This window comes from Enterobacter sp. Li2LvB3, from assembly GCF_056156645.1.
Window position 1 is genome coordinate 1 of sequence record NZ_JBSICG010000021.1, and the last position, 99,081, is coordinate 99,081.

Here is a 99,081-nt window from a genome sequence, read left to right on the forward strand (position 1 = left end):
GTAGCGCCACCGGGCATGATAACGGCGAGTTAATTACTGTTATTGCTACGAATCTCTTTCCAGATCTGATCGCAACGTTTTGCCACTTCCTGATCGTTTCCGGTTTTACGCGCCTGGATACAGGCCTGGTAATCCATCACGCGGACGTTTTCCTGAGTTGCGAACTGCTCATGCGCCTTCTCTTTCTTCAGCACATTAAGCACGCTCTGGCAGGCTTCAATTTTCTCTGGCGAGCCTTCAGCTGTATTAATACAGGCGCTGTAAGCCTCTTTCAGACGCGAGTCCTCTTTTGGTGCCTGAGTCTGCGCACAAGCCACCAGCCCCGATGCCAGCATCGCGACGATTATGATTTTTTTCATCATTTTCAGTCTCCATTCCGGCGGGACTTAACCCGCCGGTCTGTTCATCAGAAGATTGTGAACGGGGCAATCACCATGAATTTCACGTCACGTTCATCCTGGAAGATGTTGCCGTAACCGCCCGCGTAACTTGGGATATCGGAGTGGTTGTCGTATTGAGTGAAGTGCAGTTTGAACATCGTGCCTTTCGCGCGACCATCCTGAAGGGTGTAAATCGCATCCAGGCTGTAAGAGGACTCTTTCAGACGATAGTTCGGGTCGTAGTACGCGTCTGGTGTGGCCATATCGCCAGGTTTTGCATCCCATGCGTAAGCGTAGGAAGCCCCCACCGCCCAGCCCGGCAGATTCCAGTTTTTCAGGTCATACATGGCACCGAAGAAGACGGCTTTTTCGCCATCGGCGTTGAAGTCTGAACGGTTATCCCACCAGATATCCAGACGACCATTAGAGGACGCATAGGTTGGGGTCATACGTTGCAGGAAGTAACCCTGCTGGCCTTCAGCCTTCACCCATGTCCCTTCAAGACGTAAATCGACCTGGCCCACTTTGTAGCCGAAGGTTAAAGCCTGCAACCACGCCGTGCCGTCGTATATATCGTTTACCGTACCGCTGCTGGCTTTGTCGCGTGTACCGTAGAACTGATAGCTGGTGCTCAACGGGCTGCCAGCAATATCAAACTTGTAGCTTGCTTTGGCAAAATACTGGTCGATATAGCCTTCAGCCTGACCAAATGCGGCTTCAAGAACCAGGTCGTTTTTGAAATCGTACTTCGCGCCCAGCGAGTGAAGATAATCAACTTTGGTTTTTTTATCGTTCTGGTAAAACTTATCCATCTCAATATGCCACGGCGCTTTATACTCGTTGGTCCACATATACGAGAAGCTCAGTGCGCCCGCATCGCCGTAGTCAAAATTCGCGCCAGCTTCTGCCCCCTGATAAGTACCAGGCATAAAGCTCCAGTGTGGCGCTAACAGCGTTTGTCCGGTTGGCTGGATATAACCCGCACGTGCCCATACCGGGCCATATTTGAATTTCGCAGCGGCCTTATACAGGCTGACTCCGCTCTTATCTCCTGACCAGTCTTCTTTATACGCTTTGTTGCTGGAAGAGAATGCAATTTCGTTCGGGTGACCGCTGTCGCCATTTTCCGCCATTTCTATTGCAGTGAATGCCGCAATATCCAGGCCGAACATATCGGCGGCGTAACCCGACTGGAAATCCAGGTTGGCGTTCCAGGTGGAGTGAGAAAGGTTGGTTTTGTATTTGTCTTCGGTGACGTCTTTACGGTCACGTTCACGCTGCCAGTAATAGATACCGCCCGTGAGCGTAGAATCATCAATGAAACCTGCCGCTTTAGCTTCTGGAGCGACAACCAGGCCCGACATTGCTGTCACACCGGCAATAGCCAGCGCCAGCGCACTACGTTTGCCACTGAACGTACGCATAGATTATTCCTCTTTGACGAATTAAAACGCCTAAAACGGCGAAAAATATAAAAGACCAAATGGTCAGGGGTAGTTAGAAATACCCTCGAATTAACTACCGTCTTTAGGTTATTTTTCGCGACGCGAATTATCAATGCTTTTTAGCGGGCAAAAGTCAGGATTATGACGAAGTGCACATAATTGGTAGCGATTTGTAACACTTCGCGAGAAGCGAGGTTTTACGGGGGAAAGCGATTAAATTCAGAGGGTAATAACAGAGGTTTGCGTTTATTTTCACCTGTTCTGTCTTTCCGTAAATTCACAAACTTTTTTTGTGAAAAATAAGTAGCAGCTCATTGACCTGTATATTTCTCAATATCGCTTTTGCCATGCCGTTAATGGCATGATCATTAAATAAAAAAACGCCGCAATAAGCGGCGTTTGTTTCTCATTGACCATGCAAGCGTTATTATTCGCCGACTTTAGCCCAGGTATCACGCAGACCCACAGTACGGTTAAATACCAGTTTTTCTGCGGTGCTGTAACGGCTGTCCAGGCAGAAGTAACCTTCACGTTCAAACTGGTACGCTTTACTGATTTCAGCATCTTTCAGTGAAGGTTCAGCAAAGCCCTGCTTGATAACCAGAGATTCCTGGTTGATGGTTGCCAGGAAGTCATCCGCAGCACCTGGGTTAGGTACGCTGAACAGACGGTCGTACAGGCGGATTTCAACCGGCAGCGCGTGTGCTGCGCTCACCCAGTGGATAACGCCTTTCACTTTACGGCCATCAGCCGGATCTTTGCTCAGGGTCTCTGCATCATAGGTACAGAAGATAGTGGTGATATTGCCTTCTGCGTCTTTCTCTACGCGCTCAGCTTTGATCACGTAGGCGTTACGCAGGCGCACCTCTTTACCCAGTACCAGACGCTTGTACTGCTTGTTGGCTTCTTCGCGGAAGTCAGCACGGTCAATCCAGATATCCGCACTGAACGGCACGTCGCGGCTGCCCATTTCCGGTTTGCTCGGATGGTTAGGCATAGACACCAGCTCGCTTTCACCCTGCGGGTAGTTTTCGATAACCAGTTTAACCGGATCGATAACCGCCATCGCACGTGGTGCGTTTTCGTTCAGATCTTCACGGATGCAGGACTCCAGAGAGGCGATCTCAATGGTGTTATCCTGCTTGGTGACGCCGATACGTTTGCAGAACTCGCGGATTGACGCAGAGGTGTAACCACGACGACGCAGGCCAGAGATGGTCGGCATCCGTGGGTCATCCCAGCCTTCAACGTGCTTGTCGGTGACCAGCAGGTTCAGCTTGCGCTTGGACATCACGGTGTATTCCAGATTCAGACGAGAGAACTCGTACTGACGCGGATGCACAGGAATGGTGATGTTATCCAGCACCCAGTCGTACAGACGACGGTTGTCCTGGAATTCCAGCGTACACAGTGAGTGAGTGATCCCTTCCAGCGCATCGCTGATGCAGTGGGTGAAGTCGTACATCGGGTAGATGCACCACTTGTTGCCCGTCTGGTGGTGTTCAGCGAACTTAATGCGGTATAGCACCGGGTCGCGCATCACGATGAACGGTGACGCCATATCGATTTTGGCGCGCAGACAGGCTTTGCCTTCTTCGAAACCACCAGCACGCATTTTTTCAAACAGCGCCAGGTTCTCTTCTACGCTGCGGTCGCGGTATGGGCTGTTTTTACCCGGAGCGGTCAGCGAGCCGCGGTATTCACGGATTTCGTCGGCAGAAAGCTCGTCGACATACGCCAGACCTTTGTTGATAAGCTCTACTGCGTAAGCAAACAGCTGATCGAAATAGTCAGAGGAGTAGCAGATATCACCAGACCAGTTGAAGCCCAGCCATTGCACGTCGTTCTTGATGGACTCAACGTATTCGATGTCTTCTTTTACTGGGTTGGTGTCATCGAAACGCAGGTTGCACTGCCCTTTATAGTCTTGCGCAATGCCAAAGTTCAGGCAGATAGATTTCGCATGACCAATATGCAGGTAGCCGTTCGGCTCCGGCGGAAAACGGGTATGAATTGTGGTGTGCTTACCACTGGCCAGATCTTCATCAATGATCTGACGGATAAAGTTACTCGGGCGGGCTTCAGCCTCACTCATCGTAGGTTCCTCAAAGCGTAAACAACGTATAACGGCATATGATCTTATAAGCAGGGCGCAGTGACAACCCTTTAAAACGTCCAGGACGTAAATAATGGGGGCAAATGCTGCAAAAAAAAGCGGCGGAGGATAACCCCCGCCGCTTAAGGCACAGACTCTGCTCAGGAGCGATTACTTGCCTTTAATCTCATACAGTGGTGTCTGACCTGCAACCACCTGACCTTTCGCCTGAAGCACCAGGCCGCTGAAGTCGTCGATGTTGCTGCAAACCACCGGGCTTATCATCGAGCGCGCGTTGGCGTTCAGGAAGTCCAGATCCATTTCCAGAATCGGCTGGCCTGCGACCACTTCTGCACCCTCTTCCACCAGGCGGGTAAAGCCTTTACCGTTCAGCGCAACGGTATCGATGCCCATGTGGACGACGATTTCCGCGCCTTTTTCAGTTTCAAGGCAGAACGCGTGGTTGGTGTTGAAGATTTTCACAATCGTACCGGCTGCCGGAGATACCACGGTTTTTTCCGTTGGTTTCACCGCCACACCGTCGCCGACAGCTTTGCTGGCGAAGGCTTCGTCAGGAACCTGCTCAATGGCAACCACTTCACCGGTCACTGGGGAAACCAGTGCAGCAATGGTGGTTGCATTTGGTACAGCCTGAGGTTTTGCCGCTGCTGGCGCCGCTGCAGCTGGAGCAGAAGTTGCTGCTGCCGCTACCGGCCCGGTGGTTTTCATGGCGTTAGCAATTTTTTCTGCTACGAAGCCAACGATAATCTGCACGCTGGTTTTGTTCAGGCGGATAACACCGGACGCGCCCAGGCGTTTTGCCAGCGCTTCGTTCACCAGGGAAGAGTCTTTTACGTTCAGACGCAGACGGGTGATACAGGCATCAATGCCGGTCAGGTTGTCAGAACCGCCGACAGCGGCAATGTACTGACGCGCCAGACCTGATACGTCCTGATCCTGAGCACCGCTCACATTCACATCCTGACCATCCGCTTCGCTGCCGGCCACGGCCAGTTCACGACCCGGAGTCATCAGGTTGAATTTGGTGATAGTGAAACGGAACACCACGTAGTAGATAGCGAAGAACACCAGACCTTGTGGGATCAGCATCCACCAGTGGGTTGCCAGCGGGTTACGGGAAGAAAGCACCATATCCACCAGACCCGCACTGAAGCCAAAGCCCGCAATCCAGTGCATGCTTGCCGCGATAAACACAGAGATACCGGTCAGCACAGCGTGGATCACATACAGTACTGGTGCCACGAACATGAAGGAGAATTCGAGCGGCTCGGTGATACCAGTGAAGAAGGCTGCGAACGCACCCGCCATCATGATACCCAGCACTTTCGCTTTGTTCTCTGGACGCGCGCAGTGGTAGATAGCCAGCGCTGCACCCGGCAGGCCGAACATCATGATTGGGAAGAAGCCCGCCTGGTAACGACCGGTGATACCCACAACCGCTTTACCTGCTTCGATGGACTGTGCGCCACCCAGGAAGTTAGGGATATCGTTAATACCCGCAACGTCAAACCAGAATACGGAGTTCAGCGCGTGGTGCAGACCAACCGGGATCAACAGACGGTTGAAGAACGCATACACGCCCGCACCGACAGAACCCAGTTTCTGAATGTGCTCACCGAAGTTCACCAGACCATCAAAGATAACCGGCCAGATGTACATCATGATGAATGCCACAACAATCATCAGGAAGGAGGTCAGGATCGGCACCAGACGGCGACCGCTGAAGAAGGACAGCGCTTTTGGCAGCTCAACGCCACTGAAGCGGTTGTACAGTTCAGCAGAGATGATACCGACGAGGATACCCACGAACTGGTTTTCAATTTTCCCGAATGCGGCAGGAACCTGATCCAGAGGGATTTTCTGAATCATGGACACTGCTGCTGGGGAGCAGAGGGTGGTTAACACCAGGAAACCGACAAAGCCGGTCAGCGCAGCTGCACCGTCTTTATCTTTGGACATACCATAAGCCACACCAATCGCGAATAGGACTGACATGTGTTCGATAATGGCGGCGCCCGATTTGATAAACAGTGCCGCCAGAGCGTTATCACCGCCCCAACTTATCGGGTCAATCCAGTAACCGATACCCATTAATATCGCTGCTGCAGGCAGCGTGGCGACCGGCACCATCAGTGCGCGACCAACCTTTTGTAAATAACCTAGAATACTCACTTTCTTCCCCCTATGAGACCCCGTTTAAGGCACGTTCTCAGCTGTGTTTTTATTGTGTCATTAACCTATACATATGGTTGATGATTCACTGGCATTCTGAGTGTGTGAAAAATTAATTCGTATCGCAAATTAAATACGTACTTTTTGTGATTTTTGTCACCAAATATCGTTATTAACCCTCCCTTTCACTGGCTAACAGCGAAAACTTATTTTATCATTCAAAAAATCAAGACGGATTGATCCGGCCTGAAAGGTTCCAGGTTACGCTTAGTTCAGGCTCCAGTAATCATCCGCCCACTTTTTTACTTTAACTCTAGAGGTGAACAATGAGACTGATTCCCCTGGCAACAGCTGAACAAGTCGGTAAATGGGCCGCTCGTCATATCGTTAACCGCATTAATGCGTTCAAACCAACCGCCGATCGTCCTTTCGTTCTTGGTCTTCCGACTGGCGGCACGCCGCTGACTGCGTACAAAGCATTAGTTGAAATGCACAAAGCGGGCCAGGTTAGCTTCAAACATGTTGTCACCTTCAACATGGATGAATATGTTGGCCTGCCAAAGGAACATCCTGAGAGCTATCACAGCTTCATGCACCGCAACTTCTTTGATCACGTTGATATCCCTGCTGAAAATATTAACCTGCTGAATGGAAACGCGCCTGATATTGATGCGGAATGCCGTCAGTACGAAGAAAAAATCCGCGCATACGGTAAAATCCACCTGTTCATGGGTGGCGTAGGTAACGATGGGCATATCGCGTTCAACGAACCCGCATCTTCCCTGGCTTCCCGTACGCGTATTAAAACGCTGACCCATGACACTCGCGTGGCAAACTCACGCTTCTTTGACGGCGATGTTAACCAGGTTCCAAAGTACGCCCTGACCGTTGGCGTGGGCACCCTGCTGGATGCCGAAGAAGTGATGATTCTGGTGCTGGGCGGCGTGAAAGCGCAGGCGCTCCAGGCGGCCGTTGAAGGCAACGTTAACCACATGTGGACAATCAGTTGCCTCCAACTGCATCCGAAATCAGTTATTGTGTGTGACGAACCATCCACCATGGAACTGAAAGTGAAGACGCTGAAATACTTCAACGAGTTAGAAGCTGAGAACATCAAAGGTCTGTAATTGAATAACCGCCTCTTTGCGAAGAGGCGGTCGCATTTTTAAACCGGGGGTCGTTATGTACGCTTTAACCCACGGTCGGATTTATACCGGCCATGAAATTCTGGATGACCACGCGATTGTTATCGCGAATGGCCTGATTGAACGTATCTGTCCGTTGGCTGAACTGCCGCCGGAGATTGAACAACGCTCACTCAATGGAGCAATTATCTCCCCCGGTTTTATCGATGTTCAGCTTAACGGCTGCGGCGGTGTGCAGTTTAACGACACAGCAGAAGCGGTGACCGTTGAAACGCTGGAAATCATGCAAAAAGCCAATGAGAAATCGGGCTGCACCAGCTATCTGCCAACGCTTATCACCAGCAGCGATGAACTGATGAAAAAAGGTATCCGCGTGATGCGCGAGTACCTGGCAAAATATCCTAATCAGGCACTGGGTCTGCACCTTGAAGGGCCGTGGCTGAATATGGTCAAGAAAGGCACGCATAACCCGGATTATGTGCGCAAACCGGATGCCGAGCTGGTCGATTACATGTGCGCCAACGCCGATGTGATCACCAAAGTGACGCTGGCACCTGAAATGACCGGGCCAGAGGTTATCAGCAAACTGGCTGCGGCCGGGATTGTGGTGTCTGCCGGCCACTCTAATGCCACAGTGAAAGAAGCTAAAATCGGCTTCCGTGCAGGCATTACCTTTGCGACCCATCTTTATAACGCCATGCCATACATTACCGGCCGTGAACCGGGTCTGGTCGGCGCGATTCTGGACGAGCCAGACGTTTACTGCGGTATTATTGCCGATGGGTTACACGTCGATTACACCAACATCCGTAATGCCAAGCGTCTGAAAGGCGATAAGCTGTGTCTGGTAACGGATGCAACTGCACCGGCAGGGGCAAATATTGACCAGTTCATTTTTGCTGGTAAAACAATATACTACCGCAATGGACTGTGTGTGGACGAAAACGGCACGCTGAGTGGCTCTGCGCTGACAATGATCGAAGGGGTGCGTAACCTGGTTGAACATTGCGGTATCGCGCTTGATGAAGTGCTACGCATGGCAACACTTTATCCGGCTCGCGCAATGGGCGTGGATAAACAACTCGGTGGGATTGCGCCAGGTATGATTGCAAACCTGACAGCGTTCACACACGAATATAAAATTATTAAGACCATCGTTAATGGTAACGAGGTCGTCACTGAGTAAGTAAAAGTATGACACCAGGCGGACAAGCTCAAATCGGTAATGTCGATCTCGTTAAACAACTTAACAGCGCGGCAGTTTATCGCCTGATTGACCAGCACGGGCCAATCTCACGTATTCAGATAGCCGAACAAAGCCAGCTTGCTCCTGCCAGTGTGACAAAAATTACACGTCAGCTTATTGAGCGCGGCCTGATAAAAGAAGTCGATCAGCAGGCCTCCACCGGGGGCCGCCGCGCTATCTCCATTGTTACCGAAACCCGCAATTTCCAGGCTATTGGCGTCCGCCTTGGCCGTCATGACACCACGCTTACGCTCTACGATCTGAGCAGTAAAGCCATTGCCGAAGAACATTATCCGCTGCCGGAACGCACCCAGGAAACGCTGGAGCATGCGCTGCTTAATACCATCGCGCAATTTATTGAAACCTGTCAGCGCAAGATCCGCGAGCTGATTGCTATTTCGGTAATCCTGCCGGGTCTGGTCGATCCCGAAAGTGGTGTGATTCGCTATATGCCACATATTCAGGTAGAGAACTGGGGGCTGGTCAAGGCGCTGGAAAAACGCTTTAAAGTGACCTGCTTCGTCGGCCATGACATTCGTTCTCTGGCGCTGGCAGAGCACTATTTTGGTGCGAGTCAGGACTGCGAAGACTCTATTCTGGTGCGTGTTCACCGTGGTACGGGCGCAGGTATCATCTCTAATGGTCGCATTTTTATTGGCCGCAACGGTAACGTTGGCGAGATTGGCCACATTCAGGTTGAGCCGCTTGGCGAGCGCTGCCACTGCGGTAATTTCGGCTGCCTTGAAACTATCGCCGCCAATGCCGCGATAGAACATCGGGTCCGTCACTTACTTGAACAGGGCTACCAAAGCCGTGTGACCCTCGACGACTGCAAAATTGGCGCAATTTGCAAAGCCGCCAACAAAGGCGACGCGCTGGCCTGCGAAGTTATCGAACAGGTTGGTCGCCACCTGGGTAAAACCATTGCCATTGCCATCAACCTGTTTAACCCGCAAAAAGTGGTGATCGCGGGCGAAATCGTCGAAGCAGAAAAAGTGTTATTACCGGCTATTGAAGGCTGTATTAACACCCAGGCGCTGAAAGCGTTCCGCCAGAACCTGCCGGTGGTGCGCTCAACGCTGGATCACCGCTCAGCGATTGGTGCTTTCGCGCTGGTAAAACGCGCCATGCTTAACGGGATCCTGCTGCAACATTTGCTGGAATCCTGATCGGATCTTATAGTAACGCCTTCTTTTTTTGATGTCGGATTGTCCATGACCATTAAGAATGTAATTTGTGATATCGACGGCGTGCTGATGCACGACAACGTTGCCGTGCCGGGTGCTGCGGAGTTTTTACACCGCATCATCGACAAAGGAATGCCACTGGTTCTTCTCACGAACTACCCTTCCCAGACAGGTCAGGATTTGGCAAACCGTTTTGCTACAGCGGGTGTCGACGTACCGGACACTGTGTTTTATACCTCGGCAATGGCAACGGCTGATTTTCTGAAACGTCAGGAAGGGAAAAAAGCCTACGTGGTGGGCGAAGGCGCGCTGATCCACGAGTTGTATAAAGCGGGCTTTACCATCACTGATGTGAACCCGGACTTCGTGATTGTGGGTGAAACGCGCTCCTTTAACTGGGAGATGATGCATAAAGCAGCGTACTTTGTCGCCAACGGTGCGCGCTTTATCGCAACCAACCCGGATACCCACGGCCGTGGTTTTTATCCGGCCTGCGGGGCGCTGTGTGCCGGTATCGAAAAAATCTCTGGCCGGAAACCGTTTGTTGTCGGTAAACCGAGCCCGTGGATCATCCGCGCTGCACTGAACAAAATGCAGGCGCATTCCGAGCAGACCGTGATTGTGGGTGATAACCTGCGTACCGACATTCTGGCCGGTTTCCAGGCAGGTCTTGAGACGATCCTCGTACTATCCGGTGTATCCACACTCGACGATATCGACTCCATGCCGTTCCGGCCGAGCTGGATTTACCCCTCTGTCGATGAAATTGATGTCATCTGACTCAAAACCACGCCTCAGGGCGTGGTTTTTCATTTTTGGCCCTGATAAACACAGCACCATCTAACAAAAATCATCATTCATTGCATAATCATCAATAAAAGCGTTCAGGACATACTCTTTTTTCAACATTCGTCAATCGCCATTGCACTATTTCCGTTTTACCCCGTAAAACCCTTGCGCGCCATCCCCCTTTGCGGCATTTTCATAAGCAAGCAACATTACAAAGCAACAGGGTTAACGGAGAAGGTTATGTGTTCAATTTTTGGCGTGCTGGATATTAAAACTGACGCGGGCGAACTGCGTAAAAAGGCTCTTGAACTGTCCCGCCTGATGCGCCATCGCGGCCCGGACTGGTCAGGCGTTTACGCCAGCGACAAAGCGATTCTGGCGCACGAACGTCTGTCTATTGTTGACGTCAACGCGGGCGCACAGCCGCTGTATAACGAGAAAAAAACGCACGCGCTGGCTGTGAACGGTGAAATCTATAACCATCAGGCGCTGCGCGCCGAATACGGCGACCGCTACGCTTTCCAGACCGGTTCTGACTGCGAAGTTATCCTCGCGCTGTATCAGGAGAAAGGGCCAGAGTTTCTGGACGACCTGCAAGGTATGTTCGCCTTCGTGCTGTATGACAGCGAAAAAGACGCTTACCTGATTGGCCGCGATCACATAGGGATTATCCCGCTGTATATGGGCCACGATGAACACGGTAACTTCTACGTGGCTTCTGAAATGAAAGCCCTGGTGCCGGTTTGCCGCACCATTAAAGAGTTCCCGGCGGGTAGCTACCTGTGGAGTAAAGACGGCGAGATCCGCCAGTACTACCAGCGCGACTGGTTCGACTATGATGCAGTGAAAGACAACGTGACCGACAAAGCCGAGCTGCGTCAGGCGCTGGAAGACTCCGTTAAAAGTCACCTGATGTCAGACGTGCCTTACGGCGTGCTGCTTTCCGGTGGTCTGGATTCCTCTGTGATTTCCGCCATCACCAAGAAATTTGCCGCACGTCGTGTGGAAGATCAGGAGCGTTCAGAAGCCTGGTGGCCACAGCTGCACTCCTTTGCCGTTGGCCTGGAAGGCGCACCTGACCTGAAAGCCGCGCAGGAAGTGGCAAACCACCTCGGGACTGTGCACCACGAAATTCATTTCACCGTGCAGGAAGGCCTGGATGCGATCCGCGATGTTATCTATCACATCGAAACCTATGATGTGACCACCATCCGCGCCTCTACGCCGATGTACCTGATGTCCCGTAAGATCAAAGCGATGGGCATTAAGATGGTGCTGTCTGGCGAAGGTTCTGATGAAGTATTCGGTGGCTACCTGTACTTCCATAAAGCGCCGAATGCCAAAGAGTTGCATGAAGAGACGGTCCGCAAACTTCAGGCGCTGCATATGTTTGACTGTGCGCGTGCCAACAAAGCGATGTCGGCCTGGGGTGTGGAAGCTCGCGTGCCGTTCCTCGATAAGAAATTCCTCGACGTGGCCATGCGTATTAATCCGCAGGATAAAATGTGCGGCAACGGCAAAATGGAAAAACATATCCTTCGTGAATGTTTTGAGTCCTACCTGCCGGCAAGCGTTGCGTGGCGTCAGAAAGAGCAGTTCTCTGATGGCGTAGGCTACAGCTGGATCGACACCCTGAAAGAGGTGGCGGCAAAACAGGTTTCCGATCAACAACTGGAAACCGCCAGCTTCCGCTTCCCGTACAACACGCCGGGCTCCAAAGAAGCCTATCTGTACCGTGAAATCTTTGAAGAACTGTTCCCGGTACCAAGTGCTGCGGAATGTGTGCCTGGTGGCCCGTCAGTTGCCTGTTCTTCCGCTAAAGCGATTGAATGGGACGAATCGTTTAAATCCATGAACGACCCGTCAGGGCGTGCTGTAGGTGTTCACCAGTCGGCATATAAATGATCATCTGAATGACTAACAGGCCCTCCGGGGCCTGTTTTTTTTGCACTGTATTTTGCTGGACAAAAATGATTAATAACCAATAATTGCCGAATATTCGGCCACGCTGTTCGCAACCTAACCAAACAGTCACATTCCGGCTATTTTCGATGAAAAAGGTGTTGACGCTGCAAGGGTCTATACGCATAATGCGCCCCGCAACGCCGATAAGGTAACGCGAAAAAAAGATGGCTACGTAGCTCAGTTGGTTAGAGCACATCACTCATAATGATGGGGTCACAGGTTCGAATCCCGTCGTAGCCACCATCTTTTTTGCGGGAGTGGCGAAATTGGTAGACGCACCAGATTTAGGTTCTGGCGCCGCAAGGTGTGCGAGTTCAAGTCTCGCCTCCCGCACCATTCCCAAGTAAGCGTTGCACGGATGGGGTATCGCCAAGCGGTAAGGCACCGGTTTTTGATACCGGCATTCCCTGGTTCGAATCCAGGTACCCCAGCCATATTTCTTCGATTTTGCGGTTCTCCGCGGTATTGGGGTATCGCCAAGCGGTAAGGCACCGGTTTTTGATACCGGCATTCCCTGGTTCGAATCCAGGTACCCCAGCCATCGAAGAATGCAGTTTGGCTACGTAGCTCAGTTGGTTAGAGCACATCACTCATAATGATGGGGTCACAGGTTCGAATCCCGTCGTAGCCACCAAATTAGTACATTATCGATTATATCGGTAAGCTAGAAAAAATTGTTGGGGTATCGCCAAGCGGTAAGGCTCTGGTTTCTGATACCAGCATTCCGAGGTTCGAATCCTCGTACCCCAGCCAATTTTAAAAGTCGTTAAGCAGATTGTTTAACGCAATTGGGGTGTCGCCAAGCGGTAAGGCTCTGGTTTCTGATACCAGCATTCCGGGGTTCGAATCCCTGCACCCCAGCCACTTAGTAACAAAAAAGCCCGCTCTGCGGGCTTTTTTGTTTTTGTTGTATCGTCCGGCCTGATGCCCTCTCCCTGCAGGAGAGGGAAAAGTCTTAGAGGCCTAACGCATACTTCAGCGCCTGACGCTTCAGACCACCGGCACGCTCTGCCGCCATCAGCCCAATATTACGCAAAATTCGCACCGGCCCTAAGTCGTTACTAAACCCGGCGTAAAACAGATCCATCCCCGATTGCATAACGAAGTTATCCGCCATACGACGCGTCTGATAACGTTTAAGTACCTGCTGGCTCGCCCAGGGTTCAGCGTGCGCACGTGCGCTGGTTAATACATCCAGCAACGCTTCAACGTCACGATACCCCAGATTCACACCCTGCCCTGCCAGTGGGTGAATGGTATGCGCCGCGTCCCCGACCAGCGCCAGCCCTTCCTGAGCGTATTGCAATGCGTGTCGGCGGGTCAGCGGAAATGCTCCTGCAGCAACCGGCGTCACATGCCCCAGACGGCCCGGGAAGTGGCGCATAACTTCATGTTGCAGTTGCGCCATCGAAAGCCCCTGCAACTGGCGAATACGCGCCGGTTTGTCGTACCACACCAGGGATGCCCAGTTGTCAAAAAGCGGCAAAAAGGCATGTGGGCCGGTCGGCGTGAAATGTTGCCAGGTGCTCTCACCCGGGTCATTTTCACACTGCACGGTGATTAACATACAGGATTGCTGATACTGCCAGGCATGAACGCCGATCCCCGCCATTTGTCTGACCTGCGAGTTCGCGCCATCAGCCCCCACCACCAACTTCACGGCGAGTTCATCATCATTATCCAGCGTCAGGCGATATCCGCCTTCATGACGATGCAGCGCCTTGAGCGACGAAGGGACACGCAACGTCACCTTCTGGTGTGCCTCCAGTGCCTGCCATAGCGCCTGTTGCAGGACGTTGTTTTCCACCATATAACCCAGCCGCGGTAATTTCAGCTCGGCGGCATCAAACACCACATGGGCATTTTCCCACTCCCATGTCTCGAGTCGACTGTAGGGATGCGCCCGCATCGCAAGCACGGCATCCCATACGCCTAACCCACGGAGAAGATCGACAGAAGCGGCACTGATCGCAGAAATACGGACATCGGGTTTTGCTGTCGCATCAAATGCCACAGGCGCGGCCTGTTCAATGACCGTTACCTCAAATCCCTGCTGCGCCAGTCCCAGCGCCAGTGCGCCGCCGACCATACCGCCGCCGACAACGGCAATTTCGGTTTGTTGGAGTGTCATGGTCAATTTTCCTTATTGCAGAATCCCTTAAGTTTACCGGATTTTTAGGGGCAGGAGGTTGACAACCTTCATACTGGTCACAACCGCACCAAAGCATTACAATACGCGGCTTGCAATCCTGAGCTGAGCAAGTCGATGACTAAAAAACTCCATATAAAAACCTGGGGCTGTCAGATGAACGAATACGATTCATCCAAGATGGCCGATCTGCTGGATACAACCCACGGATACCAGCTGACTGAAAATCCGAAAGAAGCCGATGTGTTGCTGCTGAACACCTGTTCAATTCGTGAAAAAGCGCAGGAGAAAGTCTTTCATGTGTTAGGTCGCTGGAAACTTCTCAAACGAAAAAATCCGGACCTGATCATCGGTGTTGGCGGCTGCGTTGCGTCGCAGGAAGGGAAACTGATCCGCCAGAGAGCCCCCTATGTGGATATCGTCTTTGGCCCTCAGACCCTGCACCGCCTGCCTGAGATGATCAATAAGGTTCGCGGCAATCGTAGCCCGGTTGTTGACGTAAGCTTCCCGGAAATCGAAAAATTCGACCGTCTGCCGGAGCCACGCGCTGATGGCCCGACCGCGTTCGTCTCTATCATGGAAGGCTGCAACAAATACTGTACTTACTGCGTGGTGCCTTACACCCGCGGTGAAGAAGTCAGTCGCCCGGCAGATGACGTGCTGTTTGAAGTTGCGCAGCTTGCCGCACAGGGCGTACGCGAAGTGAACCTGCTGGGCCAGAACGTTAACGCCTGGCGTGGCGAGAACTATGACGGCAGCACCGGTAGCTTTGCTGAGCTACTGCGTCTGGTGGCTGCCATTGACGGTATCGACCGCATTCGCTTCACCACCAGCCACCCGATGGAATTTACCGATGACATCATCGATGTTTATCGCGACACGCCGGAACTGGTGAGCTTCCTGCACCTGCCTATTCAGTGTGGTTCTGACCGCGTGCTGAATCTGATGGGACGCCCACATACGGTCCTGGAATACAAATCCACCATCCGCAAGCTGCTTGACGCACGCCCGGATATCCAGATTAGCTCAGATTTTATCGTCGGCTTCCCTGGCGAAACCACCGATGACTTTGAGCGCACCATGAAGCTGATCGGTGACGTGAATTTCGATGTCAGCTACAGCTTTATCTTCTCTGCACGTCCTGGCACCCCGGCAGCCGATATGGTTGACGATGTACCGGAAGAAGAGAAAAAACAGCGTCTGTATATTCTCCAGGAGCGCATCAACCAGCAGGCCAACGCCTGGAGCCGTCGGATGCTCGGCACTGTCCAGCGCATTCTGGTTGAAGGCACGTCCCGCAAAAGCATTATGGAACTCTCTGGTCGTACCGAAAACAACCGCGTGGTGAACTTCGAAGGCACCCCGGATATGATCGGGAAATTCGTGGACGTCGAGATTGTCGAAGTGCTGACCAACTCGCTGCGCGCGAAGCTTGTGCGTACAGAGGATGAAATGGGCCTGCGCATTGCTGAATCTCCGGAATCCGTTATCTCCCGTACCCGTAAAGAAAACGATTCTGGCGTGGGTATCTATCAGCCTTAATTCGTTCAGGCCTGCCTTTCTGGCAGGCCTTGTATTTCCTCTCTTCGCACCCAATATCGATTGCAATGCTTGCGCCTTTATTCTGTGGCGTGAATACTTTCGGTAATGACAGTTTTATGATGCCAGACCTACAAAACACTCAAAGAGGAACGGTTTGAATATAGACACGCGTGAAATTAGCCTTGAGCCTGCAGACAACGCTCGCCTGCTGAGCCTGTGCGGGCCGTTTGATGACAACATCAAACAACTGGAGCGACGTCTGGGTATCGAAATCAATCGTCGCGATAACCATTTCAAACTCACCGGACGCACTATTTGCGTCAATGCGGCTGCGGACATTCTGCGCAGTCTGTATGTCGATACCGCCCCGATGCGCGGCCAGACTCAGGATATCGAGCCAGAACAGATCCACCTCGCCATTAAAGAGGCACGTGTGCTTGAGCAGAGCGCTGAAAGCGTGCCTGACTATGGCAAGGCGATTAACATCAAGACCAAGCGTGGCGTGATTAAACCGCGTACGCCAAACCAGGCGCAGTACATCGCGAATATCCTCGACCATGACATCACCTTCGGCGTGGGTCCGGCCGGTACAGGGAAAACCTATCTGGCGGTCGCCGCGGCAGTGGATGCGCTGGAGCGTCAGGATATCCGTCGTATTCTGCTGACCCGTCCGGCAGTTGAAGCGGGCGAGAAACTGGGCTTTCTGCCAGGTGACCTGAGCCAGAAAGTCGACCCGTACCTGCGCCCGCTGTACGACGCACTGTTCGAAATGCTGGGCTTTGAGAAAGTTGAAAAACTGATCGAGCGTAACGTTATCGAAGTGGCTCCCCTCGCTTACATGCGTGGCCGTACCCTCAATGATGCCTTCATCATTCTGGATGAGAGCCAGAACACTACCATCGAACAGATGAAGATGTTCCTGACGCGTATCGGCTTTAATTCAAAAGCCGTTATCACCGGCGACGTGACCCAGATTGACCTGCCGCGCAGCACCAAATCCGGCCTGCGTCACGCCATCGAAGTGCTGGCCGAAGTGGACGAAATCAGTTTCAACTTCTTCCACAGCGAAGACGTGGTACGTCACCCGGTGGTGGCGCGCATCGTCAACGCCTATGAAGCGTGGGAAGAAGCAGAGCAGAAGCGAAAGGCCGAACTGGCCGCAGAACGTAAGCGCGAAGCGCAGGAGCAAGAACAAAAATGAGTCAGGTGATCCTCGATTTACAGCTGGCCTGTGAAGATAATTCTGGAATGCCGGAAGAGGCGCAATTTCAGAAATGGCTGGATGCGGTCATCCCCCAGTTTCAGGAAGAATCAGAAGTCACGATTCGTTTGGTGGATGAAGCGGAAAGCCATGAGCTTAATCTGACCTACCGCGGTAAAGATAAGCCTACCAACGTGCTCTCTTTCCCGTTTGAAGCCCCGCCGGGTATCGAGATGCCGCTACTGGGTGATTTGATCATCTGCCGTCAGGTGGTAGAGCAGGAAGCCAAAGAGCAGCAAAAACCGCTTGAGGCCCACTGGGCACATATGGTCGTACACGGCAGCCTGCATTTGCTGGGCTACGATCATATTGAAGATGACGAAGCGGAAGAGATGGAGTCCCTCGAGACAGAGATAATGCTTGCTCTGGGCTATGAGGATCCGTACATTGCCGAGAAAGAATAGTCAGTCAACAGACCGGCTAACATGCCGCCGCGTAAGGATATCGCGCGGCGGTAAACGTTGAACTTACAAGAGAACCCTTAACAAACGCCATGAGCGACGACAATTCACACAGTAGCGACACGACAACCAGTAAAAAGGGATTTTTCTCCCTCATTCTGAACCAGCTTTTCCACGGCGAACCGAAAAACCGTGATGAGTTGCTGGAGCTGATTCGTGATTCCGGGCAAAACGACCTTATCGACGAAGATACGCGCGAAATGCTCGAAGGGGTCATGGACATCGCCGACCAGCGCGTCCGCGACATCATGATCCCCCGCTCGCAGATGATCACCCTGAAACGCAACCAAACGCTCGACGAGTGCCTCGATGTCATTATCGAGTCTGCCCACTCGCGTTTCCCGGTTATCAGCGAAGATAAAGATCACATCGAAGGGATTTTGATGGCGAAAGATCTGCTGCCGTTTATGCGCAGCGATGCCGAAGCCTTCAGTATGGAAAAAGTGTTACGTCAGGCCGTGGTTGTGCCGGAAAGCAAGCGTGTGGATCGGATGCTGAAAGAATTCCGCTCTCTACGCTACCACATGGCGATTGTTATTGATGAATTCGGCGGCGTGTCAGGTCTGGTCACGATCGAAGATATTCTTGAGCTGATCGTGGGCGAAATCGAAGACGAGTACGACGAAGAAGAAGATATCGACTTCCGTCAGCTCAGCCGCCACACCTGGACCGTGCGCGCGCTGGCTTCGATTGAAGACTTCAACGATGCCTTCGGTACGCACTTCAGCGATGAAGAGGTCGATACCATTGGCGGTCTGGTGATGCAGGCCTTTGGGCACCTTCCGGCACGCGGAGAAACCGTTGACATCGACGGTTACCAATTCAAAGTCGCGATGGCCGACAGCCGACGTATTATTCAGGTTCATGTCAGAACGCCGGATGATTCACCGGTACCAAAACTGGAAGATTAATCTAAATGGCATTTGCCCCATTACTTGAACGCCAGCGTGTCCGTTTGCTGCTGGCGTTGTTACTCGGAGCCAGCGGTACGCTGGCTTTTTCTCCTTACGATATCTGGCCTGCCGCCATTATTTCCCTGATGGGGCTACAGGGGTTAACCCTGAACCGCCGTCCTGTGCAGGCCGCAGCCATTGGCTACTTCTGGGGTCTGGGGCTGTTTGGCTCTGGCATTAACTGGGTCTATGTCAGCATCGCGCAGTTTGGCGGGATGCCGGGCCCGGTTAACGTCTTCCTGGTTGTGCTGCTTGCCGCCTATCTCTCACTCTACACCGGTCTGTTCGCAGGTATCCTTTCTCGCCTGTGGCCAAAAACGACCTGGCTTCGCGTCGCTATCGCAGCACCGGTTGTCTGGCAGATCACAGAGTTCCTGCGCGGGTGGGTATTAACCGGCTTCCCGTGGTTGCAGTTCGGATACAGCCAGATTGATGGTCCGTTAAAAGGGCTGGCCCCGGTAATGGGCGTAGAGGCGATTAACTTCCTGTTGATGGTGGTCAGTGGCCTGCTGGTGCTTGCGCTTATCACGCGCAGCTGGAAACCGCTGGTTACGGCACTGGTCCTGTTCGCCCTGCCCTTCCCGCTGCGTTACATCCAGTGGTTTACCCTGGAGCCCGCACGGGCAACGCAGGTATCGATGGTGCAAGGCGATATCCCGCAGGCAATGAAGTGGGACGAAAAGCAGCTTATCAACACGCTGAAAATCTATGCCGGCGCGACCGAGCAGGTGATGGGAAAATCACAGCTGATTATCTGGCCGGAATCCGCCATTCCTGACCTGGAAATCAACCAGCAGCCGTTCCTGAACATGATGAATGACCTGCTTCGCGCACGCGGCAGCACGCTGATTACCGGGATTGTCGATGCGCGTCTGAATCCGCAGAACCGTTATGACACGTACAACACAATAATCACGCTCGGCAAAGACAGCGAATACAGCTATAACTCCACCGATCGGTATAACAAGAATCACCTGGTCCCCTTCGGCGAATTTGTTCCACTGGAATCGATTCTGCGTCCACTGGCACCGTTCTTTGATTTGCCGATGTCCTCTTTTAGCCGTGGTCCATACGTTCAACCTCAGCTGCACGCGCACGGTTTTGCGTTGACGGCAGCCATTTGCTACGAAATTATCCTCGGTGAGCAGGTGCGCGATAACTTCCGCCCGGACACCGACTATCTGCTGACCATCTCTAACGATGCGTGGTTTGGGAAATCGATTGGCCCGTGGCAACACTTCCAGATGGCGCGTATGCGCTCCCTGGAGCTGGCGCGTCCGCTGCTGCGTAGCACCAATAACGGCATTACCGCAGTGATTGGCCCGCAAGGTGAAATTCAGGCCATGATCCCGCAGTTCACCCGTGAAGTGCTGACCACGAAAGTTACGCCGACCACCGGACTGACGCCATACGCCCGTACCGGCAACTGGCCGCTGTGGATCCTGACCGCGCTGTTTGGTTTTGGTGCCGTGTTGATGAGCCTTCGTCAGCGTCGCAGATAATCCCCCCCTCCTCTGCCGGGTGGCGCTGACGCTTACCCGGCCTGTTTTCCCATGTTCAACAATTCCTCCAGACTCCCACTTTGGCACGTCTATTGCTTTGTATATTAACGCAAACGCAATTTGGCTTAACGTACAACCTGGTCGCACCAGCGTAGATCGCCGGTAGCACCGAAACGGTGCAACGGGAGATTTTTGCCTCTGAATGGTGCGGCGCGCTTCGCAAAAATAAACAATAACGCAGCAAAATCTTTACATTAAGCCAAACTAAATGTTAACAAGCTTGCATAACACTGCACTCGCATAGCGCGAGATATAACAACATCACAATGGGTATCAATGCGTCACTGGCGCTGATAAAAAAGGAGTTGGGTATGCAATTACGTAAACTGGCCACAGCAATGCTGGTTATGGGGATGTCCGCAAGCGTTGTACACGCTGAAGACGCTCCGGCTGCCGGGAGCACTCTCGACAAGATTGCCAAAAACGGCGTGATCGTGGTCGGCCACCGTGAATCTTCTGTCCCGTTCTCTTACTACGACAACACGCAAAAAGTCGTGGGCTATTCACAGGATTACTCCAACGCCATCGTTGAAGCCGTGAAGAAAAAGCTGAACAAGCCTGATCTACAGGTGAAGTTGATTCCTATCACCTCGCAGAACCGTATTCCTCTGCTGCAAAATGGCACCTTCGATTTTGAGTGCGGCTCAACCACTAACAACCTTGAGCGCCAGAAACAGGCTGCGTTCTCTGACACCATCTTCGTGGTAGGTACCCGCCTGCTGACCAAGAAAGGCGGCGAGATTAAAGATTTTGCTGACCTGAAAGGCAAAGCGGTTGTGGTGACATCCGGTACCACTTCTGAAGTTCTGCTGCACAAGCTGAATGACGAGAAGAAAATGGATATGCGTATCATCAGTGCGAAAGACCACGGCGACTCTTTCCGTACGCTGGAAAGCGGCCGTGCTGTGGCATTCATGATGGATGACGCACTGCTGGCAGGTGAGCGTGCTAAAGCGAAGAAACCAGACAACTGGGAAATCGTAGGCACCGCGCAATCCAAAGAAGCTTACGGCTGTATGCTGCGTAAAGACGACGCTGAGTTCAAAAAACTGATCGATGACACCATCGCTCAGACGCAGACTTCCGGCGAAGCGGAAAAATGGTTCGACAAGTGGTTCAAGAATCCAATTCCACCAAAAAATCTTAACATGAACTTTGAACTGTCTGACGACATGAAAGCGCTGTTCAAATCACCAAACGACAAGGCTCTTAACTAATTAGAACAACAGGGGCAGGACCTCCTGCCCTCTCGATTGTCGGGAAGCACGGACAGACTATACGTTGAGTGGTCGTTCCCCACTCAGCGCGAAAATTAGCTTCTCACCAATCTTCGAGGGTAGCGCTGCTACCCTTTTTTTTCTGGAGTTTATTATGTCAATCGACTGGAACTGGGGCATTTTTCTGCAACAAGCCCCGTTCGGCAACACCACCTATCTTGGCTGGTTATGGAGCGGCTTTCAGGTCACTGTGGCTTTATCCATAACGGCATGGATAATCGCGTTTCTTGTCGGCTCGTTGTTCGGTATTTTGCGTACCGTCCCTAACCGCTTTCTTTCAACTCTCGGCACCCTGTATGTGGAACTGTTCCGTAACGTTCCTCTGATAGTGCAATTCTTTACCTGGTATCTGGTTGTTCCTGAACTGCTACCTGAAAATATTGGCATGTGGTTTAAGTCAGAACTGGATCCGAACATTCAGTTCTTTGTCTCCTCCATGCTGTGTCTGGGGCTGTTTACCGCTGCCCGCGTGTGCGAGCAGGTACGTGCTGCCATTCAGTCCCTGCCGCGCGGACAAAAGAATGCCGGTCTGGCGATGGGCCTGACGCTGCCACAAACATATCGTTATGTGCTGCTGCCTAACGCTTACCGCGTGATCGTTCCTCCGATGACCTCAGAGATGATGAACCTGGTGAAAAACTCGGCCATCGCCTCCACTATCGGTCTGGTGGATATGGCGGCGCAGGCGGGCAAACTGCTGGATTACTCCGCCCATGCGTGGGAATCCTTCACCGCGATAACGCTCGCCTATGTTCTGATTAACACTGTCATCATGCTGGTGATGAACCTGGTTGAACGCAAAATTCGCCTGCCGGGCAATCTGGGGGGCAAATAATGTACGAATTTGACTGGAGTTCCATTGTTCCATCCATGCCGTATCTGCTTGATGGCCTGGTGATTACGTTAAAGATCACAGTGATTGCCATCATCATCGGTATCGTCTGGGGCACCCTGCTTGCGGTGATGCGCCTGTCGAGCTTTAAACCGTTCGCCTGGTTTGCCACCGCCTACGTTAACGTCTTCCGCTCAATTCCACTGGTGATGGTGCTGTTGTGGTTTTATCTGATTGTTCCAGGCTTCTTGCAGAACGTACTGGGGCTGTCACCGAAAACCGACATCCGCCTGATCTCAGCGATGGTGGCATTCTCTATGTTTGAGGCCGCTTATTACTCAGAGATTATCCGTGCGGGTATTCAGAGTATTTCGCGTGGGCAATCCAGTGCCGCACTGGCGCTGGGGATGACTCACTGGCAGTCGATGCAGCTCATCATTCTGCCGCAGGCGTTTCGCGCCATGGTTCCACTCCTGCTGACTCAGGGCATCGTGCTGTTCCAGGATACCTCTCTGGTATACGTACTAAGCCTGGCAGACTTCTTCCGTACCGCTTCCACCATCGGTGAGCGTGATGGTACGCAGGTCGAGATGGTCCTCTTCGCAGGTGGGGTCTATTTTGTGATTAGTTTAAGCGCGTCGCTGTTGGTCAGCTGGCTGAAGAAAAGGACTGTATAATGATTTCCCTGAAAAATGTTTCTAAATGGTATGGGCACTTTCAGGTGCTGACCGACTGCTCCACCGAAGTGAAAAAAGGCGATGTGGTGGTGGTGTGCGGGCCGTCCGGTTCCGGCAAATCCACGCTGATTAAAACCGTCAATGGCCTGGAGCCGGTGCAGCAAGGCGAGATCCTCGTTAACGGCACCAAAGTGAATGACAAGAAAACCAACCTTGCCCAGCTGCGCTCCCACGTCGGGATGGTATTCCAGCATTTTGAGTTGTTCCCGCATCTCTCCATTATCGAAAACCTGACCCTGGCGCAGGTAAAAGTGCTTAAGCGCGATAAAAAACTCGCACGCGAAAAAGGGCTGAAGTTGCTGGAACGTGTGGGGCTTTCCGCTCACGCCGATAAATTCCCGGCGCAGCTCTCCGGCGGCCAGCAGCAGCGTGTAGCGATCGCCCGTGCGCTGTGTATGGATCCGGTAGCCATGCTCTTTGACGAACCCACCTCTGCACTCGATCCTGAAATGATCAACGAAGTGCTGGATGTCATGGTTGAACTGGCGCACGAAGGGATGACCATGATGGTGGTAACGCACGAAATGGGCTTCGCCCGTAAAGTGGCCAACCGCGTGATCTTTATGGATGAAGGCAAGATCGTTGAAGACTCGCCAAAAGAAGAGTTCTTCGCGAACCCGAAATCTGAGCGCGCAAAAGACTTTCTCGCCAAAATTCTGCATTAATCTTCTCAGTGCGCAATCTGCGGATTGCGCACTGCTTCACGCTTTACATCTCTTCTTCTCGTCGGCCTCACATTGCAGCGTTACCCTTGTCACAAAATAACGCTAAAAATGGAGAACTCTATGGCACTGCCAATCATTCTCGATTGCGATCCAGGTCATGATGACGCGATCGCCCTCGTCCTTGCTCTTGCCTCCCCTGAACTGGACTTAAAAGCTGTCACCTCGTCGGCCGGAAACCAGACCCCGGATAAAACCCTGCGTAACGTGCTGCGGATGCTTACGCTGTTAAAACGCACGGATATTCCAGTGGCAGGCGGTGCAGTTAAGCCGCTGATGCGCGAGTTGATCATTGCCGACAATGTGCACGGTGAATCAGGGCTTGACGGCCCGGCACTGCCAGAACCAGGATTTGCACCGCAAAACTGCACGGCCGTTGAGCTGATGGCAAAGGTACTGCGTGAAAGTGCTGAACCCGTCACGCTGGTGGCAACTGGCCCGCAAACCAACGTCGCGCTGCTCTTAAACGGCCACCCGGAACTGCATAAGAAAATCTCCCGCATTGTGATTATGGGAGGTGCGATGGGGCTTGGTAACTGGACGCCTGCGGCGGAGTTCAACATCTTTGTCGACCCGGAAGCAGCAGAGATTGTCTTCCAGTCGGGTTTACCGATTGTGATGGCGGGGCTGGATGTTACCCACCGGGCGCAGATTATGGCTGACGACATTGAGCGCTTCCGTGCAGTGGGTAATCCGGTCGCGATAACCGTGGCCGAGCTGCTTGATTTCTTTATGGAGTATCACAAAGCCGAGAAATGGGGATTCCAGGGAGCGCCACTGCACGACCCTTGCACCATTGCCTGGCTGCTGAAGCCTGAGATGTTCACTACTGTGGAACGCTGGGTGGGCGTGGAAACTGCGGGGAAATATACTCAGGGGATGACGGTGGTAGATTACTATTCGCTGACCGGAAATAAACCGAATACGACACTGATGGTGGATATCGATCGGGAAGCGTTTGTGAATTTGCTGGCGGAGAGGCTGGCTTATTTTTCTGCGGCCTGATGCCCTCACCCTAGCCCTCTCCCACAGGGAGAGGGAACAAACCAGCGCTTTTACCTATGGCTCAAACGGGCGGCGCTGGAACTGATCGTGCCCGCATTTTGGGCAACGCGGCAGCACATCAGGTGTATAAACCGCAATATGGTGATGGCACTTCTCACACACCAGATTTCCCAGCCCCACCACTTCACCACTGTGATATACACCATGGTGGTTGAGATCCTGAAACACCTCACGCCACTCCAGCTGTGTTTTGTCAGTGATATCGACCAGTTCCTGCCACAGGCTCTCTTTAATCACGCGCATAAAAACGCTGTCTGTGATTTCGTCCTGGCTCTCTTCATAGCTGCGCGCAAACTCTTCCAGATCGCGCCGCACAGCACGTGTTACCTCATCCACTTCCGTTCGCGTTAACTCACCCGTTTGCATCACTCTTACTCGCGCCTGTTCAACCAGCGCATCAATATCTCTTTCACCATTACGCAGGCGTTCCGTGAGTGTGGCAACCAGTTCGCGGTAAAATTGAGCAACCTTGTTCATCATTTTGCCTCCCGGGTAAGTAACTATCTCTAATAGTAGACCTTATTTCATCGCCGCTTTGCCAGGTACAGCACAGACCCGGTAAATTCCTGCAAAGCGCATTTGCGTGAAAGGCTGTTTTGACGCGGGCGTTTGGGCTATGCTATGCGGATCTGAGATACCACATCCATTGGCTACATTTGTAGCTGTATTGAAAACAGGACCACTGGCTGCCATGCAAGAGCAATACCGCCCGGAAGAGATAGAATCTAAAGTCCAGCAACACTGGGACGAGAAGCGCACTTTTGAAGTCACCGAAGACGAGAGCAAAGAGAAGTATTACTGCCTGTCGATGCTTCCCTATCCTTCTGGCCGACTACACATGGGCCACGTGCGTAACTACACCATCGGTGATGTGATTGCGCGTTACCAGCGCATGTTGGGTAAAAACGTTCTGCAACCTATCGGCTGGGATGCATTCGGCCTGCCTGCTGAAGGTGCTGCGGTCAAAAACAACACCGCGCCAGCGCCGTGGACCTACGACAACATCGCTTACATGAAAAACCAGCTCAAAATGCTGGGCTTTGGTTACGACTGGAGCCGCGAGCTGGCAACCTGCACCCCGGAGTACTACCGCTGGGAGCAAAAATTCTTCACCGAGCTGTACAAAAAAGGCCTGGTGTACAAGAAGACCTCTGCCGTTAACTGGTGTCCGAACGACCAGACCGTTCTGGCGAACGAACAGGTTATCGATGGCTGCTGCTGGCGTTGTGACACCAAAGTTGAGCGTAAAGAGATCCCGCAGTGGTTTATCAAAATCACCGCCTACGCTGACGAACTGCTGAATGACCTGGATAATCTGGATCACTGGCCAGATACCGTTAAAACCATGCAGCGCAACTGGATCGGTCGCTCTGAAGGTGTGGAAATCACCTTCAACGTTGAAAACTACGATCAGACGCTGACCGTCTACACCACTCGCCCGGATACCTTCATGGGCGCGACCTACCTGGCGGTTGCCGCAGGTCACCCTCTGGCGCAGAAAGCCGCCGAAAACAACCCGGTACTGGCTACCTTCATCGACGAATGCCGCACAACTAAAGTGGCCGAAGCCGACATGGCAACGATGGAGAAAAAAGGCGTCGATACTGGCTTTAAAGCGATTCACCCACTGACTGGCGAAGCTATCCCAGTCTGGGCGGCAAACTTCGTTCTGATGGAATACGGCACAGGTGCAGTGATGGCCGTTCCGGGCCACGATCAGCGCGACTACGAGTTTGCATCCAAATACGGTCTGTCCATCAAGCCTGTCATTCTGGCGGCTGACGGTTCAGAACCTGATCTGTCCGCACAAGCACTGACCGAAAAAGGCACCCTGTTTAACTCTGGTGAATTCAGCGGCCTGAGTTTTGAAGACGGCTTCAACGCTATTGCCGACAAACTGACGGCGAAGGGTGTTGGCGAGCGTAAAGTGAACTTCCGTCTGCGCGACTGGGGCGTTTCCCGTCAGCGTTACTGGGGTGCGCCAATCCCAATGGTCACTCTGGAAGATGGTACTGTGCTGCCAACGCCAGAAGATCAACTGCCGGTTATTCTGCCGGAAGATGTGGTCATGGACGGCATCACCAGCCCGATCAAAGCCGATCCTGAGTGGGCGAAGACCACCGTGAACGGCCAGCCTGCGCTGCGTGAAACCGACACCTTTGACACCTTCATGGAGTCTTCCTGGTATTATGCGCGCTACACCTGCCCGCAGTATCAGGACGGGATGCTGGATTCGAAAGCTGCTAACTACTGGCTGCCGGTTGATATCTACATCGGTGGTATTGAACACGCTATCATGCACCTGCTCTACTTCCGCTTCTTCCATAAGTTGATGCGTGATGCAGGCCTGGTGAACTCTGATGAACCAGCAAAACAGCTGCTGTGTCAGGGCATGGTATTGGCTGACGCCTTCTACTATGTTGGCGTGAACGGCGAGCGTAACTGGGTTTCTCCGGTTGATGCCATCGTTGAGCGCGACGAGAAAGGCCGCATCGTGAAGGCGAAAGACGCCGAAGGTCATGAACTGGTTTATACCGGCATGAGCAAGATGTCCAAGTCCAAAAACAACGGCATCGACCCGCAGGTGATGGTTGAGCGTTACGGCGCAGACACCGTTCGTCTGTTCATGATGTTCGCATCCCCTGCAGATATGACCCTGGAATGGCAGGAATCTGGCGTAGAAGGTGCTAACCGCTTCCTGAAACGTGTCTGGAAACTGGTTTACGAGCACACCTCTCAGGGCGATGCACCTGCGCTGAACGCGGCGGCACTGAGCGACGATCAGCAGGCGCTGCGCCGTGATGTTCATAAAACTATTGCCAAAGTGACCGATGATATTGGTCGTCGTCAGACCTTCAACACCGCAATTGCGGCTATTATGGAACTGATGAACAAGCTGGCGAAAGCGCCACAGGAAGGCGAGCAGGATCGCGCGTTGATGCGTGAAGCGCTGCTGGCCGTCGTGCGGATGCTGAACCCGTTCACACCACACGCAAGCTTCACGCTGTGGCATGAACTGAAAGGCGAAGGCGATATCGACAACGCGCCGTGGCCGGTTGCCGACGAATCAGCCATGGTGGAAAACACTACGCTTGTGGTGGTGCAGGTAAACGGCAAAGTACGCGGTAAAATTACCGTGGCTGTTGATGCGACCGAAGAACAGGTTCGCGAGCGCGCGGGTCAGGAACATCTGGTTGCGAAGTATCTTGAGGGCGTTACCGTACGTAAGGTTATCTACGTACCAGGTAAACTGCTGAATCTGGTCGTTGGCTAAGCGCGGGAGGAAACGTGCGACAACTGGCAACAATACTCTTATCTCTGGCGGTGCTTGTCACCGCTGGTTGTGGCTGGCACCTGCGCAATACCACGGCAGTGCCTGCCCAGATGAAAACCATGATCTTCGATTCATCGGATCCAAACGGTCCGCTTAGCCGGGCAATTCGTAGCCAGCTGCGCCTGAACGGTGTTGAGCTTATCGAGAAAGGAACGCTGCGCCAGGATGTACCGTCTCTTCGTGTTCTGGGTATGACCCTGAGCAAAGACACGGCGTCTATCTTCCAGGACGGCCGTACCGCTGAGTACCAGATGGTGATGTCGGTAAACGCTGCTGTACTGATCCCGGGTAAAGACATTTATCCAATCAGCACGAAGGTCTACCGTTCGTTCTTTGATAACCCACAAACTGCGCTGGCAAAAGACGCCGAGCAGCAAATTATCATTAACGAAATGTACGACAAAGCAGCAGAACAGCTGATCCGTAAACTGCCTAGCATTGAGGCAACTTCTAAAGAAGGTGCTGATATCATCGATAAACCGGATGCCAATGCGCTGCCGGTTTCTACCTCGATGGGTAACTGATGATCAGGTTGTATCCTGAACAACTCCGCGCGCAGCTCAATGAAGGGCTGCGCGCGGCGTATCTGCTGCTCGGAAACGATCCGTTATTGCTTCAGGAAAGTCTTGATGCCGTCAAACAGACTGCGGCGGTGCAGGGCTTTGATGAACACCACACCTTCCAGCTTGATAACAACACAGACTGGAATGCCCTCTTCTCGCTTTGCCAGGCGATGAGCCTGTTCGCATCGCGCCAGACGATTCAGATCCTGCTGCCAGACAATGGTCCTAACGCGGCCATCAATGAACAACTGGCGACGCTGGTGAGTTTGTTACACAACGATCTGCTGCTGATTGTACGCGGCAATAAGCTGACCAAAGCTCAGGAAAACGCGGCATGGTTTACCCAACTCGCGTCGCACTCTGTGCTGATCACCTGTCAGACACCCGAACAGGCACATCTGCCGAAATGGGTTGCCGCGCGGGCAAAACAGCACAATCTCCAGCTGGATGATGCAGCCAATCAGCTGCTTTGCTACTGCTACGAGGGTAACCTGCTGGCACTGGCGCAGGCGCTGGACAGGCTTTCCTTGCTGTGGCCAGATGGCAAACTGACGCTGCCGCGCGTTGAGCAGGCAGTGAATGATGCCGCGCACTTTACCCCTTTCCACTGGGTTGATGCTCTGCTGTCGGCAAAGAGTAAACGCGCCCTGCATATTTTGCAGCAGCTGCGTCTTGAAGGCAGTGAGCCGGTTATCCTGCTGCGGACGGTTCAGCGCGAGCTGCTACTGCTGACCAACCTGAAACGTCAGTCTGCACATACGCCGCTGCGCTCCCTGTTCGACAAGCATCGCGTGTGGCAAAACCGCCGCGCCATGACCACTGAGGCGGTAAACCGCCTGAGTCATGAACAGCTTCGCCAGGCTGTGCAATTGCTGATGCGCGCCGAATTGACGCTAAAACAGGATTATGGCCAGTCAGTCTGGGCTGAGCTGGAAAGCCTTTCTCTGCTGCTTTGCCACAAGGCGCTGGCAGACGTTTTTATCGATGGATAATATGCATTCTCTTCAGGCACTGTATGGCGGCACCTTCGACCCGGTTCATTACGGGCATCTGAAACCGGTGGAAATACTGGCGAATCAGATAGGCTTGCAACGCGTGATAATCATGCCAAATAACGTTCCGCCACATCGCCCTCAGCCTGAAGCCACAAGCGAACAACGCAAAGAAATGCTGGCGCTGGCAATAGCGGATAAGCCGCTCTTTACGCTTGATGAACGGGAATTGCGCCGCGACACCCCCTCCTGGACATCCGAAACCTTGCAGGAATGGCGCGTCGAAAAAGGGCCGCATCAGCCCCTGGCGTTTATTATTGGACAGGATTCTCTGCTCAATTTCCCCAGCTGGCATAAGTACGAAACCATTCTGGAAAACAGTCATTTGCTGGTTTGCCGCCGTCCGGGTTATCCGCTGACTATGCGGGAAGAACAGCATCAGCAATGGCTGGAAGAACACCTGACAGACAATGTGGAAGATCTCCATAATCAGCCTGCCGGGAAGATTTATCTGGCAGAAACACCCTGGTTTGATATTTCGGCTACTATCATTCGCGAACGCCTGCAACAAGGGCTCGCCTGTGATGACCTGCTGCCAACGGCTGTTCTGGCATATATTCACCAGCATGGGCTGTATCAGAAAAGCACCGAAGAATAAGCATGATGCACGAAAAATCCTGTTATTCGCTATCCTGCCTTGACAGGCCTGACCATGCTGATATTCTCCGCTGCCAGACTTTCCCGCCGATCATTGCTTTACAGAAATTGTTTTACAAAAATGGCGATGCAATCTCAGGCGGAGGGTGGGATGATACCCGCCTTCAAAAGCCCGGCCGGTGACATTTGTCCCGACACAGGCGTCAGTTCAGGTATACTGTCTGGCCACGAATTTATAGTTGCACAATCTCACTCTCCCAGGGGGAAAACTTGCAGGGTAAAGCACTCCAGGATTTTGTTATCGACAAAATTGATGACCTGAAAGGTCAGGACATCATCACTATCGACGTTAAGGGTAAATCCAGCATCACCGACTGCATGATTATCTGCACCGGTACGTCTACTCGTCATGTGGTTTCGATTGCTGATCACGTTGTTCAGGAATCGCGTGCAGCAGGGCTGTTGCCGCTTGGCGTTGAAGGTGAAGCAACCGCTGACTGGGTAGTTGTCGACCTCGGTGATGTTATTGTCCATGTTATGCAGGATGAGAGCCGTCGCCTGTATGAGCTGGAAAAACTCTGGGGTTAATGCGTGAAGTTGCAGCTAGTAGCCGTCGGCACAAAAATGCCAGACTGGGTACAAACGGGTTTTACTGAATATCTGCGTCGTTTCCCGAAAGACATGCCGTTCGAACTGGTGGAGATCCCAGCAGGAAAGCGCGGCAAGAACGCTGATATCAAACGTATTCTCGAGAAAGAGGGCGAACTGATGCTGGCTGCCGCAGGCAAAAACCGCATCGTCACCCTCGATATTCCAGGTAAACCCTGGGATACGCCGCAACTGGCGCACGAGCTGGAGCGCTGGAAGCAGGATGGTCGTGACGTCAGTCTGTTGATTGGCGGGCCAGAAGGGTTATCCCCTGCCTGCAAAGCGGCAGCAGAACAAAGTTGGTCTCTCTCCGCGCTGACGCTTCCCCACCCGCTCGTACGGGTACTGGTGGCAGAAAGCCTGTACCGCGCGTGGAGCATTACTACCAACCACCCATATCACCGCGAGTAGTGACTGACCAGGGTAGATTAAGCAGCGGATGAAACTACAGAATTCTTTTCGCGACTATACGGCTGAGTCCGCGCTGTTTGTGCGCCGGGCGCTGGTCGCCTTTACGGGGATTTTGCTGCTTACCGGCGTGCTGATCGCCAACCTTTATAATCTGCAAATTGTCCGCTTTACCGATTACCAGACGCGTTCCAACGAAAACCGTATCAAACTGGTTCCTATCGCCCCGAGCCGCGGCATTATTTACGATCGTAACGGCACGCCACTTGCACTCAACCGCACCATCTACCAAATCGAGATGATGCCTGAGAAAGTGGACAATGTGCAGAATACGCTGGACGCGCTAAAAAGCGTTGTCGACCTTAACGATGACGATATCGCAACCTTCAAAAAAGAGCGCGCGCGTTCACACCGTTTCACCTCCATACCGGTAAAAACGAACCTGACAGAAGTCCAGGTTGCCCGTTTTGCGGTCAACCAGTACCGCTTCCCCGGTGTTGAAGTTAAAGGCTATAAACGCCGCTTCTACCCGTACGGCTCGGCCCTGACGCACGTTATTGGCTACGTATCCAAAATTAACGATAAAGACGTCGACAGGCTCGATAAAGACGGCAAGCTGGCAAACTACGCCGCAACGCACGATATCGGTAAGCTGGGGATTGAGCGCTATTACGAAGACGTCCTGCACGGCCAAACCGGTTATGAAGAAGTTGAAGTCAATAACCGTGGTCGCGTTATCCGCCAGTTGAAAGAAGTGCCCCCTCAGGCAGGACACGACGTTTACCTGACGCTCGATCTGAAACTGCAACAATATATCGAAACCCTGCTGGCAGGCAGCCGTGCTGCAGTTGTCGTGACCGACCCTCGCAGTGGCGGCGTCCTGGCGATGGTTTCTATGCCAAGCTACGACCCGAACCTGTTTGTCGACGGGATCTCCAGCAAGGACTACTCTGGCCTGCTGAACGATCCGAACACCCCGCTGGTAAACCGTGCAACCCAGGGTGTTTACCCTCCGGCATCAACGGTTAAACCGTATGTTGCCGTTTCGGCCCTGAGCGCGGGTGTCATTAACCGTAATACCAGCCTGTTTGACCCCGGCTGGTGGCAGTTACCAGGTTCCGATAAACGCTACCGTGACTGGAAAAAATGGGGCCACGGTCATCTGAACGTCACTAAAGCGCTGGAAGAATCGGCGGATACTTTCTTCTATCAGGTCGCCTATGACATGGGTATTGACCGGCTGTCACTGTGGATGAGTAAGTTCGGCTACGGGCATTACACCGGTGTTGACCTGTCGGAAGAGCGTTCTGGCAACATGCCAACCCGTGAGTGGAAGCTGAAGCGCTTTAAAAAACCGTGGTATCAGGGTGATACCATTCCTGTGGGTATCGGCCAGGGCTACTGGACGGCAACGCCGTTGCAGATGAACAAAGCGATGATGATCCTCATCAACGATGGCGTGGTAAAAGTGCCACACCTGCTCATGAGCACGGTGGAAGACGGTAAGAAAGTGCCGTGGAACCAGCCACATGAAGCGCCGGTTGGGGATATTCACTCTGGTTTCTGGGAGATCGCAAAAGACGGTATGTACGGCGTAGCCAACCGTCCGAACGGTACGGCCCATAAATACTTCGCCGGTGCGCCGTATAAAGTGGCAGCTAAATCAGGTACCGCGCAGGTATTTGGCCTGAAGGCGAACGAAACCTATAACGCGCACCGTATTGCTGAACGTCTGCGTGACCACAAGCTCATGACGGCGTTTGCCCCTTATGATAACCCGCAGGTTGCGGTGGCAATGATCCTGGAAAACGGCGGCGCAGGCCCGGCTGTTGGTACGATCATGCGCCAAATCCTCGACCATATTATGCTGGGTGACAACAACACTGAACTGCCGACTGAAAACCCGGCATCCGCAGCGACGGAGGACCAATAATCATGACGGATAATCCAAATAAAAAATCGCTGTGGGATAAAATCCACATCGACCCTGCCATGCTGCTGATCCTTCTGGCTCTGCTGTTCTACAGTGCTCTGGTTATCTGGAGCGCCAGCGGCCAGGATATCGGCATGATGGAGCGTAAAGTCGGCCAGATAGCGATGGGTCTGGTGATTATGGTCGTGATGGCGCAAATCCCGCCGCGCGTCTACGAAGGCTGGGCACCCTATCTGTATATTTTCTGTATTATCCTGCTGGTGGCGGTAGATGCCTTCGGTGCGATATCCAAAGGCGCGCAACGCTGGCTGGACCTGGGCATAGTCCGTTTCCAGCCGTCAGAGATAGCGAAAATCGCCGTCCCTCTGATGGTGGCACGCTTTATCAACCGCGACGTCTGCCCGCCTTCATTGAAGAACACCGCCATCGCACTGGCGTTAATCTTCCTGCCAACCTTGCTGGTTGCCGCACAGCCTGACCTCGGGACATCGATTCTTATCGTGCTTTCCGGTCTGTTTGTGCTGTTCCTGTCGGGTCTGAGCTGGCGCCTGATTGGTATCGCAGTGGTCCTGGTCGCGGCCTTCATCCCGATCCTCTGGTTCTTCCTGATGCATGATTACCAGCGCCAGCGCGTGATGATGCTTCTCGACCCGGAAACCGATCCCCTGGGCGCGGGCTATCATATTATTCAGTCGAAGATTGCAATTGGTTCCGGCGGTCTGCGCGGTAAAGGCTGGCTCCACGGCACGCAATCACAGCTTGAGTTCTTACCAGAACGCCACACCGACTTTATCTTTGCGGTTCTGGCGGAAGAGCTGGGGCTGGTTGGCATCTTAATCCTGCTGGCGCTCTACGTGCTGCTTATTATGCGCGGGCTCTGGATTGCGGCGCGCGCGCAAACCACGTTTGGCCGCGTGATGGCCGGCGGGTTGATGTTGATTTTATTCGTTTATGTCTTCGTAAATATTGGTATGGTGAGTGGTATTCTGCCGGTTGTAGGCGTACCGCTACCGCTGGTTAGTTACGGGGGCTCGGCACTGATCGTGTTGATGGCCGGGTTTGGTATCGTGATGTCGATCCATACCCACAGAAAAATGTTGTCCAAAAGCGTATAAAAATAAGGGGATCGCAATGCGTAAGCAGTGGCTGGGTATCTGCATCGCAGCAAGTTTGCTTGCAGCCTGTTCAAGTGATGATGGTCAGCAGCAGGCGACCGTCGCGCCGCCGCAGCCTGCGGTCTGTAACGGCCCGATTGTTGAAATCAGCGGCGCCGATCCAAGTTATGAGCCGCTGAACGCAACAGCAAATCAGGACTATCAGCGCGATGGCAAGAGCTACAAGATTGTGCAAGACCCGTCACGCTTTAGCCAGGCCGGTTTTGCTGCCATCTACGATGCTGAACCGGGTAGCAACCTGACGGCCTCTGGCGAAACGTTCGATCCCGCGCAGATCACCGCGGCACACCCGACGCTTCCAATCCCAAGCTATGCCCGTATCACGAACCTGGCAAATGGTCGCATGATTGTCGTGCGCATCAACGATCGTGGTCCTTACGGTAACGACCGTGTGATTTCACTGTCTCGCGCTGCCGCTGACCGTCTGAACACGTCTAACAACACCAAGGTGCGTATCGACCCTATCATCGTGGCGCAGGATGGTACGCTGTCTGGCCCGGGTACTGCCTGTACAACCGTTGCCAAACAGACCTATGCCCTTCCTTCACGCCCGGATTTAAGCGGTGGTATGGGTGGCGCGTCTTCTCCGGCAGAGCCTGCTGCACCGCAGGGTGAAGTCCGTGCAATCAGCAATGATACCTTGCAGAGCGATGACAGCACTGGCGCGCCAGTGAAGAGCAGTGGTTTTCTCGGTGCGCCAACAACCTTAGCGTCAGGTGTACTTGAAGGTAGCGAGCCAACACCCGCACCGGTCGTTGCTGCGCCGGTAACGCAACCCGCTGCGGTGACAGCGCCAGTGGCCACGCAAAGCGCGGAAGCTGCTGCGCCAGCTGCTGCAAGCGGTGGTTTTGTCGTTCAGGTGGGTGCGGTAAGTGACCAGGCGCGAGCGAAACAGTATCAACAGCGTTTGAGTCAGCAATTCAGCGTTCCTGGACGTGTTGAGCAAAATGGTGCAGTCTGGCGTATCCAGATGGGGCCGTTTGCCAGTAAATCACAGGCGTCCGCCCTGCAACAACGCCTGCAAAGCGAAGCGCAATTGCAATCGTTTATCGCTGTTGCGAAATAACTCATCGGCGGTATCCGAATTGTCGATTTGTGTAACTAACATTCACAAACTCGCACTGAAAGTCGGATGCCTGCCTGTATAGCATTTGCTATAGTAAGGCACTTTTTTTAATTCCATCACGGATGTCGTAGTTCTGACCATGAAGACCACTTTTTCTGCTCGTTTTGTGCAGCGCATGGCGCTGACCACGGCCCTTTGCGCAGCTGCACTTTCTGCGGCTCACGCCGATGACCTGAATATCAAGACCATGATCCCTGGCGTTCCGCAAATCGACGCGGAATCCTACATCCTGATCGATTACAACTCTGGCAAAGTTCTGGCAGAACAGAATGCCGACGCCCGTCGCGATCCCGCCAGTCTGACCAAAATGATGACCAGCTACGTTATCGGTCAGGCCATGAAAGCCGGTAAGTTCAAAGAAAGCGATCTGGTGACTATCGGTAACGATGCCTGGGCGACCGGCAACCCGGTGTTTAAAGGTTCATCCCTGATGTTCCTTAAACCTGGAATGCAGGTTCCTGTATCTCAGCTGATTCGTGGTATCAACCTGCAATCCGGTAACGATGCCTGTGTGGCAATGGCCGACTTTGCTGCCGGTAGCCAGGACGCGTTTGTTGGCCTGATGAACAGCTACGTGACCGCTCTGGGTCTGCAAAACAGCCACTTCCAGACCGTTCACGGCCTGGATGCTGATGGCCAGTACAGCTCCGCACGTGATATGGCGCTGATTGGTCAGGCGCTGATTCGCGACGTGCCTAACGAATACTCCATCTATAAAGAAAAAGAGTTTACCTTCAATGGTATCCGCCAGACCAACCGTAACGGTCTGCTGTGGGACAACAGCCTGAACGTAGACGGCATCAAGACCGGTCACACCGATAAAGCGGGTTATAACCTGGTTGCCTCTGCCACTGAAGGCCAGATGCGCCTGATTTCTGCCGTTATGGGTGGTCGCACCTTTAAAGGTCGTGAAACCGAAAGCAAAAAACTGCTGACCTGGGGCTTCCGTTTCTTCGAAACCGTGAACCCACTGAAAGCAGGTAAAGAGTTTGCTTCTGAGCCAGTCTGGTTTGGTGACAACGATCGTGCATCACTGGGCGTGGACAAAGATCTGTATCTGACCATTCCGCGCGGCCGAATGAAAGATCTGAAAGCCAGCTACGTGCTGAACAGCACTGAGCTCCATGCTCCGCTCCAGAAAAACCAGGTTGTGGGCACCATTAACTTCCAGCTGGATGGCAAAACCATCGATCAGCGCCCACTGGTGGTGTTGCAAGAAATTCCTGAAGGCAATTTCTTCGGCAAAATCATTGATTATATTAAATTGATGTTCCATCACTGGTTTGGATAAAAATTGAACACTTGAAAGTGTGATTTTGATCCCCATATACTAACTATCCTGATAACTCCCACCTGATGTGGGAGTTATTATTTTTTGACGTTACGCCGGAGCTGACATGAAAACCAAACTTAACGAACTGCTTGAATTCCCTACCTCATTTACTTACAAAGTAATGGGGCAGGCGTTGCCTGAGCTGGTTGATCAGGTGGTTGAAGTGGTACAGCGCCATGCGCCGGGCGACTACTCTCCGTCAGTAAAACCAAGCAGCAAGGGCAACTACCACTCGGTTTCTATTACCATCACTGCCACGCATATTGAGCAGGTTGAGACGCTGTACGAAGAGCTCGGCAATATCGAAATTGTTCGTATGGTGCTGTAGTCCCTTTGCGGTTACCCGGTTTGCCGGGTAACCCCTCTCCCCGCTGTGGTATAATCCCCTCATCTTTTCTCCCTGTCTTCGGAGACACAGTTTTGTACCAGGATAAAATTCTTGTCCGCCAACTCGGGCTGCAACCTTACGAGCCTGTCTCCCAGGCCATGCATGACTTCACCGATTCCCGCGATGAAACGACACCTGACGAAATCTGGCTGGTTGAACATCTTCCGGTGTTTACTCAGGGGCAAGCTGGCAAAGCAGAACATCTGCTGACGACCGGTGATATTCCAGTCATTCAGAGCGATCGCGGTGGGCAAGTCACCTATCACGGTCCGGGTCAGCAGGTGATGTATGTTCTTCTGAACCTGAAACGCAGAAAACTTGGCGTTCGTGAACTGGTCACTCTGCTGGAACAAACCGTGGTGAACACACTGGCGGAATACGGTATTGATGCCCATCCCCGGGCCGATGCGCCAGGCGTGTACGTTGGAGAAATGAAGATCTGTTCGCTGGGTCTGCGTATTCGTAAGGGCTGTTCGTTTCACGGGCTGGCGTTAAATATTAATATGGATCTCGCGCCGTTCTTACGTATCAACCCGTGTGGATATGCCGGAATGGAAATGACGCAAATGCGCCAGTGGGTCGAAACAGCCACACCTGATATTATTCGACCGGTGCTGTTGAACAACTTGTTAGCGCTACTTAACAATCCGCCCCACGAATATATCCCTGCTTAATATATCATACATGATGGCTTGATTATTTGACGAGCCATCACTTATTTACCGCTTTTACGCTTTACAATAATCCGCAGATTCTATATTTTCGAAGCGCCTGAACGCACCCGCATATTAGCGCTATAAATTATTTAGCCCACTACCTGAGATGATTGAGAGGCTCAGGTAGCTTGCGTGACAATCACACAACTGTTTGTTTTTGATAAACAAGTGACACCTACAAAACACTTTACGAATCTCTACAGGCATAATAAATAATTTCAACTATCATTCATATTGTGAATGAATACGGAGTGAAAGCGTGGAGTATAATAATTTACCAGCCAAACGCCTGAATGAACCCGGTAGTGAAGATAAACCGCAAATTTTTCGGACATTACGTAATATTGATCTCAATTTGCTGACTATTTTTGAGGCAGTTTATGTCCACAAGGGTATCGTTAACGCTGCGAAAATTCTTAATCTCACGCCCTCTGCAATTAGCCAGTCCATTCAGAAATTGCGCGCTATATTTCCCGATCCCTTATTTATACGTAAAGGCCAGGGCGTGACGCCTACGGCCTATGCGACTCACCTGCACGAGTACATCAGCCAGGGGCTGGAATCGATTCTGGGCGCGCTGGACCTGACGGGAAGCTATGACAAGCAAAGAACGATTACCATTGGTACATCGCCTTCTGTTGGCGTTCTGGTTCTGCCCATCATCTATCAGGCGGTGAAACAACACGCTCCACAACTGCTGCTACGTAATGTTCCCGTCAGTGAGCCTGAAATTCAGCTCGCGCAGTTTCAGACCGACCTGATAATCGACAGCAATAATTTTAACGCCAGAGCATTAGGGCAGAACGTTCTCTATGCTGATAGCCTGACGCTGGTATGTCGACAGCATCACCCGGCACTCAGTCAACCACTGACGCTGGAAAACTTACGTGGCTACGAGCATTCATCGTTCATGACCGAAGGGCAAAGCATGAACGTTCTTCGTCAGCGCTTAGACGAGCTTTTCCCGGAACGTCAGGTGAGCTTCAGCAGTTACAATATGTTTACGATGGCATCCCTGATTAGCAGCAGCGACATGCTTTGCGTTATGCCCGCCCGGCTGTACTCCTTACTGTGTAAATGCTGGCCACTGGAGAGTATCCCCTTACCGCAGCTGAACACTGAATCTGTTGAAATTTCCCTGCATTACAACAAACTCAGCCTGCGCGATCCGGTACTCGAAAACGTCATCAACGTCATCCGCCAGGCCTTCTGACAGGCTCATTCAGAACAAGCCCCTGCCGGGTGCGGGGCAAAAGGCACAAAACAACAACTATTTTACAATTTGGCGACCTGGCAGGCTGCTTTATCGACCGTTTCAATGATATACTGCCTGTCGTTCGTTCAAAAATAGTTGATAAATACAACATTCCCTTGAATTGAAACGCTTTCCTTCGATATTCGCAACTGGAACACGCACGCTATGAGTAAACCCATTGTGATGGAACGCGGTGTTAAATACCGCGATGCCGATAAAATGGCCCTTATCCCGGTTAAAAACGTGGCTACAGAGCGCGAAGCGCTGTTAAGAAAACCGGAATGGATGAAAATCAAACTTCCGGCTGACTCTTCGCGTATCCAGGGGATCAAAGCGGCGATGCGTAAAAATGGCCTTCACTCTGTGTGTGAAGAAGCCTCTTGCCCCAACCTTGCTGAATGTTTCAATCACGGCACAGCGACCTTTATGATTCTGGGTGCAATTTGTACCCGCCGCTGTCCGTTCTGCGACGTAGCGCATGGCCGCCCTGTTGCGCCTGACGCTAACGAACCGCAAAAACTGGCTCAGACGATTGCCGACATGGCACTGCGCTATGTGGTGATTACCTCTGTTGACCGTGACGATCTGCGTGATGGCGGTGCTCAGCACTTTGCTGACTGTATCACTGCTATCCGTGAGAAAAGTCCAAACATTAAAATCGAAACGCTGGTACCGGACTTCCGTGGACGCATGGATCGTGCGCTGGATATCCTGACCGCAACACCGCCGGATGTGTTCAACCACAACCTGGAAAACGTACCGCGTATCTACCGTCAGGTTCGCCCTGGTGCAGATTACAACTGGTCCCTGAAACTGCTGGAGCGTTTTAAAGAAGCGCACCCGCATATCCCGACCAAATCAGGCCTGATGGTTGGCCTCGGTGAAACCAATGCCGAGATCATTGAAGTGATGCGCGATCTGCGTCGTCATGGCGTAACCATGCTGACGCTGGGCCAGTATTTGCAGCCTAGCCGCCATCACCTGCCGGTACAGCGCTATGTTAGCCCGGATGAGTTCGATGAAATGAAAGCCGAAGCAATGGCAATGGGCTTTACCCATGCAGCCTGTGGCCCGTTTGTTCGCTCGTCATACCATGCTGATATGCAGGCGAAAGGCGAAGAAGTTAAATAAAATAGAAATATTTATTTACAGTTACGTCATAAAAAAACCGGCCATTGAGCCGGTTTTTTTTCGCAAGCCCTCAGGCATTGCTATTACTCTTTGTGAGAAAGCTTCTCAGCAGGGACGTCATCCTCGGCGCTTTTCTTCGCAGCCGCATCATCGTCATTCATCGCTTTTTTGAAGCCTTTAATTGCTGCCCCCAGGTCACCGCCCAGTGTGCGTAACTTCTTGGTACCAAACAGCAGGACGACCAGTGCGGCAACCACCAGCAGTTTGGTAATACTAATCTCACCCATAGATACCTTCTTTACATAAAACAGGCTGCATTCAGCGCCAAAAACCTGATCTTATTAACGGTCATTTGACGCGCGCACACAATAGCAATCTGTAACAAGGTGAATCAAGCATTGTTGAAAAAAACATCAGAATAATTGCGGTGGCGCAAACCGACGATTTTGCAGAACGGGTAACTGCTGGCGCGCAAGAGAAATTCTGGCTGAAAATATCTCGGCCATCAGCAACGTCGGTGCTTCCGCAGCTGCAGCGACCGTCACCCCCAGCGGATCAACAACCCGGCTCTGGCCAATATTCTTATTCCCGCACTCCCCGGCAGCCACAATATAACAGGTGGTATCGAGCGCACGGGCGGCAAGCAGCGTCGCCCAGTGGTGCTCTTTAAGCGGGCCTTTTACCCACGCCGCAGGCAATACCAGCACATCAGCCCCTTTAAGGGCGAGGCTCATCGCCATCTCAGGAAAGCGAACATCGTAGCAGGTCATCAATCCGATGTTCATGCCGTCGATGTTAATCAATGGCGGAATGATATCTCCAGGGTCAACCAGGCGTGACTCCTGAATGCTGAACGCATCGTAGAGATGTAATTTAGCGTAGCTCGCGATAATCGCACCTTCACGGATCGCCACAAGGGTGTTCACTGCCCTTCCCGGCGAAGACGGAACATGGATTGTCAGAACTGTGGTCAGTTGATTACCCGCACTTTCCTGAAGCAACAGCCGCAAAAAGCCGCCATCCAGCGGCTGAGCTGATTTCACTGACATATCTGGGTCGTTATCATCACGTGCCAGCAGCGCTTCAGGGAGCACCAGCAACAACGCCCCCTTTTGCTGAGCCTGAGCCATCAGGGCCACGCATTTTTGCGCATTCTCTTCCCAGCGTGGCGTTACCGCAAACTGCCCAACCGCAACATACATATTTGTCCCCTACTCATAATCAGCGTTAAACTTGATGCTCTTACACATCAAATAGCAGGTATTTAGCGTGTTACAACTACTTTTAGCCGTTTTTATTGGTGGTGGTACAGGGAGCGTTGCGCGATGGTTCTTAAGTATGCGGTTTAATCCCATGCATCAGGCGATCCCCATGGGTACGCTTGCTGCTAACCTGATTGGTGCATTTATCATTGGTATGGGGCTCGCCTGGTTCAACCGAATGACGCATATCGACCCGGTGTGGAAGGTTTTGATCACCACCGGTTTCTGTGGCGGTCTGACAACATTCTCTACTTTCTCTGCCGAGGTGGTGTTCCTGTTCCAGGAAGGCCGATTCACCTGGGCATTGACGAACATTGCAATCAACATGCTGGGTTCGTTTGCGATGACGGCTATCGCATTTTGGTTATTTTCCTCAGCCAGCCCGCAATAACGTCGGGAGCGTTAATGTTGGCTTAACTTTTCTCTGTCACTCTGGTTGCAATACTGAACGAGGGTGACGGAATGAAAGACAGTTTGATGAGCGCAGGAATGGTGTTGCTGAGCGTGCTGATCATCGCCAGCTTCCTGAAAATCTATTTTCTTGGCTGATTCAAAACGAAAAAAAACCCGCTCAGAGAGCGGGTTTTGAAATTCTTGCTGACGCGTCTGAATTACAGAGCGATTACGTTAGCAGCAGAAGGGCCTTTGGCACCGTTAGTGATTTCAAACTCAACGCGCTGACCTTCAGCCAGGGTTTTGAAACCATTAGTCTGGATTGCAGAGAAGTGTACGAACACGTCTTTGCTGCCATCTTCTGGAGTAATGAAACCGAATCCTTTGGACTCATTAAACCACTTAACGTTACCTTTAATCTTAGACATCAAAATTACCTTTACATTAAAAAACGACACAAATGCTGTGTCGGGTATCAGTACAACAATTGTGGGACGTTTTGTCCAGCGGTTCTTTGATAAAAAGTGACAAAAGTCGCGTTAATTTTCACTGAAGGATTTTTATCCTTTATGATTCAAAGACAGTACGTTTATTCACCAGCACGTAAAGTTTTTTCAGTTAAAACTGAAAACGCATCCACGCGAAGTAAACGTTACCGTTGTTATAAGTTCCTGGAATATACGTCATCTGGAACGTTGCAGGACCGTAACCAATGGACGCCAGCGGCAAGATCACCGGAATAGGGATGTAATTCCAGTTATCGCGCGCAGTGACCCCTGCGGTGTAGCCCAGACCCACGTGGAAGTTATCGTCTGCTAACGGTCGCCAGGTTTTCTCCCAACCGTAGCCGCCAATCGGTTCCCACTTGTTAAAGGAATCTTTAAAGGCCATCAGGTAGATGCCGTGCCAGTTCCCTTTTTCGTCCCAGCGCGACTGGCCAAAACCTGCCCCCCACGGACGTTCGTTGTATTTGTCTGTTTTTTCTTTGTCATACGCAAAACGTGCGTGCCACGTTATGGTCGGAATATAAAGATCATAGTGCTCTGGCTCCTTCCAGGTTTGTGCGACGTTATCCGTAAAAGTTGAGAACCAACCCTTATCCGTCGCGCTTTCTTCTGCCATGGCACCAGAAGAAAATGTTAACAACCCAAAAATAAACAATAAAATCAAGGAAAAATTATTTCGTACGATCACAATGCAATTACCATTCTTAGTATTCGGGGCAAAGTTTACCATAGAATAGTTGAATGGTGACTTAACGATATCAGCGTTATTCCTAATTAATGCCACTTATACTGGGAATATTCCGAAGTTACATTATCCTGTATGCCTGAATAAGCGCATACAGGATGCATATTTAACGTCGATGTAACAACTTATAGAGTGCAGGAATAACCAGCATTGACAGCAACGGCGCAGTTACCATCCCACCTATCATAGGCGCAGCGATGCGTTGCATCACCTCCGAACCGCTGCCGCCCCCCCACATAATGGGTAGCAACCCCGCCATGATGGTGGCAACGGTCATCACTTTCGGGCGGACACGAAGCACCGCACCTTCATGGATAGCCCGCATAACCATCGCACTCCCGCCGTCAGGCTCCCGCAGACGATACTTATCCAGCGCATGATTTAAATAGAGGACCATTATTACCCCGAATTCCGCCGCGACACCGGAAAGTGCTATAAATCCTACCGCCCCCGCCACCGACAGATTATATTCAAGCAGCCACAGCAACCACACTCCCCCAATAAGTGCAAAAGGTAATGTCCCCATTATTATCAGGACATCTGACACGCGTTTAAAGGTTAGCCAGAGCAGTATAAATATAATCATGAGGGTAACTGGCAGGACTATTTTTAGCTTTGCCGTTGCCCGTTCAAGATATTCGAATTGCCCGGACCAGGAGAGCGACACCCCCTGCGGTAAAACGACCTGCTCCGCCACCCGCTTTTGCATTTCATCTACCGCTGACTTCAGATCACGCCCGCGCAAATCGACATAAATCCAGTTAGACAGCCGCGCATTTTCGCTTTTTAACATTGGCGGTCCTTCCGTCACCACAATATCCGCCAACTCGCCAAGCGCAATCTGGCTGCCGTTCGCGGCAATCACGGGTAAGACGCGCAGTTTATCCACATTATCGCGAAGGTCGCGTGGATAACGCAGGTTGATGGGATAACGTTCACGTCCCTGAATGACTTCTCCAATGTTATCGCCCCCCACTAACGTAGAGACCATACTTTGCAGCTCATCGACGGACACGCCATATCGCGCAGCCTTTTGCCTGTCGATACGAATATCCACATAGCGCCCGCCAGCCAGACGTTCCGCCAGGGCCGAGGTGACGCCAGGCACCTGCTTCACCACCTGTTCAATCTGCTGGGCGACCCGCTCGATATCCACGATATTATTGCCGTTCACCTTTATGCCTACCGGGCTTTTTATCCCGGTGGCCAGCATATCCAGCCGGTTACGGATAGGCGGCACCCACACGTTAGCAATTCCGGGTACGGACACCGTTTTGTCCAGCTCCTCTACCAGTTTTTGCGTTGTCATTCCGTGGCGCCACTGAGCGCGGGGTTTAAAGTGGATGGTCGTTTCCAGCATGGTGAGCGGTGCCGGATCGGTTGCCGATTCCGCCCTTCCGGCCTTACCAAATACGCTTTCCACTTCCGGCACGCTTTTAATCAACCGGTCTGTTTGCTGCAATAACCGCGATGCTTCCCGGGCGGAAATCCCCGGTAACGTGGATGGCATGTACAGCAAATCCCCTTCATCCAGAGGCGGCATAAACTCACTTCCCAGCCGGCTTAGCGGCCAGAGGGTCGCCACTAAAAGCGCAAACGCCAGCATCAGTGTGGTTTTCGGAAACGAGAGCACCTTATCCAGCAAAGGTTCATACAGGCGAATCAGTACCCGGTTGATGGGGTTGGCTTTTTCGTCAGGGATCTTGCCGCGAATAAAATAGCCCATCAGCACCGGCACCAGGGTAATGCCAAGCCCTGCCGCCACCGCCATTGACCAGGTTTTGGTAAACGCCAACGGGGAAAACATTCGCCCCTCCTGCGCCTCAAGCGAAAACACCGGAATGAACGACAAGGTGATGATAAGCAGACTACAAAACAGCGCCGGACCAACTTCCACGGCGGCACGCTCCGCAAGGTGCCAGTAATCCCCGGACGACGGTGTTTTATCCGGGTTATCATGTCGCCATTGCTCCAGCACTTTATGCATGTTTTCAATCATGACAATCGCGGCATCGACCATCGCCCCGATAGCAATGGCGATCCCGCCAAGCGACATGATGTTCGCGTTGATCCCCTGATAGTGCATCACCACGAATGCCCCCAGGATCCCCAGCGGCAAAGAGACAATAGCCACCAGCGCCGAGCGGAAATGGAATAAAAACAGCGCACAAACCACCACCACGACCGCAAACTCTTCAAGCAGCTTATGCGTCAGCGTCTTAACCGACTCTTCAATCAGGGTTGAGCGGTCATAGACCGGTACAATTTCCACACCCTCTGGCAACGTTTTCTGCAATTCACTGAGCTTTGCTTTCACCGCGTGAATGGTGTCCAGCGCATTCTGCCCATAGCGCATCACGACCACGCCCCCGGCAACCTCACCCTCACCATTCAGTTCCGCCACACCCCGGCGGATCTCCGGGCCAAATCCAATGGTCGCAACGTCTTTTAACAGGACAGGCACACCGTCCCGGCTGGTGATCACCACGTTGCGAAAATCATCCAGCGACCGCAAATAGCCGGTGGTTCGCACCATATATTCGGCCTCTCCCATTTCCAGCAATGCGCCGCCACCCTCTTTGTTCGCAGCCTGCACCGCGCTGGAGAGCTGGCTGTGCGTAATGTTCAGCGCGCGCATCCTGGCAGGATCAGCGACAATCTGGTACTGGCGCACCATCCCGCCAATGCTGGCGACTTCCGACACGTTCGGTACGGTTTTAAGTTCAAACTTCAGCGTCCAGTCCTGGATAGCTCGCAGGTCTGCCAGACTGTGTTTTCCACTGCGATCGACAAGAGCGTACTCGTAAATCCAGCCAACCCCGGTGGCGTCTGGCCCCAGCGAGACTTTAACCCCCGCCGGAAATTGCGACTGCACCTGGCTTAAATACTCCAGTACACGGGAGCGAGCCCAGTACAAATCCGTGCCATCTTCAAACAGCACGTAGACATAGGCATCACCAAACATGGAAAAGCCGCGCACCGTTTTAGCCCCAGGCACAGAGAGCATCGAGGTGGTCAGCGGCCAGGTGACCTGATCCTCTATCACCTGCGGCGCTTTGCCGGGATAGCTCGCTTTGACGATAACCTGCACATCAGAGAGATCGGGAAGCGCATCCAGCGGCGCGCGTTGCACTGCCCACCAGCCCCACCCGGCCATGATCAGCGCAGCCAGGATCACCAGCAGACGGTTACGTAAGGAGGCACGAATCACCGCAGCAATCATTGGGTCACCTCCGGCATCACGCTGCGCAGATTCGCTTCTGAATCAATCAGGAACTGACCAGAGGTGACAACTTCATCCCCCGCTTTCAGGCCCGATGTGATCTCCGTCCAGCCCTGGGCAGTCAACCCTGTTTTGACATTGACCGGGCGGAAATAACCGTCCCCGGTAGCCAGCAGCAGACGTGTAGATTCCCCGCTGTTGATGACCGCTTCTTCAGGTACGGCAAGGGCTGGCGGACGTTGTGCTGCCTGGGCGCGCGATACGCTGAGATACATTCCGGGTTTTAATTTCTGCCCGGCGTTGTTCAGCACGATGCGTGCTTTCAGGGTGCGCGTGGTGGTTTCCATCTGCGGGAGTAGCTCACTGACCGTGCCGTGGAATTGCTCGCCCGGCCAGCTCTGTGTCGTGGCAACCACTTCAGTGCCTACGCTCAGGGATTGCGCCTGCGTTTGCGGGTAGTCAATAACCAGCCACACCGGGTCAAGACTGGCGATTTCGAACAGCGGGGCCGTTGCCGTAATCTGCGCACCCTCGCGCACATCCAGCTTAACGACATATCCTGCTTTCGCCGCCCGAAGTGTCAGCGTGGTTTGCGGTTTTCCGCTTCGTTCCAGCGCCCGGATCACCTCCTCCGGCATAAATTGCAGCGCCAGTCGCTCACGTGCGGCGCGTGTCAACCCGGCGTCACCAAGCTGACGGACGGCCAGATACTCCTGTTGTGCGGTAGTCCATTGTGGGATCCAGAGCTGCGCCAGCGCTTCATTGGCTTTCACCTGCTGCTGTGGGGCGTTGACATACAACTGTTTCACCACGCCGTTGGCGGGCGCCGAAACCACGGTCACCCCCCGCTCATCCGTTGATACCGTGGCAAAAGCGGAGAATGGGACATTCAGCTGATGTAGCTGCGCTTTCGTTGTCTTCATGCCCAGGTTTTGTTGCTGCTGCGCACTGATCCCAACACCGGACGCAGCCTTTTCTTCATCGGCATAGCGCGGCACCAACTGCATATCCATAAAGGGTGATTTCCCGGGCTTATCAAAACGCTGTCCGGGCATCATGGGATCGTACCAGTAAAGCACTTTACGCTCAGTGGGCTGCGACTGCGCCACAGGTTGATGAGACTGCTTTTGCCCCACAAAATACCCGCCCCCGGCCGCCACTAACACCGCAATCGCAACTGCGGATAAGGTCGTTGTTTTCATTTTGCCAGCTCCTGTGGGATCAGCCATTGGATCGCCGCCCAGTTCCGCGCCATCTCGCGCTCCGCCTGATTCGCCGCGAGCTCCGTATCCAGTACGCTTCGGCGCGCCTCCAGTAATGCAGGCAGTTCTGACTGCCCCGAACGATATTGCGCCGTCATCACCTCCAGCCGTTGGCGCTGTAACGGGAGGATCTCCTCGCTCTGGCGCTGCCATAAGGTTTGCGCCGCCTGATACTGCGCCACCAGCGACTGCACCTGCGCGATATGCTCACGTTTAATCAGCGTGAGTTGGTCTACCGCCTGCATCGACCGGGAGACATCAGCGGCATAATCTTTGTCCTGCCTTTTGGACTGGAAGATCGGTAAATCAACGCTGAACATGACCCCTGCCATATCGTCATACCCTTCAGCACGATGGGCGTAGAACACCTCAACATCCACGTCAGGTATGGCGGCGATGGCCGATTGTGCAGAACGGGCTTTCGCGGTGTCGGCCTCCCGTCGGGCGGCTTCCACTTCCGGGTGTTGGACTATCCCCTCTTCCAGCGTTTTTTCATCGGCGGGGAGCCGCTGGTAACGTGGCAAAGGCCCGCTCACATCGGTGATTGATTGCCCCGTCAGCTGAAACAGGCGGCTTTGTGCCAGTTGCACATCGCGCTGAGCAAGCGTCTCTTTATCGCGCATTGCGCTCAGGGTCATTTGCAGCGCCAGTACGCTGTCTGGCGTAGAACTGCCCGCCCCTACGCTTGCCTTTTGCACACCGCGCTGACGCCCGGTTTCGCTGACCAGCGCTTTCGCTTTTTTCAGCGCCTGCTGCGTTAACGCCAGTTCGAGCCAGGCCTGAGCGGTATCACGCTGAAGTGCCGCGCGGATAGCCTCCCCTTTTGCCAGCACGCCTCGCGCCTGCGCCTGGAAGGTTTGCGCTTTACGTTCGCGTTTTTCTGAACTGACATAGCTCTGCATGATGCCAATTTTTTGCATGGTCATGCCTTCACGCGTCAGACGCCTGTCGTTGTTCCCCTGTACTGGCACGTTTTCAATACCAAACTTCAGTTTGGGGTCGGGTAGTTGGGTCGCGGAATCCGCCATCGCATCCAGCGCCTGTGCTTCATTACGGCTGGCAGATAGCTCCGCGGAATAGCGTTGCGCTTCGGTCAGGGTTTGGTCGAGCGTCCACGGCTCTGCCTGTACGGCTGAGCTGAGTAACCCGAACATCACCCCACCGAGCCATAGGCCCAGTGTGTGTTGTTTCATGAAGTCCTCGCTTAGCGCTGTGGTGTCAGCGAGACGATCTGAAACCCGTCACCTGAACGTTCAAGGATGAACGTCACCCGATCGCCGGGTTTCGCACCATTGAGCACGGCACCGGATGACAAGGTAAATGGCATCGTCATGGCAGGCCATTTCAGTTCAGGAATGGCGTCATGTTCGAGAGTGACAGACTGGGCGGAAAACGCCTGGACAACGCCATGGCCTTGCCAGCGTTGTGCAGTCGGAGTGGTTACCTCATTCGCCTGGACGGCAAAAGAAGAAAAAGAGACGGACGCGCCAAGCAGCGCGGAAAGAAATAAAGCACGCATGATAAAGCTCCTGTTAAACGTAAATTAAAATAAAATCAACGAATTAACAGGTTTTTATTCTCTGAACCGGCAAAAACGAATGGTTGCCGGTGGCCCCACAGCGGGAGGGGTGATTGACCACGCAGACGGGCTTACATCCGTACATTCCGGCGTGTTCAGGGTAAGGGGCATAGTGGCAGGTAGCGCCACCAGTTGAGGATGAGCAGGATCTTTTGGTGCCTGATCGGGCACACAGTGTTTTTCACACAGCGGCGAAACATCAGCGGTATGAACAGGGCCAGGTTTAGCCATCATATCCATATGCTGAATTGCCGCGACGTTACCCCGAAGGTCGATAGAACAATCGTGAGAGGCAACAGCAACCTGACTCTGGATCAACAGCCAGCCAAAGGCTATCAAAAACATCAGCAGATGTTTTTTGAAAAAGCGCAGGCGATAAGTCCAGCTGGCGTGCATATCGGCGTCATCAGGTTGAAAAAAGTGCTGAGAGTATATGCAGGGAAAAGAAAGAATAGAAAGTGCTTTTAAAGAGATTTACGTTCTTTATCAATCCCCTGATAAATAGCCTCAAATACATTAACACTTCAATATCATTTCTATGACATATAATAATGATTCAATGAGTCAATAACCCCATGATGCAAATGATAGGGTAATGGCAAAATATCGTTACTCTCTCCTTTAGTAGTATATTTATTGATTTTAATCAGCAATGACAGGCCATTAATTCGGCACATTTCATCCTTCTTTTTTTATTGACTATTTGTGCTCTCGGGCAGCAGGGATACAGGGGAAACCATGCTTACGTTTATTGAGCTCCTTATCGGAGTCGTCGTCATTGTCGGTGTAGCCCGCTACATCATTAAAGGCTACTCAGCCACTGGGGTCTTATTTGTCGGCGGTCTGACGCTGCTCATTATTAGCGCCTTACTGGGCCATAAAGTCTTACCCGCCAGCGAAACCAGTACGGGCTATACCGCGACCGACATTGTCGAATACATAAAAATTCTGCTCATGAGCCGTGGCGGCGACCTGGGTATGATGATCATGATGCTGTGCGGTTTTGCAGCATTTATGACCCACATCGGCGCGAACGACATGGTCGTTAAGCTGGCATCCCGGCCGTTGAAATTCATCAACTCCCCATATCTGCTGATGATCGCCGCTTATTTCCTGGCCTGCCTGATGTCACTGGCCGTCTCGTCTGCCACAGGTCTTGGCGTGCTATTAATGGCGACACTGTTCCCCATCATGGTCAACGTGGGGATTAGCCGTGGCGCGGCTGCTGCTATTTGCGCCTCTCCTGCGGCCATTATTCTTTCGCCAACTTCCGGTGATGTGGTGCTGGCAGCAAAAGCCGCTGAAATGTCGCTGATCGATTTTGCGTTTAAAACCACGCTGCCTATCTCGATTGCCGCCATTATTGCCATGGCGATTGCCCACTTTTTCTGGCAGCGCTATCTCGACAAAAAAGAGAACATCAGCCACGAAATGCTGGATGTGGGTGAAATCACCACTACCGCACCAACCTTTTACGCCATCCTGCCCTTTACACCGATTATTGGCGTGCTGATTTTTGACGGCAAATGGGGTCCGCAGCTGCATATCATTACGATTCTGGTTATCTGCATCCTGCTGGCGGCGATGCTGGAATTTGTGCGTGGCTTCAATACTCAGAAAGTGTTTTCCGGGCTGGAAGTAGCCTATCGCGGTATGGCGGATGCCTTTGCAGGTGTCGTAATGCTGCTGGTTGCTGCAGGCGTGTTTGCTCAGGGGTTGAGCACCATCGGCTTCATCCAGAGCCTGATCTCCATTGCCACCTCCTTCGGCTCTGCCAGCATTATCCTGATGCTGGTGCTGGTAATTCTGACCATGCTGGCTGCAATGACCACCGGCTCTGGTAATGCGCCGTTCTACGCCTTTGTTGAGATGATCCCTAAACTGGCGCACTCCTCCGGTATCAACCCGGCTTATCTTTCCATTCCGATGTTGCAGGCATCCAACCTGGGCCGCACCATTTCTCCGGTTTCCGGTGTGGTGGTTGCCGTTGCCGGGATGGCAAAAATATCACCGTTTGAAGTGGTGAAACGTACCTCTGTTCCCGTTCTTGTTGGCCTGATCGTGGTCATCATTGCAACCGAAGTGCTGGTGCCTGGCACAGCGGTGGGATAAGTTCCTCACCCGCAAAAAAGCGCCTGCGGGCGCTTTTTGTGCTTTAATAACTTCCAGAAATAATCCGTTTTCAATCATTCAGGAATTCAAATGTTCAGGAAGGATATTGTTTTTCCGTCTGGCGCTATGGCGCTTGCACTCTGCGTTTTCTCCGCACAGGCAGAACCTCTTAAGGCAACGCAGTACGGGGATTTCGATCGCTACGTTCTGGCGCTCTCCTGGCAAACCGGGTTTTGTCAGAGCATGGTCGAGCGCAACCGTAACGAACCGGACGAGTGTCGCCTGCAAAAAGAGAGCAAGACCAAAACCGATTTCCTGACCGTGCACGGTCTGTGGCCAGGCCTGCCAAAATCCATTGCCTCGCGCGGGGTGGATGAACGCCGCTGGATGCGTTTTGGCTGCGCCACTCGCCCGATCCCCAACATGCCGGAAGTGAAAGCCAGCCGTAAATGTTCAGCCGCCGAAACCGGGTTATCCCTGTCGGGCGCAGCAAAACTCAACAGCGTGATGCCGGGAGCCGGTGGTAACTCTTGTCTTGAGCGCTACGAATATGCCAAACATGGCGTCTGCTTTGGCTTCGACCCCGATGCCTATTTCGGCACCATGGTGCGGATGAATCAGGAAGTGAAAAGCAGCCCGCTGGGGCAATTTCTGGCGAATAATTACGGTAAAACCGTTAGCCGTAGCGATTTTGATGATGCCGTCGGCAAAGGATGGGGGAAAGAGAGTATCAAAGCCATCAAGCTGACCTGTAGCGGTAATCCGGCCTATCTCACTGAATTGCAGCTCTCGCTGAACGCCGACACCATTAACAATCCACTTTCTGCGACCTCTTTTGCCGCGCAGCCACATCCCGGTAACTGCGGTAAGCAATTCGTTATCGATAAAGTCGGTTACTGACCTGCCCCGGGGCGCGCCATGTCAAACCGGTGCTCGTCGCTAATGGCATAATAGGCCGTCGGCCCACCCGCTCGCAGTATTGGACGGGCTTTGGCGGTCTGGTAAATACCCTCTTCCAGTAGCGATTCCTGAATATGGATCCCGACAACTTCCCCCAACACCAGCCAGGTTTCTATTGGCGACCCATCGGCACCCGTCAGCTGAATGCACTGTGAAAGGCGGCACTCGAAATTCACCGGGCTTTCTGCCACGCGAGGTGCTTTAACCAGCTTGCTCTCTGCAGTCGTTAACCCGGCAAAGACAAACTCATTTTCACCTTGCGGCAGCATTGCAGAGGTTTCATTCATTGCATGCGCCAGGTCCAGCGTTGCAAGGTTCCAGACAAACTCGCCCGTTTCGACAATATTACGCACGCTGTCTTTCCAGCCATTACTGGAAAATCCAATGATCGGCGGGCGATAGTTAAAGCAGTTGAAGAAACTATAAGGTGCAAGATTTGGCCGCCCCTCTTTGTCGCAAGAGGCGATCCAGCCAATCGGGCGTGGGCCAACGATAGCATTCAGCGGGTCATGCGGCAGGCCGTGACCCTGAGAAGGTTCATAGAAGTACATAGTTATCTCTGGTGGATAGGGCGTACACGAATTACGCTTCGCTCATTGCCCTGTTTCAGGACAATCAGCGTAACGCAATCCGCCAGAAATTAAGACTGAATAAATTTCAGCAAATCGTCGTTAATCTGGTGCTTATGGGTGGTGCAGATACCGTGCGAGCCGCCCGCATACACCTTGAGTTGCGCATCAGGCAGGATCTCCGCCGCCACCCGTCCACAGGTATCGATCGGCACGATTTGATCGTCATCACCGTGAATGACCAGCGTCGGGATGGTCATCTTTTTCAGATCGCCACGCAGGTCGGTTTCCGAAAAGGCTTTGATACAGTCGTACAGCGCCTTAATAGAGCCCTGAAGCCCCTGCTCCACAAAGCTTTCACGTACCGCTTTAGACTCTTTCGCGCCCGGGCGGTTATAACCGTAAAACGCGGCGGTCAGCTCGTAGAAGAATGCCGCACGATCGTTAACCACGCCTTCCCGAATACCATCAAAGACCTCTTTCGGCCCCCCATTGGGGTTGAAATCGGTTTTGATCATAATCGGTGTAACAGCGCCAATCAGCACGGCTTTCGCCACGCGCTGTGTGCCATGACGGCCAATATAGCGCGCCACTTCCCCACCGCCTGTTGAATGACCCACATGCACCGCATCTTTCAGATTAAGATGCGCCGTCAGTTCAGCCAAATCGTCAGCGTATTGATCCATATTATGCCCGTCCCAAGGCTGTGCCGAGCGGCCATGACCACGTCGGTCATGCGCAATCACACGAAATCCTTTTGACCCCAGAAACAACATTTGATCTTCAAAGGCATCAGCCGTCAGCGGCCAGCCGTGACTGAACACGATGGGTTGCCCACTTCCCCAGTCTTTAAAATGCAAATAACTGCCGTCTTTCAAGGTAAGTTTGTCGTAATCGCTCATGAGATCTCCTCAACGGAACACTGAATGCGGATAGTCGCCGAATAAGGGCGCTTAAAAAGGATAATGCAAATTTGCGAGTGATCACGTTTTTCGCCAAAAATTCATATGACCGATGAATGTGACCTTCATCACTTCAAACTTGCCTGCTCAGTGAGTATCATCGGGAGAGTTAAACCCTCGCTGCCAGACGGCGAGGGTTTTCTTTTGGATTGGTTTCTGCGTTACACGCAGCATTAACGACATGGAGTAATAAATGTCCAGACCCACTATTATCATTAATGAACTCGACGCAGAACGTATCGACAGGCTTCTTGAAAAGCCAGAATTTGCTGCACTGCCCATTGCAGATGCACTGAATGCTGAGCTGGATCGGGCGCAAATGTGCACGCCAGAGTCGATGCCGCATAATGTGGTGACGATGAACAGCCAGGTGAAATTCCGCGACCTGACCACCGGTGAAGAGCGCACCCGCACCCTGGTTTACCCGGCACAAATGACCGACAGCAGCACGCAGCTTTCCGTTCTGGCTCCTGTGGGCGCGGCGTTAATTGGTTTGCGTACCGGCGACACCATCCACTGGGAATTGCCCGGCGGTACCGCTACGCATCTTGAAGTGCTCGAACTGCTTTACCAGCCAGAAGCGGCCGGCGATTACCTTCGTTAATCCCTTCTGAACACGCGACAACCGCTTTGCCCGGAGGGTGCCCGCGCATCCTCTTTCCGAAATTCACCCATTCGTCTTATATCGCGCAAAACCCCCTTAATCCACGCTTAATCTGTTTTGGTGCCGCGGGGACGGTCATGCTTGAAGAACTGGCTATCGTACTGGTTTTTCTGTTTTTATTGGCGATTATCGTCATGGCCGTGCTTTATCTTGAACGTCACTGGTAACCCTCCTTCTGCTTAACCTCTCAAATAGTAAAAAATGTATGACATGAAAAAGTGCCAGACAGCTATCAGAAACCACAATTATTTTGTGCTTGAATAGTTTTAGCGTTTATAAACAAGGAGAAACGGGTATGTATCAGAGAATCATTATGCCAGTTGATGTTTTTGAAATGGAGCTAAGCGATAAGGCTGTACGCCACGCCGAGTTCCTTGCTCAGCAGAACGGAGTTATTCATCTTTTGCATGTTTTACCGGGTTCCGCCAGTCTTAGCCTGCATCGCTTTGCTGCCGACGTACGGCGTTTCGAAGAGCATCTGCAACACGAAGCGGAAACGCGCTTACAAACCATGGTGGGGCATTTCAGCATCGATCCGGCCCGCATCAAAACGCATGTCAGATTTGGCAATGTGCGTGATGCCGTGAATGAACTGGCGAACGAACTGAAAGCAGATATGGTCGTCATCGGCTCACGTAACCCATCAATTACCACTCACCTGCTGGGCTCGAATGCTTCCAGCGTGATCCGCCACACCCACATCCCGGTGCTGGTTGTAAGATAAAAAAAAGGCCACCTTTTTCGGTGGCCTTTTAGTTTTGCAGGTGTCGTCTTACTTTCTTTTATTATGCTGTCTTCGTACGGATCAGATAATCAAATGCGCTCAGGGAGGCTTTAGCGCCTTCGCCGGTGGCGATGATAATCTGTTTGTACGGTACGGTGGTGCAGTCGCCCGCCGCAAATACGCCCTTCACGCTGGTTTCGCATTTCGCGTCGATGATGATTTCACCCATGCGGTTACGCTCGATTGCCCCTTCCAGCCAGGTGGTGTTTGGCAACAGGCCAATCTGCACAAAGATGCCCGACAGCGCAACGTTGTGCACATCGCCACTCACGCGGTCACGGTATTCCAGCCCCGTCACTTTGCTGCCATCGCCCTTCACTTCTGTGGTCTGCGCATTCAGCACGATGTCGACATTTTTCAGGCCACGCACTTTATCCTGGAGCACCTGGTCCGCTTTCATCTCTGGCGCAAACTCCAGCAGCGTCACATGCTCAACAATCCCCGCCAGGTCGATTGCCGCTTCCACGCCGGAGTTACCGCCGCCAATCACCGCAACACGTTTCCCCTTAAACAGTGGGCCATCGCAGTGCGGACAGTACGTCACCCCTTTGGTGCGATACTGATCTTCACCCGGCACATTCATGTTGCGCCATTTTGCGCCGGTGGCAATGATAATACTGCGTGCTTTCAGCACCGCACCGGAGGCAGTTTCAATCTGGTGTAAACCGCCTTCAACCGCCGCCGGAACCAGCTTGCTGGCACTCTGGCTGTCGATCACATCCACTTCGTAATCGCTGACGTGCGCCTTCAGGGCGCCTGCCAGTTTCTGGCCTTCGGTCTTCGGCACGGAGATGTAGTTTTCGATATCCACGGTATCAAGCACCTGGCCGCCAAAACGTTCGCCCATCAGACCGGTGCGAATACCTTTACGTGCAGAATATACCGCCGCTGCCGCACCCGCCGGGCCGGATCCAACAATCAGCACATCGTAAGCATCACGTTTGTTCAGCTCTTCTGCCGCACGTTTTTCTGCGCCGGTATCCACTTTGGCAACGATTTCCGTCAGGGTCATACGGCCCTGGCCGAACTCCTGACCATTCATATATACCGCCGGAACACCCATCACATTGCGATCGGTGATTTCATTCTGGAAGGTACCGCCGTCAATCGCCGTGTGCTTAATACGCGGGTTCAGTACCGACATCAGGTTCAGCGCCTGCACCACGTCCGGGCAGTTGTGGCAGGAGAGCGAGTAATAGGTTTCAAACTCGAAATCACCGTCGATATCGCGGATCTGCTCCAGCAGCGCCTGCGCTTCTTTCGACGGATGGCCACCGGTCCACAGCAGTGCCAGCACCAGTGAGGTAAATTCGTGACCCAGTGGGGAGCCGGCAAAGCGCGGCCCCTGGTCAGAGCCTGGGTTAGTTATCAGGAATGACGGTTTACGCACTGCCAGGCTGTTATCTTCTTTGAAGGTCACTTTCGCTGACAGTTCGGCGATCTCCGCCAGCAGTTCCTTGATCTCTGCCGATTTAGCGCTGTCGTCCAGCGTGGCAATCAGCTCAACAGGTTTAGTCAGTTTCTCAAGGTAGGCCTTGAGCTGGGTTTTCATATTAGTGTCGAGCATTGTTCTTCCCTCTCTTAAAACGTCATCATGCAAGCTGCCTTATACAGGCGGCCTGAATGCAACTTGCATCATGGTGCTGAATGAAATGGGCGCGGGCGCGCCCATGACTGAAATAATTTCCAAAGTATTTCGCGTCAGAGCAAGGCGGCTAGCCTGAGAATCCCCGGGAGCTTACAGAAGTAAGTGACCGGGGTGAGCAGGCGACGCCAACGCAGCTATGGCGTGAAAGACGACGGAAATTTAGATTTTACCGACCAGGTCTAAGGATGGAGCCAGCGTTGCTTCGCCTTCTTTCCATTTTGCCGGGCAGACTTCGCCTGGGTGAGAAGCAACATACTGAGCCGCTTTCACTTTACGCAGCAGGTCAGATGCATCACGGCCGATACCTTCAGCGGTAACTTCGATAGCCTGGATAATACCCTGCGGGTCAACAACGAAGGTGGCGCGGTCGGCCAGGCCTTCATCTTCACGCATGTTGTCGAAGTTACGGGTCAGGGCGCCAGTCGGGTCGCCGATCATCGCGTATTTGATTTTTGCGATGGTTTCAGAGCTGCTATGCCATGCTTTGTGGGTGAAGTGGGTATCAGTTGATACGGAGTAAACATCCACGCCCAGTTTCTGCAATTCGTCGTAGTGATCTGCAACGTCGCCCAGTTCAGTCGGGCATACGAAGGTGAAGTCAGCCGGATAGAAGAAGAAGACGCTCCAGCGGCCTTCAGTATCTTTTTCGGTCACTTCTACGAACTCACCGTTTTTGAACGCCTGGTTTTTGAAAGGTTTAATCTTAGTGTTAATTAAGGACATCTGTATTTCCTCCGTGTTTTCGTTGAGATGTAAGGTAACCAACTTTCGTTGAGTGGGCTAATGCGTTTGCTTTATCAAATCAATCAGCCATACCTAACAACCCGAACAAGACCACCATGTGAACTGAATGAATAAAAGCCCAAAGTAAAAAGGCCGCCCTGGTGGGCGGCCCTATTACCTGAACTTCCCACAGGAACTTTCAGTGCCAGAAACACTGGCGTTGCGTTGCGCTCTACATACCTTTATATCAAGGCCGTAACAGCGCCCTGATTACACCACCCACAAAGGCACAGAGCAATGCAATGGAGAGGTAGTCATATCTATAGCTGCGATAGGTTTTACCGAACATTGTTGCTATCGGGAATAGTTTCACAACCCTACAAAGAATAAAAATGAATGATAATTAAGTGTCAACACATAAATTAAACCATATTCACTAAAGCTCCATTTACCTTTTAAAGATAAAATTATCTTAATATTACGTGAAGCTCTATTTCATTAATCCGCCACCATGATATATTAAGTAAACATTCAAATTGATTTAAGCGAATTAATCACATGGATGGTAAATGGTTAACTTCGTTCTATAGTTATCAGTGATGTGATAACACAATGCAACTCACTCAGGATGAAACATGGCAAATCTTTATGATCTCAAAAAATTCGACCTTAACCTGCTGGTGATTTTCGAGTGTATCTACCAGCACCTGAGCATCAGCAAGGCGGCTGAAACACTCTTTATCACACCTTCGGCAGTCAGTCAGTCGCTCCAGCGCCTGCGTAATCAGCTCAACGACCCTCTGTTTATTCGTTCCGGTAAAGGGATCACACCGACTACTGTGGGGGTCAATCTGCATCATCACCTTGAGCAAAACCTGAACCAGCTTGAGCAGACCATTAACATCATGCATGGTTCAGAGCTGAAGAAGAATTTTATCATCTATTGCCCACAAATCCTGACCACAAATAACCTTCTCAATCCAATGAAGCTATTGATGAGAGAGCATAATTACGAAATCGAGCTACATGATATGCTGCTATCAGCAGACTCATCGGAAGACCTGCTCGCTTACCGCAAAGCAGACTTAATTTTCTCAATGGCACCGGTAAACAACCGTTCGATGGTGTGCATTCCGTATGTTAACTACAACATGATCATGGTCTGCAGTCTGGACCATCCGCGCATACATGATTCCGCCACGATGGAAGAACTCCAGAAAGAGAAATTTTCGTTATTCCTGAGTGATGAACCTGGCATCAAAACGTATCAGTCCAATGCCGAGCAAATACATACGAATAAAACCATCGGTTTTCGCTGTGACTCAATCTTCTCAATTCTTGCCATGATCAGCGCTTCCCACCTCATCGGATATATCCCTGAAGTTCTGTATGAAAAATACAAGGAAGTGTTAAGACTCAAAAAAATCGATGCCCCCTATACACTCCCCGTCATGGAAGTGTTCATGATTTATAACCGCTCTGCACTAAACAGTTCGATTTTCGCTACATTTATTGAGCAGATCACCGAGAAATAAACAAGGATAGCTGTGGTTCTCACAGCTATTACATTTTTGTTAAAATATAGCTCTCATTTATAGTTTATAAAAACAATTCTTTTTTTCATTTACCTGCATTAATTTTTCACTACTATTACTCTCTTCTTGTATTGACACACCCATCCGGTATTCATTTCCAGGAGGAGCTTGCTTTTGTCAATCTACAAATATCCACTTGATAAAAACGTCCTTGAGGCCGCTATAGACCGTATTTCATGGGTCTTTGATAACTTACCCAGAGTCTGCGTTTCGTTTTCTGGCGGGAAGGATTCCACCATCATGCTGCATTTAACGGCTCAACTGGCCCGAAAAAAAGGCAAGAAAATTCATCTGTTATTTATCGACTGGGAAGCTCAGTTCACATGCACCATTCAGCATGTGAATAACATGAGGCAGCAATACGCCGATGTTATTGAGCAGTGCTGGTGGGTGGCATTGCCACTCACCACACAAAATGCGCTGTCTCAGTATCAACCCGAATGGCAGTGCTGGGAGCCTGGCGTAACCTGGGTGCGCCAGCCCCCGGAAGAGGCGATTACCGACCCCGGCTATTTTGATTTTTACCAGTCAGGAATGACATTTGAAGCCTTCGTTCGTGAATTTTCCGACTGGTTTGCCCAGAATCGCCCTGCTGCGGTTATGGTCGGCATTCGTGCCGATGAATCCTACAACCGTTTTCTGACTATCGCGAACGCACATAAACAGCGTTTTGCCGACGATAAACCCTGGACCACCACCGCGCCAGGCGGTCATGCCTGGTATATCTATCCGATCTATGACTGGAAAACCGCTGATATCTGGACATGGCTTGCCAGAACAGGCAACTGCTACAACCCACTCTACAATCTGATGTTTCAGGCGGGTGTTCCTCTGCGTAATATGCGCATTTGCGAACCTTTTGGCCCCGAGCAGCGCCAGGGCTTGTGGCTCTACCATGTTGTCGAGCCGGAACGCTGGGCGTCCATGTGCGAACGGGTCAGCGGTGTACGTAGCGGTGGTATCTACGCAGGGCACGATAACCACTTTTATGGCCACCGCAAAATCCTCAAGCCTGACCACCTCTGTTGGCGAGATTACGCCATGCTGCTGCTCGAGAGTATGCCGCAAAAAACCGCCGAACATTACCGCAATAAAATCGCTATCTATCTGCACTGGTATCAAAAGCGAGGGATGACTGATATTCCCGACACTCAGGAAGGCGACATCGGCACAAAAGATATCCCCTCCTGGCGACGTGTCTGCAAAGTGCTTCTGAATAACGACTACTGGTGCCGGGCGCTCTCGTTTAGCCCGAACAAACCCAAGCATTATCAGCGCTACAGTGAACGGATGAAATCGAAACGCCAGAAATGGGGGATCTTATGCAACAACGATTGATCAATGAAATGGAAAGCTACCTGCAATCGCTCCCGGAAGAAGAGCGTATCAATGCCATCAATGCATTTCGCCTGGCCATTCATAACAACAGTCCCTTTCGCGAACAGCCCATCGACTGCGTGTTGTGGGTCAAGCAAGAGCATATTTCCGCGAATGATTACAACCCCAACAACGTTGCGCCGCCTGAAATGCGCCTGCTCAGCAAATCGCTGGAACTCGACGGTTTCACTCAGCCCATCGTGGTAACGGAAAATGAACCGCAGCATTACGAAATAGTGGACGGTTTCCACCGCCATGAGATCGGTAAAAACAGGGCCGCGATGAAGCGCCAGCTCAAAGGGTATCAGCCGATCGCCTGCCTGCGTAAAGAGCGTCATCAAAAATTTGACCAGATCGCGGCCACTGTCCGCCACAACCGCGCTCGCGGGCGACACCAGATTAACGCCATGTCAGAACTGGTGCGCGAGCTGGCATTACTGGGCTGGGACGATACGAAAATCGGCAAAGAGCTGGGAATGGACGATGACGAGGTGTTACGTCTGAGGCAAATTAACGGCCTGCTGGAACTGTTTGCAGACCGTCGTTATTCAGAAGCCTGGACGGTGAAATAATCAGAGCCGGTTCAGGCGCTCTGCCGCCGCCAGCAGCGTCGATTCCTGTTTCGCAAAACAGAGGCGAATCAGTTTATGCGGGAAGGGATCGGCGCAAAATACCGACAACGGGATCGCCGCTACGCCGGCTTCTTTGGTCAGCCACTGACAAAAACTCACGTCGTCCAGGTCGGATATCGCACTGTAATCCACCAGCAGGAAGTAAGTCCCTTCGCTCGGCAAAATCTCCAGACGGCTGGCACTCAGGGCATCCACAAACAGGTCGCGACGCGCCCGGTAGAATTCCGGCAGCGCGCGGTAGTGTTCAGGCTCCGCTCTTAACATATCGGCCAGTGCCAGCTGCGCAGGAGTGTTTACGGCAAATGTCAGATACTGATGCACTTTACGTAGCTCTGCGCTTATCGCCGCAGGGGCCACGCAGTAACCCACTTTCCAGCCGGTCATGTGGTAGGTTTTCCCAAACGACGACACCACAATGGCGCGCTGGCGAAGTTCAGGATGCGCCAGGACGCTGGCGTGGCCTTCTTTGGCAAAACAGATGTGCTCGTAAACTTCATCACTCAGCACGTAGATTTCATGTTCGGCAATCGCCTGCCACAGTGCAACAAAATCGGCTTTTTGCCAGACCGTTGCTGACGGGTTGTGCGGGGTATTGAGGATCACCAGACGGGTTTTATCACTCAGTAACCCGGCAAACGCCTGCCAGTCCGGGCGGAAATGCGGTGGTTGTAGTGCCACGCGTTTCACCACGCCGCCGGATAGCTCAACCGCCGGGGCGTAGCTGTCATAGCTTGGGTCAAAACAGATAACTTCATCGCCCGTACGCACCAGCGCCGTGATGGCGGCATACAGCGCCTCAGTCGCCCCTGCCGTTACCGTGATCTCGCTGCCAGCGTCAGGTTTGTAGCCATATAACTCCGCAGTCTTATCCGCAATAGCTTCGCGCAATGCCGGTGCGCCCGTCATGGGGGCGTACTGGTTCGCGCCCTGCGCAACGTGATACGCCAGCCGCTCCTGCAAATACGCCGGGCCATCAAAATCCGGGAACCCCTGCGACAGGTTAATGGCATTGTGCTGCTGTGCCAGTGCGCTCATCTGGGTAAAGATTGTTGTGCCAAGGTTGGGGAGTTTACTCTGCGGAATCAATGCGTTATTGCTCATTGTGTCGTGCCTGCTTGTAATACTTATGTTGCTGCCACTATAACACGATGTTAGTCTTTGGCAATCAAGACGCTTAGACGTCTATATCATATAATTATTCCTGGCCGACAGAGGGTAAAAGGAACATGACAGACAACCTGCAACTCACACACCTGGTTGACGCCTGCCGCTGGATTGGCGCAAAAGGCTGGGCTCCGGCAACCGGCGGCAACATGTCCGTTCGCCAGGACGACGCTCTGTGCTGGCTCAGTGAATCCGGCAAAGATAAAGGCAGCCTTACCACGGATGATTTCCTGCAAGTGGAGATCGCCACTAACCGTGCCCCGTCAGGCCGTAAACCTTCGGCAGAAACCGGGCTGCACACGCTAATCTACCGCCTGTTCCCGCAGGCCAACGCCGTGTTGCATGTCCATACCGTAAACGCCACGGTACTGTCGCGTCTGGTAAAAACACCAGAGCTACACATCAGCGGTTTTGAAATGCAAAAATCCCTCAGCGGACAGACCACGCATCTGGATACGGTTGTGATCCCGGTCTTTGATAATGACCAGGATATTGACGCCCTCGCCTCGCGAATCGCCCATTACGCACAAGAACGTACGCTTAATTATGGTTTTCTTCTGCGCGGCCATGGCTTAACCTGCTGGGGGCGTGACGTGGCAGAAGCCCGCCGCCATCTGGAAGGCCTTGAATTCTTATTTGAATGCGAAATGCGTTTACGACAACTGGAGAGAATATGATTCGCGCGATTGTGACGGATATTGAAGGGACCACCAGCGATATCCGTTTTGTCCATAATGTTTTGTTCCCCTATGCGCGTGAGCGTCTGGCGGCCTTTGTGACCGCTCAGCAGTACGCCGAGCCGGTCAAATCCATTCTGGACAACCTGCGTGATGAAATTAGCAATCCGCATGCCAGTGCCAGTGAACTGACCGAAGCGCTGTTTACGTTTATGGATGAAGACCGTAAATCGACGGCCCTTAAAGCCCTTCAGGGCATCATCTGGCATGACGGCTACGTGAATGGCGACTTTACCGGCCATCTCTACCCGGATGTGCTGCCTGCGCTGGAAAAATGGAAAGCGCAAGGCATTGATCTCTATGTTTATTCCTCAGGCTCGGTTGCTGCGCAGAAACTGTTATTTGGCTACAGCGACGAAGGTGATATTACTCATCTGTTCAGCGGCTATTTTGATACTCACATTGGCGCTAAGCGAGAAGTGCAGTCATATCAGAATATTGCGGCGCAAACGGGCATTGCCCCGTCGCAGATCCTGTTCCTGTCGGATATTCATCAGGAGCTGGACGCCGCCGAACAGGCAGGTTTTCGTACCCTGCAACTGATTCGTGGCGATGATGATGGCGCAAGCCACCACCATCAGGTTCACCAGTTTGACGAGATTAACCCGGAGCAGATCCCTTCATGAGCGCATTAACCATTTATTCTGATAAAGACGCGAGCGAACACCTTTGGCACAGCACCGATGCCGACGGGATCGCTCAACAGCTCAATGCAAAAGGCGTCCGTTTTGAACGCTGGGCCGCCGATCGTGATTTAGGCCGCGATCCTGCGCCGGAAACGGTGATCAACGCCTATCAGCACGCGATCGACAAACTGGTGGCCGAGAAAGGCTATCAGAGCTGGGATGTGATCAGCCTGCGCGCCGATAACCCGCAAAAAGAGGCGCTGCGTGCGAAGTTCCTGAACGAGCACACCCACGGTGAAGACGAAGTGCGTTTCTTTGTGGAAGGTGCCGGGCTGTTTTGCCTGCACATTGGCAACGAGGTGTATCAGGTGCTGTGCGAGAAAAACGATCTGATTTCTGTACCGGCAGGCACGCCGCACTGGTTTGATATGGGTTCAGAGCCGAACTTTACGGCTATCCGTATTTTCGATAACCCGGAAGGCTGGGTGGCACAGTTTACCGGTGATGCGATTGCGGATGGGTATCCGAAACTCGCGTAATGCTTAAGCTCCCTCTCCCGGTGGGTTGAGGGATCCCCACAAAAATACGAGCACGGACAGCTCCCTCTCCTTTTTGGGGAGAGGGCTGGGGTGAGGGGGAACATACGGCTGTGGTGGTCATTCCGTTCACTTTACGTTCCTTGCTACTCTGTCACCACAATACCGGTGAACGTGCCAGGGTAGCTCACCGCCGCTACCCTGGCGACCCGGGCTCCCGGCAAGAAAATCGTCGCTTCGCGATGCCCTCAGCGTTTGCTCCAGGCTAATCGGGGACGGGCGGATGAAACGTCCCTGTAAAGCCGCCCTCGCCGCGCATCCATGCGCGTCGCCCCGGCCTTCAGTAAACGCTTCGGCGATTTTCAGCCGGACCATGACACCGCTGTAAGCCCCTTAATTCAATGGCGTAATATCATCGCTGAATTAAAGACAAAAATTACTGGGGAACCCTCAGCCCGGTGGGAGAGGGGGTCTAAGAGATTTCACATACTCCACCAGCTGATCCAGCACAATGCCCCACCCTTCGTGGAAGCCCATCTGTTCATGCTGTTCACGGATTTCCGCCGTTGGATGACGCGCAATCGCGGTGTAACGGGTTTTCCCTTCTCCCGCATCTTCCAGCAGCAGGATCGCCGTCATAAAGGGTTTTTCAGCCGGTTTCCAGTCTTCGTTGTAGCCATCGGTAAAGACCAGCTTTCTGCCCGGGTCAATTTCCAGAAAGACGCCCTTGTTGTCCATCCGTTGCCCATCCACCTCAAAAACGGTGTTAAACCGCCCGCCCACACGCAGGTCGAGGTCGCATTCGGTGACTTTATGAGGAACGGGGATGAAGAAGTTTTTGATGTGTTCCGGTGTGGTCCAGCAGAGCCACAGCAGGTCGCGTGGCGCATCCACCACGCGTTCCAGTTTTAGGTCAGTATCAGGATCAAGAGTCACGTTACGGTCCTCTTTAAGGGAAACCCTTAAAGGATAGTCCGGCTCAGGCAAATTTCCCCTTTGCCACGTCCTCTGGCGTCACTACGCCGGTATCCAGCACCCACCCACTGATAAGCGACGCCGGTGTGACGTCAAATGCCGGGTTGTAAACCTGCGCATTTTCAGGCGCCCACTGCACTGCACCAAAGCTGCCCGCCACGCCAGTCACTTCGCTGGCGGCGCGTTGTTCAATTGGGATAGCGTCACCGTTCGGGCAGTCCGGGTCGAGCGTGGTTTGCGGGGCGGCAACGTAGAACGGAATACCATGGAATTTCGCCAGTACCGCCAGCGAGTAAGTGCCAATTTTGTTCGCCACGTCGCCGTTAGCGGCAATGCGGTCTGCACCTACCCATACGGCGTCCACCTGCCCTTTTGCCATCAGGCTGGCGGCCATGGAATCGGTAATCAGCTGATAGGGTACGCCAAGCTCACCCAGCTCCCATGCGGTCAGTCTTCCGCCCTGCAACAGAGGACGTGTTTCGTCTACCCAAACGTTGCTGACATTGCCTTCCTGATGAGCACGGGCAATCACCCCAAGCGCCGTACCCACACCCGCAGTCGCCAGCCCGCCAGTATTGCAGTGCGTCAGCAGGCGGCTACCGGGCTTAACCAGCGCGCTACCGGCTTTCGCAATGGCGTCGCACAACTGCTTATCTTCGTCAATCAGACGCAGCGCTTCTGCCACCAGTGCCGGAACAAAATCTTCCTGCCACAGAGCCAGCTTCATACGGTCGAGGTTATTCATCAGGTTGACCGCCGTCGGGCGGGAGGCGCGCAGCGTTTCCAGCGCCTGCGAAAGCTCGTCACGACTTTTGCCATTTTCAGCCAGCAGGGCCAGCAGCAGGCTTGCAGAAAGCCCAATCAACGGCGCACCACGCACGCGCAGGGCGTGGATATGCCCCACCAGCGCCTCGGTGGTGGAAGCATCCAGCCAGCGTTTCTCCTGTGGAAGCGCCTGCTGATCGAGAATAAATAGCTGATTTTCCGCCACCCGCAGGCTGGTCGTCTGTAATGTCTGCATGTCGTTAATTCTCTGTTGCGTTGATGTATCACATTGTGTCAGGATGAAATCCAGATGTATAGACGTCTAAATGTCTTTATTACCAAAATCAGTGAGGATCAGGCAATGTCGCAATACCGTACCTTTACCGCCCAGGACGCCGTGGAGTATGCAAAGCAGTTTGGCGGCCTTGACGATCCCTCCTCACTGGTACAGGCGCAGGAAGTGGGCGACGGCAACCTCAATCTGGTTTTCAAAATTTACGATACGCAAGGTGTAAGCCGCATCATCGTAAAACAGGCTCTGCCTTACGTCCGCTGTGTTGGCGAGTCCTGGCCGTTAACGCTGGACCGCGCCCGTCTGGAGGCGCAAACCCTGGTTGAGCATTACCAGCACAGCCCACAGCACACCGTTAAAATTCACCACTTCGACCCGGAACTGGCAGTAATGGTGATGGAAGATCTCTCCAGCCATAACATCTGGCGCGGCGAGCTGATTAAAAACACCTTCTACCCACAGGCCGCACGCCAGCTGGGGGAATATCTCGCCCACACGCTGTTCCACACCAGCGACTTTTATCTGCACCCGCACGATAAAAAAGCGCAGGTGGCGAAGTTCATTAACCCGGAGATGTGCGAGATAACCGAAGATCTGTTCTTCAACGATCCGTATCAGATCCACGAGCGTAACAACTACCCTGCCGCACTGGAAAACGACGTGGCCGCCCTGCGTGATGATGCTCAGTTAAAAGTCGCGGTGGCCTCACTCAAGCACCGTTTCTTCTCCCAGGCCGAAGCCTTGCTGCACGGTGATATCCATAGTGGCTCAATCTTCGTGGCTGACGGTAGTCTGAAAGCTATCGATGCGGAATTTGGTTATTACGGCCCGATCGGTTTCGACGTGGGTACGGCTATCGGCAACCTGCTGCTGAACTTCTGCGGCCTGCCAGGACATCTGGGTATTCGTGACGCCGCCGCCGCCCGCGAACAACGCCTGACCGATATCCAGGTGCTGTGGAATACCTTCTCAGAACGCTTCCAGGCGCTGGCACACGAGAAAACGCGCGATGCCGCGCTGAGCGCACCAGGTTATGCCTCTGAGTTCCTGAAAAAAGTGTGGAAAGATGCCATCGGTTTCTGCGGCACCGAACTGATTCGCCGCAGCGTAGGCCTTTCGCACGTGGCCGATATCGACACCATTCAGGACGACGCCATGCGCCACGAATGTCTGCGCCATGCCATTACGCTTGGCAGAGCGTTGATTGTGATTGCCGAGCGCATCGACAACGTGGAAGAGCTGGTGGCACGAGTGCGTCAGTACAGCTGAGTGCCGGCTTTGTGCCCGGTGGCGCTGCGCTTACCGGGCCTACGATTCGAATGTAGGCCGGGTAAGGCGAAGCCGCCACCCGGCAAAAACTCATCCCAAATACTCAATCACCGATAACCCACCGTTATAATCCGTGCTGTAAATAATCCCCTGGGCGTCCACAAACACATCGCACGACTGGATCACCTGCGGGCGATTCGGCCGCGTATCCATCATCTTCGCCGGTGCCGCAGGAACCAGCGCTCCCGTTTCAACCGGGCGATACGGATTAGAAATGTCATACGCACGTACACCGGCATTCTGATATGTGGCGAAAATCAGCGTTGAACTGACAAAGCTTCCCGGCCGGTTTTCATGCAGGTTATGCGGGCCGAAGTGCGCTCCTTTTGCCACGTAGTCAATCTCATTCGGCTGCGGAAAAGTAGAGATACTCACCGGGTTAGACGGCTCGCGAATATCAAACAGCCAGATCAGCTTCTCGCCATCTTGCTGGTTATCAAGCACCGCTTCGTCCAGCACCACCAGAAGGTCGCGATCCGGCAACGGCAGCGCAGTATGCGTGCCACCACCAAATGGCGGGCTCCAGTTACGATGGCTAATCAGCTTCGGCTGGGTTCTGTCTTTCACATCCAGCAATGTCAGCCCACCGTCACGCCAGCTGCCGTAGGCAGTGTCCCCGGCGATAATCGCGTGGTGCAGCGCATAGCGTTTACCTTCCGGCCAGTTAGGTTGCTCACCTTCAGCCTGGTGCATCCCCGGCAGCCACCAGCGCCCCGCCACCTCGGGCTTACACGGATCGGTCAGATCGATGGTCAGGAAGATGTAATCGGTAAAACCGTCGATCAGCGCCGACACGTACGCCCAGCGTCCACCTACATACCAGATACGGTGAATACCGATGCCATTCAGCGACAAAAAACCGATTTCGCGTGGTTTATCCGGGGTGGAGATATCAAACACCCGCAGCCCCGCGCTCCAGCCTTTATCCTGCACGTCGCTGACGGTTTCCCCCACCTGGCGGGTGTAATACACCTTTTCATCCGCAAATCGAGCATCGGCAAACAGATCCCGGGCGTTAATCACCAGCAGCAGGTCGTCGTGCGCCTGAAGATGCACATTCCAGGTGCCGGGTGGCGCAGGCACGTAGCCCGCCGCTTTTGGATTTTTCGGGTCGCGTACGTCCACAATCGAAAACCCCTGCGACACCATATGGCCAATATACGCAAAACCGCGATGCACCATCAGCTGTACGCCGTCAGGGCGACCACCCTGGTCGCTATGGCCAATCAGCCGCATATTGCGGCTGTATTCAGGAGGCGGTAATTGGGTCACTTCTGGCTCCTTTTTGCCGGGTGGCGGCTGCGCCTTACCCGGCCTACAAATCCGTAGGCCCGGTAAGCGCAGCGCCACCGGGCAGGGGTTTATTTATTTTTCGCTTCCAGCGTCGCAAACCACGGCGCGATAAAATCTTCGGTCTGGCCCCAGCCCGGGATGATTTTACCCAGCGACGCCACGTTCACCGCCCCTGGCTGCGCGGTCAGCAGCGCCTGCGGGATCGCCGCAGCTTTGAAATCGTAGGTCGCAGGCGTGGTTTCACCGGCAATCTTGTTGGCAACCAGACGCACGTTCGTCGCGCCAATCAGCTTCGGATCAACGGCCACGCTCACTTTCCACGGACTGCCGGATTCACGCATCAGTTGCAAATCCTGGTTAGAAATATCGATGCTGTAGAGTTTGATTTCAGTGCGGCCATTCTCTTTCAGGGCCTTATACGCGCCCTGGCTGAATGCATCCCAGGTTCCCCAGATGGCGTCGATTTTGCCTTTCGGGTATTTCGCCAGAATCGCACCCACTTTGTTGGCGGTGTCGCCCTGCACGTCAGAAGACACTGCGCCAATGGATTCCAGCTCTTTGATATCCGGATACTGCTTTTGCAGCTCTTTATACGCGGCCTGGCGGCGCTCCATCGGTGGGAAGCCTGCCACCCACAGCTTGACGATGTTCGCCTTACCATTGAAATCTTTCGCCAGCTGGCCGAAGGAGAGATTCGTCAGGGAGGCGTCATCCTGCTGAGTGACGGTCACTCCCGGGATTGTGCCGTTAACGGCGGTATCAAATACCGATACTTTAATCCCGGCATCCACCGCTTTCTTCACCAGCGCCGTTGAGTACGGATCGCGCCCCTGAGAGAGGATGATCCCGTCATACTTCTGGCTAATCGCCTGGTTCACGAAGTCCTGGAATTTGGCATCATCACCGTTGCTTAAAAAGGTGCTGACCTTAAAGCCGAGCTTTTTCCCTTCCTGAATGGCACCGGCGACAAACTGGGTGGTGTTGTCGTCAGAGCCGAGATTTCTGATCACCGCAATGCGGATCGGGCCGTCGTGGTTTGCAATGGCTGCCGGAACTGGCGCTGGCGTTGCCGCATAGCCTGGCAGTGCAGTCAATAACCCTAATGCCACCAAAGAGAGTGCGATTTTTTTCATTCTGTTATCCCGTTGTGTTGTTATAAGTCGTTAGCGTTTTTGTATGTAAGTAATCGCCAGCGCCACTGCGAGCACCAGCCCTTTTATAATGTCCATTGCGTAGTACGGCACCGACAGCATCACCAGGCCGTTCGACAGCACGCCGAGGATAACCGCCCCGACCAGCGTCCCGAGTGCATTCGGTTTACCGGAGCCTGCCAGCGAGAAACCGATCCACGCGGCGGCCACCGCATCCATCAGATATCCCCCACCTGCATTCACCTGCGATGAGCCAATACGTGAGGCCAGCAAAATGCCGCCGAGTCCGGCCAGCAAAGAGGCAATCACATAGGCCGCCACCTTGTAGCGCGTGGTGCGAATGCCCGACAGACGCGCCGCTTCCGGGTTGCCGCCAATGGCGTACATGCGGCGTCCGTGGGTAGTCAGCGACAGCCCCAGTTGGGCCAGAATGGTCACCACCAGCATGATGATGACGATGGTCGGCACCTGCCCCAGCAGGCTGAACGCCGCAGGAATGGTCCCTTCCGCCATGTCGCCGCTCGGCAGTACCATGTTTTCAGTGATCGACCCGCCATAGCTGTAGGTCATCGCCACCCCCTGGATAACAAACAGGCTGGCAAGCGTAGCCAGCATGTCCGGGATACGCAGGATGACTATCAGAAATGCGTTAAACAGCCCAACCAGCGTACAGAGGGCAAGCGTGATCAGAATCGACTCGGTAGTGCCAAAGCCGTGCCAGACAAACAGCGAAACGACCAGCGCGTTAGCCAGCGATGCCGTCGATCCCACCGAGAGGTCAAACCCGCCGATAGTCAGCGAAATCGATACCCCGATGGCGATTACCGTCACAATGGCGATTGAACGCAGAATATTGATGATGTTATTTGGATCGAGGAAGTTGTCCGACGCCAGGCCAAAGACGGCCACCAGCGCGACGACAGTCAGCAACATGCCCCACTTATAGAGAAAATCAAAAATTTGCTGACGGCCAGACACCGCCGCAGTCACTGAAAGGGCCTTGCTCACGACGCCGTTCCTCCGGTTGAATAATAAAGTAATGTCTCTTCGCGGGCCTGCGCCCCGGCGATTTCCGCCACAACGCGGCCATCCCACAACACACAGATGCGATCGCACAATCCCACCAGCTCGGCAAATTCGCCGGAGGCATAAATCACCCCTTTGCCCTCACGCGCCAGCCCGTCGATAAGCTGGAACAGATCGGTTTTGGCTTTCACGTCCACGCCTTTGGTGGGTTCATCAAAAATCAGTACGCTGGCATCGTTGCGCAGCCATTTGCCGATGGCGACTTTCTGCTGATTACCGCCGGAAAGCCGACGTAACACCTGGCCGGGCCCACGCGCCCTGACGCCCACGCGGGCAATCACCTCTTCCGCCCAGCGCCACGCCTGGCGGTGGCCAAACAGGCTCCAGCGCGAAAAAGAGTTATCCGCCGTCACCGCCAGATTCATGCTCACCGGTTCATCAATAAAAATGCCCTCTTTGCGCCGCTCTTCCGGCACCAGCGCCAGACCACGCTGTACTGAATCTGCCGGGCTGCGCGGCTGCCAGGGCTGATGATTCAGTTCACCACGCGTCACGCGGCTTTTGCTGGCCCCAAACAGCGCTTTGCAGAGTTCGGTTTTCCCCGCCCCCGCCAGGCCCGCAATGCCAAGAATTTCGCCCTTACGCAAATGCAGGGAGATATCTTTCAGCAGCGCTTCATCGTGCAATCCTTCAACCCGCAGCAGCGTTTCTTCGCTGTGAGGAGGGCGCGCCGGTGGGTAGATATCGCTCAGCTCGTGGCCAAGCATCTTCTCGACAATTTCTTCGCCGCTGAGCGTCGCCATTGGACCAGACTCAATCAGCTTGCCGTCGCGCAGAACCGTTAAGGTGTCGCAGATGGCTTTCAGTTCGTGAATACGGTGGGAGATAAACACCACGCCGATCCCCTGCTGTTGCAGGCGTTTGACCACCGTAAACAGACGCTCACTTTCATGGGCATCCAGCGGGGCGGTGGGTTCGTCGAGGATCAAAAAACGGCAGTGATGCGACAACGCGCGCGCCAGCAAAATTTGCTGTTTTTCGGCAAGGGTGCAGCTGTCTATACCGCGGCGCACATCCAGCGCCACATCCAGTTGCGCCAGCGCCTGTCGCGCCTGCTGGCGAATAGCACGCCAGTTATAGCCATGCCCCGGCTGTGCCAGCTGATCGAGCATGATATTTTCAGCAATACTTAAGCCCGGGATCAGCGCTACGTCCACTTCCTGCTGCACCAGATGGATGCCCAGCTGTTTGGCATCGAGTGGTTCGCGGATTGTCACCGGCTGGTTGTTTATGCAGATCTCACCTTCATAATGATCGTGAGTCCCGCACAGCACCGCCATCAGCGTCGACTTTCCTGCACCATTAGCGCCGGTCAACGCGTGTACGGTTCCACCGATCAGCGTGAAATCCACACGCGACAGCGCCTGAAAGCCAGAAAAGGCCAGGCTGATACCGCGCATCTCAAGGCGACTGGAAACCATCCGCGTTAAATCCTTCATTAATATTTTGATTTATTGAATTTTTCACAGCTCTGGTTGACTGACAACGACGGAAAAGGCATAAGATAAAGCAAAATATTATTAGCCATCTGGATGTCCAGACATAACATCAGGTTAGCGCTTCCTAAAATTAAGGACAACACCATGAGCAATACCGATATCCGCGTCGTTCCCGGCCCTGCAAATTACTTCTCACACCCCGGAAGCCTTACGCATCTGAATGATTTCTTTACCCCGGAGCAGCTTTCCCGCGCGGTGTGGATTTACGGCGAACGCGCCATTGAGGGTGCCCGTCCTTTCCTGCCCGAGAGCTTTAACGCTGCGGGTGCAAAGCATCTGTTATTTAAAGGCCATTGTAGCGAGCGGGATGTCACCCATCTGGTGAATGACTCTGGTGATGATCGCAGCGTGGTGATTGGCGTTGGTGGCGGCGCATTGCTCGATACCGCCAAAGCCGTGGCGCGCCGCCTGGGTGTGCCGGTGGTGGCGATCCCGACCATTGCCGCTACCTGCGCGGCATGGACGCCGCTTTCCGTCTGGTATAACGATGCAGGTCAGGCGCTGCAGTTCGAAATCTTCGACGATGCCAACTTCCTGGTGCTGGTGGAGCCGAAAATCATTCTGAATGCCCCTGCGGAATACCTGCTGGCGGGCATCGGCGATACGCTCGCGAAATGGTACGAAGCGGTGGTGCTGGCGCCACAGCCGGAAAACCTGCCGCTGACCGTGCGTCTGGGGATCAACGGCGCGCTGGCAATCCGTGACGTGCTGCTGGAGCGCAGCGAAGAGGCACTGGCTGACCAGCAGCGTGGCGAAGAGACGCAGGCATTCCGCGATGTGGTGGACGCCATTATCGCCGGTGGCGGCATGGTGGGCGGTCTGGGTGAACGCTATACCCGCGTGGCGGCTGCTCATGCGGTACATAACGGGTTAACCGTGTTGCCACAAACCGAAAAATACCTTCATGGTACCAAAGTGGCGTACGGCATCCTGGTGCAAAGCGCCCTGCTAGGCCAGGACGATGTGCTGGCACAACTGGTGGCAGCGTACCAACGCTTTAACCTGCCGACCCGGCTTCGCGAGCTGGACGTCGATATCAACAACCACGATGAGCTGGACAAGATTATTGCCCACACCCTGCGCCCGGTGGAGTCGATTCACTATTTGCCGGTTACGCTCACGCCTGAAATTCTGCGCGCGGCGTTTGAGAAAGTGGAATCCTTTAACCGCTAATCAACCGAAGCGTCTATACCTAATGATGATTCTCATCACTCTCGCAACGAGGTCATCATGCAGATCGATTTAACAGGTAAGAAGGCGCTGGTCACCGGCGCCAGCCGTGGATTGGGTCGAGCTATTGCACTGTCGCTGGCACGCGCCGGTGCCGATGTGGTTATTACGTATGAAAAATCCGCCGATAAAGCCCAGGCCGTCGCCAGTGAAATCAAAGCGCTTGGGCGGCACAGCGAGGCGGTTCAGGCCGACAGCGCCAGCGCCGAGGCCATTCAGGAAGCCGTAACTCACGCAGCGCGTACCCTCGGAGGCCTGGATATCCTGGTTAACAACGCCGGGATTGCACGCGGCGGCCCACTGGAAGCCCTGACGATTGTGGATATTGACGCGATGATTAACGTCAACATTCGTGGTGTGGTGCTTACCACTCAGGAAGCGCTGGTACATATGTCTGACGGCGGGCGCATTATCAACATCGGCAGTTGCCTCGCTAACCGCGTGGCGATGCCCGGTATCGCCGTTTACGCTATGACCAAATCTGCCCTCAACTCCTTCACCCGGGGGCTTGCCCGCGATCTGGGGCCGCGCGGTATTACCGTTAATCTTGTGCATCCCGGCCCAACCAATAGCGATATGAACCCGGAAGATGGCGAACAGGCAGAAGCTCAGCGCCAGATGATTGCCATAGGGCATTATGGCCAACCGGAAGATATCGCCGCTGCCGTCACCTTCCTCGCAAGCCCAGCCGCCGGGCAGATCTCCGGGACGGGCCTGGATGTCGATGGCGGTTTGAACGCCTGATCGCACTTTTCATGCACACCTCTGTCGCCCGGCAGAGGTGTTTTCGAGCCACCCCGACGGTTCACCTTTTGCCTCTTTCTCTCCGTACTCCACCGTCCTACAGTCCCCCATAAGAAATTCGGAATTTATCTAATAGTCTTATTATTTCCTTATATTTTGTGTGGGCGTACAGTGGAGGTACGGATGAAGATTGTCTGGTCCAATAGTGCAAAGAAGGCATTTTCGAGAATTGACGAGCGATATCAACGCCGGATTGAGGTAAAGCTTAGCGAGCTGGATGACCGCTCGGCTCCCCGGCCCGATATCAAAAAAATATCGGCGACAGAAAATCATTTTCGGCTACGCGTTGGCGATTACCGCGTTCTGATTACACTTCGGGACGATCCCGATAACGATTGTTATGTTTTAGCCGTCAAACGCAGAACATCAACGACATACCTTCACGAGGAGAAAACTCCCTATGGCTGTTCAGCTAATTAAGGACGATAACGGAAAAACGCAGTACGTGGTCATACCCTATGATGAATACTTTCGCATGTGCTTACAGATGGCAGAGATAGACGACGAAACTGATGAGGATCTTGAGGATATCGAAGTCGAACACGATGAGTATGATAATGTCGAACTGCCCGGAGAAGTGTGCAGCATCATGACCTGGCAGGACGTCAGCCTGCAGGCCGCCTGGCGCATTCTGCGCGGCATGTCCCAGCAGGAGGTGGCTGATAAACTTGGCATCAGCCAGTCTGCGGTGTCACAACTTGAAGCACTGGACTCCCGCCCGCAAAAGCGCACCCGCGAAAAACTCGCGGCAATCTACGGCTGTAAGCAGGAACAGATAAGCCTCTATTTACCGAATGAGGGTTAACAACACTTCGCGCCACCCTTGCCGCCGTAACGGGCATCCTGGCGATCGCGGAAAAATTCTTCGTAGGTCATCGGCGTCTGGTCGGGATGGTTGACGCGCATATGCTCGACGTAGTTATCGTAATCCGGCACACCAATCATCATTTTGGCGGCCTGGCCTAAGTATTTGCCTGCTTTGGAGAGGGTGTCGAACATAGTATGGGTCTCACAGGGAATGTAGGCCGGGTAAGCGCGAGCGCCACCCGGCACAAAAGTTAATGCGCCCCTTTCGCCTGGGTCACAATCTCTTCCAGGTTTTCAGGCATTGGCTCATACGGTGTCTCTTTCGCTGTTGGCTTGTCTTCTTTCAGCGCCGCCAGCGCGGTTTTGAGAGAATACAACGCCAGCACCACGACCACCACCATAAAGAAGATGGTCAGCCCGGCATCCAGACGGTTGTTAAACACCAGTTGCGACAGCTGTGATTCCGTATACTGCACCGGGATCTTACCGCTGTCGATCATTGCCTGGAACTTGTTAGCTATCGCCAGGAAGCCCACTTTGTTATCCGGGCTGAAGGCTTTCTGCCAGCCAGCGGTCAGCGTACAGATCAGCAGCCACGCGGTTGGCAGCAATGCTACCCAGGCGTAACGCTGGCGTTTCATCTTGAACAGCACCACCGCACAGAGCATCAGCGCCATCCCGGCGAGCATCTGGTTGGCAATACCGAACAGCGGCCACAGGGTGTTAATCCCGCCCAGAGGATCCACCACGCCCTGATGCAGGAAGTAACCCCACGCCAGGACACACAGCGCCGTTGCCAGCAGGTTGGCCGGTAACGAATCAGTCCGCTTCAGGTTCGGTGAGATAACGCCCAGCAGATCCTGCAACATAAAGCGCGCCGCACGTGTACCTGCGTCTACCGCCGTCAGGATAAACAGGGCTTCAAACAGAATGGCGAAGTGATACCAGAATGACACATCCATCAGCCCGCCAAGCGCACCGTGCAGAATGTACGCCATCCCTACCGCCAGCGTAGGCGCACCACCCGCGCGTGAAATAATCGACTGCTCGCCCACCTCATTAGCAATACTGGTCAGGGTATCCGGCGTAATGGCAAAGCCCCAGCCGCTCACCACCTGTGCGGCAGATGCCACCACGTCTACGGTTCCGGCTGGTGCCAGTACCGCCATCGGGCTGTTCATCGCAAAGTACACACCGGGGTCGATAATGCAGGCAGACACCAGCGCCATGATCGCCACGAAGGATTCCATCAGCATCCCGCCATAACCAATCAGGCAGGCCTGATTTTCATTGGCGAGCATTTTCGGTGTGGTACCAGAGGCAATCAGCGCATGGAAGCCTGACACCGCACCGCAGGCGATGGTAATAAACAGGAACGGGAACAGGTTGCCGGTCCAGACCGGGCCAGTACCGTCAATAAATTTAGTCAACGCAGGCATGGTCAGCGTTGGGCGCATAATCAGAATGCCGATAGCCAGCCCAACAATGGTGCCGATTTTCAGGAAGGTGGAGAGATAATCACGCGGGGCCAGCAGCAGCCACACAGGCAGAACCGCCGCGACAAAGCCGTAGCCCACCAGCATCCAGGTCAGCTGCACACCGGTAAAATCGAAGAACGGTGCCCAGGTCGGGCTTTCCGCCACCCAGCCGCCAGAGATAATGGCGAACACCAGGAACACCAGGCCAATCACCGAGACCTCGCCAATACGCCCCGGACGCAGATAGCGGATATAAATACCCATAAACAGCGCCAGCGGAATGGTAAAGGCGACGGTGTACGTCCCCCACGGGCTGTGGGTCAGCGCTTTCACCACGATCATTGCCAGCACCGCCAGAATGATCACCATAATCATAAAGGTCGCCACCAGCGCAATCACACCGGCGGTTGCGCCCATCTCCTCTTTCACCAGTTCACCCAGCGAACGCCCGTCGCGGCGGGTAGAGACGAACAGCACCATAAAGTCCTGCACCGCCCCTGCCAGCACCACGCCTGCCAGGATCCAGATCATCCCCGGCAGATACCCCATCTGGGCGGCCAGCACAGGCCCCACCAGCGGGCCTGCCCCGGCAATAGCGGCAAAGTGGTGGCCGAACAACACTTTCTTATCGGTGGGAACATAGTCCAGCCCGTCGTTATGACGAACGGCAGGCGTCATGCGCGTGGCATCAACCGCCAGCACATTTTTAGCGATAAAGCGGCCATAAAAACGATACGCGATCAGATAAATGCAGACGGAGGCGACAACTATCCAGAGCGCATTGATCTGTTCCCCCCGGTTGAGGGCGATATAGCCCAGGGCAAATGCTCCCACAACGGAGAGCACTGCCCATGTAAGGTATTTCCCTGAGTTGTTCATAGTGGTTGTCCGTTGTTGTGAAACAGTGGGATGTTACATTTTGTTTCTAGAACAACGCCCAAAATTTAACAACTTTGAAACGCAATAATGTGTGGTCAAACCAGACATTTACATCACATTGTTAAGCCGATCACTTTCGCACTGTCAGCGGTCACACTTTTGCCTTTTTCCTCCTGCCACCGCCTTACGGGATGATTTGTATCATCTTTTCAGGTCATAGCCTCGCCAGAATGAACCTGCGCATTCCGCGCATACAAGGAAAAGGATATGAACAGTTCAATACCTCAGGATCACAAGGTTGGGCCCGGCGCGTACTTTGCGCTGGCTTTCGCTGCCGTTTTCTTCTCCGGCCTGTTAGGCGGAAAGGAGTGGTACGGCGTTTTTGATTTCACCACCCTCAACGGGGCGTTTGGCAAGGTGGTCAGCAAGGCCAGCCTGGACGATGGCACCCTGACGACCGCCAGTAGCGCCTTTCGCGGCACCGGCGGCAGCGGCGCGATGGACGGATTTCTGTTCGCGCTGGGGTTAATTCCGGCAGTGATGTTTGCCCTGGGGATGATCAACGTGCTGGAACATTACGGCGCGCTGCGTGCCGCACGCAAGCTCTTAACGCCCCTGCTGCGACCTTTACTGGGTATCCCCGGCACTACCGGGCTGGCGCTGATTGGCAGCCTGCAAAGTACAGACGTGGGCGCATCCCTGACCCGCAACCTGTCCGATGAAGGACAAATAAGCGAAAAAGAAAAAGACGTTTTTGCCATGTTCCAGTTCTCCGCCGGGGCAATGATTACCAACTTTTTCTCCTCCGGGGCAATCCTTTTTACGCTGATTGCCGTTGATGGTACGGCGGCGGTCCCGACCTCCATCGGTGCCTGTATCGCCGTGATGTTCATCATGAAGATTGTCGGCGCAAATCTGCTGCGCCTGATCCTGACGTTTACGGGCAAAGAAGCCCTGGTGAAACAACCGGCAAAAGGAGACGCCGTATGAGTGCCCCACAATCCAACCCCGTTATTACCGATGTATTTGTCGAAGGCGCACGTAAAGGCTGGAGCATCGCCACCAGCAGCACCCTGCCCAACGTAGTGATGGCCTTTATCATCATTAAGGCGCTTGAAATCACCGGCGCGCTAAAAGGACTGGGCATGGTCTTCGCTCCGCTGATGGGTCTTTTTGGTCTGCCGGGTGAAGCAGCAGCCGTGCTGATTGGCGGCTGGATGTCGATGGGCGGTGGGATCGGCGTGGCCATTGGCTTGTTTGATAAAGGCATTATCAGCGGGGAGCATCTGGCAATCCTCGCCCCCGCTATCTACCTGATGGGATCGCAGGTGCAGTATCTTGGCCGCATTCTGGGGGTCATCGGCACCCGCGCCAAACGTATTCCGCTGATGATTGCCATTTCGGTCATTAACGCTTTTTTAGCCATGCTGCTGATGCGCATTATTCTCTGAACAGGACATCATCATGAATCTGGATCATTACATTGAAGAACTGAAAACACTGGTAAACGTAGACTGCGGCACCCAGACCCTTACAGGCGTTGCGACGGTTGCAGGTATTATCGAAGCACTCTGGCAGCAGGAAGGCTGGCACACCGAACAGGTGGATTTAGGCGACCAGGTTGGACCGGGTGTATTCGTGACCAATAAACCCCTGGCGGCGCAGTTCGACGTACTGCTGGTCGGCCATCTTGATACCGTGTTTGCGCCCGGCACCGTCGCCGAGCGCCCGATGAGCGAGGACGATTCCCGCCTGTACGGCCCCGGCGTGTCGGATATGAAGAGCGGGCTTCTGAATATTTTGTGGGCAATGCGCGGGCTTGATGCCGCTGACCACGATCGCCTGTCCATCGCCGTGGCGATGAACCCGGATGAAGAGACCGGTTCGGTGCATTCTCACCAGTGGATTGGCGAGCTGGCAAAACGTTCTCGCTGCGTGCTGGTATGCGAAGCCGCACGCGCCGACGGATCGCTGGTCAAAGCACGCAAGGGAATGGCGGGCTATCACCTCACCTTTAGCGGCGTGGCGGCACACGCGGGTAACGACCCGGAAAAAGGCCGCTCAGCGATTACGGCGCTGGCAAACAGCGTTATCGCCATCAACGCGTTGACCGACTGGGATCGTGGAACCACGCTCAACGTCGGGGTGATCCACGGCGGCAGCGCAGCGAACGTGGTTGCGGATACAACCGTCGCTGAACTCGATGTTCGATTCTGGGAAAACGATGAGTATGACCGTGTGAATCAGGCGCTTAACGCATTATGTGAAAAAGGCTTTTTAGATGGGGTGACGACCACCCTGACACAGGTCAATCACAAGCCGGCGATGGCAACCAGCGAAGCGACGCAGGCACTGATGCAACAAGTGGAAGCAGCAGGAAAAGCGGAAGGCATTGCCATCACCTGGCAGGCGGTCGGTGGCGGCAGCGATGCCAATCACACCGCTGCACTGGGTATTCCAACGCTCGACGGCTTAGGGCCGGTTGGCGCAGGGTTCCACAGCCCGGCGGAGTGGCTGGATAAGGCATCGATTGCACCAAGAATTCGGCTGATGAAGCGGATCGTGTCGATGATGTAACACGTGCCCGGTGGCGCTTTCGCTTACCGGGCAACAACGCTAACCCAGCACCATGGTACTCAACCGACAGGTACAGCAGCGCCGTCCCTGCTCGTCGAACACCACAATCTCCCAGCTCTGGCTGGAACGCCCCAGATGCAGCGGCTGGCACATGCCGCGCACCTTGCCCTGAGACACCGCGCGATGATGCGTGGCATTCAGTTCTGTGCCTACCACGTTCTGTCCGTCGCGGGTCATCAGAAAACCGGCCATTGAGCCAAGCGTTTCGGCCAGTGCGGCAGACGCCCCGCCGTGCAGCAACCCGAACGGCTGATGCGTGCGCACATCCACCGGCATTTCGGCCTCCAGCGTGTCGTCACCGATTTTGGTATAGACAATGCCCAGATGCGCCACCATGGTGTTCTGGCTGGTCGCGTTCAGCGCGTCGAGAGATAAATGACGTTTCCAGATCATTACGCCCCCAGCGTGGAGCCGCCGTCCACCACAATATCCTGCAAGGTGATATGGCTGGCGTAGTCGGATGCCAGGAACAGAATGGTGTTGGCAATCTCCTGCGGACGGGCGATTTTACCCAGCGGGATACCAAGCTTAAACTGCTCGCCAAAACCGCGAATACGCTGCTGTTCTGCATCGTCACTTTTCCACAGCGTGCGCTGCATATCGGTATCGGTTGAACCCGGCGACACCAGATTACAGCGCACGCCGCTCCCCGCCAGCTCCAGCCCGACGGTGAGTGCCAGGCTTTTCAGCGCCGCTTTGGACGCGCCATAGGCGCTCATGCCGATACGCGGTGTGTGCGCCGCGTCAGACGCGACGGTAACCATCACCCCGCCCTGCTGACGGCGGAACTGGCCCATTGTCTGCTGAAACAGGTTAAACGCCCCACCAACGTTCACCGCGAAGGTCTGTTGCCAGTCCTCCTGCGAGAGCTGGTCCGTTGCGCCCATACGCAGGATCCCGGCGGCATTGACCAGCACGTCGAGGCGATCAACAGAGGCGAGCACTCGCCCGCACACCTCACTCACCTGCGCGGAGTCCGCCACGTTCAGGGTTTCAGTAGCAAAGGGATAATCCCCCAGCGGAAACGCCACATCGAACCCGATCACCTGCGCACCTGCGCCGGTAAATGCCAGGGCCGTTGCGTAACCAATGCCCTTACCTGCCCCCGTCACCCAGACGGTTTTGCCGGTAAAATCGAATCCAACCATTACTTCACCTCGCGGGAGAGCAGCGCCCACCAGGCATCGAAGGTTGGGTTTTTCGCCAGCATCACAAAGTCGATATCGCCATGCACTTTGCGCCAGCGTGCGGCCAGCGCCATCATGCGCACCGAATCCAGACCGTAGTCGATCAGGTTTTCGTCATCCATCGGCTCATCGGACTCATCCAGCAGCGGCAGGATCAGCTCACGCAGCGCGGCTTTGGTTGCCGGAACGGATGGCAGCAGCTCGTCGGTCATCACCACGCGGCCGGAACGCCCTGCCACGTAGTTCAGCGACATCAGGTGTTCTTCACGGGTGAAATCGGCCAGCGCGTCGGCAATAAAGAACGGTTTGATATCACGCATAAATGCATCGGTGGCGGTGGTCATGCAGCCGATATGCGCGTAAACCCCGGTGATCAGCAGCTGATTACGGCCGGTTTCTTTCAGCATCAATTCCAGCGGCGAGCGGTGGAATGCGCTGTAACGCCATTTCACCAGCACGGTGTCGGCTTCATCTGGCGTCAGTTCAGCCACAATACGCTGCTGCTCCGGTGAACGGGTCAGACCCGGCCCCCACATGTCGTTCAGCAGGGCACGATCTTCATCGCTCTGTTCTTTCGGCTGGGCGGTGTAGTAAACCGGAATGTTGTGTTCTTTGCAGTAAGCGCGAATTTTGGCGATGTTCGCCACCACCTGCGCCATCATCGGGCTGTTTTCGCCCCAGAAGTTCAGAAAATACTCCTGCATGTCGTGGATTAACAGCGCAGCACGCTCTGGCTCAAACGCCCAGTTCACTTTGTTGTTCGGCAGGTCTGCGGCAGTGGGCAGTGCGTAAGCGGTTAATTTTGGAATGGCCATGTTCTTGTTCCTCAGCCCTGGGCGCGTTCAGCAAGCCACAGGCGCAACTGTTTCTTATCGACTTTGCCGACGGGCGTTAACGGAAGCGCATCAACGCTCTCCACACGGTCCGGCAGTTTGAATTCGGCAACGCCCTGTTCGCGCAGGAAGCGACGCACTTCGACCGCACGCAGCGGCTGTTTCACCACCAGACAGGCGCAGCTTTTCTCACCCAGCAGGTCGTCTTCCACGCTCACCAGTGCCGCGTGGATCACCGACGCGTGGCGCAGCAGCAGGTTTTCGATCTCTTCTGCGGCGATCTTCTCGCCACCACGGTTGATCTGATCTTTCTCGCGCCCCTGCACGGTGATGTAACCCTGCTCGTCAATGGCGATCAGATCGCCGGAGCAGTAAAAACCGTTGGCATCAAAGGCGCTGGCGTTGTGCGCCGGGCTGTTGAAATAGCCACGGAAGGTATATGGCCCACGCGTCATCAGCCGCCCCACTTCGCCTCGAGGCAGTGGGTTGCCGTGCTCATCGGCTACCCACACTTCGTCATCCGGGCACATCGGGCGGCCCTGAGTGTTCATGATCCGTTCCGGGGAATCGTCGAGTGCGGTGTAGTTCACCAGCCCTTCCGCCATACCAAATACCTGCTGGAGCTGGCAGCCAATCTCTGCCGGAATTCGCGCGGCAAGTGTTGCAGAGAGTCGTGCGCCCCCCACCTGTAACAGCTTCAGCGACCGCAGCTGTGCGTTGCCCGCGCCTTCAACAATTGCCTGTAACCACAGGCTGACCGCAGGCGGCACCAGCGAGGTCACGTTAATCTGGTGTTTTTCAATCAACGGGAAACAGAGCGTGGCGCTTGGATCGTTCGCCAGCACCACGCAGCCGCCTGCCGTAAAGATGCCAAGCGATCCCGGCGAGCTCATGGCATAGTTATGCGCCGCAGGCAGCGCGTTCAGATAACGGGTGTCTGCGGTAATGCCGCAAATCTCGTTACTGCGACGAATGCTGTAGTCGTAATCGTTGTGGGTACGCGGGATCAGTTTCGGCGTGCCGGTGCTTCCGCCAGAAAGCTGGAAGAAAGCCACTTCGTCGGCAGGGGTCGGGTTCGGGATGAAATTATCCGCCGGACGTGCAATCGCCGCCTCCAGCGCGTGCTCGCCGTTATCGCCACGCAGCAACACCACGCGCACCGAGCGGTGCTCATTCACAAATGCGGTGAGGAACTCATCGCCGGCAAACAGCGCGTGGTCACGATCGGCAATCAGCAATGCCGGTTTGATCTGCATCGCGTAGGCATTCAGCTCGCTGCGCTGATGGCTAAAGAGCGCGTTAACGGGCGCAACACCCGCCTGCAACAGCGCAAAGAAGGTGATGTAAAACTCAGCCACATTCCCCAGTTGCACCAGCGCGGTATCGCCGCGTTTCAGCCCCCGGGACTGTAACGCGCTGGCAAGGTTATCCACCGCCTCATTCAACTGGCGGTAGGTATAACGGCGCTCACCGTCGATGATGGCCACCGCGTCATTATTGGCGTGGCGGGTCAGAATGCGGGTCAGAGGCAGATCCTGCCAGTAGCCTTTTTCACGATAGCGGCGGGCGAACTCGTCCGGCCAACGGGTAAAGGGGACAGTCATAATTGTTCCTTAGTGCAAACCAAAAACGTTCAGCATGGTGGAGAGCTTCACTCCGGTTTCACGCCATTCGCCCACCGGTGATGAGGCAGGAACAATGCCCGCCCCGGCAAACAGGCGAACGGTCTTGTCGTGAATGCGTGCGCAGCGGATGGTCACCACCCACTCGCCGTTGCCTTCGCTGTCACACCAGCCCACGATGCCGCCAAACAGTTGGCGGTCGAACGGCTCCAGCTCCGCGATCAGCTGTTTTGCCGCCTGATGCGGGAAACCACTTAATGCAGGCGTCGGGTGCAGCAAACACGCCAGCGTCAGTGCGTTTTCGTTTTCACGCGCTTCCCCTTCCACCGGCGTGGCCAGATGCCACAGCGTCGGGGTCGTGATGAGCTGCGGAGATGCCGGCATACTCAGATGGTGGCTGCGTGGCATCAGAATGGTTTTCATCGCCTGGGTCACCAGGTCGTGCTCGTGGCGGTCTTTTTCCGAGGCCAGCAGCTTGTTACCTGCTTCTCTGTCCAGCACATCATCTGGCTGACGACGCGCCGAACCTGCCAGCGGCAGCGAGCTAAAGTGCGCGCCGTCTTTGCGCAGCAGCAGTTCAGGGCTCGCGCCCAGCAACACGCCGCCATCTTCCAGCGGGACGTGGAAGTTAAAGCTGGCCGGGTTCTGCGCAATGAGCCGTTCCAGCAACGCGCCGCTGTCAATTTTCTCTTCGGTTGAGATATCAATCAGTCGAGACAGCACCACTTTGTTCACCTGTGGCGTGGCGGTCAGCGTAGCCGCGCGCGCAACCATCTGTTCAAAGACCGGCTGCTGTGGAATTTCAGTGCGGGTGTTTACTGTCAGGGCCTGAGCGTCAGAGAAATAACGGGAAGACTGCTGACGCGCCGGGCGAGAGAAGGTCTGCCAGCTTTGCGGAATAAACAGGGACGACGGTTCGCGCGTATCAAACGGGATAGCCCCCACCATGATCGGGTGAGCAATTCCGCTGGTTTTCGCTTTCTGGAAAGCCTGGGCGACTTTTTGCTGGAAGGCACCTGCCGGATCATCACCGCCGACGGCGGATTCAGATATGCGGGTAAAACAGCCTGACGTGGTAAAACTGCGATAAGGCGACATAAAGAAAAAGCTGTCTGATTGCAGCGTGGTCGCGGTGTGCTGGATGTCCTCAGCCAATGACGTATCCATATCATCCTCCTTAAAATGATAAAAGCAGTAATAATGATTATCATTTATATTTCGATGGCTAACCTAATCGTACAACGCCCCGGTGTCAACCGCGGAGCAAACAACTTGTGCGACTATCGCTTGCATCCCTTCGCTGCAATCATGAAAATGAGAAGCATTAACCTCAATAAAAACAGGATGTGACGTTGTGAAACTCCCTGCCGTTTACCGTAATGCCCTTCTTTTAACAGGACTTTTTGTTTTAGGACTTACCTCAGCCACCGCCGCCGACTGGCCACGCCAGGTGACCGACAGCCACGGCATTCACACGCTTGAAAGCAAACCCACCCGCATTGTTTCAACCAGCGTGACCCTGACCGGCTCTCTGCTGGCGATTGATGCGCCGGTCATCGCCAGCGGTGCGACCACGCCAAATAATCGGGTGGCGGATGCCCAGGGTTTTTTGCGTCAGTGGGGGGATATCGCGAAACAGCGTAAGCTCACGCGTTTGTATATTGGCGAGCCAAGCGCCGAAGCCGTTGCCGCTCAGATGCCGGACCTGATCCTGATTAGCGCCACGGGCGGTGATTCTGCCCTCGCCCTCTATGAACAGCTTTCTGCCATCGCGCCAACGCTTGTCATCAACTACGACGACAAAAGCTGGCAGGAACTGCTGACACAACTCGGCACCATTACCGGGCAGGAAAAACAGGCTGCGGCCCGCATTGCGGAATTTGATAAACAGCTCGCCCTGGTGAAACAGCAGATGAGGCTACCGCCGCAGCCGGTGAATGCCATTGTCTATACCGCCGCCGCGCACAGCGCAAACCTGTGGACGGCTGAATCGGCGCAGGGCAAGTTGCTGCATCAACTGGGCTTTGCCCTTGCACAATTGCCTGCCGGATTGCAGACCTCAAAAAGTCAGGGCAAGCGCCACGACATCATTCAGTTAGGCGGTGAAAATCTGGCAACCGGGCTGAACGGCGAAGGCCTGTTCCTGTTTGCCGGTGACCAGAAAGATGTGGACGCGATTTATGCCAATCCGCTTCTGGCGCATTTGCCAGCGGTGCAGAATAAACGCGTCTGGGCACTAGGCACGGAGACGTTCCGTCTGGATTATTACAGCGCGATGTTAGTCTTGCAGCGTTTGAATTCAATTTTCAAATAAGAGGCACGTTCCCCGTAGGCCCGGTAAGCGCAGTACCACCGGGCGTTTTGTCGGGTGGCGGCTACGCCTTACCCGACCTACAGGATCCATCCCCCTCCTGCCTGAACCGGCGCAATTCTGCTAATCCCATTAACAGGATCCCGCCAACAACAGCCAACACAAACCCGCTGCTGCTCGCCGATGCCATCGGGGTCATCATTGCGCCAAGCCCGCCGAGGATCGCCGCGCCAATGGCATCACCCGTGACGTTCTGCGCCGTCCACAGGCCGTTAATCCGCCCCAGCATCCCTTCCGGGGTTTGCGTCTGGATAAGGGTGTACTGCAACAGCGAGCTGACAGCACTCAACCAGCCAAAGATAACCAGACACATCACGCCCAGCGCCCACACCGGCATCAGGCTGAAGAAGCCAATTGCGATAAACGAAGCCAGTGTTGCCACCAGCATAATCAGCCCCGGGCGCGCGCTCTGCGCCAGGTTACCACTGGTCAGTGCGCCAAACGCCGCACCCAGCGGGATAGCCGCATACAACACGCCAATCTCGGAGGCACTCATCTGCCACTCGCCTGCCAGCGCCGGGTAGAGCACGCGCACGGCGCTCGCCATCGTCAGCAAACCGCCCAGCAGGGCGATACCGCCAATCAGCGGATTGCTGAACAGAAAACGGATCGCTGCCATCAGTGATTTCAGCGGGTGCTCACGCTGCTGTGGTGGAGGCGGCAGAACCGGTAAACGCAGCAACGTTAAGGTGGTGATAAACGTCCCTGCCGCCGCCAGGCCGTAGTTCCACGCCACGTTGCCCGTTGCCAGCAGCAGGCCCCCCACCATCGGCGAAATCACCGAGCCCAGACGCACGGTCAACATGGTGATCGCCCCCGCCTGCATCAGGTTTTCACGCCCGACCAGCGCAGGCGTTGCCGCCAGCAGAGCCGTCACCCCGATGGAGGCAAAAAAGCCGTCCCACAGCCCCAGCGCGTAAATCGCAATCAGCGACGGCTCCGGCAGCATGGCATTCAGACACAACCCGATAAACCCCACCCCACAGGTACCGCGCGCCAGCAGGATCAGTTTTTTACGCTCGTAACGGTCTGCCAGCACTCCGCCGACCATCAGGCCAATAAACATCGCCCCGCCGGTTAAGGTGACGGAAAGCCCCACCAGCCAGCTGGAGTGCGTCATCGCCTGGATTTGTACCGGCACGGCCACGCCGAGCAGGCCGAGGGATAAAATAGAGATAAAACGGGCGATAAAGACGGCGCGAAACGCCGGATGTGTTTTGAGCAGGCTGAGGTTGAGCAGCCAGGATTTTTGGGTCATTACAAGGCCTTGTCTGGTTTCTTTTATACCAATTCCATGGCGGCACATGCTAACATAGCCAAATAAGATAGATAACGATAATTACTATCATTATCAAATCATGGACGTTGCTATGTCGTTTTCCTCTTCCGCGGTGCGCGCCATTGCCGTGCCCGTTTTATTGCTGCTGTTGATCCTTGCGATTGCACTCAGTTTGCTGGTTGGCGCGAAATCGCTGCCGGCTTCCGTTATTGTCGATGCGCTCTCTGGCACCTGTCAGAGTGCCGACTGCACCATCGTGCTGGATGCTCGCCTGCCCCGAACTCTTGCCGGATTGCTGGCCGGTGGCGCGCTGGGTCTTGCCGGGGCACTGATGCAAACGCTCACCCGTAATCCACTGGCCGACCCGGGCATTCTGGGCGTTAACTCCGGCGCGAGTTTTGCCATCGTGCTTGGCGCAGCGCTGTTTGGTTTAACGTCGCCCTCTGAACAACTGGTGATGGCTTTTTGCGGCGCACTGGCGGCATCACTGGTGGTGGCGTTTACCGGCAGCCAGGGCGGAGGGCAGCTCAGCCCGGTACGGTTGACGCTGGCGGGCGTTGCCCTTGCGGCGGTGCTGGAAGGGTTAACCAGCGGCATCGCCCTGCTGAACCCGGACGTTTACGATCAGCTGCGTTTCTGGCAGGCCGGTTCGCTGGATATCCGCACGCTTGAGACCCTGAAGGCCGTCATCATCCCGGTGATGCTTGCTGCCGCCGTGGCGCTGTTGTTGAGCCGCTCGCTCAATAGCCTGAGTCTTGGCAGCGACACCGCCACCGCTCTCGGCAACCGGGTAGCACGCACGCAATTAATTGGACTTCTCGCGATCACCGTACTGTGCGGCAGCGCAACGGCAGTGGTTGGCCCGATTGCCTTTATCGGCCTGATGATGCCGCATATGGCACGCTGGCTGGTGGGCGCCGATCACCGCTGGTCGCTACCCGTCACGCTGCTTGCCACCCCTGCCCTGCTGTTATTTGCCGATGTTGTGGGTCGCCTTTTGGTTCCCGGCGAGCTGCGCGTGTCGGTGGTGAGCGCGTTTATTGGCGCGCCGGTGCTGATTTTCCTGGTACGGCGTAAACGTGGAGGTGGCGCATGATGGCCCCGTCCCGTCGTTTACTCACCAGCGTGTTCCTGCTGACTCTCGCCAGCGTGTTGCTGGCGATCTGGAGCCTGCGCAGCGGCGCAGTGACGCTCGATTTTACCCAGGTCTTTAACGCCCTGACCGGCAGCGCACCGCGCAATATCACCATGGTGGTCACCGAATGGCGGCTACCGCGCGTCGCGATGGCCATTCTGGTGGGGGCGGCGCTGGGCGTCAGCGGGGCCATTTTCCAGTCACTGATGCGCAACCCGCTCGGCAGCCCGGACGTGATGGGCCTCAATACCGGTGCCTGGAGTGGCGTACTGGTGGCGATGGTGCTGTTTGGTCAACACCTGACGGCCATTACCTTTACCGCGATGGCCGGGGGCATTTTGACGTCGTTGGTTATCTGGGCGCTGGCCTGGCGTAACGGCATCGACACTTTCCGTTTGATCATCATCGGGATTGGCGTGCGCGCCATGCTGATGGCCTTCAACACCTGGCTGTTATTGCAGGCCTCTCTGGAAACGGCGCTTTCCGCAGGGCTGTGGTATGCCGGCTCGCTGAACGGCCTGACATGGGCCAAAACCTGGCCTGCCGCACCGCTGATCCTGCTGATGTTTATCGGCGCGCTGCTACTGGTTCGCCGTATGCGTTTACTGGAGATGGGTGACGACAGCGCGTGCGCGCTGGGTGTCAGCGTCGAGCGTTCACGTCTGATGCTGATGCTGGTGGCCGTGCTGCTGACCGCTGCCGCCACCGCCATCGCCGGGCCAATTTCATTTATTGCGCTGGTTGCGCCACATATTGCCCGGCGTCTTTCCGGCACCGCACGCTGGGGGTTAACCCAGGCCGCACTGTGCGGTTCGCTGCTGTTGCTGGCCGCCGATCTGTGCGCTCAGCAGCTGTTTATGCCTTACCAACTTCCGGTGGGCGTGGTGACTGTCAGCCTGGGCGGTATTTACCTCATCATCTTGTTAGTTCAGGAGTCACGCAAGAAATGACAGAGACAGCAACCCGCTTGCGCGGCGACAACTTAACCCTCGGCTACGGTAAAAAAATCATTGCTAAAGATTTGACCGTGGCGATCCCGGATGGCCATTTTACGGCGATTATCGGGCCGAACGGCTGCGGTAAATCGACCCTGCTACGAACGCTGAGCCGCCTGATGACGCCGGTTCACGGCAGCGTGTACCTTGATGGTGAGCAGATCCAGAACTTTGCCAGTAAAGAGGTGGCCAGGCGCATCGGGCTGCTGGCGCAAAATGCCACCACGCCGGGGGATATCACGGTGCTGGAGCTGGTGGCGCGCGGGCGTTATCCCCATCAGCCGCTGTTCACCCGCTGGCGCAAAGAGGATGACGACGCGGTGAACCGCGCCATGCAGGCGACGGGCATTACTGAACTCGCTCAGCAAAGTGTGGATACCCTTTCCGGCGGGCAGCGCCAGCGCGCGTGGATAGCCATGGTGCTGGCCCAGGAAACGTCGATTATGCTGCTGGATGAGCCAACGACCTGGCTTGATATCAGCCACCAGATTGATCTTCTGGAGTTGTTAAGCGAGCTGAATCGCACGCAGGGTTATACCCTGGCGGCGGTGCTGCATGATTTAAATCAGGCCTGCCGTTACGCCACGCACCTGATTGCACTGCGGGATGGCGAGATTGTGGCGCAGGGCGCGCCGAAAGAGATTGTGACGCCGGAGCTTATCGAGCGGATCTACGGAATGCGCTGCATGATTATTGCAGATCCTGTGGCGGGTACGCCGCTGGTGGTGCCGTTGGGGCGGCGGTAAACGCCGGGTGGCGGCTTCGCCTTACCCGACCTACATTGTGCTCCCAACGGGCATTCGCACTATCCCAATATATCCTTCAACACCGGCCCAATCTTCTCAAACGCCTGCGGTGAAATGATATCCACGTGGGCGCAATCCTGGCTGTAAACCTCAAGTTCCCCCACCCACGGCGCCCATGCCTGATGCGGGTCCTGGGTTCGCGTGCGCTCGGCGACAAACAGCGTCGCTTTGCCGTCAAAGCGTGAACTGTGCGCCGTGGTCAGCAAGCGCACTGCATCGGCGTAGTTGCCTTCAATGGCGGTAAACAGTTCACTGGAACCCTGCCCCTGCTGCGCGGCAATAAACGCCTGACGCTCGCGCTCAATTTCCGCCAGCACTGCCGGGTCAAGACCGTTGGCCTCTTTTTCCGCCCAGTTTTGCGTTTCCGGTGGCCAGGTGTCCAGCAGGCCGAGGAAGTCGACCGTTTCACCCTGCTCACGCAGACGCGCGGCAACCCCCTGCGCCAGCGTGCCGCCCAGCGAATAGCCCAGCAAATAGTACGGCCCGTGCGGCTGCTGCGCGCGCAGTGTCGCCAGATGATGCCCAATCACGCCATCCAGATCGGCGCACTGCTGCATCGGCCCGTCCGGACGCGGGGACTGAATGCCTGTTATCGACCAGCGCGGGCTGAGGTAGCGCGCCAGCACGCTAAACTGCCAGGCAAATCCGGATGCCGGATGGAAACAGAACAGCGTCGGGCCGTGGCTTTCACGCAGCGGCAACAGGGTTTCACACCCCAGACGCTGTGCCTGTTCATCGCTCATCTGCGACTCAAGCAAACCGCTAAGCTTGCTGACCGTCGAGGCCACCATAATCTGCCCCGGCGTCACCTTGCGCCCGAACGCGCGGCTAAGCTGTGCCGCCAGGCGCATCGCCAGCAGCGAGTGCCCGCCAAGCGCAAAGAAGTCGGCTTCAGTATCATTCACCTCGCAGCCCAGCAAGGTGGAAAACGCCTGCGCCACGGCCACTTCGGTTTTGCTTTCCGGCACACGGCCAGAGGTTTTGCTGGTCAGCTCCGGTAACGGCAGCGCCTTGCGGTCGAGCTTACCGTTGGCCGAGAGCGGCAGCGCGCTGATTTGCAGCAACACCACCGGCACCATATGCGGCGGCAACTGTGCTTTCAACGCGACCAGCAGCGCCTCCCTGTCCAGCGGTAAACCGGATTCTGAAACGATGTACCCCACCAGCTGACGGGCATCACCACCGGTTGCCGCCGCCTGGTTAAACACACATGCGTGCGCCACGGCCTGCGCCACGTCCGGCAGCGAGAGCATCGCCCGGTCGATTTCACCCAGTTCGATACGCTGACCACGAATTTTCAGCTGATCGTCGCTGCGACCCAAATATTCCACCGCGCCGTTATCCAGCCAGCGGGCAACATCCCCGGTGCGATACATACGCTCGCCCGGCGCAAACGGGTCGGCAATAAAGCGGCTCGCCGTCAGATCCGGACGCCCCAGATAGCCCTGCGCCAGCTGGATCCCGGTAAGATACAGATCGCCCGCCACGCCAAACGGCACCGGGCGCATCATCGCATCCAGAATGCGCAGCCCCGTATTCCACACCGGGAAACCAATCGGCACGCTGTTGCCGTCAACCGCCGCCAGCTCAGGACCAAACGCCGGATACCAGCTCACGTCCACTGCCGCTTCCGTTGGGCCATACAGGTTATGTAGCGGCACACGGGTAAGCTGTTCCCACTCGCGGCACAGTTCGGCTGGCAGCGCTTCCCCGCTACAGAACACCTGTTTCAGCGTTTTGCAGCAGTCGGCATTTTCCGGCGTCAGCGAGGCCACAAATGCCGCCAGCATCGACGGCACAAAGTGAGTCGTGGTGACGCTGTAATGGGCGAAGAAACTCTGCATAGCCTGCGGATCGCGATGCGCCTCTGGCTCGGCCATCACCAGCTTCGCGCCAGCGATAAACGGCCACCAGAATTCCCACACCGACACGTCAAAGCTGCACGGCGTTTTTTGTGCCACCACATCACGCGCGTCCAGCGGATAGTGATCCTGCATCCACATCAGGCGGTTGACGATGGCGGTATGCCCGACCATCACCCCTTTCGGGCGGCCAGTGGAGCCGGAGGTAAAGATGATATACGCGGTCTGTTCCGGCTTCGCCAGGTTGAGCGGTTCGTGGCCCGCAACAGGTAATAGTGTGTTGTAACTAAAGGACGTTATTGGCAGATCGCTAAAGCGCGGAAGCTGCTCGTCGGTGGTGATAAGCAAAGACGGTTTCGCATCTTCCAGCATCATCCGCAGGCGGTCATCCGGGTAGCCGGTGTCCAGCGGCAACCAGGCGGCACCTGCTTCCACAATGCCGTGCAGCGCCAGAGTCAGGAACACCGAGCGCGGCAAGGCCACCGCCACGCTGTCGCCCGGCTTCACGCCGCGTTCACGCAGCAGGTTTGCCAGCGCCACCACCTGCTCGCGCATCTGGCGGTAGTTCAGCTCGATATGGGCATCCGCCAGGGCGGGCGCATCCGGCATTTTGCTCGCCTGTTCGGCCACCAACCGGGCAAGCGTGGCAGAGGGCAATGCCAGCCCGGTGTCATTGATGCGTGCAAGCTGCTGATATTCTGCTTCAGAGACGGTTTCCACTTCACCACAGCGCAGGTCCGGGTTGGCGGCAAACTGGGTCAGCATCGCGTTCAGGCGCGCCACGTGGCGTGTGAGCGTTGCCTCGCCGTAGCGCTGCTTATTGGCAAGGATCTCAATGCTCAGCCCACCCTGTTCATCCGGGAACAGCGCCAGCTCCAGATCGTTCACCGGCCCCGTTGCCAGCGTGTGAGTTGTGGACTCAACGTTGTCGATATCCAGCTGATAATCAAATACTTTGACGTTGAGCACCGGGCCAAACAGGGCGTCATCCCCCGCCGCACGCCCGCTGTCGCGGACAATCTGTTCGGCGTCATAACGCTGATGGCGGCGCATCTTTTTCAGCTGATTTGCAAGGCGCTGCGCCAGCTCCGGCAGGCTTTCCTGCGGGGCGATATTGACCGCCATCGGCAAGACGTTAAGTACCGGGCCAGTTGCGGTGAGCGCCGCCGAACCCATGCGGCGCATAAAGATAAACCCGGCGGCGTAGTCCAGCCGCCCGGTCAAGCGCCCAAGCCACAGCGCCACCAGCGCGAGCGCCAGATCGGTACGCTGCACCTGCCCTGCTGCCTGTGCCAGCTGGCTAAAGGCGCGGCTATCGGCAACCACTTTTAACCGCAGAATGTCGGTAGTGGCTGCACGCCCCGGCAACGGCGCGGAAGAAAGCGACACCGGAGAAGGGAGCTGCTTACGCTGCTCTGCCCAGAATGCGCCATCGCGCTGATACGCCTCGCTGTCGCGATAGCGCTGGTACTCATCCACCACCTCAGCAAACGGTGTAAAGGGTGATACTGGCGGGGTTTCGCCCTTTCTCAATGACGTATAAATGGCAGCGATCTGGCGGGTAATGGCCGGGAAACTGAAGCCATCCACCACTAAGTGATGATAACGCTGATACCAGTACCAGTGACGTTCACCGACCTGAATCAGCTGATGAAACGCCAGCGGCTGACCGCTGTCCACGCGCAGGTTCTGGTTAAGATCGGCCTCCATCAGCGCCACGGCTGCGGCGTGAGAACCGGCCTTTACGATCGACGGCTCAGGCAGCGACATGGCATCGTCTACCCACTGCCACACCTCGCCGTTATCTTCTGTAAAGCGCGTGCGTAATGTGTCGGCCTGCATCATGCCTGCGACTATCGCTTTTGCCAGCAATGGCGCATCAATATCGCCTTTCAGCTCGGTGTAATGCGCCACACTCCAGGCGTTCGGCAACGTGGAAAGTTGCTCTGCCATCCAGATCCCCGGCTGTGCAGCGACGAGGGGAAGATGTTTGCTCATGGGCGCTCTCCCGCAAAATGGGAAGGCGTAAGCGTATGCCAGTGTTCTGCCAGCCACTGCTGGCACGCTTCCTGGGATTGCGGTTCGCACACCACACGCCAGCCGGCAGGCAGTGCGCACTGTTGCGGCCACAGGCTGAATTCCGCCTGGTCGTTACACAAAATGGCGAACTGTCCCTGCGGATTATCGAAAGGATTACTGAATTCCATACAGACTCCGTTATTGAATAAGCGGCTGCCAGAGCGTCATCAGCCCCTGTGTCAGCCCACCGCGCCAGCAAAGCGCATCATGTCCGCCGTCAACCTGACGCCAGTAAACCTGCTGCTGTGTGTGTTGTAGCTCGGCGTAAATCGCCTGATTTGCGCGGAAGATAAGCGGTTCGTTGCGCCCGGCCTCAAGGACAATGCGCAGCCCGCGTGCGGTTTTTTCACCCGCTTTAAGTTGTTCGATAAGCAGCCCGTCCTGCTGCGCACCACGGTGCGGCCACCAGTAGGAGCCAGACTGGCTGAGCACGCAGCCAAAACGCTGCGGCCAGTTAAGACCAGCATAAAGAGAAGAGAGCCCGCCAAAGCTTTGCCCTGCCACGACCGTGCAGTCGGCGCGATCGCTGAATGGCGCGGTGGTTTTTACCAGCGGGAGAAGTTCTTCCTGCATCGCCAGCCAGAAATCGGGGTTACAGGGCAGCTCAACGCTGCGGTGAGCGGTGTCGATAACATCGATCAGGAGATAGACCGCAGGCGGCAATTTGCGCTCAGCCGTCAGTGACGCCAGTGCTGGCCATACGGGCAGGCTTTCGGCCCAGAACTGCCCGTCGAGCAACACCGCCAGCGGGCTGTCCGGGCTGGCATCACCAGTGGTAAAAATCCACACGCGGCGACGGTTGCGCAGCCGCTCGCTGTTCCATTCGATGCAGACCGGCTGCCGGTAAGAGGTATCAGGGCGATCCCAGCCAGGCTGAACCGGTGCTTCAGGCATTTCCAGCGCCGATACCGGATGTCCGCGCCCACCTCGCCAGCTCTGCGGATTCAGCGGATCGCACACCGCGTTGGGCAGCAGCTTGCGCCAGCCTTCACGCAGCGCCATGCGGTCGGGCTGCTCACCGTGAAATACCGTATCGGCAAAATCATGTTGGTTCTCAGAAGGGATAAAACAGTAGCTGCCGCGCCACTGCGGGCTGAACTCGCCCTGCCATTGCCAGACGTCGGTTCCGGGAAGGCGTTCGAGAGATTGCGGGCGGGCATTCTGATGGTGATCGGTAACGCCGGTGATATAGAGCCAGACGCGCTTCACCGCCGAAGATGCCTGTGTTCCTGCCGGGTCACGCCACCAGAATGTGACGCGATACCTCCCCTTGTCACGCACCCATTCAGGGCCGTTTTTTGACTGCCACCAGGCATCACTTCCCGTTGTTAACGCCGTCACGCTTTTAACCTCATGTTTATCGTGTCTTTTTTTGTTACAAGACAAAATTTATTGATAATATTATTGATAACTATTTGCATTTGCAATAGCGTAGTGCCCGCGCTGTGGGAAGCGCGCTCATAAAATAAACATGCCACGCATTGTGTGCGCTCGAGGACAGGGCTGCTTACGCAAATGCGGGTGACAACATGCCGCCTCCTCTCCCTTTCGGGAACGGAGCCAGGGGATGCGGCGCGAAAAGCAGGACGTACAATGAATAAGAAGATTCACTCCCTGGCCTTGCTGGTCAACTTAGGGATTTACGGCGTCGCGCTGCCAGCCCTGGCAGACGACAAAACCACCACCGCGCAGCACGAAGACACGATGGTGATCACCGCCGCTGAGCAGAACCTGCAAGCGCCTGGCGTATCGACCATTACGGCCGATCAAATCCGTAAAAATCCTCCCGCCCGCGACGTTGCCGAAATCATCCGTACTATGCCTGGTGTTAACCTGACCGGTAACTCCACCAGCGGCCAGCGCGGTAACAACCGTCAGATTGATATCCGTGGTATGGGCCCTGAGAACACCCTGATCCTGATCGATGGTAAGCCGGTTACCAGCCGTAACTCCATCCGTCTGGGCTGGCGTGGCGAGCGTGATACCCGTGGCGATACCGGCTGGGTTCCACCGGAAATGATCGAGCGTATCGACGTTATCCGTGGCCCGGCGGCAGCGCGTTACGGTAACGGTGCGGCAGGTGGTGTGGTAAACATCATCACTAAGAATTTCGACAACCAGTGGCATGGTTCCTGGAACACCTACCTGAATGCGCCAGAACATAAGGACGAAGGTTCGACCAAGCGTACCAACTTCAGCCTGAGCGGCCCGCTGGGCGGCGATTTCAGCTTCCGTATGTACGGTAACCTGGATAAAACCCAGGCCGATGCGCGGGATATCAACCAGGGTCATGAATCTGAACGTACCGGTGCTTATGCCGACACGCTGCCAGCAGGCCGTGAAGGGGTAGAAAACAAAGACATCAACGGCGTGGTGCGTTGGGACTTTGCGCCAATGCAGTCCCTGGAGTTTGAAGCGGGCTACAGCCGCCAGAACAACCTCTACGCGGGCGACACGCAGAACACCAACAACGACAACAGCTCCAACGGCCTGGTGAAGAAAAACTACGGTAAAGAGACTAACCGTATTTACCGCCAGAACTTTGCCGTGAGCTGGAACGGCGGCTGGGATAATGGCATCACCACCAGCAACTGGGCGCAGTACGAGCACACCCGTAACTCCCGTCTGGGCGAAGGGCTGGCAGGTGGTCTGGAAGGCTTGTTCAACAGCAATAAGTTCACCGACACCGACCTGTCTGACGTGATGCTGCACAGTGAAATCAACCTGCCGATTGATTTCCTGGTCAACCAGAACCTGACCCTGGGTACTGAGTGGAACCAGCAGCGGATGAAAGATTCCACCTCTAACACCCAGACTCAGCAAGGCGGTACGATCCCGGGCATGAGCAACGATCGTAGCCCATATTCATCGGCTGAGATCTTCTCCCTGTTCGCGGAAAACAACATGGAGCTGACCGACAGCACCATGCTGACCCCGGCGCTGCGTTTCGATCATCACACCATTGTGGGCAACAACTGGAGCCCGTCCCTGAACCTGTCGCAAGGCCTGGGCGATGATTTCACCCTGAAGATGGGTATTGCGCGTGCTTATAAAGCGCCAAGCCTGTACCAGACGAACCCGAACTACCTGTTGTACAGCAAAGGCCAGGGTTGCTATGCAAGCTCTGACGGCGTGGGCTGTTACATGATGGGTAACGACGACCTGAAAGCTGAAACCAGCATCAACAAAGAGATTGGTCTGGAGTGGAAACACAACGGCTGGCAGGCGGGTGTGACCTGGTTCCGCAACGACTACCGCGACAAGATTGAAGCGGGTTATGCGCCAATTGGCCATACCTCTTCCGGTAAAGTTCAGACCGATATCTACCAGTGGGAAAACGTTCCGAAAGCCGTGGTAGAAGGTCTGGAAGGCTCACTGAACGTACCGGTAAGCGATACGATCAACTGGACCAACAACATTACCTATATGCTGCAAAGCAAGAACAAGGAGACGGGCGATCGTCTGTCGATCATCCCAGAGTACACGCTGAACTCTACCCTGAGCTGGCAGGTACAAGAGGATGTGTCGCTGCAATCGACCTTCACCTGGTACGGCAAGCAGCAGCCGAAGAAATACAACTACAAAGGTCAGCCTGTTACCGGCTCTGAGAAAGATGAAGTCAGCCCGTACAGCATTGTTGGCCTGAGTGCGACCTGGGATGTGACCAAAAACGTCAGCCTGACTGGCGGCGTGGATAACGTCTTTGACAAGCGTCAGTGGCGTGCGGGTAATGCCCAGACCACGGGTAACACCACGACGGGTGCATATATGTACGGTGCGGGTGCGTACACGTATAATGAACCTGGCCGTACCTGGTATATGAGTGTAAATACGCACTTCTAAGCAAGGTAAAAGCAAAACGGCAACCTCGGTTGCCGTTTTTTGTGTTTGCTAAGCGATGACATTACGCCATTGAAATAAAAGACTTACAGCGGCTCCATGGTCCGGCTGAAAATCGCCGAA

At 54.4% G+C, this 99,081-nt stretch carries 91 protein-coding genes and 7 tRNA genes; 61 read left to right on the top strand and 37 right to left on the bottom strand.

All coding sequences use genetic code 11. The features are described 5' to 3' along the window. Positions 1-29 precede the first annotated feature (29 nt). From chiQ to nagE, 4 genes are all read right to left on the bottom strand, one after another. Positions 30-359, bottom strand: a complete 330-nt coding sequence (chiQ, locus tag ACS603_RS16880) for a ChiQ/YbfN family lipoprotein (RefSeq protein WP_182063535.1) — start codon at positions 357-359, stop codon at positions 30-32. A gap of 47 nt (positions 360-406) precedes the next feature. Further along, complete coding sequence (gene chiP, locus ACS603_RS16885; protein ID WP_014069350.1) at positions 407-1,804, bottom strand: chitoporin ChiP; 1,398 nt, start codon at positions 1,802-1,804, stop codon at positions 407-409. A 448-nt stretch (positions 1,805-2,252) separates the two neighbouring features. Then, positions 2,253-3,920, bottom strand: a complete 1,668-nt coding sequence (gene glnS, locus ACS603_RS16890; RefSeq protein ID WP_182060035.1) for a glutamine--tRNA ligase — start codon at positions 3,918-3,920, stop codon at positions 2,253-2,255. 171 nt (positions 3,921-4,091) lie between these two features. Continuing rightward, positions 4,092-6,113: an N-acetylglucosamine-specific PTS transporter subunit IIBC gene (gene nagE, locus ACS603_RS16895; RefSeq protein ID WP_182060034.1), complete on the bottom strand. Its 2,022-nt coding sequence runs from the start codon at positions 6,111-6,113 to the stop codon at positions 4,092-4,094. Positions 6,114-6,439: 326 nt separating this feature from the next. Between nagE and nagB the strand changes: the two genes are divergently transcribed. The 12 genes from nagB to ACS603_RS16955 all read left to right on the top strand — a co-directional run bounded on the left by nagB (position 6,440) and on the right by ACS603_RS16955 (position 13,309). Continuing rightward, entirely contained in the window at positions 6,440-7,240 is an 801-nt protein-coding gene (gene nagB / locus ACS603_RS16900) for a glucosamine-6-phosphate deaminase (protein ID WP_014069347.1), read from the top strand. Between the two features lie 55 nt (positions 7,241-7,295). Continuing rightward, positions 7,296-8,444, top strand: a complete 1,149-nt coding sequence (gene nagA, locus ACS603_RS16905; protein ID WP_182060033.1) for an N-acetylglucosamine-6-phosphate deacetylase — start codon at positions 7,296-7,298, stop codon at positions 8,442-8,444. Between the two features lie 8 nt (positions 8,445-8,452). Beyond that, the gene (nagC, locus tag ACS603_RS16910) at positions 8,453-9,673 is read left to right on the top strand and encodes a DNA-binding transcriptional regulator NagC (RefSeq protein WP_182060032.1); all 1,221 of its coding nucleotides are present in this window, start codon (positions 8,453-8,455) and stop codon (positions 9,671-9,673) included. A 45-nt stretch (positions 9,674-9,718) separates the two neighbouring features. Further along, the gene (nagD, locus tag ACS603_RS16915; protein WP_166717394.1) at positions 9,719-10,471 is read left to right on the top strand and encodes a ribonucleotide monophosphatase NagD; all 753 of its coding nucleotides are present in this window, start codon (positions 9,719-9,721) and stop codon (positions 10,469-10,471) included. Positions 10,472-10,720: 249 nt separating this feature from the next. Further along, positions 10,721-12,385, top strand: a complete 1,665-nt coding sequence (asnB, locus tag ACS603_RS16920) for an asparagine synthase B (protein ID WP_182060031.1) — start codon at positions 10,721-10,723, stop codon at positions 12,383-12,385. A gap of 226 nt (positions 12,386-12,611) precedes the next feature. After that, a tRNA-Met gene (locus ACS603_RS16925) sits at positions 12,612-12,688 on the top strand. A gap of 8 nt (positions 12,689-12,696) precedes the next feature. Further along, positions 12,697-12,781, top strand: a tRNA-Leu gene (locus ACS603_RS16930). A gap of 23 nt (positions 12,782-12,804) precedes the next feature. Further along, positions 12,805-12,879, top strand: a tRNA-Gln gene (locus ACS603_RS16935). Between the two features lie 32 nt (positions 12,880-12,911). Further along, a tRNA-Gln gene (locus ACS603_RS16940) sits at positions 12,912-12,986 on the top strand. A gap of 16 nt (positions 12,987-13,002) precedes the next feature. After that, positions 13,003-13,079: transfer RNA gene (locus ACS603_RS16945), tRNA-Met, on the top strand. 44 nt (positions 13,080-13,123) lie between these two features. Continuing rightward, positions 13,124-13,198 (top strand) — tRNA-Gln (locus tag ACS603_RS16950). A gap of 36 nt (positions 13,199-13,234) precedes the next feature. Next, a tRNA-Gln gene (locus tag ACS603_RS16955) sits at positions 13,235-13,309 on the top strand. 91 nt (positions 13,310-13,400) lie between these two features. Here ACS603_RS16955 and ubiF read toward each other — a convergent pair. Continuing rightward, on the bottom strand, positions 13,401-14,576 hold the full coding sequence (ubiF, locus tag ACS603_RS16960) for a 3-demethoxyubiquinol 3-hydroxylase (protein WP_474944615.1): 1,176 nt from the start codon (positions 14,574-14,576) through the stop codon (positions 13,401-13,403). Positions 14,577-14,711: 135 nt separating this feature from the next. Between ubiF and miaB the strand changes: the two genes are divergently transcribed. From miaB to rihA, 10 genes are all read left to right on the top strand, one after another. Beyond that, positions 14,712-16,136 (top strand): tRNA (N6-isopentenyl adenosine(37)-C2)-methylthiotransferase MiaB, encoded by a 1,425-nt coding sequence (gene miaB, locus ACS603_RS16965; RefSeq protein WP_182060029.1) that lies wholly within the window; start codon positions 14,712-14,714, stop codon positions 16,134-16,136. Between the two features lie 154 nt (positions 16,137-16,290). Next, a complete protein-coding gene (locus ACS603_RS16970; RefSeq protein WP_217186159.1) occupies positions 16,291-17,337 on the top strand; it encodes a PhoH family protein in 1,047 nt (348 codons plus the stop codon). Further along, complete coding sequence (gene ybeY, locus ACS603_RS16975) at positions 17,334-17,801, top strand: rRNA maturation RNase YbeY (protein ID WP_003858677.1); 468 nt, start codon at positions 17,334-17,336, stop codon at positions 17,799-17,801. Before ACS603_RS16970 ends, ybeY begins: the two co-directional genes overlap by 4 nt. Positions 17,802-17,890: 89 nt before the next feature. Then, complete coding sequence (corC, locus tag ACS603_RS16980) at positions 17,891-18,769, top strand: CNNM family magnesium/cobalt transport protein CorC (RefSeq protein ID WP_182060027.1); 879 nt, start codon at positions 17,891-17,893, stop codon at positions 18,767-18,769. A gap of 5 nt (positions 18,770-18,774) precedes the next feature. Continuing rightward, positions 18,775-20,313, top strand: coding sequence for an apolipoprotein N-acyltransferase (gene lnt / locus ACS603_RS16985; RefSeq protein WP_474944616.1), 1,539 nt, complete (start codon positions 18,775-18,777; stop codon positions 20,311-20,313). Positions 20,314-20,684: 371 nt separating this feature from the next. Then, complete coding sequence (locus tag ACS603_RS16990) at positions 20,685-21,590, top strand: amino acid ABC transporter substrate-binding protein (protein ID WP_182060025.1); 906 nt, start codon at positions 20,685-20,687, stop codon at positions 21,588-21,590. Between the two features lie 154 nt (positions 21,591-21,744). Beyond that, a complete protein-coding gene (locus ACS603_RS16995) occupies positions 21,745-22,485 on the top strand; it encodes an amino acid ABC transporter permease (RefSeq protein ID WP_182060024.1) in 741 nt (246 codons plus the stop codon). After that, complete coding sequence (gene gltK / locus ACS603_RS17000) at positions 22,485-23,159, top strand: glutamate/aspartate ABC transporter permease GltK (RefSeq protein ID WP_182060023.1); 675 nt, start codon at positions 22,485-22,487, stop codon at positions 23,157-23,159. The genes ACS603_RS16995 and gltK overlap by 1 nt, the downstream gene beginning before the upstream one ends. Next, on the top strand, positions 23,159-23,884 hold the full coding sequence (locus tag ACS603_RS17005; protein WP_014069335.1) for an amino acid ABC transporter ATP-binding protein: 726 nt from the start codon (positions 23,159-23,161) through the stop codon (positions 23,882-23,884). The genes gltK and ACS603_RS17005 overlap by 1 nt, the downstream gene beginning before the upstream one ends. Before the next feature lie 120 nt (positions 23,885-24,004). Beyond that, entirely contained in the window at positions 24,005-24,946 is a 942-nt protein-coding gene (rihA, locus tag ACS603_RS17010; RefSeq protein ID WP_474944617.1) for a pyrimidine-specific ribonucleoside hydrolase RihA, read from the top strand. 54 nt (positions 24,947-25,000) lie between these two features. Here the strand turns inward: rihA and ACS603_RS17015 are convergent, their stop codons facing one another. Continuing rightward, on the bottom strand, positions 25,001-25,483 hold the full coding sequence (locus tag ACS603_RS17015; RefSeq protein ID WP_041162199.1) for a zinc ribbon-containing protein: 483 nt from the start codon (positions 25,481-25,483) through the stop codon (positions 25,001-25,003). A 214-nt stretch (positions 25,484-25,697) separates the two neighbouring features. On the opposite strand from ACS603_RS17015, the gene leuS reads away from it, so the two are divergent. The 14 genes from leuS to lipA all read left to right on the top strand — a co-directional run bounded on the left by leuS (position 25,698) and on the right by lipA (position 40,665). Then, positions 25,698-28,280 (top strand): leucine--tRNA ligase, encoded by a 2,583-nt coding sequence (gene leuS, locus ACS603_RS17020; protein WP_182060021.1) that lies wholly within the window; start codon positions 25,698-25,700, stop codon positions 28,278-28,280. A 14-nt stretch (positions 28,281-28,294) separates the two neighbouring features. Then, positions 28,295-28,864: an LPS assembly lipoprotein LptE gene (gene lptE / locus ACS603_RS17025; RefSeq protein ID WP_182060020.1), complete on the top strand. Its 570-nt coding sequence runs from the start codon at positions 28,295-28,297 to the stop codon at positions 28,862-28,864. Further along, positions 28,864-29,895 (top strand): DNA polymerase III subunit delta, encoded by a 1,032-nt coding sequence (holA, locus tag ACS603_RS17030; protein WP_315688115.1) that lies wholly within the window; start codon positions 28,864-28,866, stop codon positions 29,893-29,895. The genes lptE and holA overlap by 1 nt, the downstream gene beginning before the upstream one ends. Further along, the gene (gene nadD, locus ACS603_RS17035) at positions 29,888-30,553 is read left to right on the top strand and encodes a nicotinate-nucleotide adenylyltransferase (RefSeq protein ID WP_182060018.1); all 666 of its coding nucleotides are present in this window, start codon (positions 29,888-29,890) and stop codon (positions 30,551-30,553) included. The genes holA and nadD overlap by 8 nt, the downstream gene beginning before the upstream one ends. A 269-nt stretch (positions 30,554-30,822) precedes the next feature. Further along, positions 30,823-31,140, top strand: coding sequence for a ribosome silencing factor (gene rsfS, locus ACS603_RS17040; RefSeq protein ID WP_182060017.1), 318 nt, complete (start codon positions 30,823-30,825; stop codon positions 31,138-31,140). A 3-nt stretch (positions 31,141-31,143) separates the two neighbouring features. Beyond that, positions 31,144-31,611 carry a 23S rRNA (pseudouridine(1915)-N(3))-methyltransferase RlmH gene (rlmH, locus tag ACS603_RS17045; RefSeq protein WP_014069327.1) on the top strand — a complete coding sequence of 156 codons (468 nt, stop codon included), beginning with the start codon at positions 31,144-31,146 and terminating at the stop codon, positions 31,609-31,611. 28 nt (positions 31,612-31,639) lie between these two features. Further along, positions 31,640-33,541 carry a peptidoglycan DD-transpeptidase MrdA gene (gene mrdA, locus ACS603_RS17050; protein ID WP_182060016.1) on the top strand — a complete coding sequence of 634 codons (1,902 nt, stop codon included), beginning with the start codon at positions 31,640-31,642 and terminating at the stop codon, positions 33,539-33,541. A 2-nt stretch (positions 33,542-33,543) separates the two neighbouring features. Further along, a complete protein-coding gene (gene mrdB, locus ACS603_RS17055) occupies positions 33,544-34,656 on the top strand; it encodes a peptidoglycan glycosyltransferase MrdB (protein ID WP_182060015.1) in 1,113 nt (370 codons plus the stop codon). 16 nt (positions 34,657-34,672) lie between these two features. Then, complete coding sequence (gene rlpA / locus ACS603_RS17060; RefSeq protein ID WP_315688114.1) at positions 34,673-35,782, top strand: endolytic peptidoglycan transglycosylase RlpA; 1,110 nt, start codon at positions 34,673-34,675, stop codon at positions 35,780-35,782. Positions 35,783-35,921: 139 nt separating this feature from the next. Then, positions 35,922-37,133, top strand: coding sequence for a D-alanyl-D-alanine carboxypeptidase DacA (gene dacA / locus ACS603_RS17065; RefSeq protein ID WP_182060013.1), 1,212 nt, complete (start codon positions 35,922-35,924; stop codon positions 37,131-37,133). 106 nt (positions 37,134-37,239) lie between these two features. Then, a complete protein-coding gene (gene ybeD, locus ACS603_RS17070) occupies positions 37,240-37,503 on the top strand; it encodes a DUF493 family protein YbeD (RefSeq protein WP_182060012.1) in 264 nt (87 codons plus the stop codon). Positions 37,504-37,595: 92 nt separating this feature from the next. Beyond that, complete coding sequence (gene lipB / locus ACS603_RS17075) at positions 37,596-38,237, top strand: lipoyl(octanoyl) transferase LipB (RefSeq protein ID WP_182060011.1); 642 nt, start codon at positions 37,596-37,598, stop codon at positions 38,235-38,237. Between the two features lie 301 nt (positions 38,238-38,538). Continuing rightward, positions 38,539-39,492, top strand: a complete 954-nt coding sequence (locus ACS603_RS17080) for a YbeF family transcriptional regulator (protein ID WP_182060010.1) — start codon at positions 38,539-38,541, stop codon at positions 39,490-39,492. Positions 39,493-39,699: 207 nt separating this feature from the next. Beyond that, positions 39,700-40,665, top strand: coding sequence for a lipoyl synthase (lipA, locus tag ACS603_RS17085; protein WP_006809637.1), 966 nt, complete (start codon positions 39,700-39,702; stop codon positions 40,663-40,665). 83 nt (positions 40,666-40,748) lie between these two features. On the opposite strand, the gene tatE is transcribed toward lipA, so the two are convergent. Together tatE and ACS603_RS17095 are read right to left on the bottom strand one after the other, a co-directional pair. Further along, the gene (tatE, locus tag ACS603_RS17090) at positions 40,749-40,952 is read right to left on the bottom strand and encodes a twin-arginine translocase subunit TatE (RefSeq protein WP_014069320.1); all 204 of its coding nucleotides are present in this window, start codon (positions 40,950-40,952) and stop codon (positions 40,749-40,751) included. A gap of 126 nt (positions 40,953-41,078) precedes the next feature. Continuing rightward, positions 41,079-41,867, bottom strand: a complete 789-nt coding sequence (locus ACS603_RS17095) for a deaminated glutathione amidase (protein ID WP_182060009.1) — start codon at positions 41,865-41,867, stop codon at positions 41,079-41,081. A 67-nt stretch (positions 41,868-41,934) separates the two neighbouring features. Here ACS603_RS17095 and crcB point away from each other — a divergent pair, with 67 nt between their 5' ends. Continuing rightward, positions 41,935-42,318: a fluoride efflux transporter CrcB gene (gene crcB, locus ACS603_RS17100; RefSeq protein WP_182060008.1), complete on the top strand. Its 384-nt coding sequence runs from the start codon at positions 41,935-41,937 to the stop codon at positions 42,316-42,318. Between the two features lie 220 nt (positions 42,319-42,538). On the opposite strand, the gene cspE is transcribed toward crcB, so the two are convergent. The 7 genes from cspE to ACS603_RS17135 all read right to left on the bottom strand — a co-directional run bounded on the left by cspE (position 42,539) and on the right by ACS603_RS17135 (position 50,031). Beyond that, on the bottom strand, positions 42,539-42,748 hold the full coding sequence (gene cspE, locus ACS603_RS17105; protein WP_000034825.1) for a transcription antiterminator/RNA stability regulator CspE: 210 nt from the start codon (positions 42,746-42,748) through the stop codon (positions 42,539-42,541). Positions 42,749-42,938: 190 nt separating this feature from the next. Next, positions 42,939-43,514 carry a lipid IV(A) palmitoyltransferase PagP gene (pagP, locus tag ACS603_RS17110; RefSeq protein ID WP_395677960.1) on the bottom strand — a complete coding sequence of 192 codons (576 nt, stop codon included), beginning with the start codon at positions 43,512-43,514 and terminating at the stop codon, positions 42,939-42,941. A gap of 163 nt (positions 43,515-43,677) precedes the next feature. Next, positions 43,678-46,794: an efflux RND transporter permease subunit gene (locus tag ACS603_RS17115; protein WP_474944618.1), complete on the bottom strand. Its 3,117-nt coding sequence runs from the start codon at positions 46,792-46,794 to the stop codon at positions 43,678-43,680. Next, positions 46,791-47,996 carry an efflux RND transporter periplasmic adaptor subunit gene (locus ACS603_RS17120; protein WP_315688112.1) on the bottom strand — a complete coding sequence of 402 codons (1,206 nt, stop codon included), beginning with the start codon at positions 47,994-47,996 and terminating at the stop codon, positions 46,791-46,793. The genes ACS603_RS17115 and ACS603_RS17120 overlap by 4 nt, the downstream gene beginning before the upstream one ends. Next, the gene (locus ACS603_RS17125; RefSeq protein WP_474944619.1) at positions 47,993-49,249 is read right to left on the bottom strand and encodes a TolC family protein; all 1,257 of its coding nucleotides are present in this window, start codon (positions 49,247-49,249) and stop codon (positions 47,993-47,995) included. Before ACS603_RS17125 ends, ACS603_RS17120 begins: the two co-directional genes overlap by 4 nt. Before the next feature lie 11 nt (positions 49,250-49,260). Further along, positions 49,261-49,575, bottom strand: a complete 315-nt coding sequence (locus ACS603_RS17130) for a copper-binding protein (RefSeq protein WP_182060004.1) — start codon at positions 49,573-49,575, stop codon at positions 49,261-49,263. A 54-nt stretch (positions 49,576-49,629) separates the two neighbouring features. Continuing rightward, positions 49,630-50,031 carry a hypothetical protein gene (locus ACS603_RS17135; RefSeq protein WP_474944620.1) on the bottom strand — a complete coding sequence of 134 codons (402 nt, stop codon included), beginning with the start codon at positions 50,029-50,031 and terminating at the stop codon, positions 49,630-49,632. 342 nt (positions 50,032-50,373) lie between these two features. Between ACS603_RS17135 and dcuC the strand changes: the two genes are divergently transcribed. After that, positions 50,374-51,747: an anaerobic C4-dicarboxylate transporter DcuC gene (gene dcuC / locus ACS603_RS17140; protein WP_182060002.1), complete on the top strand. Its 1,374-nt coding sequence runs from the start codon at positions 50,374-50,376 to the stop codon at positions 51,745-51,747. 90 nt (positions 51,748-51,837) lie between these two features. Next, a complete protein-coding gene (gene rna / locus ACS603_RS17145) occupies positions 51,838-52,647 on the top strand; it encodes a ribonuclease I (RefSeq protein WP_182060001.1) in 810 nt (269 codons plus the stop codon). On the opposite strand, the gene ACS603_RS17150 is transcribed toward rna, so the two are convergent. Together ACS603_RS17150 and ACS603_RS17155 are read right to left on the bottom strand one after the other, a co-directional pair. Next, positions 52,641-53,258 (bottom strand): flavin reductase family protein, encoded by a 618-nt coding sequence (locus ACS603_RS17150; RefSeq protein WP_474944621.1) that lies wholly within the window; start codon positions 53,256-53,258, stop codon positions 52,641-52,643. The genes rna and ACS603_RS17150 overlap by 7 nt on opposite strands. A gap of 89 nt (positions 53,259-53,347) precedes the next feature. Further along, entirely contained in the window at positions 53,348-54,178 is an 831-nt protein-coding gene (locus ACS603_RS17155) for an alpha/beta fold hydrolase (protein ID WP_474944622.1), read from the bottom strand. A gap of 253 nt (positions 54,179-54,431) precedes the next feature. Here ACS603_RS17155 and rnk point away from each other — a divergent pair, with 253 nt between their 5' ends. From rnk to uspG, 3 genes are all read left to right on the top strand, one after another. Continuing rightward, positions 54,432-54,842, top strand: coding sequence for a nucleoside diphosphate kinase regulator (rnk, locus tag ACS603_RS17160; RefSeq protein ID WP_315688110.1), 411 nt, complete (start codon positions 54,432-54,434; stop codon positions 54,840-54,842). Positions 54,843-54,979: 137 nt separating this feature from the next. Then, on the top strand, positions 54,980-55,069 hold the full coding sequence (yldA, locus tag ACS603_RS17165) for a small membrane protein YldA (protein ID WP_310649357.1): 90 nt from the start codon (positions 54,980-54,982) through the stop codon (positions 55,067-55,069). 128 nt (positions 55,070-55,197) lie between these two features. Next, positions 55,198-55,626 carry a universal stress protein UspG gene (gene uspG, locus ACS603_RS17170; protein WP_166717371.1) on the top strand — a complete coding sequence of 143 codons (429 nt, stop codon included), beginning with the start codon at positions 55,198-55,200 and terminating at the stop codon, positions 55,624-55,626. Between the two features lie 61 nt (positions 55,627-55,687). On the opposite strand, the gene ahpF is transcribed toward uspG, so the two are convergent. Both ahpF and ahpC read right to left on the bottom strand, forming a co-directional pair. Next, the gene (ahpF, locus tag ACS603_RS17175) at positions 55,688-57,253 is read right to left on the bottom strand and encodes an alkyl hydroperoxide reductase subunit F (protein WP_474944623.1); all 1,566 of its coding nucleotides are present in this window, start codon (positions 57,251-57,253) and stop codon (positions 55,688-55,690) included. 240 nt (positions 57,254-57,493) lie between these two features. Beyond that, positions 57,494-58,057, bottom strand: a complete 564-nt coding sequence (gene ahpC, locus ACS603_RS17180) for an alkyl hydroperoxide reductase subunit C (protein WP_062934976.1) — start codon at positions 58,055-58,057, stop codon at positions 57,494-57,496. A 635-nt stretch (positions 58,058-58,692) separates the two neighbouring features. On the opposite strand from ahpC, the gene citR reads away from it, so the two are divergent. The 3 genes from citR (at position 58,693) to ACS603_RS17195 (ending at position 61,601) form a co-directional block, all read left to right on the top strand. After that, positions 58,693-59,592, top strand: a complete 900-nt coding sequence (gene citR / locus ACS603_RS17185; RefSeq protein ID WP_182059997.1) for a DNA-binding transcriptional repressor CitR — start codon at positions 58,693-58,695, stop codon at positions 59,590-59,592. A gap of 174 nt (positions 59,593-59,766) precedes the next feature. Continuing rightward, positions 59,767-60,990, top strand: a complete 1,224-nt coding sequence (locus ACS603_RS17190; RefSeq protein ID WP_182059996.1) for a phosphoadenosine phosphosulfate reductase — start codon at positions 59,767-59,769, stop codon at positions 60,988-60,990. Continuing rightward, positions 60,963-61,601, top strand: a complete 639-nt coding sequence (locus ACS603_RS17195; RefSeq protein WP_315688104.1) for an IbrB-like domain-containing protein — start codon at positions 60,963-60,965, stop codon at positions 61,599-61,601. The genes ACS603_RS17190 and ACS603_RS17195 overlap by 28 nt, the downstream gene beginning before the upstream one ends. Here ACS603_RS17195 and ACS603_RS17200 read toward each other — a convergent pair whose 3' ends face one another. Next, positions 61,602-62,762 (bottom strand): pyridoxal phosphate-dependent aminotransferase, encoded by a 1,161-nt coding sequence (locus tag ACS603_RS17200; protein ID WP_474944624.1) that lies wholly within the window; start codon positions 62,760-62,762, stop codon positions 61,602-61,604. A gap of 125 nt (positions 62,763-62,887) precedes the next feature. Between ACS603_RS17200 and ACS603_RS17205 the strand changes: the two genes are divergently transcribed. From ACS603_RS17205 to ACS603_RS17215, 3 genes are read left to right on the top strand one after another with little or no spacing between them, the layout of a single operon-like run. Further along, positions 62,888-63,502, top strand: coding sequence for a methylthioribulose 1-phosphate dehydratase (locus ACS603_RS17205; RefSeq protein WP_182059993.1), 615 nt, complete (start codon positions 62,888-62,890; stop codon positions 63,500-63,502). After that, positions 63,499-64,188 (top strand): acireductone synthase, encoded by a 690-nt coding sequence (gene mtnC, locus ACS603_RS17210; RefSeq protein WP_182059992.1) that lies wholly within the window; start codon positions 63,499-63,501, stop codon positions 64,186-64,188. Before ACS603_RS17205 ends, mtnC begins: the two co-directional genes overlap by 4 nt. Then, positions 64,185-64,727: a 1,2-dihydroxy-3-keto-5-methylthiopentene dioxygenase gene (locus ACS603_RS17215; protein ID WP_182059991.1), complete on the top strand. Its 543-nt coding sequence runs from the start codon at positions 64,185-64,187 to the stop codon at positions 64,725-64,727. The genes mtnC and ACS603_RS17215 overlap by 4 nt, the downstream gene beginning before the upstream one ends. 447 nt (positions 64,728-65,174) lie before the next feature. Here the strand turns inward: ACS603_RS17215 and ACS603_RS17220 are convergent, their stop codons facing one another. Beyond that, positions 65,175-65,660: an SRPBCC family protein gene (locus tag ACS603_RS17220; protein WP_474944625.1), complete on the bottom strand. Its 486-nt coding sequence runs from the start codon at positions 65,658-65,660 to the stop codon at positions 65,175-65,177. 43 nt (positions 65,661-65,703) lie between these two features. After that, positions 65,704-66,720 (bottom strand): S-methyl-5-thioribose-1-phosphate isomerase, encoded by a 1,017-nt coding sequence (gene mtnA / locus ACS603_RS17225; RefSeq protein WP_315688101.1) that lies wholly within the window; start codon positions 66,718-66,720, stop codon positions 65,704-65,706. A gap of 105 nt (positions 66,721-66,825) precedes the next feature. Here mtnA and mtnK point away from each other — a divergent pair, with 105 nt between their 5' ends. Further along, positions 66,826-68,025, top strand: a complete 1,200-nt coding sequence (mtnK, locus tag ACS603_RS17230; RefSeq protein ID WP_474944633.1) for an S-methyl-5-thioribose kinase — start codon at positions 66,826-66,828, stop codon at positions 68,023-68,025. A 90-nt stretch (positions 68,026-68,115) separates the two neighbouring features. Here mtnK and ACS603_RS17235 read toward each other — a convergent pair whose 3' ends face one another. The 4 genes from ACS603_RS17235 to ACS603_RS17250 all read right to left on the bottom strand — a co-directional run bounded on the left by ACS603_RS17235 (position 68,116) and on the right by ACS603_RS17250 (position 73,036). Then, a complete protein-coding gene (locus ACS603_RS17235) occupies positions 68,116-69,357 on the bottom strand; it encodes an LVIVD repeat-containing protein (protein WP_182059986.1) in 1,242 nt (413 codons plus the stop codon). An 89-nt stretch (positions 69,358-69,446) separates the two neighbouring features. Continuing rightward, positions 69,447-70,511 carry a sugar ABC transporter substrate-binding protein gene (locus tag ACS603_RS17240; RefSeq protein ID WP_182059985.1) on the bottom strand — a complete coding sequence of 355 codons (1,065 nt, stop codon included), beginning with the start codon at positions 70,509-70,511 and terminating at the stop codon, positions 69,447-69,449. Positions 70,512-70,541: 30 nt separating this feature from the next. Then, positions 70,542-71,537: an ABC transporter permease gene (locus ACS603_RS17245; protein WP_315688099.1), complete on the bottom strand. Its 996-nt coding sequence runs from the start codon at positions 71,535-71,537 to the stop codon at positions 70,542-70,544. After that, complete coding sequence (locus tag ACS603_RS17250; protein WP_182063532.1) at positions 71,534-73,036, bottom strand: sugar ABC transporter ATP-binding protein; 1,503 nt, start codon at positions 73,034-73,036, stop codon at positions 71,534-71,536. The genes ACS603_RS17245 and ACS603_RS17250 overlap by 4 nt, the downstream gene beginning before the upstream one ends. A 162-nt stretch (positions 73,037-73,198) precedes the next feature. Here ACS603_RS17250 and ACS603_RS17255 point away from each other — a divergent pair, with 162 nt between their 5' ends. The 4 genes from ACS603_RS17255 to ACS603_RS17270 all read left to right on the top strand — a co-directional run bounded on the left by ACS603_RS17255 (position 73,199) and on the right by ACS603_RS17270 (position 75,953). Then, positions 73,199-74,287 (top strand): oxidoreductase, encoded by a 1,089-nt coding sequence (locus ACS603_RS17255; protein ID WP_182059983.1) that lies wholly within the window; start codon positions 73,199-73,201, stop codon positions 74,285-74,287. Positions 74,288-74,344: 57 nt separating this feature from the next. Further along, on the top strand, positions 74,345-75,088 hold the full coding sequence (locus ACS603_RS17260) for an SDR family NAD(P)-dependent oxidoreductase (protein ID WP_182059982.1): 744 nt from the start codon (positions 74,345-74,347) through the stop codon (positions 75,086-75,088). Between the two features lie 183 nt (positions 75,089-75,271). Continuing rightward, the gene (locus tag ACS603_RS17265) at positions 75,272-75,568 is read left to right on the top strand and encodes a type II toxin-antitoxin system RelE family toxin (protein ID WP_182059981.1); all 297 of its coding nucleotides are present in this window, start codon (positions 75,272-75,274) and stop codon (positions 75,566-75,568) included. Beyond that, positions 75,549-75,953, top strand: a complete 405-nt coding sequence (locus tag ACS603_RS17270) for a helix-turn-helix domain-containing protein (protein WP_474944626.1) — start codon at positions 75,549-75,551, stop codon at positions 75,951-75,953. Before ACS603_RS17265 ends, ACS603_RS17270 begins: the two co-directional genes overlap by 20 nt. Here the strand turns inward: ACS603_RS17270 and ACS603_RS17275 are convergent. Beyond that, complete coding sequence (locus tag ACS603_RS17275; protein ID WP_006809671.1) at positions 75,950-76,147, bottom strand: YbdD/YjiX family protein; 198 nt, start codon at positions 76,145-76,147, stop codon at positions 75,950-75,952. The two genes, ACS603_RS17270 and ACS603_RS17275, sit on opposite strands and share 4 nt — an antisense overlap. A gap of 59 nt (positions 76,148-76,206) precedes the next feature. Beyond that, complete coding sequence (cstA, locus tag ACS603_RS17280) at positions 76,207-78,312, bottom strand: pyruvate/proton symporter CstA (protein ID WP_446492391.1); 2,106 nt, start codon at positions 78,310-78,312, stop codon at positions 76,207-76,209. 267 nt (positions 78,313-78,579) lie between these two features. On the opposite strand from cstA, the gene ACS603_RS17285 reads away from it, so the two are divergent. From ACS603_RS17285 to ACS603_RS17295, 3 genes are read left to right on the top strand one after another with little or no spacing between them, the layout of a single operon-like run. Next, positions 78,580-79,302, top strand: a complete 723-nt coding sequence (locus ACS603_RS17285) for a nucleoside recognition domain-containing protein (RefSeq protein WP_182059978.1) — start codon at positions 78,580-78,582, stop codon at positions 79,300-79,302. Further along, positions 79,299-79,763 carry a YjiG family protein gene (locus ACS603_RS17290; protein WP_182059977.1) on the top strand — a complete coding sequence of 155 codons (465 nt, stop codon included), beginning with the start codon at positions 79,299-79,301 and terminating at the stop codon, positions 79,761-79,763. Before ACS603_RS17285 ends, ACS603_RS17290 begins: the two co-directional genes overlap by 4 nt. Before the next feature lie 13 nt (positions 79,764-79,776). Next, positions 79,777-80,889, top strand: a complete 1,113-nt coding sequence (locus tag ACS603_RS17295; RefSeq protein WP_315688095.1) for a M20 family metallopeptidase — start codon at positions 79,777-79,779, stop codon at positions 80,887-80,889. Between the two features lie 39 nt (positions 80,890-80,928). Here the strand turns inward: ACS603_RS17295 and entH are convergent, their stop codons facing one another. Genes entH through entC form a run of 5 tightly spaced genes read right to left on the bottom strand, consistent with a single transcriptional unit; the run spans position 80,929 to position 85,758 of the window. After that, positions 80,929-81,342, bottom strand: a complete 414-nt coding sequence (entH, locus tag ACS603_RS17300; RefSeq protein ID WP_182059975.1) for a proofreading thioesterase EntH — start codon at positions 81,340-81,342, stop codon at positions 80,929-80,931. Further along, positions 81,342-82,097 (bottom strand): 2,3-dihydro-2,3-dihydroxybenzoate dehydrogenase EntA, encoded by a 756-nt coding sequence (entA, locus tag ACS603_RS17305; protein ID WP_182059974.1) that lies wholly within the window; start codon positions 82,095-82,097, stop codon positions 81,342-81,344. The genes entH and entA overlap by 1 nt, the downstream gene beginning before the upstream one ends. Next, a complete protein-coding gene (locus ACS603_RS17310; protein WP_182059973.1) occupies positions 82,097-82,951 on the bottom strand; it encodes an isochorismatase in 855 nt (284 codons plus the stop codon). The genes entA and ACS603_RS17310 overlap by 1 nt, the downstream gene beginning before the upstream one ends. Before the next feature lie 11 nt (positions 82,952-82,962). After that, on the bottom strand, positions 82,963-84,573 hold the full coding sequence (entE, locus tag ACS603_RS17315) for a (2,3-dihydroxybenzoyl)adenylate synthase EntE (RefSeq protein WP_474944627.1): 1,611 nt from the start codon (positions 84,571-84,573) through the stop codon (positions 82,963-82,965). Positions 84,574-84,582: 9 nt separating this feature from the next. Then, positions 84,583-85,758 (bottom strand): isochorismate synthase EntC, encoded by a 1,176-nt coding sequence (gene entC / locus ACS603_RS17320; protein WP_315688092.1) that lies wholly within the window; start codon positions 85,756-85,758, stop codon positions 84,583-84,585. Positions 85,759-85,945: 187 nt separating this feature from the next. Here entC and fepB point away from each other — a divergent pair, with 187 nt between their 5' ends. Then, positions 85,946-86,905 carry a Fe2+-enterobactin ABC transporter substrate-binding protein gene (fepB, locus tag ACS603_RS17325; protein ID WP_315688091.1) on the top strand — a complete coding sequence of 320 codons (960 nt, stop codon included), beginning with the start codon at positions 85,946-85,948 and terminating at the stop codon, positions 86,903-86,905. Positions 86,906-86,966: 61 nt separating this feature from the next. On the opposite strand, the gene entS is transcribed toward fepB, so the two are convergent. Continuing rightward, entirely contained in the window at positions 86,967-88,220 is a 1,254-nt protein-coding gene (entS, locus tag ACS603_RS17330; RefSeq protein WP_474944628.1) for an enterobactin transporter EntS, read from the bottom strand. Between the two features lie 112 nt (positions 88,221-88,332). Between entS and fepD the strand changes: the two genes are divergently transcribed. Genes fepD through fepC form a run of 3 tightly spaced genes read left to right on the top strand, consistent with a single transcriptional unit; the run spans position 88,333 to position 91,117 of the window. Continuing rightward, positions 88,333-89,337, top strand: coding sequence for a Fe(3+)-siderophore ABC transporter permease (gene fepD / locus ACS603_RS17335; RefSeq protein ID WP_474944629.1), 1,005 nt, complete (start codon positions 88,333-88,335; stop codon positions 89,335-89,337). Continuing rightward, complete coding sequence (gene fepG, locus ACS603_RS17340) at positions 89,337-90,326, top strand: iron-enterobactin ABC transporter permease (RefSeq protein WP_315688682.1); 990 nt, start codon at positions 89,337-89,339, stop codon at positions 90,324-90,326. The genes fepD and fepG overlap by 1 nt, the downstream gene beginning before the upstream one ends. Then, positions 90,323-91,117 (top strand): iron-enterobactin ABC transporter ATP-binding protein, encoded by a 795-nt coding sequence (gene fepC, locus ACS603_RS17345; RefSeq protein WP_474944630.1) that lies wholly within the window; start codon positions 90,323-90,325, stop codon positions 91,115-91,117. Before fepG ends, fepC begins: the two co-directional genes overlap by 4 nt. A gap of 59 nt (positions 91,118-91,176) precedes the next feature. Here fepC and entF read toward each other — a convergent pair whose 3' ends face one another. The 3 genes from entF to fes are packed head-to-tail and all read right to left on the bottom strand — an operon-like array spanning position 91,177 to position 96,504. Then, the gene (gene entF / locus ACS603_RS17350; protein ID WP_474944631.1) at positions 91,177-95,037 is read right to left on the bottom strand and encodes an enterobactin non-ribosomal peptide synthetase EntF; all 3,861 of its coding nucleotides are present in this window, start codon (positions 95,035-95,037) and stop codon (positions 91,177-91,179) included. Further along, entirely contained in the window at positions 95,034-95,246 is a 213-nt protein-coding gene (locus ACS603_RS17355; protein WP_182059965.1) for an MbtH family protein, read from the bottom strand. Before ACS603_RS17355 ends, entF begins: the two co-directional genes overlap by 4 nt. Positions 95,247-95,256: 10 nt before the next feature. Continuing rightward, positions 95,257-96,504 carry an enterochelin esterase gene (gene fes, locus ACS603_RS17360; RefSeq protein ID WP_474944632.1) on the bottom strand — a complete coding sequence of 416 codons (1,248 nt, stop codon included), beginning with the start codon at positions 96,502-96,504 and terminating at the stop codon, positions 95,257-95,259. 207 nt (positions 96,505-96,711) lie between these two features. Between fes and ACS603_RS17365 the strand changes: the two genes are divergently transcribed. Then, a complete protein-coding gene (locus ACS603_RS17365) occupies positions 96,712-98,961 on the top strand; it encodes a TonB-dependent siderophore receptor (protein ID WP_182059963.1) in 2,250 nt (749 codons plus the stop codon). The last annotated feature ends 120 nt before the right edge of the window (positions 98,962-99,081 follow it).

Coding starts and splice junctions, on each gene's coding strand:
- rnk (WP_315688110.1), top strand. CDS start 54,432: ATGTCCAGACCCACTATTATCATTAATGAACTCGACGCAGAACGTATC.
- ACS603_RS17295 (WP_315688095.1), top strand. CDS start 79,777: ATGAATCTGGATCATTACATTGAAGAACTGAAAACACTGGTAAACGTA.
- ACS603_RS17285 (WP_182059978.1), top strand. CDS start 78,580: ATGAACAGTTCAATACCTCAGGATCACAAGGTTGGGCCCGGCGCGTAC.
- mrdB (WP_182060015.1), top strand. CDS start 33,544: ATGACGGATAATCCAAATAAAAAATCGCTGTGGGATAAAATCCACATC.
- ACS603_RS17260 (WP_182059982.1), top strand. CDS start 74,345: ATGCAGATCGATTTAACAGGTAAGAAGGCGCTGGTCACCGGCGCCAGC.
- asnB (WP_182060031.1), top strand. CDS start 10,721: ATGTGTTCAATTTTTGGCGTGCTGGATATTAAAACTGACGCGGGCGAA.
- nagD (WP_166717394.1), top strand. CDS start 9,719: ATGACCATTAAGAATGTAATTTGTGATATCGACGGCGTGCTGATGCAC.
- ACS603_RS17250 (WP_182063532.1), bottom strand. CDS start 73,036: ATGGTTTCCAGTCGCCTTGAGATGCGCGGTATCAGCCTGGCCTTTTCT.
- nadD (WP_182060018.1), top strand. CDS start 29,888: ATGGATAATATGCATTCTCTTCAGGCACTGTATGGCGGCACCTTCGAC.
- miaB (WP_182060029.1), top strand. CDS start 14,712: ATGACTAAAAAACTCCATATAAAAACCTGGGGCTGTCAGATGAACGAA.
- ACS603_RS17355 (WP_182059965.1), bottom strand. CDS start 95,246: ATGGAATTCAGTAATCCTTTCGATAATCCGCAGGGACAGTTCGCCATT.
- holA (WP_315688115.1), top strand. CDS start 28,864: ATGATCAGGTTGTATCCTGAACAACTCCGCGCGCAGCTCAATGAAGGG.
- chiQ (WP_182063535.1), bottom strand. CDS start 359: ATGAAAAAAATCATAATCGTCGCGATGCTGGCATCGGGGCTGGTGGCT.
- rihA (WP_474944617.1), top strand. CDS start 24,005: ATGGCACTGCCAATCATTCTCGATTGCGATCCAGGTCATGATGACGCG.
- entH (WP_182059975.1), bottom strand. CDS start 81,342: ATGATCTGGAAACGTCATTTATCTCTCGACGCGCTGAACGCGACCAGC.
- ybeD (WP_182060012.1), top strand. CDS start 37,240: ATGAAAACCAAACTTAACGAACTGCTTGAATTCCCTACCTCATTTACT.
- ACS603_RS17200 (WP_474944624.1), bottom strand. CDS start 62,762: ATGAGCAATAACGCATTGATTCCGCAGAGTAAACTCCCCAACCTTGGC.
- ACS603_RS17135 (WP_474944620.1), bottom strand. CDS start 50,031: ATGCACGCCAGCTGGACTTATCGCCTGCGCTTTTTCAAAAAACATCTG.
- mrdA (WP_182060016.1), top strand. CDS start 31,640: ATGAAACTACAGAATTCTTTTCGCGACTATACGGCTGAGTCCGCGCTG.
- rna (WP_182060001.1), top strand. CDS start 51,838: ATGTTCAGGAAGGATATTGTTTTTCCGTCTGGCGCTATGGCGCTTGCA.
- ACS603_RS16995 (WP_182060024.1), top strand. CDS start 21,745: ATGTCAATCGACTGGAACTGGGGCATTTTTCTGCAACAAGCCCCGTTC.
- rlpA (WP_315688114.1), top strand. CDS start 34,673: ATGCGTAAGCAGTGGCTGGGTATCTGCATCGCAGCAAGTTTGCTTGCA.
- uspG (WP_166717371.1), top strand. CDS start 55,198: ATGTATCAGAGAATCATTATGCCAGTTGATGTTTTTGAAATGGAGCTA.
- citR (WP_182059997.1), top strand. CDS start 58,693: ATGGCAAATCTTTATGATCTCAAAAAATTCGACCTTAACCTGCTGGTG.
- ACS603_RS17095 (WP_182060009.1), bottom strand. CDS start 41,867: ATGTATGTTGCGGTTGGGCAGTTTGCGGTAACGCCACGCTGGGAAGAG.
- ACS603_RS17120 (WP_315688112.1), bottom strand. CDS start 47,996: ATGAAAACAACGACCTTATCCGCAGTTGCGATTGCGGTGTTAGTGGCG.
- nagA (WP_182060033.1), top strand. CDS start 7,296: ATGTACGCTTTAACCCACGGTCGGATTTATACCGGCCATGAAATTCTG.
- ACS603_RS17005 (WP_014069335.1), top strand. CDS start 23,159: ATGATTTCCCTGAAAAATGTTTCTAAATGGTATGGGCACTTTCAGGTG.
- cstA (WP_446492391.1), bottom strand. CDS start 78,312: ATGAACAACTCAGGGAAATACCTTACATGGGCAGTGCTCTCCGTTGTG.
- nagC (WP_182060032.1), top strand. CDS start 8,453: ATGACACCAGGCGGACAAGCTCAAATCGGTAATGTCGATCTCGTTAAA.
- ACS603_RS17195 (WP_315688104.1), top strand. CDS start 60,963: ATGGGGGATCTTATGCAACAACGATTGATCAATGAAATGGAAAGCTAC.
- fepC (WP_474944630.1), top strand. CDS start 90,323: ATGACAGAGACAGCAACCCGCTTGCGCGGCGACAACTTAACCCTCGGC.
- entE (WP_474944627.1), bottom strand. CDS start 84,573: ATGACTGTCCCCTTTACCCGTTGGCCGGACGAGTTCGCCCGCCGCTAT.
- ACS603_RS17130 (WP_182060004.1), bottom strand. CDS start 49,575: ATGCGTGCTTTATTTCTTTCCGCGCTGCTTGGCGCGTCCGTCTCTTTT.
- ACS603_RS17215 (WP_182059991.1), top strand. CDS start 64,185: ATGAGCGCATTAACCATTTATTCTGATAAAGACGCGAGCGAACACCTT.
- tatE (WP_014069320.1), bottom strand. CDS start 40,952: ATGGGTGAGATTAGTATTACCAAACTGCTGGTGGTTGCCGCACTGGTC.
- ACS603_RS17240 (WP_182059985.1), bottom strand. CDS start 70,511: ATGAAAAAAATCGCACTCTCTTTGGTGGCATTAGGGTTATTGACTGCA.
- yldA (WP_310649357.1), top strand. CDS start 54,980: ATGCTTGAAGAACTGGCTATCGTACTGGTTTTTCTGTTTTTATTGGCG.
- ahpF (WP_474944623.1), bottom strand. CDS start 57,253: ATGCTCGACACTAATATGAAAACCCAGCTCAAGGCCTACCTTGAGAAA.
- lipA (WP_006809637.1), top strand. CDS start 39,700: ATGAGTAAACCCATTGTGATGGAACGCGGTGTTAAATACCGCGATGCC.
- ACS603_RS17270 (WP_474944626.1), top strand. CDS start 75,549: ATGGCTGTTCAGCTAATTAAGGACGATAACGGAAAAACGCAGTACGTG.
- fepG (WP_315688682.1), top strand. CDS start 89,337: ATGGCCCCGTCCCGTCGTTTACTCACCAGCGTGTTCCTGCTGACTCTC.
- ACS603_RS17015 (WP_041162199.1), bottom strand. CDS start 25,483: ATGAACAAGGTTGCTCAATTTTACCGCGAACTGGTTGCCACACTCACG.
- leuS (WP_182060021.1), top strand. CDS start 25,698: ATGCAAGAGCAATACCGCCCGGAAGAGATAGAATCTAAAGTCCAGCAA.
- nagB (WP_014069347.1), top strand. CDS start 6,440: ATGAGACTGATTCCCCTGGCAACAGCTGAACAAGTCGGTAAATGGGCC.
- ACS603_RS17125 (WP_474944619.1), bottom strand. CDS start 49,249: ATGAAACAACACACACTGGGCCTATGGCTCGGTGGGGTGATGTTCGGG.
- dacA (WP_182060013.1), top strand. CDS start 35,922: ATGAAGACCACTTTTTCTGCTCGTTTTGTGCAGCGCATGGCGCTGACC.
- ybeY (WP_003858677.1), top strand. CDS start 17,334: ATGAGTCAGGTGATCCTCGATTTACAGCTGGCCTGTGAAGATAATTCT.
- entS (WP_474944628.1), bottom strand. CDS start 88,220: ATGACCCAAAAATCCTGGCTGCTCAACCTCAGCCTGCTCAAAACACAT.
- ahpC (WP_062934976.1), bottom strand. CDS start 58,057: ATGTCCTTAATTAACACTAAGATTAAACCTTTCAAAAACCAGGCGTTC.
- ACS603_RS17365 (WP_182059963.1), top strand. CDS start 96,712: ATGAATAAGAAGATTCACTCCCTGGCCTTGCTGGTCAACTTAGGGATT.
- mtnC (WP_182059992.1), top strand. CDS start 63,499: ATGATTCGCGCGATTGTGACGGATATTGAAGGGACCACCAGCGATATC.
- mtnK (WP_474944633.1), top strand. CDS start 66,826: ATGTCGCAATACCGTACCTTTACCGCCCAGGACGCCGTGGAGTATGCA.
- entA (WP_182059974.1), bottom strand. CDS start 82,097: ATGGTTGGATTCGATTTTACCGGCAAAACCGTCTGGGTGACGGGGGCA.
- entF (WP_474944631.1), bottom strand. CDS start 95,037: ATGAGCAAACATCTTCCCCTCGTCGCTGCACAGCCGGGGATCTGGATG.
- ACS603_RS17310 (WP_182059973.1), bottom strand. CDS start 82,951: ATGGCCATTCCAAAATTAACCGCTTACGCACTGCCCACTGCCGCAGAC.
- lnt (WP_474944616.1), top strand. CDS start 18,775: ATGGCATTTGCCCCATTACTTGAACGCCAGCGTGTCCGTTTGCTGCTG.
- corC (WP_182060027.1), top strand. CDS start 17,891: ATGAGCGACGACAATTCACACAGTAGCGACACGACAACCAGTAAAAAG.
- dcuC (WP_182060002.1), top strand. CDS start 50,374: ATGCTTACGTTTATTGAGCTCCTTATCGGAGTCGTCGTCATTGTCGGT.
- ACS603_RS17205 (WP_182059993.1), top strand. CDS start 62,888: ATGACAGACAACCTGCAACTCACACACCTGGTTGACGCCTGCCGCTGG.
- ubiF (WP_474944615.1), bottom strand. CDS start 14,576: ATGACACTCCAACAAACCGAAATTGCCGTTGTCGGCGGCGGTATGGTC.
- ACS603_RS17290 (WP_182059977.1), top strand. CDS start 79,299: ATGAGTGCCCCACAATCCAACCCCGTTATTACCGATGTATTTGTCGAA.
- ACS603_RS17275 (WP_006809671.1), bottom strand. CDS start 76,147: ATGTTCGACACCCTCTCCAAAGCAGGCAAATACTTAGGCCAGGCCGCC.
- ACS603_RS17150 (WP_474944621.1), bottom strand. CDS start 53,258: ATGTACTTCTATGAACCTTCTCAGGGTCACGGCCTGCCGCATGACCCG.
- cspE (WP_000034825.1), bottom strand. CDS start 42,748: ATGTCTAAGATTAAAGGTAACGTTAAGTGGTTTAATGAGTCCAAAGGA.
- entC (WP_315688092.1), bottom strand. CDS start 85,758: ATGGATACGTCATTGGCTGAGGACATCCAGCACACCGCGACCACGCTG.
- fepD (WP_474944629.1), top strand. CDS start 88,333: ATGTCGTTTTCCTCTTCCGCGGTGCGCGCCATTGCCGTGCCCGTTTTA.
- chiP (WP_014069350.1), bottom strand. CDS start 1,804: ATGCGTACGTTCAGTGGCAAACGTAGTGCGCTGGCGCTGGCTATTGCC.
- ACS603_RS17255 (WP_182059983.1), top strand. CDS start 73,199: ATGAGCAATACCGATATCCGCGTCGTTCCCGGCCCTGCAAATTACTTC.
- ACS603_RS17155 (WP_474944622.1), bottom strand. CDS start 54,178: ATGAGCGATTACGACAAACTTACCTTGAAAGACGGCAGTTATTTGCAT.
- ACS603_RS16990 (WP_182060025.1), top strand. CDS start 20,685: ATGCAATTACGTAAACTGGCCACAGCAATGCTGGTTATGGGGATGTCC.
- gltK (WP_182060023.1), top strand. CDS start 22,485: ATGTACGAATTTGACTGGAGTTCCATTGTTCCATCCATGCCGTATCTG.
- mtnA (WP_315688101.1), bottom strand. CDS start 66,720: ATGCAGACATTACAGACGACCAGCCTGCGGGTGGCGGAAAATCAGCTA.
- glnS (WP_182060035.1), bottom strand. CDS start 3,920: ATGAGTGAGGCTGAAGCCCGCCCGAGTAACTTTATCCGTCAGATCATT.
- ACS603_RS17265 (WP_182059981.1), top strand. CDS start 75,272: ATGAAGATTGTCTGGTCCAATAGTGCAAAGAAGGCATTTTCGAGAATT.
- ACS603_RS17115 (WP_474944618.1), bottom strand. CDS start 46,794: ATGATTGCTGCGGTGATTCGTGCCTCCTTACGTAACCGTCTGCTGGTG.